The sequence below is a fragment of the Pseudomonas sp. ASL3 genome, assembly GCF_056680425.1.
The window spans coordinates 1-115343 of record NZ_CM155281.1 but is presented as its reverse complement, the minus strand read 5'-3'; the positions used below and the strand labels follow the sequence as shown (position 1 = coordinate 115343).

Annotated in this window: 98 protein-coding genes, 1 tRNA gene, 1 pseudogene and 1 riboswitch (1 of these 101 running past the window's edge); of the genes and pseudogenes, 46 read left to right on the top strand and 54 right to left on the bottom strand. The window is 58.6% G+C overall.

What is annotated here, in order from left to right:
- The 5 genes from AC1MEE_RS00500 to AC1MEE_RS00480 all read right to left on the bottom strand — a co-directional run.
- Nucleotides 1-610 carry the beginning of a type II toxin-antitoxin system HipA family toxin gene (locus AC1MEE_RS00500; RefSeq protein WP_480413186.1) on the bottom strand. Its footprint begins 665 nt before the window's first position, so 610 of the gene's 1275 nt are visible here — the first part of the coding sequence; the start codon lies at nt 608-610; its stop codon lies off the left edge, out of view.
- Complete coding sequence (locus tag AC1MEE_RS00495) at nt 582-938, bottom strand: helix-turn-helix domain-containing protein (RefSeq protein WP_480413185.1); 357 nt, start codon at nt 936-938, stop codon at nt 582-584. Before AC1MEE_RS00495 ends, AC1MEE_RS00500 begins: the two co-directional genes overlap by 29 nt.
- Before the next feature lie 131 nt (nt 939-1069).
- Nucleotides 1070-1351, bottom strand: coding sequence for a type B 50S ribosomal protein L31 (locus tag AC1MEE_RS00490; RefSeq protein ID WP_480413184.1), 282 nt, complete (start codon nt 1349-1351; stop codon nt 1070-1072).
- Nucleotides 1352-1570: 219 nt separating this feature from the next.
- Nucleotides 1571-2896 (bottom strand): APC family permease, encoded by a 1326-nt coding sequence (locus tag AC1MEE_RS00485; protein WP_480413183.1) that lies wholly within the window; start codon nt 2894-2896, stop codon nt 1571-1573.
- An 81-nt stretch (nt 2897-2977) separates the two neighbouring features.
- Nucleotides 2978-3796, bottom strand: coding sequence for a carbon-nitrogen hydrolase family protein (locus AC1MEE_RS00480; protein ID WP_480413182.1), 819 nt, complete (start codon nt 3794-3796; stop codon nt 2978-2980).
- A 136-nt stretch (nt 3797-3932) separates the two neighbouring features.
- Here AC1MEE_RS00480 and AC1MEE_RS00475 point away from each other — a divergent pair, with 136 nt between their 5' ends.
- A complete protein-coding gene (locus tag AC1MEE_RS00475; protein WP_480413181.1) occupies nt 3933-4760 on the top strand; it encodes a helix-turn-helix transcriptional regulator in 828 nt (275 codons plus the stop codon).
- Nucleotides 4761-4872: 112 nt separating this feature from the next.
- On the top strand, nt 4873-6483 hold the full coding sequence (locus AC1MEE_RS00470; protein WP_480413180.1) for an FMN-binding glutamate synthase family protein: 1611 nt from the start codon (nt 4873-4875) through the stop codon (nt 6481-6483).
- A gap of 79 nt (nt 6484-6562) precedes the next feature.
- Here the strand turns inward: AC1MEE_RS00470 and AC1MEE_RS00465 are convergent, their stop codons facing one another.
- A complete protein-coding gene (locus tag AC1MEE_RS00465; protein ID WP_480413179.1) occupies nt 6563-8152 on the bottom strand; it encodes a glycosyltransferase family 39 protein in 1590 nt (529 codons plus the stop codon).
- 396 nt (nt 8153-8548) lie between these two features.
- Nucleotides 8549-8764: a GtrA family protein gene (locus AC1MEE_RS00460; protein WP_480413178.1), complete on the bottom strand. Its 216-nt coding sequence runs from the start codon at nt 8762-8764 to the stop codon at nt 8549-8551.
- A gap of 127 nt (nt 8765-8891) precedes the next feature.
- On the opposite strand from AC1MEE_RS00460, the gene AC1MEE_RS00455 reads away from it, so the two are divergent.
- Complete coding sequence (locus tag AC1MEE_RS00455; RefSeq protein ID WP_480413177.1) at nt 8892-10019, top strand: OpgC domain-containing protein; 1128 nt, start codon at nt 8892-8894, stop codon at nt 10017-10019.
- Nucleotides 10020-10452: 433 nt separating this feature from the next.
- On the opposite strand, the gene AC1MEE_RS00450 is transcribed toward AC1MEE_RS00455, so the two are convergent.
- Nucleotides 10453-11874, bottom strand: a complete 1422-nt coding sequence (locus tag AC1MEE_RS00450) for an amino acid permease (protein ID WP_480413175.1) — start codon at nt 11872-11874, stop codon at nt 10453-10455.
- A gap of 529 nt (nt 11875-12403) precedes the next feature.
- On the opposite strand from AC1MEE_RS00450, the gene AC1MEE_RS00445 reads away from it, so the two are divergent.
- From AC1MEE_RS00445 to AC1MEE_RS00435, 3 genes are all read left to right on the top strand, one after another.
- Nucleotides 12404-15529, top strand: a complete 3126-nt coding sequence (locus AC1MEE_RS00445) for a transglycosylase domain-containing protein (protein ID WP_480413174.1) — start codon at nt 12404-12406, stop codon at nt 15527-15529.
- An 89-nt stretch (nt 15530-15618) separates the two neighbouring features.
- Complete coding sequence (locus AC1MEE_RS00440) at nt 15619-16188, top strand: PadR family transcriptional regulator (RefSeq protein WP_480416115.1); 570 nt, start codon at nt 15619-15621, stop codon at nt 16186-16188.
- Nucleotides 16188-16988, top strand: coding sequence for a siderophore-interacting protein (locus AC1MEE_RS00435; RefSeq protein WP_480413172.1), 801 nt, complete (start codon nt 16188-16190; stop codon nt 16986-16988). The genes AC1MEE_RS00440 and AC1MEE_RS00435 overlap by 1 nt, the downstream gene beginning before the upstream one ends.
- A gap of 50 nt (nt 16989-17038) precedes the next feature.
- On the opposite strand, the gene AC1MEE_RS00430 is transcribed toward AC1MEE_RS00435, so the two are convergent.
- Nucleotides 17039-17701 (bottom strand): Pr6Pr family membrane protein, encoded by a 663-nt coding sequence (locus AC1MEE_RS00430; protein ID WP_480413171.1) that lies wholly within the window; start codon nt 17699-17701, stop codon nt 17039-17041.
- Between the two features lie 44 nt (nt 17702-17745).
- Entirely contained in the window at nt 17746-17970 is a 225-nt protein-coding gene (locus tag AC1MEE_RS00425) for a VF530 family protein (protein WP_480413170.1), read from the bottom strand.
- A 354-nt stretch (nt 17971-18324) separates the two neighbouring features.
- On the opposite strand from AC1MEE_RS00425, the gene AC1MEE_RS00420 reads away from it, so the two are divergent.
- The 5 genes from AC1MEE_RS00420 to cmoB all read left to right on the top strand — a co-directional run bounded on the left by AC1MEE_RS00420 (nt 18325) and on the right by cmoB (nt 25889).
- On the top strand, nt 18325-20769 hold the full coding sequence (locus AC1MEE_RS00420; RefSeq protein ID WP_480413169.1) for a glucose/quinate/shikimate family membrane-bound PQQ-dependent dehydrogenase: 2445 nt from the start codon (nt 18325-18327) through the stop codon (nt 20767-20769).
- Between the two features lie 232 nt (nt 20770-21001).
- A complete protein-coding gene (gene lon / locus AC1MEE_RS00415; protein ID WP_480416114.1) occupies nt 21002-23392 on the top strand; it encodes an endopeptidase La in 2391 nt (796 codons plus the stop codon).
- Between the two features lie 222 nt (nt 23393-23614).
- Entirely contained in the window at nt 23615-24007 is a 393-nt protein-coding gene (locus AC1MEE_RS00410; protein ID WP_480413168.1) for a protease inhibitor I42 family protein, read from the top strand.
- 182 nt (nt 24008-24189) lie between these two features.
- Entirely contained in the window at nt 24190-24933 is a 744-nt protein-coding gene (cmoA, locus tag AC1MEE_RS00405; protein ID WP_480413167.1) for a carboxy-S-adenosyl-L-methionine synthase CmoA, read from the top strand.
- Nucleotides 24930-25889, top strand: a complete 960-nt coding sequence (gene cmoB / locus AC1MEE_RS00400) for a tRNA 5-methoxyuridine(34)/uridine 5-oxyacetic acid(34) synthase CmoB (RefSeq protein ID WP_480413166.1) — start codon at nt 24930-24932, stop codon at nt 25887-25889. The genes cmoA and cmoB overlap by 4 nt, the downstream gene beginning before the upstream one ends.
- A gap of 113 nt (nt 25890-26002) precedes the next feature.
- Here the strand turns inward: cmoB and pdxJ are convergent, their stop codons facing one another.
- The 11 genes from pdxJ to rpoE all read right to left on the bottom strand — a co-directional run bounded on the left by pdxJ (nt 26003) and on the right by rpoE (nt 36387).
- Nucleotides 26003-26743 carry a pyridoxine 5'-phosphate synthase gene (gene pdxJ / locus AC1MEE_RS00395; protein WP_480413165.1) on the bottom strand — a complete coding sequence of 247 codons (741 nt, stop codon included), beginning with the start codon at nt 26741-26743 and terminating at the stop codon, nt 26003-26005.
- A gap of 52 nt (nt 26744-26795) precedes the next feature.
- Nucleotides 26796-27479 carry a DNA repair protein RecO gene (gene recO / locus AC1MEE_RS00390; RefSeq protein ID WP_480413164.1) on the bottom strand — a complete coding sequence of 228 codons (684 nt, stop codon included), beginning with the start codon at nt 27477-27479 and terminating at the stop codon, nt 26796-26798.
- A 93-nt stretch (nt 27480-27572) separates the two neighbouring features.
- Entirely contained in the window at nt 27573-28475 is a 903-nt protein-coding gene (gene era / locus AC1MEE_RS00385) for a GTPase Era (RefSeq protein ID WP_480413163.1), read from the bottom strand.
- Entirely contained in the window at nt 28468-29157 is a 690-nt protein-coding gene (gene rnc / locus AC1MEE_RS00380) for a ribonuclease III (protein WP_480413162.1), read from the bottom strand. The genes era and rnc overlap by 8 nt, the downstream gene beginning before the upstream one ends.
- Nucleotides 29154-29531, bottom strand: a complete 378-nt coding sequence (locus AC1MEE_RS00375; RefSeq protein WP_480413161.1) for a DUF4845 domain-containing protein — start codon at nt 29529-29531, stop codon at nt 29154-29156. Before AC1MEE_RS00375 ends, rnc begins: the two co-directional genes overlap by 4 nt.
- A 114-nt stretch (nt 29532-29645) precedes the next feature.
- Entirely contained in the window at nt 29646-30500 is an 855-nt protein-coding gene (gene lepB, locus AC1MEE_RS00370; RefSeq protein ID WP_480413160.1) for a signal peptidase I, read from the bottom strand.
- Nucleotides 30501-30505: 5 nt separating this feature from the next.
- Nucleotides 30506-32305: a translation elongation factor 4 gene (gene lepA, locus AC1MEE_RS00365; protein ID WP_480413159.1), complete on the bottom strand. Its 1800-nt coding sequence runs from the start codon at nt 32303-32305 to the stop codon at nt 30506-30508.
- A gap of 180 nt (nt 32306-32485) precedes the next feature.
- Nucleotides 32486-33862: a DegQ family serine endoprotease gene (locus tag AC1MEE_RS00360; RefSeq protein ID WP_480416113.1), complete on the bottom strand. Its 1377-nt coding sequence runs from the start codon at nt 33860-33862 to the stop codon at nt 32486-32488.
- 342 nt (nt 33863-34204) lie between these two features.
- Complete coding sequence (locus tag AC1MEE_RS00355; RefSeq protein ID WP_480413158.1) at nt 34205-35173, bottom strand: MucB/RseB C-terminal domain-containing protein; 969 nt, start codon at nt 35171-35173, stop codon at nt 34205-34207.
- An 8-nt stretch (nt 35174-35181) separates the two neighbouring features.
- Nucleotides 35182-35772 carry a sigma-E factor negative regulatory protein gene (locus AC1MEE_RS00350; protein WP_480413157.1) on the bottom strand — a complete coding sequence of 197 codons (591 nt, stop codon included), beginning with the start codon at nt 35770-35772 and terminating at the stop codon, nt 35182-35184.
- Nucleotides 35773-35805: 33 nt separating this feature from the next.
- Nucleotides 35806-36387 carry an RNA polymerase sigma factor RpoE/AlgU gene (gene rpoE / locus AC1MEE_RS00345; RefSeq protein ID WP_219062107.1) on the bottom strand — a complete coding sequence of 194 codons (582 nt, stop codon included), beginning with the start codon at nt 36385-36387 and terminating at the stop codon, nt 35806-35808.
- A 505-nt stretch (nt 36388-36892) separates the two neighbouring features.
- Here rpoE and nadB point away from each other — a divergent pair.
- Nucleotides 36893-38509 carry an L-aspartate oxidase gene (gene nadB / locus AC1MEE_RS00340; RefSeq protein ID WP_480413155.1) on the top strand — a complete coding sequence of 539 codons (1617 nt, stop codon included), beginning with the start codon at nt 36893-36895 and terminating at the stop codon, nt 38507-38509.
- Here the strand turns inward: nadB and AC1MEE_RS00335 are convergent.
- Together AC1MEE_RS00335 and AC1MEE_RS00330 are read right to left on the bottom strand one after the other, a co-directional pair.
- Nucleotides 38478-38945, bottom strand: coding sequence for a protein YgfX (locus AC1MEE_RS00335; protein WP_480413154.1), 468 nt, complete (start codon nt 38943-38945; stop codon nt 38478-38480). The two genes, nadB and AC1MEE_RS00335, sit on opposite strands and share 32 nt — an antisense overlap.
- A complete protein-coding gene (locus AC1MEE_RS00330) occupies nt 38929-39183 on the bottom strand; it encodes an FAD assembly factor SdhE (protein ID WP_480413153.1) in 255 nt (84 codons plus the stop codon). The genes AC1MEE_RS00335 and AC1MEE_RS00330 overlap by 17 nt, the downstream gene beginning before the upstream one ends.
- A gap of 161 nt (nt 39184-39344) precedes the next feature.
- Here AC1MEE_RS00330 and ygfZ point away from each other — a divergent pair, with 161 nt between their 5' ends.
- Nucleotides 39345-40286 carry a CAF17-like 4Fe-4S cluster assembly/insertion protein YgfZ gene (ygfZ, locus tag AC1MEE_RS00325; protein WP_480413152.1) on the top strand — a complete coding sequence of 314 codons (942 nt, stop codon included), beginning with the start codon at nt 39345-39347 and terminating at the stop codon, nt 40284-40286.
- Between the two features lie 107 nt (nt 40287-40393).
- Nucleotides 40394-41215, top strand: a complete 822-nt coding sequence (locus AC1MEE_RS00320; RefSeq protein WP_480413151.1) for an HDOD domain-containing protein — start codon at nt 40394-40396, stop codon at nt 41213-41215.
- A 190-nt stretch (nt 41216-41405) separates the two neighbouring features.
- Here the strand turns inward: AC1MEE_RS00320 and ltrA are convergent, their stop codons facing one another.
- Together ltrA and ung are read right to left on the bottom strand one after the other, a co-directional pair.
- Nucleotides 41406-42689: a group II intron reverse transcriptase/maturase gene (gene ltrA, locus AC1MEE_RS00315; RefSeq protein ID WP_480412364.1), complete on the bottom strand. Its 1284-nt coding sequence runs from the start codon at nt 42687-42689 to the stop codon at nt 41406-41408.
- Nucleotides 42690-43391: 702 nt separating this feature from the next.
- A complete protein-coding gene (gene ung / locus AC1MEE_RS00310) occupies nt 43392-44084 on the bottom strand; it encodes a uracil-DNA glycosylase (RefSeq protein ID WP_480413150.1) in 693 nt (230 codons plus the stop codon).
- Nucleotides 44085-44273: 189 nt separating this feature from the next.
- Between ung and AC1MEE_RS00305 the strand changes: the two genes are divergently transcribed.
- From AC1MEE_RS00305 to AC1MEE_RS00235, 15 genes are all read left to right on the top strand, one after another.
- Nucleotides 44274-45386: an enoyl-CoA hydratase/isomerase family protein gene (locus tag AC1MEE_RS00305; RefSeq protein WP_480413149.1), complete on the top strand. Its 1113-nt coding sequence runs from the start codon at nt 44274-44276 to the stop codon at nt 45384-45386.
- Between the two features lie 742 nt (nt 45387-46128).
- Nucleotides 46129-46230: riboswitch (guanidine-I (ykkC/yxkD leader) on the top strand.
- Nucleotides 46231-46300: 70 nt separating this feature from the next.
- Nucleotides 46301-47368 carry a putative urea ABC transporter substrate-binding protein gene (locus AC1MEE_RS00300; protein ID WP_480416389.1) on the top strand — a complete coding sequence of 356 codons (1068 nt, stop codon included), beginning with the start codon at nt 46301-46303 and terminating at the stop codon, nt 47366-47368.
- A gap of 27 nt (nt 47369-47395) precedes the next feature.
- Nucleotides 47396-48211 carry an ABC transporter permease gene (locus AC1MEE_RS00295; protein ID WP_480413148.1) on the top strand — a complete coding sequence of 272 codons (816 nt, stop codon included), beginning with the start codon at nt 47396-47398 and terminating at the stop codon, nt 48209-48211.
- Nucleotides 48208-48972, top strand: coding sequence for an ABC transporter ATP-binding protein (locus tag AC1MEE_RS00290; protein WP_480413147.1), 765 nt, complete (start codon nt 48208-48210; stop codon nt 48970-48972). Before AC1MEE_RS00295 ends, AC1MEE_RS00290 begins: the two co-directional genes overlap by 4 nt.
- Before the next feature lie 11 nt (nt 48973-48983).
- Complete coding sequence (locus AC1MEE_RS00285; protein ID WP_480413146.1) at nt 48984-49724, top strand: urea amidolyase associated protein UAAP1; 741 nt, start codon at nt 48984-48986, stop codon at nt 49722-49724.
- Nucleotides 49725-49735: 11 nt separating this feature from the next.
- Entirely contained in the window at nt 49736-50371 is a 636-nt protein-coding gene (locus AC1MEE_RS00280; protein WP_480413145.1) for an urea amidolyase associated protein UAAP2, read from the top strand.
- Between the two features lie 271 nt (nt 50372-50642).
- Nucleotides 50643-54287 carry an urea carboxylase gene (gene uca / locus AC1MEE_RS00275; protein WP_480413144.1) on the top strand — a complete coding sequence of 1215 codons (3645 nt, stop codon included), beginning with the start codon at nt 50643-50645 and terminating at the stop codon, nt 54285-54287.
- A 28-nt stretch (nt 54288-54315) separates the two neighbouring features.
- A complete protein-coding gene (gene atzF / locus AC1MEE_RS00270) occupies nt 54316-56127 on the top strand; it encodes an allophanate hydrolase (protein ID WP_480413143.1) in 1812 nt (603 codons plus the stop codon).
- 109 nt (nt 56128-56236) lie between these two features.
- Nucleotides 56237-59551 (top strand): dermonecrotic toxin domain-containing protein, encoded by a 3315-nt coding sequence (locus AC1MEE_RS00265; protein WP_480413142.1) that lies wholly within the window; start codon nt 56237-56239, stop codon nt 59549-59551.
- Nucleotides 59552-59631: 80 nt separating this feature from the next.
- Nucleotides 59632-61119 carry a sensor domain-containing diguanylate cyclase gene (locus AC1MEE_RS00260; protein ID WP_480413141.1) on the top strand — a complete coding sequence of 496 codons (1488 nt, stop codon included), beginning with the start codon at nt 59632-59634 and terminating at the stop codon, nt 61117-61119.
- A 22-nt stretch (nt 61120-61141) separates the two neighbouring features.
- On the top strand, nt 61142-61366 hold the full coding sequence (locus AC1MEE_RS00255) for a cysteine-rich CWC family protein (protein ID WP_480416388.1): 225 nt from the start codon (nt 61142-61144) through the stop codon (nt 61364-61366).
- 44 nt (nt 61367-61410) lie between these two features.
- A complete protein-coding gene (locus AC1MEE_RS00250; RefSeq protein WP_480413140.1) occupies nt 61411-62103 on the top strand; it encodes a pseudouridine synthase in 693 nt (230 codons plus the stop codon).
- A 312-nt stretch (nt 62104-62415) separates the two neighbouring features.
- Nucleotides 62416-63300, top strand: coding sequence for an alpha/beta fold hydrolase (locus AC1MEE_RS00245; RefSeq protein ID WP_480413139.1), 885 nt, complete (start codon nt 62416-62418; stop codon nt 63298-63300).
- A gap of 227 nt (nt 63301-63527) precedes the next feature.
- Nucleotides 63528-63601: transfer RNA gene (locus AC1MEE_RS00240), tRNA-Gly, on the top strand.
- Nucleotides 63602-63823: 222 nt separating this feature from the next.
- Nucleotides 63824-64219 carry a GFA family protein gene (locus tag AC1MEE_RS00235; RefSeq protein ID WP_480413138.1) on the top strand — a complete coding sequence of 132 codons (396 nt, stop codon included), beginning with the start codon at nt 63824-63826 and terminating at the stop codon, nt 64217-64219.
- A 224-nt stretch (nt 64220-64443) separates the two neighbouring features.
- Here AC1MEE_RS00235 and AC1MEE_RS00230 read toward each other — a convergent pair whose 3' ends face one another.
- The gene (locus AC1MEE_RS00230; protein ID WP_480413137.1) at nt 64444-64773 is read right to left on the bottom strand and encodes a DUF2025 family protein; all 330 of its coding nucleotides are present in this window, start codon (nt 64771-64773) and stop codon (nt 64444-64446) included.
- Nucleotides 64774-64931: 158 nt separating this feature from the next.
- Here AC1MEE_RS00230 and AC1MEE_RS00225 point away from each other — a divergent pair, with 158 nt between their 5' ends.
- Nucleotides 64932-65978, top strand: a complete 1047-nt coding sequence (locus tag AC1MEE_RS00225) for a DUF4917 family protein (RefSeq protein ID WP_480413136.1) — start codon at nt 64932-64934, stop codon at nt 65976-65978.
- Nucleotides 65979-65981: 3 nt separating this feature from the next.
- On the opposite strand, the gene ampC is transcribed toward AC1MEE_RS00225, so the two are convergent.
- Nucleotides 65982-67163 carry a class C beta-lactamase gene (gene ampC, locus AC1MEE_RS00220; RefSeq protein ID WP_480413135.1) on the bottom strand — a complete coding sequence of 394 codons (1182 nt, stop codon included), beginning with the start codon at nt 67161-67163 and terminating at the stop codon, nt 65982-65984.
- 226 nt (nt 67164-67389) lie between these two features.
- Here ampC and AC1MEE_RS00215 point away from each other — a divergent pair, with 226 nt between their 5' ends.
- Nucleotides 67390-68286, top strand: coding sequence for a DMT family transporter (locus AC1MEE_RS00215; RefSeq protein WP_480413134.1), 897 nt, complete (start codon nt 67390-67392; stop codon nt 68284-68286).
- On the opposite strand, the gene AC1MEE_RS00210 is transcribed toward AC1MEE_RS00215, so the two are convergent.
- The 4 genes from AC1MEE_RS00210 to AC1MEE_RS00195 form a co-directional block, all read right to left on the bottom strand.
- A complete protein-coding gene (locus AC1MEE_RS00210) occupies nt 68287-69504 on the bottom strand; it encodes a class I SAM-dependent methyltransferase (RefSeq protein WP_480413133.1) in 1218 nt (405 codons plus the stop codon).
- Nucleotides 69505-69740: 236 nt separating this feature from the next.
- Complete coding sequence (locus AC1MEE_RS00205) at nt 69741-70358, bottom strand: TPM domain-containing protein (protein ID WP_480413132.1); 618 nt, start codon at nt 70356-70358, stop codon at nt 69741-69743.
- A 71-nt stretch (nt 70359-70429) separates the two neighbouring features.
- The gene (locus AC1MEE_RS00200; protein WP_480413131.1) at nt 70430-71164 is read right to left on the bottom strand and encodes a TPM domain-containing protein; all 735 of its coding nucleotides are present in this window, start codon (nt 71162-71164) and stop codon (nt 70430-70432) included.
- Complete coding sequence (locus tag AC1MEE_RS00195) at nt 71164-71772, bottom strand: LemA family protein (RefSeq protein ID WP_480413130.1); 609 nt, start codon at nt 71770-71772, stop codon at nt 71164-71166. The genes AC1MEE_RS00200 and AC1MEE_RS00195 overlap by 1 nt, the downstream gene beginning before the upstream one ends.
- A gap of 269 nt (nt 71773-72041) precedes the next feature.
- Here AC1MEE_RS00195 and bglX point away from each other — a divergent pair, with 269 nt between their 5' ends.
- From bglX to AC1MEE_RS00160, 7 genes are all read left to right on the top strand, one after another.
- Nucleotides 72042-74327, top strand: coding sequence for a beta-glucosidase BglX (gene bglX / locus AC1MEE_RS00190; RefSeq protein WP_480413129.1), 2286 nt, complete (start codon nt 72042-72044; stop codon nt 74325-74327).
- Nucleotides 74328-74477: 150 nt separating this feature from the next.
- The gene (locus AC1MEE_RS00185) at nt 74478-76253 is read left to right on the top strand and encodes an ATP-binding protein (RefSeq protein ID WP_480413128.1); all 1776 of its coding nucleotides are present in this window, start codon (nt 74478-74480) and stop codon (nt 76251-76253) included.
- Between the two features lie 6 nt (nt 76254-76259).
- Nucleotides 76260-77597: a sigma-54-dependent transcriptional regulator gene (locus AC1MEE_RS00180; protein WP_480413127.1), complete on the top strand. Its 1338-nt coding sequence runs from the start codon at nt 76260-76262 to the stop codon at nt 77595-77597.
- A gap of 176 nt (nt 77598-77773) precedes the next feature.
- Complete coding sequence (locus AC1MEE_RS00175; protein ID WP_480413126.1) at nt 77774-79096, top strand: MFS transporter; 1323 nt, start codon at nt 77774-77776, stop codon at nt 79094-79096.
- A gap of 229 nt (nt 79097-79325) precedes the next feature.
- Entirely contained in the window at nt 79326-79718 is a 393-nt protein-coding gene (locus AC1MEE_RS00170; protein WP_480413125.1) for a hypothetical protein, read from the top strand.
- A gap of 265 nt (nt 79719-79983) precedes the next feature.
- The gene (locus tag AC1MEE_RS00165; RefSeq protein ID WP_480413124.1) at nt 79984-80376 is read left to right on the top strand and encodes a hypothetical protein; all 393 of its coding nucleotides are present in this window, start codon (nt 79984-79986) and stop codon (nt 80374-80376) included.
- A gap of 136 nt (nt 80377-80512) precedes the next feature.
- A complete protein-coding gene (locus tag AC1MEE_RS00160) occupies nt 80513-81136 on the top strand; it encodes a flavin reductase family protein (RefSeq protein WP_480413123.1) in 624 nt (207 codons plus the stop codon).
- 6 nt (nt 81137-81142) lie between these two features.
- Here the strand turns inward: AC1MEE_RS00160 and AC1MEE_RS00155 are convergent, their stop codons facing one another.
- Nucleotides 81143-81373, bottom strand: a complete 231-nt coding sequence (locus AC1MEE_RS00155; RefSeq protein WP_480413122.1) for a hypothetical protein — start codon at nt 81371-81373, stop codon at nt 81143-81145.
- Between the two features lie 441 nt (nt 81374-81814).
- Nucleotides 81815-82168, bottom strand: a complete 354-nt coding sequence (locus tag AC1MEE_RS00150) for a putative quinol monooxygenase (RefSeq protein ID WP_480413121.1) — start codon at nt 82166-82168, stop codon at nt 81815-81817.
- A gap of 347 nt (nt 82169-82515) precedes the next feature.
- Between AC1MEE_RS00150 and AC1MEE_RS00145 the strand changes: the two genes are divergently transcribed.
- Nucleotides 82516-83445, top strand: a complete 930-nt coding sequence (locus tag AC1MEE_RS00145; RefSeq protein WP_480413120.1) for an AraC family transcriptional regulator — start codon at nt 82516-82518, stop codon at nt 83443-83445.
- 28 nt (nt 83446-83473) lie between these two features.
- On the opposite strand, the gene AC1MEE_RS00140 is transcribed toward AC1MEE_RS00145, so the two are convergent.
- The 6 genes from AC1MEE_RS00140 to AC1MEE_RS00115 form a co-directional block, all read right to left on the bottom strand.
- Nucleotides 83474-84529 (bottom strand): ABC transporter ATP-binding protein, encoded by a 1056-nt coding sequence (locus tag AC1MEE_RS00140; RefSeq protein ID WP_480413119.1) that lies wholly within the window; start codon nt 84527-84529, stop codon nt 83474-83476.
- A gap of 19 nt (nt 84530-84548) precedes the next feature.
- On the bottom strand, nt 84549-85406 hold the full coding sequence (locus AC1MEE_RS00135) for an ABC transporter permease (RefSeq protein WP_480413118.1): 858 nt from the start codon (nt 85404-85406) through the stop codon (nt 84549-84551).
- The gene (locus tag AC1MEE_RS00130; protein ID WP_480413117.1) at nt 85403-86314 is read right to left on the bottom strand and encodes an ABC transporter permease; all 912 of its coding nucleotides are present in this window, start codon (nt 86312-86314) and stop codon (nt 85403-85405) included. The genes AC1MEE_RS00135 and AC1MEE_RS00130 overlap by 4 nt, the downstream gene beginning before the upstream one ends.
- Nucleotides 86315-86464: 150 nt before the next feature.
- Nucleotides 86465-87568, bottom strand: a complete 1104-nt coding sequence (locus tag AC1MEE_RS00125; RefSeq protein ID WP_480413116.1) for an ABC transporter substrate-binding protein — start codon at nt 87566-87568, stop codon at nt 86465-86467.
- Between the two features lie 236 nt (nt 87569-87804).
- Entirely contained in the window at nt 87805-89247 is a 1443-nt protein-coding gene (locus tag AC1MEE_RS00120) for an aldehyde dehydrogenase family protein (protein WP_480413115.1), read from the bottom strand.
- Nucleotides 89241-90881, bottom strand: coding sequence for a 5-guanidino-2-oxopentanoate decarboxylase (locus AC1MEE_RS00115; RefSeq protein ID WP_480416387.1), 1641 nt, complete (start codon nt 90879-90881; stop codon nt 89241-89243). The genes AC1MEE_RS00120 and AC1MEE_RS00115 overlap by 7 nt, the downstream gene beginning before the upstream one ends.
- 160 nt (nt 90882-91041) lie before the next feature.
- Between AC1MEE_RS00115 and AC1MEE_RS00110 the strand changes: the two genes are divergently transcribed.
- A complete protein-coding gene (locus AC1MEE_RS00110) occupies nt 91042-91932 on the top strand; it encodes a LysR substrate-binding domain-containing protein (protein ID WP_480413114.1) in 891 nt (296 codons plus the stop codon).
- Between the two features lie 20 nt (nt 91933-91952).
- On the opposite strand, the gene AC1MEE_RS00105 is transcribed toward AC1MEE_RS00110, so the two are convergent.
- Nucleotides 91953-92567, bottom strand: a complete 615-nt coding sequence (locus AC1MEE_RS00105; protein WP_480413113.1) for an NAD(P)-dependent oxidoreductase — start codon at nt 92565-92567, stop codon at nt 91953-91955.
- Between the two features lie 65 nt (nt 92568-92632).
- Nucleotides 92633-93517 carry an MBL fold metallo-hydrolase gene (locus AC1MEE_RS00100; RefSeq protein ID WP_480413112.1) on the bottom strand — a complete coding sequence of 295 codons (885 nt, stop codon included), beginning with the start codon at nt 93515-93517 and terminating at the stop codon, nt 92633-92635.
- Between the two features lie 103 nt (nt 93518-93620).
- Here AC1MEE_RS00100 and AC1MEE_RS00095 point away from each other — a divergent pair, with 103 nt between their 5' ends.
- Entirely contained in the window at nt 93621-94526 is a 906-nt protein-coding gene (locus AC1MEE_RS00095; protein WP_480413111.1) for a LysR family transcriptional regulator, read from the top strand.
- A gap of 146 nt (nt 94527-94672) precedes the next feature.
- Here the strand turns inward: AC1MEE_RS00095 and AC1MEE_RS00090 are convergent, their stop codons facing one another.
- Entirely contained in the window at nt 94673-94987 is a 315-nt protein-coding gene (locus tag AC1MEE_RS00090) for a helix-turn-helix domain-containing protein (RefSeq protein WP_480413110.1), read from the bottom strand.
- A 230-nt stretch (nt 94988-95217) separates the two neighbouring features.
- Between AC1MEE_RS00090 and AC1MEE_RS00085 the strand changes: the two genes are divergently transcribed.
- Both AC1MEE_RS00085 and AC1MEE_RS00080 read left to right on the top strand, forming a co-directional pair.
- Complete coding sequence (locus AC1MEE_RS00085) at nt 95218-95397, top strand: hypothetical protein (protein ID WP_480413109.1); 180 nt, start codon at nt 95218-95220, stop codon at nt 95395-95397.
- A gap of 117 nt (nt 95398-95514) precedes the next feature.
- Nucleotides 95515-97026: an MDR family MFS transporter gene (locus AC1MEE_RS00080; RefSeq protein WP_480413108.1), complete on the top strand. Its 1512-nt coding sequence runs from the start codon at nt 95515-95517 to the stop codon at nt 97024-97026.
- Nucleotides 97027-97092: 66 nt separating this feature from the next.
- Here AC1MEE_RS00080 and AC1MEE_RS00075 read toward each other — a convergent pair whose 3' ends face one another.
- The 6 genes and pseudogenes from AC1MEE_RS00075 to AC1MEE_RS00050 all read right to left on the bottom strand — a co-directional run bounded on the left by AC1MEE_RS00075 (nt 97093) and on the right by AC1MEE_RS00050 (nt 102701).
- Nucleotides 97093-97941: a cache domain-containing protein gene (locus AC1MEE_RS00075; protein ID WP_480413107.1), complete on the bottom strand. Its 849-nt coding sequence runs from the start codon at nt 97939-97941 to the stop codon at nt 97093-97095.
- Nucleotides 97942-98230: 289 nt separating this feature from the next.
- Complete coding sequence (locus AC1MEE_RS00070; RefSeq protein WP_480413106.1) at nt 98231-98863, bottom strand: CoA transferase subunit B; 633 nt, start codon at nt 98861-98863, stop codon at nt 98231-98233.
- Between the two features lie 2 nt (nt 98864-98865).
- On the bottom strand, nt 98866-99564 hold the full coding sequence (locus AC1MEE_RS00065) for a CoA transferase subunit A (RefSeq protein ID WP_480413105.1): 699 nt from the start codon (nt 99562-99564) through the stop codon (nt 98866-98868).
- A gap of 166 nt (nt 99565-99730) precedes the next feature.
- A pseudogene (locus tag AC1MEE_RS00060) lies at nt 99731-100913 on the bottom strand (DUF3396 domain-containing protein).
- Between the two features lie 145 nt (nt 100914-101058).
- The gene (locus AC1MEE_RS00055; RefSeq protein ID WP_480413104.1) at nt 101059-101940 is read right to left on the bottom strand and encodes a DMT family transporter; all 882 of its coding nucleotides are present in this window, start codon (nt 101938-101940) and stop codon (nt 101059-101061) included.
- Nucleotides 101941-102068: 128 nt separating this feature from the next.
- A complete protein-coding gene (locus AC1MEE_RS00050) occupies nt 102069-102701 on the bottom strand; it encodes a TetR family transcriptional regulator (RefSeq protein ID WP_480413103.1) in 633 nt (210 codons plus the stop codon).
- Nucleotides 102702-102954: 253 nt separating this feature from the next.
- Here AC1MEE_RS00050 and AC1MEE_RS00045 point away from each other — a divergent pair, with 253 nt between their 5' ends.
- Genes AC1MEE_RS00045 through adeC form a run of 3 tightly spaced genes read left to right on the top strand, consistent with a single transcriptional unit; the run spans nt 102955 to nt 108719 of the window.
- Nucleotides 102955-104115, top strand: a complete 1161-nt coding sequence (locus AC1MEE_RS00045; protein WP_480413102.1) for an efflux RND transporter periplasmic adaptor subunit — start codon at nt 102955-102957, stop codon at nt 104113-104115.
- Nucleotides 104116-104118: 3 nt separating this feature from the next.
- The gene (locus AC1MEE_RS00040) at nt 104119-107262 is read left to right on the top strand and encodes an efflux RND transporter permease subunit (RefSeq protein ID WP_480413101.1); all 3144 of its coding nucleotides are present in this window, start codon (nt 104119-104121) and stop codon (nt 107260-107262) included.
- Nucleotides 107259-108719, top strand: coding sequence for an AdeC/AdeK/OprM family multidrug efflux complex outer membrane factor (gene adeC, locus AC1MEE_RS00035; RefSeq protein WP_480413100.1), 1461 nt, complete (start codon nt 107259-107261; stop codon nt 108717-108719). The genes AC1MEE_RS00040 and adeC overlap by 4 nt, the downstream gene beginning before the upstream one ends.
- Nucleotides 108720-108802: 83 nt before the next feature.
- Here adeC and pcaD read toward each other — a convergent pair whose 3' ends face one another.
- From pcaD to pcaR, 6 genes are all read right to left on the bottom strand, one after another.
- On the bottom strand, nt 108803-109591 hold the full coding sequence (pcaD, locus tag AC1MEE_RS00030) for a 3-oxoadipate enol-lactonase (RefSeq protein ID WP_480413099.1): 789 nt from the start codon (nt 109589-109591) through the stop codon (nt 108803-108805).
- Nucleotides 109592-109666: 75 nt separating this feature from the next.
- A complete protein-coding gene (locus tag AC1MEE_RS00025; RefSeq protein ID WP_480413098.1) occupies nt 109667-110980 on the bottom strand; it encodes an MFS family transporter in 1314 nt (437 codons plus the stop codon).
- A 140-nt stretch (nt 110981-111120) separates the two neighbouring features.
- A complete protein-coding gene (gene pcaF, locus AC1MEE_RS00020; protein WP_480413097.1) occupies nt 111121-112326 on the bottom strand; it encodes a 3-oxoadipyl-CoA thiolase in 1206 nt (401 codons plus the stop codon).
- Entirely contained in the window at nt 112323-113105 is a 783-nt protein-coding gene (locus tag AC1MEE_RS00015; RefSeq protein ID WP_480416386.1) for a CoA-transferase subunit beta, read from the bottom strand. Before AC1MEE_RS00015 ends, pcaF begins: the two co-directional genes overlap by 4 nt.
- A complete protein-coding gene (locus AC1MEE_RS00010; RefSeq protein ID WP_480413096.1) occupies nt 113102-113959 on the bottom strand; it encodes a CoA transferase subunit A in 858 nt (285 codons plus the stop codon). The genes AC1MEE_RS00015 and AC1MEE_RS00010 overlap by 4 nt, the downstream gene beginning before the upstream one ends.
- Nucleotides 113960-114150: 191 nt before the next feature.
- Nucleotides 114151-114993, bottom strand: coding sequence for a pca regulon transcriptional regulator PcaR (pcaR, locus tag AC1MEE_RS00005; protein WP_480413095.1), 843 nt, complete (start codon nt 114991-114993; stop codon nt 114151-114153).
- Nucleotides 114994-115343 lie beyond the last annotated feature (350 nt).

Here is a 115343-nt window from a genome sequence, read left to right as displayed (position 1 = left end):
ACTTTGCAATCCACAAGCTGCCACTCTCGTCAGTGAAGTTTGCCTTGGGGTGCGCGCCCCCCAGCGAAGCGCCAGGCGCGACCAATATTCGCAACCATTGCCGCAACTGATCCTGACTGGGGCTTTTGCGCTTGTCCGTCAGATTCAATGCAATGGCCTCCAGCTCCCGCAGACTGGCCACAGGCGGCGCGGGAAGCGGCTGGTTATCCAGAAAAACCTCGGTGCCCGGAGAGCGAAAACGCAAAGCGCCCATCCGCGTCGAATCCTGAACACCCAGTAAATAATCCCAGGCTGACAGCGACATCGGCCTTCTGTCCTCATCCCGAGCCTGCATGGCCTCGCGACGATCCATCAGCCGCTGTCCCCAACGATCCGGACTGGAGTCGAGGAATATGCCAAAGTTGCCTTTTCGAGCATCCGGAAAAAAGTCGCCCTGATCCAGGCTCAAATCAGGATCGACCACAAAGCTCGACTCGCTGTTCAGCCAAGTCGGATCGTAGCTGAAACGCACGACACCACGATCATGGGCCAACGCGCCAATTCGGGTCAGTTGCGGGATAAGGTCGGCATCCAGCCAAACCTCAAGCTGATGGTGATTGCTTGCTGTCATCAAGTTCTTCCTTGGGGATACGAGGCTTTCTGATTCGTTTGGCGGGCAGCTCCAGGTCCTGAAGCTTTCGGCCTAACACATCATCAGCGGCCACCTGGCCCAGGTCCGCAGCTAAACCCAGCACATCTAGAATTCGTGCATAGGTACCCATCGAGACAGCCGGGTCGCCCGCCTCTGCACGGTATAGCGTCGCGCGAGCAATATCAGCCCGCGCACAGACCGTGGCGATCGAATATTTGCGACGTAATCTTGCAAGCCGTAATCGTTCACCCAACTCTTCGAGCAATCGCTGCATCGAGGGGAATAAACGAGGTTGTTTGGCGGGCATGGTTTATCTCTCATTTCAACCAAATTTTTATAGTTAATACATAACGTGAGACTAGCAGAAAAAGACAAAAAAATAGTCTCACGTTATGAACAATAAAAAAGTAATGGTTCATAACGTGAGGCCAATTTGACTCATCCGGCAGTGGGTCCGTCTTTCTTGCCCCCGGCGCCAAACATCGAAAAACGCCTGTTGAAGCTCGCGATACCGCCTTCAGCGTCGGCTTTGCGGTGGTGCCCGCTGTACATCAAGTGAGAGGCACTGGAGATGTCGAGCGCCACGTACGGATACGTGTTGCCATCGGTGTACGTCAGGGTGCGATCCGTTTCAACGGTGGAGCCAATCAGGAAGTACTCATCGGCGGCCGTGTCATGAAACAGCACTATTCGGTAATTGGGATGGATTCCAGTTTTCATGGTGGGTTTACCTCCGCAAAATACGTTCAGTCAGTGTGAGTTACACAGCCATAAAACGCAGAGACCCACTGAGAATGGATTGCAATAAGCCTAGATCGTTGTGGTCTAGCCATTCGCAGACAAGCCCGCCCCCACACAAACTGTGGGAGCAGGCTTGCAACTACGCGTCCCGCTGCGAAGAAGCGATGCGGTCTACCCGGCAGACCGCACGCGCATGGATCAGGACGCTTCCTGGAAGTCCATTTCCGGTGGCTGGCGACGGAAGCCGCCGGTGAGCCAGGCCAGGTAGACCACGCCCACCGCCAACCAGCTCAGACCAAGGATGATCGCCAGTTTGTCGAGGCTGATCATCAGCCACAGGTCAGCCACCAGACCGATCAGCGGGAAGATCAGGAACAGCACCAGCTCTCGCAGGCCGCGTTTTTCCCCACCGATCCAGTAATGGAAGATCACCGACAGGTTAACCAGGCTGAAGGCCAGGAACGCGCCGAAGTTGATGAAAGAGGTCGAAGTGGTGACGTCCATTTTCAGCGCCAACAGGGCGACCACGCCGCACAGGACAATGCTATTGACGGGTGTACCGAAGCGCTCACTCAAACGAGCGAAGAACGAGGTCGACAGCACGCCGTCGCGACCCATGGCATACAGCAGACGCGAACCGCTGGCCTGTGCCGACAAGCCCGAAGCGAATTGGCCGACGATCAAGCCGATCAGGAAGATCGAGACGAACAGGTCACCACCGATGTTTTTTGCAATTTCATAGGCTGCCGAATCGGCGTTCTCGAACACGAACGACGGATGCGCCAGTTGCACGAAGTACGACACGCCGACGAAGATCAAACCGCCGATCAGGGTGATCAGCATGATCGCCCGTGGGATGGTGCGAACCGGGTCCTTGGTTTCCTCGGTCAGGGTGCTGACCGCATCAAAGCCGAGGAACGAATAGCAGGCAATCGCCGCACCGCTCATGATTAGCGGCATCTGCATATCGCCAGTGAAGAATGGTGCGAGGGTCCACAGCGGCTTGCTCGCATCGCCACCAATGTAGTGAATGCTCAGCGCCACGAACGCAACCAACACCAGGAACTGCACCAGCATCAGCAAGGCGTTGATGGTGTTGGCCAGCTTCAGACCGACAATATTGATCAGACTGGTGATAACGATGAACGCCAGCACCCAGACCGGTTGTGGGACCGCCGGGAAGGCCGAACCCAGGTAGGCCGCGCCGATCAGCCAGATCGCCATGGGCAGGAACAGATAATCGAGCAACACCGCCCAACCGGCGAGGAAGCCCAGCTTCGGGCTGATGGCTTTGCGCACGTAGCTGTAAGCGGAACCCGCAACCGGGAACGCAGCAGCCATGCGACCGTAGCTCAGGGCGGTGAAGAACATCGCAACCAGTGCCGCCAGATACGCCGCCGGCACCATACCATTGGTGGATTGCGCGAGGATGCCGAACGTACCGAGCACGATGATCGGTGTCATATAAGCGATGCCAAACAGCACCACTGACCCTAGCGAAAGGGTGCGTTGCAAACGAGCCATGAGCGACTACTCCGAATTATTGGTTTTATGGCAGAGAAAAGTTCGGCAGAACAAAAACAGTTGTTGTTATGAGGTTCGGGCTTATCGAGGAATCAACAGCTCACGCCGGCCATCGGCGTGTTCGACGACTTCGCCCGGAAAACGCAGGCGCTGGTCATTCAAATAACGGTAATCACGACGCGCGGCAGCCAGTTGGCTCAGGTCCAGCTCGACGCTGAACTGGCACTCTTCGCGCCCCGCTTCGTACAGCAGGGTGCCGAATGGATCGACCAAGGCACTGCCGCCGGCGAACAACAGGTCACCATCGCCTTCGCCAACGCGGTTGACCATCAGCGCGAATGCCTGGTTTTCCTGGGCGCGGGCCATGATCGCGGTGCGGTGCGTCGGCCCGTACGGGTCCATGTTGCCGTTGGTGACGATAATCAGATCAGCCCCCAACTGCGCCACGGCGCGGGCTGTTTCCGGGAATTCGATGTCGTAACAGATCAACAGGCCGATGCGTACGCCGTTCCACTCACAGGTGGCGAAACGGTCGCCGGGGCTGAACACGCCACGATCCGACGCCCACAGGTGCGTCTTGCGGTAGCGCAGGGCGATGCCTTCAGGGGTGATCAATAGTGTGGTGTTGTAATACTGGCCGTTATCGTTTTCGGCAACGCCAATCACCACGGCGATATCACGCTCATGGGCAGCCCGCTGCACCGCTTGCACGGTCGGGCCGTCCAGCGGCTCGGCGATCCGGGCCACGGTATCGGCCGAGGGAAAGCCCATCAGATGGGTTTCCGGAAATACGATCAACCGGGTGTCGCTGGCGCAGGCGGCAATCGCTGCCAAAGCACGCTGCAGGTTGTAGGCTGTGCCGTTATCCTGGCCTGCCAGTTGGGCGAGTTCGACCTTCATGGGTTCTCCTTATTCACTATCGTGGCCGACCCGGCACAATAAATGCTGGCCTGGTCATCGGCTCTGCGGGCAGTATGCGCATCAGCAAGGTGTGCGGGGAATTACGCAGCTGTGGTAACCCAATAGGGGTAGAGGTATGACAATCGCACTGCAGGACATCGCCTGGCATCGCTCGGTCGCGCAATTGATCGAAGCGCTGGACAAGCCGAATTTCTGGGCGCAATTGGTGCGCCTGCTCAATCAATACGTGAGTTTCGATAGCTGGGTCGCGTTGCAATTCAGCTCCCGGCAACGTCCGTTGGTGTTCGCCGAATGCCCCGCCGAAGACGGCACACCCGACCAGTTGTTCCAGGATTACCTCAAAGGCCTCTACCTGCTCGACCCTTTCTACATCGCCAGCCGCGAACATTCGCAGACCGGGCTGTTCCGCTTGGCGGAGGTAGCACCGGAACACTTCGAACTGACCGAGTATTATCAGCGCTACTTCCGCCTGAACGTGGTGGCTGATGAAATCCAGTTCAACTGCCAGCTCGATGCGGACCGCACCTTGTGCCTGTCGCTGGGTTCGACCCAACGCTTCAGCACCGAACAGATCGCGCTGCTGTCACTGATTCAGCCTTGGGTGGTGGCCTTGCTCCGGCAACGCCTGCCGTTCGAACTGCTCGAACCGGGTGCGCAATCCGAACTGCAATCCGAGGTGCAAGCGCAGCCCTTGCAACCCACCAATGACTGGCGCACCCAGCTGGAAGCGTCGGTGCAGCAGAGCAGAGGTGCACAATTGACCGCCCGCGAGCTGGATGTCGGACGGCTGATGCTCAGCGGCTGCTCCAGCAAAGAGATCGCCCGCAAGCTGGAAATCTCCGCCGAAACCGTGCGGGTGCACAAGAAACACATGTACAGCAAGATGGGCATCAAGTCGCAGTCAGAGCTGTTTTCGATTTTTCTTCAGGCACAAAGTGCCTGAACCGAGGGAAGGTTTCAGTCCACACCTATACGGGGTGAAACCACTGATTGACAGGCGCGGAACAGCGCCAGCGCTTACATCATCAACCATCATCAAACCCCCAGGATTCCGTATGAGCCTGTCCCTACTCAGTCGTTACGCCTTTTTTGTCCTTTGCGTGTTGTTCACCCTTGCCAGCATCCCGTTCTGGCAGCACGAATGGCTTTGGCCGTTCACCCTGGTGACCGGCGTGCTCAGCCTGATCGGCATCGGCGACTTGCTGCAGACCCCACACGCGGTGCGCCGCAATTACCCGATTCTGGGCAACATTCGTTACCTGGTCGAACGCATTCGCCCGGAGATTCGCCAGTATTTGCTGGAGTCCGACAGCGACGCCCTGCCCTTTTCCCGTGCCCAGCGTTCGCTGGTGTATTCCCGGGCCAAAAATGAATCGGCGGACAAGCCTTTCGGCACGCTGATCGACGTTTACCAGACAGGCTTCGAATTTATCGGCCACTCCATGCGCCCGGCACCGTTGAGCGATCCCAGCGCTTTTCGCGTGATCGTCGGCGGCCCGCAATGCAAACAACCCTACTCGGCCTCGGTATTCAATATCTCGGCGATGAGTTTCGGCTCGCTCAGTGCCAACGCGATTCGCGCGCTGAACCAGGGCGCCAAACTCGGCAACTTCGCCCACGACACCGGCGAAGGCAGCATCAGCCCCTATCACCGGGAAAACGGTGGCGATCTGACGTGGGAGCTGGGCAGCGGTTACTTCGGCTGCCGGACCTCGGACGGCCGTTTCGACCCTGAACGATTCGCCAAACAGGCGCAGGACCCGCAAGTGCGGATGATCGAAATCAAGATGAGCCAAGGCGCCAAACCGGGCCACGGTGGCATCCTGCCCAAGGGCAAGGTGACCAAGGAAATCGCTGAAACCCGCGGCATCATGATGGGCGAAGATTGCGTCTCGCCCTCGCGGCACAGCGCGTTCTCGACCCCTTGCGAACTGATGCACTTCATTGCTCAACTACGCGAACTGTCGGGCGGCAAACCGGTGGGCTTCAAGTTTTGCCTGGGCCATCCGTGGGAGTTCATGGGCATCGCCAAAGCCATGCTCGAGACCGGCATTCTGCCGGACTTCATCGTGATCGACGGCAAGGAAGGCGGCACCGGCGCCGCGCCCGTGGAGTTCACCGACCACATCGGTGTGCCAATGCGTGAAGGCCTGCTGTTCGTGCACAACACCCTGGTCGGTCTGAACCTGCGGGACAAGATCAAGCTTGGTGCCAGCGGCAAGATCGTCAGCGCCTTCGACATCGCCAGCGTGCTGGCGATCGGTGCCGACTGGGCCAACTCGGCGCGCGGCTTCATGTTCGCCATTGGCTGCATTCAGTCGCAAAGCTGCCACACCAACAAATGCCCGACCGGCGTCGCCACCCAGGATCCGTTGCGTCAACGGGCACTGGTCGTGCCAGACAAAGCGCAACGGGTGTTCAACTTTCACCGCAGCACGCTCAAGGCGCTGGCCGAAATGTTGGCTGCCGCCGGGCTCGATCACCCTTCACAACTGGAAGCCAAACACCTGGTACGCCGCATGTCCGCCACTGAGATCAAATTGTTCTCGCAGTCCCACGTGTTCCTCAAACCCGGCGAATTGCTGACCGGCGCAGTGGAGGGCGAGTTTTATTCGAACATGTGGAAGATGGCACGGGCGGATAGTTTTGAGCCGAATGCGGCCTGAGGCAGGCTAATGCGTTGAGTCCCGCCGAAGAGATATCGTCGGGACTCAGCGGCGTTAGTGCTGCACGCGGCGAGTCCTCTTAGCGTTTCATACGCACGCTAGCTGTAGCCTGCGGATCTTGCCTGCGAATGGAATAAAGCCGAACTTGCGTGTCGCCAGCCTTCAACGTACGCACGGGTTGCCAGTTATCGGGCACCTGCACCAAGTCTTCTGCGTCGCTATCAGACAGAAGCCATACCCGCCGTGTCTCGGGGGGCAACACCTCGAGACTGTCGAGAAAATTTTTATCCGGGTTCTGATAGAACAAAGTTCCTGCGCCGTCACTGTCGGGGCGACCAGAGCTTCCATCGGGCAACGGCGGCGTATAGAGCAGCGGTTGAGTTCCGGACGTGTTGTAATAGATAACACTCATGTACCAATAATCACCGTCCACCACGATACGATCACCCGAAACAAAGTATTTATTAATTTCGTCAACCACCCTATCGGTATGATCATTTTGCTGACGGAGGGGGTCATTCAACTTATTTCTCTGCATATACACATTATAAAGACCGCCCCCCTCCAGACCGACCAACACTGTCAGGCAGACGATGGCGAACCATGGAAAATGCTGGGCTAACCGATCAAGCGTAATCGCCAGGATTAGCGGCAAGCCAATCGCCGCAAACGACAGGTAGCGAGGTACGAAAAATGGCTGTTTAAAGGAAATTAAAAACACTACCAACATGGGAACGAAAGCGTAAATAACCACTAACGTATTAAACCTGTACAGCCCTCTGTCACGCAGAACAATCCACCCCGAGACCCCCAATATTCCCAGAGGGAGAGCCACATAAATCGGCCATGAGAAATCTCGCCCATCCTCCAGCGTCAGAAATTGCCAAATAGCGGAAGGCAACGTGAAACCTGTGGGGGGCAATACATAGCCTATGTCTACCGTGTCAGACAACTGGCCGATTAAATCAGGTATCCAGGGCACATAAAGGAATACAACGGCACCATTGGCAAGCCACCAGGACGTTCGTGTGACGAGGTGACATTCCTTTGAGGGTTGAAGCCGTAGTAAAGACAGATACAGCCAGTGAGCCATCACACACAGGCCCGCAAAATAATGCGTATAAAATCCCGCCGTCATGAGTAACGTATACATGACCAAGTAACGATAACGCTGTGGATTTTTAACCCAGTATATGAGTGCAATAGTCGCCCCCATTAACCAGACATCCTGAAGCGAGTACATCCGCACTTCTTGGCTGTAACGCACGGAGATAGGCAGCAGGGCCAGTAGCAGCCCCGCCAAAATAGCCGCTCGGCGCGACGCAATCAAACTCACTAGCCAGACGCTCAGAACAACGGTCACCACACCCGCCAACACACTCATGGCACGTAACGCAAAAACCCCAGTGCCAAATACAGTCATCCACCCGTGCAACAGTAGAAAGTATAAAGGTGGATGAACATCTTGTGCGGTGTGAAAGCAGATGAGGGCCGGTGAATAGGCACTCAGCAGCACACTTAAGGCTTCGTCGGTCCACATGACCGGCTTGGTTACATCATGAAAATCCACCAGCGTTGCCAGTACCACAATGGGCAATAGCCAACACTCACGAGCAAACAAGGCAAGGTGTCGAATACTCGTCCCAGTATGATGCTGAAAAAGCGCCATAATGTTCTCCTTCGCCGACAGTCGTAACGGCTAATCAAGGCAGACCAAACGCTAACCAGATGACCCACGCGTTGACTGTCAAAAAGAAAGTAAAGAACATTTTCTGCTGTCGTGTATGGAGCGCGGTCAGAAACTCCATCGTTGTAACCAGCGGGTTACACCCGGTCGTAACGCTGCCACTTCAACACGTGCTCCATCGGCCTGGCCACCCAGGATCCATTGCGCAATTACATTGACGCTGTATTCTTGACACACTTCAGGAGCCAGCGATGATACCCCCGAGGAAAACATCGAGAAGTGTGTTCTTCATTATTAACAGGAACAATCAGTGAAATTTTCGAGACATATGCCCCCGAAAAATCACCTGTTTGGAGTAGAGATAACCGCAGACCAAACTTATGCCTGAAAACAAGACCCGGAGGTCTGAGCTTTAAAGGTGTATCGGGCATTGGCATAGAACGAAAATGACACCGCCACACTGAAGGCGGCCAGGTTGCTGTATGCCTGACTGATACCCACATGCAGCGCAACAAAAACACCCTCGTGAACCAGAGCGCATGACCCAGGGTCGGAGATTTTACCGTCGCGGGGAGCGAAAGCGCCCTGAGACATTCAGCAATACCCATTTTTTGCATTTACCGGCCAATAACGCCACCCTGCGCGCCCCCGACATGCGGCGCGGAACCTCTGCCCCCGCACGACCATCCTTACTTACATACCCGCTCAAGAGCCTGCCGTCATGCCTATCGAACGCGACCATCGAATCGACTTCTTTCGAGGTTTGGCGCTGATCTTCATTTTTTGGGATCACGTCCCCGACAACCCTTTCTCACAACTCACCGTGCGCAACTTCGGCTTCAGCGATGCCGCGGAAATCTTCGTGTTCCTCGCCGGTTACGCGGCGGTGCTGGCCTATGGGCGCATTGCTCAGCGCGACGGTTTTGCCGTCGCTTGCGTGCGTATCCTGCGGCGGGCATGGGTGTTGTATGTGGTGCATATTTTCCTGCTGACGTTGCTGATGGGCATCGTCTTCGTCGCCAACACTCATGTCGAAACCCGCGATATGGTTCAGGAAATGGGTCTGGGCTACTTCGTCAGAAATCCACAACAAGCGTTGGCCGATGAGTTGTTACTGCGCTTCAAACCCAACCTGACCGACCCATTGCCACTCTACATTCTGCTGTTGCTGGCTTTGCCGCTGATCCTGCCGTGGCTGCTACGCCAAGCCGAATACGTGGTGGGTCTGTCGATTGCGCTGTACCTGATGGTGCCGCTGTTTGGCTGGAATCTTCCGGCGTATGAAGGCGGTGTCTGGTACTTCAATCCGGTGGCCTGGCAACTGCTGTTCGTCCTTGGCGGTGCCTGCGCCGTTCGTGGGCAGCGACTGAGTGTTCGGCCGCCACGCCCCCTGAGGCAGCAACCGTTGTTCATGATCTCTGCGGCGTATGTGGTCATTACCGGGCTGATCGCGGTGTCGTGGAAATGGCCGGGACTTCATGATGCGCTGATGCCAAAAGCCATCACCGACGTGCTGTATCCCATCAGCAAAACCGACCTTTCGCCCGTGCGTCTGCTGCACTTCCTGGCGCTGGCCTACTGCACCGCGAAACTGCTGCCCTCCAGCCAGGCATGGCTCGACAACTGGCCCGCTCAGCAAACCTGCCGCATGGGCCGCTACTCGCTGGAAGTCTTCTGCCTGAGCGTACTGCTGGCCCCGCTGGCCGACATGGCCAACGCCTTGGCTGGCGACACCTGGCCGATGCAAGTCTGCACGGCGCTGGTGGGGTTGGGCTTGATGATGTTGCTGGCGGGTTGGCTGGATTGGAGCAAGCGGTTGGGGACACCTGCGCGGGTGGCGGTAGTTTGATCCAATGCTGACCGTACCGGCCTCTTCGCAGCGGGACGCGTAGTTACAAGCCTGCTCCCACAGGGGATACGTGCGATGCAAGAACCGTGGGAGGCCTCGCCGCGTCTTCGACGCCGCGCTGTCGCGCAGCAAACTCGGTCGCGATTCTGCCCGGAGGGCGTAGGAGCTGACTTGTCTGCGAAAAGGGCCGAAGGACCTTCCGACGATGGTGGATTCACCATTTTTGCCAGCGCTTCGCACTGGATCGCAGACAAGTCAGCTCCTACAGGGGGTCAGCGTTAGGCTGAAAATTGCATAAAAATTATGCTTTATTTTCAATGATTTATGCGTTGTTTGATGGGAGCAGGCAACGCTGCGAAGGCGATCTGGATCATAAGGCAGATAGCGAAAGCCCCGGATCACTGACCGGGGCTTTTGCGTTTCAGGTTGTGCGTTACGACGCCGTACGTACCACGCCAACCGTTTCGGTTTTCGGCGACAGTTTGAACACGTAGAACAGCACCGTCAGCAACACCAGAAACGCAGGACCAACGTAGAGTGCGATGCGGGTTTCTTCGAAGTAAGCCATCAGGCCGACTACCAGAATCAGGAACGCCAGCGCCAGGTAGGAGCTGAGCGGCCATAGCCACATGCGGAATTTCAGTTGATCACGCTCTGTCGTGCTCAGGCCGCGGCGGAATTTCAGCTGCGCCAGCAAGATCATGGCCCAGGTCCAGATCGCACCGAAGGTGGCGATTGCCGTCACCCAGACGAAGACTTTTTCCGGCACCAGGTAGTTGAGCAATACGCCCAGCAGCAGGACAAAAATCGACAGCAGCAATGCACGACGCGGTACGCCGTTGTCGGAGGTTTGCGCGAAACCACGCGGCGCCTGGCCGTTCTGCGCCAGGCTGTAAAGCATACGCCCGGTGCTGAAGATGCCGCCGTTGCAGGACGACAGTGCAGCGGTGATGACCACGAAGTTGATAATGCCTGCGGCGGTTTTGATGCCCAAGCGTTCGAAGGTCATCACGAATGGGCTGCCCTGGGTGCCGATTTCGTTCCACGGGTAGATCGACAGGATCACGAACAGCGCGCCGACGTAGAACAACAGAATCCGCCAGAACACCGAACCTATGGCGCTGGGGATGGTTTTCTGTGGGTTCTTCGCTTCACCGGCGGTCAGGCCAATCATTTCGACGCCGAGGTAGGCGAACATCACCATTTGCAGGGACATAAAAATGCCCTGCACGCCATGGGGCATGAAGCCACCGTGGCTCCACAGGTTGGAAATGCCCAACGCGACACCGTCGTTGCCGAAACCAAAGGCGATCACGCCGATGCCGCCCACGACCATGGCGATGATGGTGACGATTTTGATCAGGGCGAACCAGAACTCGAACTCACCGAAGGCTTTGACCGCAATCAGGTTGATGGTGCCCATGCTCACCAGAGCCGCCAACGCCCAGATCCAGCGCGGCACGTCGGGGAACCAGACGCCCATATAGACGGCCACGGCGGTGATTTCCGCAACACAGGTCACCAGCCACAGGAACCAGTAGTTCCAGCCGGTGAGGAAGCCTGCCAAGGGGCCGAGGTAGTCTTGTGCGTAACGGCTGAACGACCCTGCGACCGGATTGTGCACGGCCATTTCACCGAGGGCGCGCATGATCACCAGGATCGCCAGGCCACCGATAATGTAGGACAACATGATCGCTGGTCCCGCCATTTGGATAGCTTTGGCAGAACCGAGAAACAGGCCGACACCAATACAGGCACCCAGAGCCATCAGGCGGATGTGCCGCTCGCCCAACTCTCGTTTCAGAGGACCGCCTTGAGCGGTCTCAGCGTGCAAAGTGCGCTTGCCGACTGGCATATATTTACAACCTCGTATTGTTATTGGATGTAGTCAGTCAACGATTCAAAGCACCGGCGGGTGAGCCGACGCGCCGCATTATCAAGCTCATCCTTGTGAGCGAGCCCGTCATGCAGGAATAGTCCTACTGAAATCGGCGGCGAGCATTGCACAACAACGGTGCGCCACAGGCCTCGACAAAGAGCGTCAACCGGAAAGGGTCAGACGCACCCTCTCGCGATAGTCGCGCAGTATAAAAACCCACAGCCAGTGGTATTAACTATATAAACACCTTTATTTGGCGATAATTCACGGCAAAAACACCTTTCATAGAGGTATATATTCTGCCAATTCGCTTCCCCCTCATATGACCGCCTCTGAGTTCACTCCACCTCACGCTCCAACTTCGTGCGCTCGTGATTCCCGGGTATCGCCCACTGTTTTTTTTGAAGAATTTACCTACGGACGTCTTACAAATTTTTCCCCGATGGCGGCCAGCGTCTAAGCTTGTGACAGGTGCGATTAACATGATTAACCGGGCCAATCGAATATGGGCGCTTTGTGGAATTCTGATACTAAAAAGACCGTGATCCCTACTGACGGTGCTGATGACGCGCCATTGCCGAAACGTCCACGTCGTAAACGGTACGGGTGGCGTCTGTTCTGGTTGCTGGTACTGATGGGGCTGATAGCCCTAGGCTATGCCATAGCTACCGAAACCCGCAGTTCCAAACTACAAGCCCGTGAGTTCAGTCGCTTGGCCACCATGCTCAGCTACTCGATGCAGCCGGGACCGAGCAACTCGATTCTGTATCCCGGTGAGGGCCCTTTCGATAAGCGCTTGGGTTATTCGGCGCTGGATGAGTTTCTGCCGCGCCTGCTCAAGCACGATTACTTGGTGACCCAACAAACCCGGTTCTCCCCTGACCTGCTCATCTACAGCCAACACGGCTTCTTCGTGCCATATCAGGAGAAAATTCAGGCGGGGTTATCGATTACCGATTGCCGGGGGGCGCCGCTCTATCAGTTCCTCTATCCGCAGCATCTCTATTCCAGCTTTGCCGCGATTCCGCCGTTGGTGGTGAACAGCTTGCTGTTCATCGAGAACCGCGACCTGCTCGACACGGAGCAACCCTTGGCCAACCCCGCCGTCGACTGGCCGCGCTTTGCCAAGGCGGCGTTCTCGCAAGCGGCCAAACTGTTCGCCCTGCCCGGCCAATCCGCTGGTGGCAGTACGCTGGCCACGCAATTGGAAAAGTATCGCCATTCACCCGATGGTTTGACGCAGTCAGGCGGGGAGAAGCTGCGGCAGATGATTTCCGCCAGTGTTCGCGCTTATCTACCTGGCCAACAGACATTCGAAGTCCGGCAACGGGTGGTGCGTGATTACCTCAACAGTGTGCCGCTGTCCGCAGTGCCCGGGCATGGCGAAGTGCATGGCCTGGCTGAAGGTTTGCGCGTCTGGTACGGCGCGGATTTCGACAAGGTCAATCAGCAACTCAGCTCCACTGCCAACGATCCGAAGAGCCTCGCCCAGCGAGGTCTGGCGCTGCGTCAGGTGCTGTCTCTGGTAATTGCCCAGCGTCGGCCTTCGCATTATCTGGCCCGAGGACGCGAAGAGTTGGCGCAACTGACCGACAGCCATATTCGCCTGCTGGCGCAGAACGGCATCATTGATGAATCGCTAGCGAATGCAGCGCTGAAAAGCGTGGTGAGCTACCGCGATTGGGCGCAACAACCGACGATTCAGCCCATCGAAACCACCAAAGGCATCACCGTCGCCCGCACTCGCCTGTCACTGCTGCTCAATCGCCCGCTGTATGATCTGGACCGCCTGGACCTGTCGGCGACCAGTACCCTGCAATACGGTTTGCAGACCAGCGTCAGCCAATACCTGCGGGAGCTGGCAGACCCGGCTGTCGCTGCAAAACTCGGTTTGATCGGCGAGCACTTGCTGACCCCGACCAGCACCCGGCAGGTCAGTTACAGCTTCACGTTGTTCGAACGCGACCCGGATGGCGCACGGGTACGGGTGCAGACCGACAGCACCGACCAGCCTTTCGATATCAACGAAGGCAGCAAGCTGGAGCTGGGCTCTACGGCCAAAATGCGGGTGCTGACCAGCTACCTGGAAATCATGACCGAACTGCATCAGCGCTATGCAGGGAAAGCCCCTTCCGAGTTGAAAAAAGTCCCGGTCGAAGAGCAGGATCATCTGACCCGCTGGGCCCTCGATTACCTGATGCAGAACAAGGACCAGGACCTGTCGAAAATGCTCTCGGCATCGCTGGACAGACAGTACTCCGCCAGCCCCGGGGAGTATTTCTTTACCGGCGGCGGCATGCACCACTTCGACAACTTTCGTAAAGAAGACAACGGCCGCAGCCCGTCCTTGCGCGATGCGATACGCGAATCGATCAACCTGCCGTTCATTCGCCTGATGCGCGACATCGTGCGTTACAGCATCTATCAGTCACCCAACAGCAGTGCCCAATTGCTCACGAACGATGACGATCCCAAACGCCAGGAATATCTGAGCGATTTTGCCGATCGCGAGGGCACGGTATATCTCCTTCGTTTCTGGAAACGCTACAAGGGCAAGTCCACCCAGGACCGGTTGGACACCTTCCTCGACGGCATGCACCCCACGGCGATTCGCTTGGCCGCGGTGCATCGCTACCTGCTGCCCAACGCCGATCAGAACGCGTTCAACACCTTCGTTCGCTCACATCTGACCGAAGACAAAGTGGCGATCGACAAGCTGACCGACAAACGTCTCGACGAACTGTATAAGAACTACGGGCCCGGCGCGTACGACCTCCCGGATCAAGGCTACATCGCCAAGGTTCACCCACTGGATCTGTGGTTGATGGGTTACTTGCTGGAGCACCCGCAAGCGCAGTTCAAGGATGCGGTTGCCGCCAGTCAACAACAGCGTCAAGAGGTCTATAGCTGGCTGTTCAAAAGTCGCCACCGGAGCGCCCGCGACAGCCGGATTCGCACCATGCTGGAAATCGAAGCCTTCACCGACATCCATCGTCGCTGGCAACGGTTGGGTTATCCGTTCGACCATCTGGTGCCGTCACTGGCGACGGCCATCGGCAGCTCTGGCGACCGCCCGGCGGCGTTGGCCGAGCTGATCGGGATCATCCAGAACGATGGCATCCGCCTACCGGTATTGCGCGTCGACAGCCTGCATTTTGCCGCCGGTACGCCTTACGAAACACGGCTGACGAACAATCCCGATCTGGGCAAACGTGTACTGCCCTCGGAAGTCGCGACGGCCATGCGTGAAGCACTGTCGCAGGTGGTGGATGCCGGGACGGCCAGGCGCGTGCAGGGCAGTTTCAAACTCGCAGACGGCACTGTGCTACCCATGGGCGGTAAAACCGGTACCGGTGACAACCGGATCGAGAGCTTCGGCACCAGAGGTCGAATACTGGCTTCGCATTCGATCAACCGCACCGCGACCTTTGTGTTCTACATCGGTGCCAACCATTACGGCACGCTGACGGCATTCGTGCCCGGCCGCGCGTCTGAAGCCTTCAAATTCACTTCGGCGCTACCGGTGCAAGTGCTCAAGGGCATGGCCCCGCTCCTCAACCCTTACCTGACGCCGGGTAACCATACCGAGTGCCAGGTCCCGACTGCGCCCATGCAGGCAAGCACCCAATAAGAACCGTTCGCCTTTAGCTCTTGCGTGCAAAGTTAGATATATCTTAAGGTATATCTAACTTACGCAGGAGAGAGAGAAAAATGAGAGATATGGGTGACCCCCCTCACCATACCCACCGAGAACACGGTGACGGTCGCGATGGTTTTGAAAAACGCCCCGGTCGTGAACGCGGCGGTCGCGGTCCACGCGTCTTCGCCCCCGGCGACCTGAAATTACTGCTGCTCGCCTTGATCGCCGAACAACCCTGCCACGGCTATGACTTGATCCGCCAGATCGAAGGCATGTTCGATGGCGCCTACAGCCCCAGCCCCGGCGTGATCTATCCGACGTTAACCTTTCTTGAGGAAAGCGAATTGATCCTCGGCGACGCTCTGGGCGGAAAAAAACGCTACACCGTCACCCAGGCCGGCCAGCAATCACTGGTTGAGCAAGCCGTCGCGCTGGAGGGTGTACGCATGCGCATCGACGTCAGCAAACGCTCTTTACGTGGCCACGATCGGCCGCCGGAAATCCATGAAGCCGTGCATAACCTGCGTCATGCGCTGCAACTGCATCACGGTCGCTGGAGCGCGGAAGAAATCCTGCGCGTGCGCGATCTGCTGAACAACACCGCTAAAGCCATCGTCGATGGCCCACTCAGCGCCTCGGAGAAGTATTGATGAATTCGCAGCACACTATTTACCCGCAAGGCGATCACCAGCAAGGCATTCACCGTATCAGCCATGAAATCAAACGCCGCAAACTGGACGTGCTGCGCGTCGTCGACCTGACGCCACGGATGCGCCGCATCACCCTGGGTGGGCCGCAACTGGAGGGCTTCATCAGTCTGGGCACGGATGACCACGTGAAATTGATCTTCGCCCAAACGCCCGAAGAGCAGGCCGTACTCGACACCTTCGTTCCTGGCTCCCCAAGCGACGGCCCGCGCCCGACGATGCGCGACTACACGCCACGACGCTATGACCCAGAGACCGGCGAGCTGGACATCGATTTCGTCCTCCACGGCGATGGCCCTGCCGCCACTTGGGCGGCGCAGGCTGAGCCGGGACAGTGCCTGCACATCGCAGGTCCTCGCGGCTCGATGATCGTCCCGGATATGTTCGACAGCTACCTGCTGATCGGCGACGAAACCGCCCTGCCCGCCATTGCCCGTCGCGTGGAAAATCTGGCTGCCAATCGTGCCGCTTTGGTGGTGGTCGAGATCGCCGATTCGTCCGAGCAACAGACCTTGCACAGCCCGGCGCAGGTGGACGTGATCTGGGTGGTGAGGGGTGAGCAGGATATGGTGGAGGTCACCCGCAGGCTGGAAATGCCGGAAGGCAAATTGTACGCCTGGGTGGCAACTGAAACGGCGTTGTCGCGCAAGCTTCGTCGTGTGCTGTTGAACGAGTTCGGCCTGGATGAAGCCTCGGTCAAAACCGTTGGCTATTGGCGGCTGGACGAGTCCGACGAAAGCTGAGTTGGCCATTTGAGATGAATGCCATGGGGTCCTCAGCGGACCGCATGGGTTCAGCTCCTGGCTTTGCGACCTTTGAGCCAGTCAAGTCCCAGCAGCACCAGTGAAATCAGCACGAACCCCGCCAGTACACCGCCGGCGTTGATAAAGGCCTGTGGATAACCGAGCGTGCCGACGTCGACGAAGGGGTACATGTAGTCGCCGATCAAATCGCCGCGCAACAGCAGGTAGGCGAAATACACCAGCGGATAGATCATCCACAACAGCAGATGACTCGGGCGCAATAGCCCTTTCGGCACGTAGAGCCACCAATACAGCAGAAACAGCAGCGGCATGATGTCGTGCAGCAATTCGTCGGCGATCCATTGCCAGCCTTCGGGTCGCCACAAATGGCGCAGCAACAGGTTATAAGCAATGCTCACCAGCGCGATGCTGGCCGCAATGCCACTGCACACCCACGGGGTGCGGAAGAATCGATGACCACTGGAGCCTCTGGTGCTGATCGCGCACGTCAGGGCAGTCGCCACCAAGGTGTTGCTCAGCACGGTAAAAAAACTGAAAAACCTCACCAGCCCGCCCAGCAGACTCGCTTGATCTGCCCACCGCGCGATAAAAATCAGGTAGAGCTGAATGGCCAAAGCCGACCATCCCAAGAGTGCCGCGATGAGGGTAAAGCTGCGCTGCCCCTGCGCCTGTTGCGTGTGCTGGCTGTACATCATTGTTGTCCTTGAGTCCTGAGTCCCGCGCAACACGCGATCACTCAACCTTTGCTGCGTTGCAACTTCATGTACAAGGCTTCGACCTTCTCCCGCGCCCACGGTGTTTTACGCAGAAAAGTCAGGCTCGACTTGATGCTCGGATCACTCTTGAAGCAGCGAATATCGATGCGTTCAGCCAATCCCGACCACTCGTAATGCGCCACCAGCGCGGTGAGGATCTGCTCCAGCGTTACGCCATGCAGAGGGTTGTTGTTGGATGTCGTCATGCAAGGCCTTCGAACTGATGTGAGGGGGACTTGCCCCGTAAGGTGCGCACCTTAGCCGAGCCTTCCGGCAGCGGGAAGAGCCAAGCATGCCGAGACCTTGAATTGGCCACCTTTGCTCCACGCTGAATAGCGCATTGCAGGGAGTCTAGCGGCTCGCAACGATCGATTCACTGTTACTGAACTCTGCGCACAGGCAGGTGCCTATGAACAAAGCCCGTCGAATCTTGATCACGGTGCCGAGCGCCTGTCGATCGAAAATCGGTGGCTCATACGCATGTTCTCCGTCTGAACTAGGCTCACGAGCAGGCTTAACGAACACAGCGGCAACCCTTAATCATCATGGAGAAACACACTATGAGCGCTGATGGTGCTTTGAGCAGAACCCGCCTGTTACCCACATTACTCGGCCTGCTGTTGCTGCTGATGGGCCTGGCCATGTTGGCTGGCGGGATAAAACTGAGTCTGCTGGGGGGGTCGCTGTATTACCTGCTGGCGGGTATCGGCTTTGCCGTGACCGGTGCACTGCTCATCGCCGGACATCGTGCTGCACTGGGCCTGTACGCGCTGATTCTGTTCGCCAGTACGGTCTGGGCGCTGTGGGAAGTCGGTCTGGATTGGTGGCAACTGGTGCCACGTCTGGCGCTGTGGTTCGCTTTAGGCATTGTGCTTTTACTGCCGTGGTTCCGCGGCCCGTTGTTGCGCGGCCAGTCTGCGGGAATGGGTACAGGCGCACTCAGCATCGCCGTGATCCTCGCCGGTCTTGCCGCGCTGACGAGCCAGTTCATCAACCTTGGTGAAATCAAGGGCCAACTGGGTCGCGACACTGCCGGTACCACCAACACCGCCCCGGCCATGCCCGACGGTGACTGGCAGTCCTACGGTCGCACCGCTTTCGGTGATCGCTATTCGCCGCTGGCGCAGATCACCCCTGAAAATGCCGGCAAGCTGGTGCCGGCCTGGACCTACCGCACCGGCGACATCCCCGGGCCGAACGATCCGGGTGAAACCACCGCCGAAAACACTCCGCTCAAGGTCAACGGCATGCTCTACGTGTGCACGCCACACAGCCAGGTGATCGCACTGGACCCGGACACCGGCAAGGAAATCTGGCGTTTCGATCCGAAGATCAGCACCATGAAAGCGGCCAACTTCAAGGGTTGGGCACACATGACCTGCCGTGGCGTGGCATATCACGATGACGCCGCTTATGCCGCAGCTGCAGCTCCTGCGCCCACTGCTTCGGCGATGCCTGCACAAAGCCCGGCAACGCCTGCCGTCGCCGCGACTACCGCCAACTCGTGCCCGCGTCGTTTGTTCCTGCCGACGGCCGATACCCGCTTGATGGCGGTGAACGCCGACACCGGCAAACTGTGCGAAGACTTCGGCGACAAAGGCTCCGTCGACCTGAACGCCAACATCGGCACCTTCGCGCCTGGCGGTTACTACTCCACCTCACCACCTGCCGTGACCAAAAACCTGGTGGTGATCGGCGGCCACGTCACCGATAACGTGTCCACCGATGAGCCTTCCGGCGTGATTCGTGCGTTTGACGTGCACACCGGTCGTCTAGTGTGGAACTGGGACAGCGGCAATCCGGATGACACTACCCCTATCGCTCCGGGCAAGACCTATACCCGCAACTCGCCAAACATGTGGTCGATGTTCAGCGTCGACGAAAAACTCGGCATGCTTTACCTGCCGATGGGCAACCAGACGCCTGACCAGTGGGGGGGTGGCCGCACTCCGGAATCAGAAAAATACAGCGCGGGCCTGACTGCGCTGGACATCGACACCGGGCACGTGCGCTGGACCTTCCAGTTCACCCATCACGACCTGTGGGACATGGACGTGGGCGGTCAACCGACACTCATGGACATGAAAACCGCTGATGGCGTGAAACCGGCAGTCCTTGCGTCGACCAAGCAGGGCAGCGTCTATGTGCTGGACCGCACTAACGGTCAGCCGATTGTGCCCATCAACGAAATCCCGGTTCCGCAGGGCGCTGTCGCAAGCGATCGCTCAGCACCAACCCAGCCCAAGTCCGACCTGAACTTCATGCCGCCTCCCCTCAAGGAGCGCGACATGTGGGGCGTGACGCCGTTCGATCAGATGCTCTGCCGGATCGACTTCAAATCCCTGCGTTATGACGGCCCCTTCACCCCGCCATCGCTGCAAGGTTCGATCATCTATCCAGGCAACTTCGGCGTGTTCGATTGGGGTGGTATCTCTGTTGACCCCGTGCGTCAGATCGCTTTCGTGAACCCGAATTACATGGCGTTCACCTCCAGGCTCGTTCCGGCGGCCGAGGTCGAAGGTGGTCCAGGTCGTAAAAGCGAAACCAAAGGCGTGCAGCCGAACAAGGGCGCGCCGTATGGCGTGATTCTCGAAGCGATGCTCTCGCCCATGGGCCTGCCTTGCCAGGCGCCAGCGTGGGGTTATGTGGCGGCCGTGGACCTGACGACTCACACAACCATCTGGAAACACAAAAACGGTACCGTGCGTGACAGCTCTCCGATCCCGCTCCCATTGACAATGGGCGTGCCAAGCCTGGGCGGCACGTTCACCACTGCGGGTGGGGTAGCCTTCCTCAGCGGCACCCTGGACCAGTACCTGCGCGCCTACGATGTTCGTAACGGCAAGCAACTGTGGGAGGGTCGCCTGCCGGCAGGCGGCCAGACCACACCGATGACCTACACCGGCAAGGACGGCAAGCAATACGTGCTGGTCATGGCGGGCGGTCACGGTTCGCTGGGCACCAAACAAGGCGACTACATCCTGGCGTTCAAACTGCCGGACTGAAGTGTGCTGATGCAATGAAAAAGGCGGCTACCGAGCGGTAGCCGCCTTTTTTTGGCTTCGCTAACGACGATGCAGGAGCCGACAAAAGGCAGGTAGCACATCGCACGGCAACCCGAGCTCGACCGAATCTATTTGCTCACACCATTGAAACGAGTCCTGCCGCGCCCCATCTAAACACCATATTCACTTGTGCAGGTGCCCCATGAGCGACCAGCAAACCGACTCACCGAATGTGTCAGATGACGTTAATGCCGAGCACGAAGTAAGCCTGAGTTCGACCAGCACCAGCCTGACCCTGCCGGACCAGAACCTTCCGGATAAGGTCTATATCATCCCGATCCACAATCGCCCCTTTTTCCCGGCTCAAGTGTTGCCGGTGATCGTAAACGAAGAGCCCTGGGCCGAGACCCTGGAGTTGGTCAGCAAGTCCGATCACCATTCCCTGGCCCTGTTCTTCATGGACACGCCACCCGATGACCCCCGCCATTTCGACACCGCCGCCCTACCGGAATACGGCACGCTGGTGAAGGTGCATCACGCCAGTCGCGAAAACGGCAAACTGCAATTCGTGGCCCAGGGCCTGAGCCGCGTGCGCATTCGCACCTGGCTCAAACACCATCGTCCGCCGTATCTGGTGGAAGTCGAATACCCGCATCAGCTCCACGACCCGACCGATGAGGTCAAGGCCTACGGCATGGCCCTGATCAATGCGATCAAGGAACTGCTGCCGCTCAATCCGCTGTACAGCGAAGAGCTGAAAAACTACCTGAACCGTTTTAGCCCCAACGACCCGTCGCCGCTGACCGATTTCGCCGCGGCGCTGACGTCGGCCACCGGTGTTGAACTGCAAGAAGTGCTCGATTGCGTGCCCATGCTCAAGCGCATGGAAAAAGTCCTGCCAATGCTGCGCAAGGAAGTCGAAGTCGCACGCCTGCAGAAAGAAATCTCCGCCGAAGTGAACCGCAAGATCGGTGAGCATCAGCGCGAATTCTTCCTCAAGGAACAGCTCAAAGTGATCCAGCAAGAGCTGGGGTTGAGCAAGGACGATCGCAGCGCCGATATCGAGCAGTTCGAGCTGCGCCTGGAGGGCAAGACCCTGCCACCTCAGGCACGCAAGCGGATCGACGAGGAAATCAACAAACTCTCTATACTGGAAACCGGCTCACCGGAATACGCGGTGACCCGCAACTATCTGGATTGGGCCAGCTCGGTGCCGTGGGGCGTCTACGGTAAGGACAAGCTCGATCTCAAACATGCGCGCAAAGTGCTCGATCAGCATCATGCCGGGCTCGATGACATCAAGAGCCGGATCCTCGAATTCCTCGCGGTCGGCGCCTACAAGGGCCAGATCAGCGGTTCCATCGTGTTGCTGGTCGGCCCGCCAGGCGTGGGCAAAACCAGCGTTGGTCGCTCGATCGCCGAATCCCTGGGCCGGCCGTTCTACCGTTTCAGCGTCGGCGGTATGCGCGATGAAGCCGAAATCAAGGGCCACCGTCGCACTTACATCGGCGCGCAACCGGGCAAACTGGTTCAGGCGCTCAAAGATGTCGAAGTGATGAACCCGGTGATCATGCTCGACGAGATCGACAAGATGGGCCAGAGCTACCAGGGCGATCCGGCCTCGGCGCTGCTGGAAACCCTCGATCCGGAACAGAACGTGGAATTCCTCGATCACTACCTGGACCTGCGTCTGGACCTGTCGAAAGTGCTGTTCGTCTGCACCGCCAACACCCTGGACTCCATCCCCGGTCCGCTGCTGGATCGTATGGAGGTGATTCGCCTGTCCGGCTACATCACTGAAGAAAAACTCGCCATCGCCAAACGCCATTTGTGGCCCAAACAGTTGGAAAAAGCCGGAGTATCCAAAGCCAGCCTGTCCATCAGCGACAACGCATTACGTGCGGTCATCGACGGGTACGCCCGTGAGGCCGGGGTCCGGCAGCTGGAGAAACAACTGGGCAAACTGGTGCGCAAGTCAGTGGTCAAGCTGCTGGATGACCCCGCATCGGTGATCAAGATCACGCCGAAGGACCTGGAAGCTTCGCTGGGCATGGCGGTATTTCGTAACGAGCAAGTGCTGTCCGGTACCGGCGTCATCACGGGCCTGGCCTGGACCAGCATGGGCGGCGCGACGTTGCCGATCGAAGCGACCCGGATCCACACCCTCAATCGCGGCTTCAAACTCACCGGGCAACTGGGCGCCGTGATGAAGGAGTCCGCGGAAATCGCCTACAGCTACGTCAGTGCGAACCTTGCGCAATTCGGCGGCGACCCGCGCTTCTTCGACGAAGCCTTCGTGCACTTGCATGTGCCCGAAGGCGCCACCCCCAAAGATGGCCCGAGTGCCGGGGTAACCATGGCCAGCGCTCTGCTGTCCCTCGCCCGCAACCAGCCACCGAAAAAAGGCGTGGCCATGACCGGTGAACTGACGCTGACCGGGCATGTACTGCCGATTGGCGGCGTGCGGGAAAAAGTCATCGCGGCGCGGCGGCAGAAGATCCGTGAGTTGATCCTGCCCGAACCCAACCGTGGCAACTTCGAAGAACTGCCGGACTACCTCAAGGAAGGCATCACCGTGCACTTCGCCAAGCGGTTTGCGGACGTGGCGAAGGTGTTGTTCTAACAGACCGCGTCAAGCCCCTTGTAGGAGCTGCCGAAGGCTGCGATCGATCGGGAACCGGTCGCAACGTTTGATATTTATGAATGCCGTTCCGGCCTTATCGCAGCCTTCGGCAGCTCCTACAGGGATTTTGCGTATTGCTTGGAAACATAGAATCTCCCACATAACCTCATCTCCCCCATCTTCAGTTATGCTCGCCATACGTTGTGTACGACTGGAGCTTTCATGACTGCTGCCCGCCTGCTCGTCCCGCTGAGCCTTGCCCTGCTTGCTGCCTGTGCGCAACAGCCACGGCAGATCGTCACCATTGAAAAACAGAGCGAATGCCCGCTGAAGCTGAAAGCCGGGCAAACCGTGCTGCTGACACTGCCAAGCACGCCCGAAACCGGTTATCGCTGGACGGTGCAGAACCCTGCGCCCGACGTATTACGCAGCCTTGGGCCAGAGGTCTACAGCAATCCGGAAGACGCAGGGCTGGTGGGCAGCGCCGGACAATCGGTGTGGCGTTATCAGGCCGCCAACGCCGGGACCGGGCGGCTGTTGATGATCTATCAGCAACCCTGGGCGCCGGAAGTGGCGCCGATGCAGACCTTCGATTGCTCGATCACGGTCAACTGATGGACCGAGGGGACTGATTTATTTTCAGCGCTTCATCGAAAATTAATCTGTCCCGCTTTAGGCCTTCACGCTTTAGGCTCCCACAGAGTTTGTGTGCACGGCCCCGTCTGACAGGACACATCGCATCCCGCGCTCAACCCGGCTAAAATGCCGACCTTTTCACCCTCTCCGCTGGAACCGTCGTGAGCAAAGAACCTGATCGCATTTTCGCCCAGCCCTTGGCCCAGGTGCCTGATTTCGCTTTCAACGAGGACGTGGTGCGGGTTTTTCCGGACATGATCAAGCGTTCGGTGCCGGGTTACCCGACCATCGTCGAGAACCTTGGCGTGCTCGCGGCGCAATTTGCCCAGCCCCATAGCGTGCTGTATGACCTGGGCAGTTCCCTTGGCGCGGTGACTCAGGCCTTGCGCCGCCATGTCCGCAGCGAAGGTTGTAAAGTGATTGCTGTGGATAACTCGGCGGCGATGGTTGAACGCTGCCGCGAATATCTCAACGCACAGGACTCGATGTTTCAGGAGTTGCTGCCGGTTGAAGTGATCGACGGCGACATCCTCGCGCTGCAGTTCCAGCCCGCGTCGGTGGTGGCGCTGAATTTCACCCTGCAATTCATCGCCCCAGAGCAACGTCTGGCCCTGCTCAGTCGTATTCGCCAGGCACTGGTGCCGGGCGGTGCGTTGATCCTCTCGGAAAAGCTGCGCTTCGATGATGAGCAAGAACATGCCCTGCTCACCGATCTGCACATCGCGTTCAAACGCGCCAATGGCTATAGCGATCTGGAAATTGCCCAGAAGCGCAGCGCCATCGAAAACGTGATGAAGCCCGACAGCCTGGAGGAACACCGCGAGCGTCTGCTCACCGCCGGTTTTTCCAAGGTGGTGCCGTGGTTCCAATGCCTTAACTTTGCCTCGTTGATTGCCCTGCCATGATTGATCTCGCTCCTCTGGTCCGCCGCTTGGCGGGCACCCCCCTGGCTGAATGGGCCAACGGCCTGCAAGCACAACTCGACGCCAAGATGGAAAAGGGTCACGGCGACCTGGAGCGCTGGCAAAGCGCGCTGGACGCGCTGCCACAGATGCTGCCAACCCGCATCGATCTGACCGAAAGTTTTACCCTGGATAACGATTGCGACGCCGACACCCGCGCGCAGATGCACAAGGCATTGATGGGCCTCTCGCCCTGGCGTAAAGGACCGTTCGATGTGTTTGGTGTGCATATCGACACCGAATGGCGCTCGGACTGGAAATGGTCGCGGGTTTCGCCGCACCTCGATTTAAAAGGCAAGCGCGTGCTGGATGTCGGTTGCGGCAACGGCTATTACCAGTGGCGCATGCTGGGCGCCGGGGCCGACAGCGTGATCGGCGTCGATCCGAACTGGCTGTTCTTCTGCCAGTTTCAGGCGATCCAGCGTTATCTGCCCGACTTGCCCGCCTGGCACCTTCCGTTCGCACTGGAAGACTTGCCGGCCAATCTCGAAGGCTTCGACACCGTGTTCTCCATGGGCGTGCTCTATCACCGTCGCTCGCCCATCGACCACTTACTGGCGCTGAAAGACTGCCTGGTCAAAGGTGGCGAACTGGTGCTGGAAACCTTGGTGGTGGAAGGCGATGTGCAGCAAGTACTGGTACCGGAAGACCGTTACGCACAAATGCGTAACGTCTGGTTCCTGCCATCGGTGCCCGCCCTTGAGCTGTGGCTGCGGCGCGCGGGGTTTGTCGATGTGCGCTGTGTGGACGTCAGCACCACCACGGTTGAAGAACAGCGCAGTACCGACTGGATGCGCTTTCAGTCGTTGAGTGATTATCTGGATCCGGCTGATCACAGCCGCACAGTGGAAGGCCTGCCAGCGCCAATGCGGGCGGTGATTGTGGGGCGTAAGCCTTAGATCTTTAGCGTCTGATATTCAGCCATCGCGGGCAAGCCCGCTCCTACATGGAACGCAATCAGTTGTAGGAGCGGGCTTGCCCGCGATCGGTCGCGCAGCGGCCGTAATGGTGACTACTTAGCAGCCGCCAGAATCAACGCTTTCATCTCCGCCACTGCCGCTTTGAAGCCGACGAACAAGGCATGCGCCACCAGCGCATGGCCGATGTTCAACTCGTTGATGCCCTTGATCGCCGCGACCGCTTCAACGTTGTGGTAGTGCAGGCCATGACCGGCGTTGACGATCAAGCCTTGGGTCAGACCAAACGCCACGCCGTCAGCGATCCGCTTCAATTCTTCGGCGACTTCGCTCGGTGTTTGCGCATCGGCATAACGACCGGTGTGCAGTTCGATGGCCGGTGCACCAATACGTTTGGACGCCGCAATCTGCCGCTCGTCGGCATCGATAAACAACGACACTTCACAACCGATCTTGGCCAGACGATCGACCGCCGCCTTGATCCGCGCTTCCTGCCCCGCGACATCCAGACCGCCTTCGGTGGTGAGTTCCTGGCGGGTTTCCGGGACCAGGCAGATGTGCGCCGGGCGAATGCGCTCGGCGAACGCGAGCATCTCTTCAGTGACGCCCATTTCGAAGTTCATTCGCGTTTGCAGCACATCCTTGAGCAACAACACGTCGCGTTCCTGGATATGCCGGCGATCTTCGCGCAGGTGCACGGTGATGCCATCGGCACCCGCTTCTTCCGCATCCAGCGCCGCTTTTACCGGGTCCGGGTAACGGGTGCCGCGGGCCTGACGCAGGGTGGCGACATGGTCGATGTTCACGCCAAGAAGAATGCGAGTGCTGTGGGTCACGGATGTCTCCTAAAAATTTGATCAAAACAGACCGCAGCAGCATAAAGCTTGCTCACGGCTTGCGAAACAGTTCACGGCTGACTAACGGGCGACCGCCCAGGTGCACAGCCAATGCCTGACGCATCAGACGCTTGGCCGCCGCCAAGGCACCCGGCGCGCTCCAGTCGGCTTCAGCCATGGCCAACAGCTCGACGCCCTGAAACAGCCCCGGCTGCAACAACCACACTCGCTCCAGCCCGGCATCGACCTTCAAACGGTACATGCCGTCGGCTTCCACCGGATCGCCATTGATATCGGCACCCAGCTCGAAGCCGTAGCCCAGATCATCCAGCAGCCGCCATTCGAACGAGCGTAACAGGGGTTCCAGCGGTCGGCCGTCAGCCAACGCCAGCAACGTGGCGGCATAGTGATTGAAAACAGCGGGGTGGGGATCTTCAGCAGGTAACAGGCGAATCAACAACTCGTTCAGGTACAACCCGCTGAACAACGCGTCGCCGCTGAGCCAAGTGGAAAGACCTGCACTTTCCATACGCCCGACGTTTTTCAACTCGCCACGCCCACGGAACTCGACTTCAAGCGGAACAAAGGGACGGGCCAGGGTGCCCGCCTTGCCGCGAGCACTGCGCAACACAGCTCGCAGCCGACCTTGAGGCGTCAGGAAATCGACCAATGCGCTGTTTTCACGGTACGCCCGGCTGTGCAGTACATAAGCAAGTTGGCCGGTTGGCGCGCTCATCGTTCAGGCAGGCTCGCAGATCGCAGCGATGGGAAAGGTATAACGTGGCCCGATGATCAGTCGGCGAAGCGACCGATCATCGGGCTGTCTGGTTTACAGGTCGCCGTAACCCAACGAACGCAGGGCGCGCTCGTCATCGGACCAGCCGCCTTTGACCTTGACCCAAAGATTGAGCATAACCTTGGAGTCGAACAGCAGCTCCATGTCCCGGCGCGCATCCGTGCCGATACGTTTGATCCGCTCACCCTTGTCGCCAATGATGATTTTCTTCTGGCCATCACGCTCGACCAGAATCAGCGCATGGATGTGCAGGGTCTTGCCCTGCTGCTTGAACTCTTCGATTTCCACGGTGATTTGATACGGCAGTTCGGCACCGAGCTGACGCATGATCTTTTCGCGAACCAGCTCGGCGGCCAGGAAACGGCTGCTGCGGTCGGTGATCTGATCTTCAGGGAAAAAGTGCTCATTTTCCGGCAAATGGTCGGCGATCAAGCGCTCCAGCGCTTCAAGGTTGTGACCCTGCTGCGCGGAAATCGGCACGATCTGCGCGTTCGGCAGTTGCCCTTGCAACCACTCCAGATGCGGCATCAGCGTGGCTTTGTCTTCGAGGCGGTCAGTCTTGTTGATCGCCAGGATCACCGGGCCCTGCACGTATTGCACGCGCTCAAGCACCATCTGGTCTTCATCGGTCCAACGGGTGCGATCGACGACGAAAATCACCACATCGACGTCTTTCAACGCCGCCGAGGCGGTTTTGTTCATGTAGCGGTTGAGCGCTTTCTCGCCGTTCTTGTGCATACCGGGGGTATCGACGTACACCGCCTGTACCGTGCCTTCGGTCTTGATGCCGAGCATGTTATGACGGGTGGTCTGCGGCTTGCGCGACGTAATCGCCAGCTTTTGCCCGAGAATATGGTTGAGCAGCGTGGATTTGCCCACGTTGGGGCGGCCGACAATGGCGACATAGCCACAGCGTGTTGCAGTTGAATCAGTCATGGCCGTTCTCCACGCCAAGGGCAATGAGTGCTGCGGCCGCTGCTACCTGTTCGGCAATGCGACGACTGACACCCTGGCCCCGGCTTTTTTCATTCAATAAGTTGATCTCGCACTCGACGAAAAACGTCCGGCAGTGCGGCTCGCCCTGGATATCCACCACTTCGTAACGCGGCAGTTCGCAGGCACGCGACTGGAGAAACTCCTGCAGCCGGGTTTTGGGATCCTTGTTGGTATCGACCAGCGTCAGGCTGTCGAACTCGGTGGTCAGCCAGGCCAGCACGCGCTCGCGCGCCATGTCCATGCCGGCATCCAGATAGATCGCACCGATCAACGCTTCGAGGGCATCGGCCAGAATCGATTCGCGGCGGAAACCACCACTTTTCAATTCGCCGGAGCCCAGACGCAGGTACTCGCCCAGATCAAAACCACGGGCCAGCAGAGCCAGCGTCTCGCCTTTCACCAAGCGTGCCCGAAGGCGCGACAACTGACCTTCGCGCGCCAGAGGAAAGCGGTCGAACAGCGCTTCACCGGCGACGAAATTGAGAATGGCATCACCGAGGAATTCCAGACGCTCATTGTTGCGCCCGGCAAAGCTGCGGTGTGTCAGGGCCAGGACCATCAGCTCCTGGTCCTTGAAGGTATAGCCGAGCTGACGCTCCAGGCGACTCAAGGAAACGCTCACGGTTTACCCACGCTGAATTCGTGGTCGAACTTCACCACCAGATCGATATTCTGGATCAGTGGCTCACGTTTTTCATATTTCAAATGGGCGAGGAACTGGTTGTTCTCCACCGTCACACTTAACGCCTTGTTCAAATCCAAATCCCGAATGCTGTTGACCTGCATGCCTTTACTGACATGGCTGTAAAAATCGCTGACCGTCGTAATTTCCAGCGCTTTGTCGGTTTCGACCGAGCTAATGATTTTCTTCATCGACATATAGTCGAGGTAGTGCGGAATCAGTTTGAAGGCCGTGCTCGCCGCAAAAGCGACCAGAGCCAATGCCAGCAACCACCCCAGAAACGACAAGCCTTTTTGCGAACCGGCGAATGTCATGTTCGACCTCAAGCGTAGCTGCTCTATTGTGCCAGCAAGGTTTGTGTTCCGTTGCCAGCGTTTCAAGCCAGCCCAAATGACATACGGCGCTGTTGAGTACAGCGCCGCATTTGGCTACTTGATCAGGCCAACCCGCGAGAAGTTCGGGAAGTGACTCAGTTTCGGCTCAGGCCAGCTCATCCAGACAGCGAAGGCTTTGCCGACGATGTTCTTGTCGGGGACCATGCCCAACTCGTCCTTTGGAATATTGGGATCATCCCAAAAACGGCTGTCATTCGAGTTGTCCCGGTTGTCACCCATCATGAAGTAGTGTCCGGCTGGCACAGTCCATTCATTATCCGGCAGCGCACGGTAGCGGCTCATTTCCTGACGGATCTGGTGCTCGACGGCGCCGAGCTTTTCTTGGTACAGCTCTGCGCTGCCCAAGGTTCCAGGCTCGGAGCCGATCAGTTGCTTGGCCACCAGATCTCCGTTGACAAACAGACGCTTGTCGCTGGTGTAACGGATCTGATCACCCGGCAAGCCGACCACACGCTTGATGTAATTGACGCTCGGGTCGCTTGGGTAGCGGAACACCATGACATCGCCACGCTGAGGATCACCGACACGGATCACTTTCTGATCCAGGACCGGCAAACGAATGCCGTAGGAGAACTTGTTCACCAGGATGAAATCACCCACATCCAGCGTTGGTTTCATCGACCCCGAAGGAATCTGAAAAGGCTCGACCAGAAAAGAGCGCAATACCAGGACGATGAACAGCACCGGAAAGAACGATTTGCCGTATTCGACCAGCAGAGGCTCCTTGTTCAAGCGCTCTACGACCGCGACGTCCGGCTGGCTGACGCTGCCCTGATAAGTCGCTATCGCCGTCCGCCGGCGTGGCGCCAGAATGACCAGATCGAGCAATGCAAGTAAACCGCATACGGCTACAGCGATGACCAACAACAGCGGGAAATTTAGTGACATAGGACCTAACTATCCAACCTGAGCACTGCAAGGAAGGCTTCCTGTGGAATTTCCACGTTACCGACTTGCTTCATGCGTTTTTTACCGGCCTTTTGCTTCTCGAGCAGTTTACGCTTACGGCTGACGTCACCACCGTAACACTTGGCCAGTACGTTCTTTCTGAGGGCCTTGACGGTTGTGCGCGCCACAATCTGCCCGCCAATGGCGGCCTGGATTGCCACGTCGAACATCTGCCGCGGGATCAGTTCTTTCATCTTCTCGGTCAACGCGCGACCTTTATAGTTCGCGTTGTCACGATGCACGATCAACGCCAGAGCGTCGACTTTTTCAGCGTTGATCAACACATCGAGCTTGACCAGGTTCGCTGACTGGTAACGGTTGAAATGGTAATCCAGAGACGCATAACCGCGGCTCACCGACTTGAGACGGTCGAAGAAGTCCAGGACCACTTCGTTCATCGGCAGGTCGTAGCTCACTTGCACCTGAGTCCCCAGGAACAACATGTCGTGCTGCACACCACGTTTTTCGATGCACAGTGTAATGACGTTACCCAGGTGCTCTTGCGGCACAAGAATATTGGCCCGCACAATCGGCTCGCGCATATCTTCGATCGCGGACTGATCAGGAAGCTTGGACGGGTTGTCGACGTAAATCGTTTCACCGGTCTTCAACAGTAGTTCAAAAATTACCGTTGGCGCGGTGGTGATCAGGTCAAGATCGTACTCGCGCTCCAGACGCTCCTGGATGATCTCCATGTGGAGCATGCCCAGGAACCCGCAGCGGAAGCCGAAGCCCAGTGCATCGGAGCTTTCCGGCGCGTATTGCAGGGACGAGTCGTTGAGCGTCAGCTTTTGCAGCGCTTCGCGGAAATCTTCGAAATCATCCGAGCTGACCGGGAACAGGCCGGCATACACCTGCGGCTGCACGCGCTTGAAGCCGGGCAACACGTCGACATCGGGCGTGGTGCTCAGGGTCAGGGTGTCACCGACGGGGGCGCCGTGAATGTCTTTGATACCGGCGATGATGAAGCCTACTTCACCGGCTTTCAGATCAACGGTCTGGGTGTGCTTGGGCGTGAAAACACCCACGCTGTCCACCAGGTGCATCTTGCCAGTGGATTTAACGAGGATCTTGTCGCCCTTCCTGACGCAGCCGTGACGGACACGCACCAGCGAGACGACGCCCAGGTAGTTGTCGAACCAGGAGTCGATGATCAGCGCTTGCAGCGGGTCTTCGATATTGCCGGTCGGCGCGGGAATGGTATGAACCAGACGTTCCAGCACTTCATCGACGCCCAGGCCAGTCTTGGCCGAACACGCGACCGCGTCGGTGGCATCGATGCCGATGATCTTCTCGATCTCTTCCTTGACTCGGTCCGGGTCGGCCTGCGGCAAGTCGATCTTGTTCAGTACCGGCATGACCTCAAGGCCTTGCTCGATGGCGGTGTAGCAATTGGCGACGGACTGAGCCTCTACGCCTTGACCGGCATCGACCACCAGCAGCGCGCCTTCGCAGGCGGCCAGGGAACGGCTGACTTCGTAAGTGAAGTCGACGTGGCCTGGGGTGTCGATGAAGTTCAACTGGTAGGTTTTGCCGTCCAGCGCCTTGTAATGCAGGGTAACGCTGTGGGCCTTGATGGTGATGCCGCGTTCGCGTTCCAGATCCATGGAGTCGAGGACTTGAGCTTCCATCTCGCGCTCGGACAAGCCGCCGCACATCTGAATGAAGCGGTCGGCCAGCGTCGACTTGCCATGGTCAATGTGGGCGATGATGGAGAAATTACGGATATGACTCAAATCACTCACGGATCAACACTCAAAAAGGTTGCAGGCAGATTGCCCGCCGAAAAATAGCCGGGAATTGTACCTGATGGAAGGCTGGGGCGTCACGTTCGCACGCCTCCCCAACGGTCAGTAACCACATTATCTAGACGACGGGCACAAAAAAGGGCGGTGATCACCGCCCTTTTTTATCATGCCAACCTTTTACTCAGTCAGCTTGAAGGTGATGAAGCTCGCTCGCCCCTGACGCAGAACGCGCATGGACACCGAACGATTCTTCGGCAGCTCTTTTGCAACCTCAGTAAAGTTTTTGGCCGATGTGATCGCCTGATTGTTCAGGTGAGTGATCACATCACCCGGTTGCAGACCGATCAAGGCCGCAGGACCCTCCTGCACTTCCTTGATGACCACGCCACCCTTGAGGTCATAGGTTTTCTTCTGCTCAGCGGTCAATTCGACCACCGAAACACCGAGGCGATTGCTGTTGCGCTCGACACCCTCTTCCGGAATGCCCATTTCCTGACCTTCTTCGGGCAGCGCGCCGATAGTCACAGTCAGGGCTTGGCGTTTGCCGCCACGAATCACATCCAGCTCGGCCTTGCTCCCATCCTTCATATTACCGACCAGATGCGGCAGGTCCGCGGACAAGACTATCGGCTGGCCGTTGGCGCTGAGGATAACGTCACCCACTTGCACACCACCTTTAGCCGCCGGACCATTGTCCAACACCTGAGCAACCAGCGCACCGGCCGGTTTGTCCAGACCGAAGGACTCAGCCAGGTCTTTGTTGACCTCCTGGATCACCACACCCAGCCAGCCGCGACTGACTTTGCCGCCAGTCTTCAACTGGTTGGCCACATCCATCGCGACATCGATCGGAATGGCGAAGGACAGCCCCATGAAACCACCGGAGCGAGTGAAGATCTGCGAGTTGATCCCCACCACTTCGCCGGCCATGTTGAACAGCGGACCACCGGAGTTGCCCGGGTTGATCGCCACGTCGGTCTGGATGAACGGTACATAGGTGTCGTTCGGCAGGCTGCGACCCTTGGCGCTGACGATACCTTTGGTCACCGAGTGATCGAAGCCGAACGGCGAACCGATGGCCAGGACCCACTCACCGACTTTCAGCTTGTCGGAGTTGCCTATCTTGACGATCGGCAGGTCCTTGCCTTCGATCTTCAGGACGGCGACGTCAGTGCGCGAATCAGTGCCAATCAGCTTGGCCTTCAACTCACTGCGGTCGGAAAGACGCACGATGATTTCATCCGCGCCTTCGATCACATGGTTGTTGGTCAACACATAACCGTCGGCCGAGATAATGAAGCCCGAACCCAAGGACTGAACCTCGCGCTGGCGATCATTTTTGGGGGTACGTTGCCCCTTCGGTATGCTGCGCTCGAAGAACTCGCGAAGCTGGGGTGGCAGCCCCTCCAGATCCGGCATCTGACCACTCGCAACGGAGCGCTCAGGCATTTTCTGGCGGGTACTGATGTTCACTACAGCGGGCGATGCTTGCTCGACCAGACCTGTAAAGTCAGGCAAAGCCTCCGCTTGGGCGGCGGCCATCTGGCCCAGCATCAGTACAGCGGCAACGAATGATAAATAAGACTTCAAGCGTGGTATCGACATACGGCTCCCGTTCACAACGAGCATGGTTAAGCTGTACGGACCGACCGGCCCGAGGAGCTAGCGCGCAACGCAAACAACTGCGGCGGCATTTCTATCAGCCATTTTTTTGGCCCAGAAACGACTAAGGCCAGAGCTGCGAAGCTATGACCTATAGAAAAAATCGAGTTTTTTTGCAACCTGGAAAGCTCACAAAACATTTCAGCATCTCAATCGCGAAACAAGCACAGGCTTGCCTTGCCGATAAAACAGCTCATCTGAGGCACTCACCCCGCCCGTCACTTGCCAAGTGACTCACTTGGCGGCCTGTTTGACCGGCTCATCAGCGCTGCGCATCGAGAGTGCAATCCGTTCGGCGGTGCCAATCGGTATTTCTCCCACCACGGTAACCATGGCATCTCCGGCAGACGTCGTCACGCGTCGCGATACTGCCACGGTCGGGCCGAGCTGGGTGCGAATGTCTGCTACGGTAGCTCCGCTCAACGGCTCAATGAAGACCGAAAAGCGTGCCAGACCGTCGTCGTACATCAAACTCGTCACTGCGACTTTGGTGTCAGGATCCTTGCGCACTGCACTGCTGCTCAACTCGAAGCCATCAGGCAACCAGTCGGAGTGCCATGCAGAAGGAACATTGGATACGTCATCCTTGCTTTTGGCGATCTGCACCGGTTTGCAATCGGCACTGACCTCAAGCATCTGATCGGTTGGGACGTCCCGAGTATCAAGCTCGGTAAACTGGAAACGTTCGAGCAACTGCCCCTTATCGTTCAACAGCAACGACTTCAACGGCAATGCTGTTTCGCTGTCCACATGCAACTCGATGCCATAGCGATGCTGATCACGCGGCGTCATCGCAACAATGATCGCATTCCGACCGGCCACTCGAGACTTTCCTACAACGTTCATCTCATACAAGGCTGAAAGTTTTTTCGGATCCAGATTTCGTGCCGGAGAATTGGGCTGATTGCCTACGCCTGCTACAAGAGTGCCACTGACGCATTGGGTAAGTCCGTCAACGCGCAGCACTTCCTGTGCAGAACCATCGAGTTGGAGCAAATGTTCACGAACTTTGCCATCGACGACGCGATGCCAGATTCGATGGGTGGAGAAACTACCGTTACGCTCGTAAACGAAAGTACCCTGGAAACTTTGCTGTTGCTCTGCTTGCGCAAGACGCCTGAGCAGGTCTTGCGCATCCTCGGCATGTGCTGGAAGAACCAGCCACCCACCGAGTAGAAGCGGCAATAGAGGGATGGCGCGCATGATCCTCCTTAGCGATTTTCCAGGCTAGCAGCACGAGCATATGGCAAAGCGCTTTCGCTGCCTTTCAAAGCTGCTTGCTGAGCATGTTGACGCAAATAGCCTGGCAGACGCTGATCGTGCCAGCCAGCCTGGCCTTGCAATACACCACTGGCCATAGGACCCGGGGCTTGCTCGCTTTCACTATAGCCGGCCAATACTGCCGGGCCTTTTACCTGCGGTACCGACAGACTCGTCGGCTGAGGTGCTTGCTGAGCCAGTTCGACACCAGCGATGTCGTCATGGTTGTACAAACGCACACCGGCCAATACAGCAAGGGTTACCGAAGCGGCGACAGCCAGACGACCCAGGCTACGCCAAGGACCCCGCGTTGTCTTGAGCGGGCTGACTTCATCGGCGATCGCGGCAGAAACAGCAGCCGAAATATCCATACGAGGCAACAACAAGTCTTTGTGCATCGCTGCACGGGCAACTTGATAACGCGACCATGTGGCACGCGTATCCGCATCGTCAAAGGCGTTCAGCACCCGACGTAATTCCAATTCATCCGCTTCGTTATCCATCACCGCGGACAGCGATTCCTGCAGGGCTTCACGACTCATGGCGGGGTTCCTCTCTTGGCTATCGCCGCTGTCTCAGGAGTCCTGCAGCAAGGGCTGCAGGGCTTTATCGATGGCTTCCCGAGCGCGGAAAATCCGAGATCGCACGGTACCCACCGGACACTGCATGACGCTGGCAATGTCCTCGTAACTAAGACCGTCGAATTCACGTAAAGTTAGGGCCGTACGTAAATCTTCCGGGAGTAACTGGATAGTTCGATGGACAGTGCCCTCGATCTCATCCCTCAACAATGCACGTTCTGGCGACTCGATATCCTTGAGGCCATGATCGCCATCGTAGAACTCCGCGTCTTCAGACCTTACATCGCTATCCGGTGGCCGCCGACCTCGCGACACCAAATAGTTTTTCGCCGTGTTAATGGCGATGCGGTACAGCCAGGTATAAAAAGCGCTGTCGCCGCGAAAATTACCAAGTGCACGATAGGCCTTGATAAAGGCCTCTTGTGCGACGTCCTGGGCTTCATGGGTGTCGTGCACGAATCGCACGATCAACCCGAGAATTTTGTGCTGGTATTTCAGCACGAGCAGATCAAAAGCTCGCTTATCGCCGCGCTGTACGCGCTCGACCAGCTGCTGATCCTCTTCCTGGGTTAGCATGAACACTCCTCGGTGGACCTGAAGGAGCGTTGCATCTGCCGTTGAACAGGCTTGCAAACATAGACTCGGGCTTTTCGCAAAAGTTCTCCCCCTTCAAGCAAGTTTCCTGCGGACAATCATTGGGCCCGCACGAAAAACGCAGCTCGGACATGGCCGGCTGCGTGAATAATCTAGTCGTCGAATCCGCTTGCGATGGCAGCTGCTTGAGCCCCGCACATAACCGACGCGTCCCTTTATAGGCAACCTTCTATTGAGCCCGGGCCTGTATGAAAAGTTCCCGGATTTCGCTTTCAGGTGCAAGAAGCTTACCGCGGCTCAGGCGGAAAATATGATTCAGCCCTGAAACAATCACCATACCAACCTTCCGCAGGGAAAACGGTATGCATGTGTGTTCAGACTGGAGCACAATCCGAGCCCGCAGTGGCTTCACAATGCCATAAAAGCGCGGCTATTGTGCCGATCCACCCCCCTATATACTAGTGGCCGCTACGTGCGGAGTTCTGACATGAGCCAACATTTTCAACACGACGTCCTTGTGATTGGTAGCGGTGCCGCCGGGCTGAGCCTTGCGCTGACCCTGCCGAGCCATTTGCGTATTGCCGTTTTGAGCAAGGGCGACCTGGCCAACGGTTCGACATTCTGGGCCCAGGGTGGTGTCGCGGCCGTTCTGGACAACGCCGACACCGTGCAATCTCATGTCGAAGACACCCTCAATGCCGGTGGTGGCCTGTGCGATGAAGACGCCGTGCGCTTTACCGTCGAGCACAGCCGCGAAGCCATTCAGTGGCTGATCGACCAAGGCGTGCCGTTTACTCGCGATGATCACTCGACCACGGAAGATGGCGGTTTCGAATTCCATCTGACCCGTGAGGGCGGTCACAGCCATCGGCGCATCATTCACGCCGCCGATGCCACAGGCGCTGCAATCTTCAAGACGTTGCTCGCGCAAGCCAGGCTGCGGCCCAACATTGAGCTGCTGGAACAGCGCGTTGCAGTAGATTTGATCACCGAACGTCGCTTGGGTCTGGAAGGCCAACGCTGCCTGGGCGCCTACGTGCTTAATCGCGCCAGTGGTGAAGTCGACACCTACGGCGCCCGCTTCACCATCCTGGCATCGGGCGGAGCGGCGAAGGTTTATCTGTACACCAGCAACCCCGATGGCGCCTGCGGTGATGGCATCGCCATGGCCTGGCGCTCCGGTTGCCGGGTGGCGAATCTGGAGTTCAACCAGTTCCACCCCACCTGCCTTTATCACCCGCAAGCCAAAAGCTTTCTGGTAACAGAAGCCCTGCGTGGTGAGGGTGCCTGGCTCAAACTGCCCAACGGCGAGCGTTTCATGCAGCGCTTCGATCCACGGGCCGAGCTGGCGCCACGGGATATTGTCGCCCGCGCCATCGACCATGAAATGAAGCGTCTGGGCATCGACTGCGTGTACCTGGACATCAGCCACAAGCCTGCAGACTTCATCAAGACCCATTTCCCGACGGTCTATGAGCGCTGCCTGGAATTCTCCATCGACATCACCAAAGAGCCGATCCCGGTGGTGCCGGCCGCGCACTACACCTGCGGCGGCGTGATGGTCGACGAACGGGGTCGCACCGACGTGCCGGGCCTTTACGCCATCGGCGAAACCAGCTTCACCGGCCTGCACGGCGCCAACCGCATGGCCAGCAATTCATTGCTGGAATGCTTTGTCTACGCCCGCTCTGCTGCGGCCGACATCCTCGAACAATTGCCTGACGTGCCATTGCATGAGGACCTGCCGAGCTGGGATGCCAGCCAGGTAACCGATTCCGACGAAGACGTGATCATTGCCCACAACTGGGATGAATTGCGGCGATTCATGTGGGACTACGTGGGTATCGTGCGCACCAACAAGCGCTTGCAACGAGCGCAACATCGGGTGCGACTGCTGCTGGACGAGATCGACGAGTTCTACAGCAACTATAAAGTCAGCCGTGACCTGATCGAACTGCGCAACCTGGCTCAAGTGGCGGAGCTGATGATCCGCTCGGCCATGGAACGCAAGGAAAGCCGCGGGCTGCACTACACGCTGGATTATCCGGACATGCTGCCCGAGGCACTTGACACTATTCTGGTGCCGCCCACCTACGTCGGCTGAACTTCAAACGTACGCGCAAACGTCGGTGAACCTCCGGCGCCAGCGCGTCGCGCGGGATGCACAGGCCGCGCACCCGTCGCCCGACCACTCGTCGCTCGCCCACCAAACGAAAGCGCAGCACCACCGCCAATGGCAGCGCCAGACTGTCTCGACGCAGCTGCACCGCTTGCCAGCCAGAGCGGGCGCTCCACAGCTGCCATCCGTCGGCATCACGCCGCAGGCCGGTAAATGCTGAAGGGCTGCTCAGCAAGATGAAGCGCGGCAACGCCCAAACCCCATGAGCCAGGCACAGCACAACGCCGAGCGCGCTCGCCCATCCGGGAACATCAAGGAAATATAACGAAACCAGCGCCAGCGCCTGAGCGATCAGATAAGCCGTCAGCAGCAGCCGAGAGGCCCGCCAACGGCATTCAAAGCAATCACTTCGGCTGGACACGATCCAGAATCATGCGAACCATACGCTGCAGGTCCGGGTCTTCCGATTCGGCGCGCTGCATGAACCAGCCGAACATGTCCTGATCTTCACATGTCAGCAACTTGCGATAAAGATCGCGATCTTCGGCATCCAGGGTGGCATACACCTCCCTTACAAAGGGTACCAGCAACACGTCCAGCTCCAGCATGCCGCGGCGGCTGTGCCAGTAAAGCCGGTTGAGTTCAACGTCATCGACCATGGATCGCTCCTCAAATAGGCGGCAAGTATACAGGCGCAGTTCCACCAGGCGCACTGCACGTTGGTCGCAGCAGTTTTCAAAGGACGAGCAATCAAGCCTGTACCCATTCTGCAAACACAGCACTATCATGGTGCCCCAGACTTTTGACCCTGCGATGACCAATGGCCGACTCCGCTTTTTTCTGCACACTGTCCCACGAGGGCATTCTCGCCGTCCGCGGCCCTGACGCCAGCAAGTTCCTTCAGGGCCAATTGACCTGCAACCTCAACTACCTGAACGACACCACCGCGACCCTCGGTGCCCGCTGCACGCAAAAAGGCCGCATGCAATCGAGCTTCCGCATCCTGCTCGAAGGCGATGGCTGCCTGCTGGCGATGGCGTCCGAGCTGATCGAGCCGCAATTGCTGGATTTGAAGAAGTACGCGGTGTTCTCCAAGTCAAAACTGACTGACGAAAGTGCCAGCTGGGTCCGCTTTGGCCTCAGCGATGGCGACGGCGCGCTGGTGACGCTGGGACTGGATCTGCCGCAGGAATCGGACGCCGTGGCTCGGGCCAATGGCCTGATCGCCATTCGCGTCTCCCCTGCCCGGGCCGAGTTATGGGTGCCGGCCGATCAAGCCGAAAGCGTGCAGGCTCGTCTCGCGGCGCAACTGCCTCAGGGCTCGCTGAACGACTGGCTGCTGGGGCAGATTCGCGCAGGTATCGGTCAAGTGCTGGGCAACACCCGCGAAGTCTTCATCCCGCAGATGCTCAATCTGCAGGCGGTGGGTGGTGTGAGCTTCAAGAAAGGTTGCTACACCGGCCAGGAAATCGTCGCGCGCATGCAGTATCTGGGCAAACTCAAGCGTCGGCTGTACCGCTTGACCGTGGCCAGCGCTGAAATTCCTGAACCCGGCACTGAGCTGTTTTCGCCGGTCCACGCCAGCGCCGTGGGCGAAGTCGTGATTGCCGCACAGACGACAGACGGCATCGAACTGCTGGCCGTGTTGCAGGCCGATGCGGTGGAAGACGGCAATATCCGTCTCGGCACCCCTGAGGGTCTGGCACTGCAATTGACCGACCTGCCTTATACACTGGACGCCAAACTCGAAACCCAGCGTTAAGCGCGGCAAGCAACACCTCCCCCTGACCCCGAACCCAAGCCTGTCACCCCTTGAGCGCTCGTCGAGCGCTGAGGGGCACGAACCACGTAACGCCCACGAGATGCGACATGAGCAAGATGGCTGACAAGGTGCAAAAGGACTTGATCACGGCGATCGATAACGATGCGCTGTTTCTGCCTACCCTGCCGGAAGTGGCACTGAAAATCCGTCTCGCCGCAGAAAATCTCGACATCAGCGTCAGTGACCTGAGCAAGGTGATCGGCGGCGATACGGCGCTTTCCGCACGCCTGATCAAAGTGGTGAATAGCCCGCTGATGCGCGCCAGTGTCGAAGTCAGCGACCTGCATACCGCCATCACCCGACTGGGGATCAACTACAGCTGCAATCTGGCAATCGGTCTGGTCGTGGAGCAGATGTTTCAGGCCAAGTCCGACGTGGTCGAGCGCAAGATGCGCGAAATCTGGAAGAAAAGTCTGCAGGTGGCAGGCATCAGTTACACATTGTGCCGCAATCACTTGCAGCTCAAACCGGATCAGGCGACCCTGGCGGGGATGGTGCACTTGATTGGCGTGCTACCCATCCTGACGTATGCCGAAGATCACTACGAACTCTTGTCAGATTCGGTCAGCCTCAATCATGTGATCGAGCGTATTCACCCTATTATCGGCGACAAACTGCTCAGTGCCTGGGAGTTTCCAGAGCCGCTGGCCAAGTTGCCGGGGCAGTTCCAGGATTTCAACCGCCAGGCGCAGCGCGCCGATTACGTCGATCTGGTGCAAATCGCAACGGTGCACAGTTATCAGGGCTCCAGCCATCCTTACGCCGAAATCGAGCTGAGCAGCCTGCCCGCCTTCGCCCGCCTGGGGCTGAGCCTTGGTAACGGTAGTCTGGTGACCGAGATGAATGAAGCCATGACCATGCTTGTCTAGACACAGTTTTGAGTCGGCAAAAAACTCACCCGCACCTTCAAGCCCCTCAAACAACCTGTAAACCATTGGGTTTAAAAGATTATTTTTTGGAATGCAGGATCTGACTGATCGGGTCGAGGTAACGGGACTAGCCCGTTACCCCTCCCACACCACCGGACGTGCGGTTTTCCGCATCCGGCGGTTGGACTGCTCAGTATTGCACTGAGGCGAGATCCTGCGCGGTGATCAGGCCATATTGCTTCAAGCGTTTGTTGTTCAAGGCTTGGTGCATGGCCGGATGTGCCGCCGCTTTCCAAGCTCCGTCGTGAAAACTCACTCGCGCAAGCCCTCGTTTCGAGATGCCCATCTTCAGCAGTTGGGCCATACGACCCTTGCGGTTATGCCACCGCTGCCAAAAGCACTTGCGCATGTGGCGCCGCGTCCATTGTGAGAGCTGCGTGAAGTTTCGCTCCGTGGCCAGCCGGAAATAACCAAACCAGCCAAGAAGATAACCTCTCCATTGCTCAACCAGTTCCCGGGAGGTGAGTCCCTGTCTGGCTGACCAACATTCACGAACGCGTTTGCGGTATCGCTTGACCGTCCTGCCCGACAGGTGATTGTTGCCTTCCTCGTCGATCAGATAACCCAGAAAATCGCGTTCCCAAGGACGACCCGTGCCGCTCTTGCTGGCATTGACCTTCAGCTTCAGGTGTTTCTCGATCCACGCCACGATGCTTTCCAGTATTCGCTCTGCGCTGCGCTCGCTTTCGACAAAGATCATCAGGTCGTCTGCATAGCGACAGAAGCTCAGCCCTCGAGTTTCCAGCTCCTTGTCCAGCGGGTCCAGATACAGATTGGCCAGCAGCGGACTCAGCGGACCACCTTGCGGTACGCCCGCCGTGCGTTTGTGCCGCTGGCCGTTCAGGACCATGTCCGCGCGCAGGTTCGACGCCAGATACTTGTTCAGCCGCTTGTCCCGGATGTCGCGGGTGATGCGCGTCATGAGTCGGTCGTGATTGACCTCGTCAAAGAACGCTTCAATGTCCACATCGACAACCCAGGTCTTGCCGCTGAGCACGAAGTCTTTCGCCGCCCTGATCGCGTCAAGGTTGCTGCGCCCGGGCCTGAACCCGTAGCTGTGCTCACTGAAACCACCGTCCCAAAGCTTCGTCAGTTGCTGGCTTACCGCTTGCTGGATCACTCGATCCTGCGTGTTGGGAATCCCCAGCAGCCGTTCTCCGCCTTGGGGTTTGCCGATCGTTTTACCCCTGATCGGACCGGGCTGGTAGCTCCCGGCCAGAAGCTTTTCCTTGATGCCCGGCCAATGCTTGACCAAGTGCGCTTCGAGGTCTTCAGTGCTAATACCGTCAACCCCGGGCGCACCTTTGTTGGCCCGGACTTTCTTGAACGCACGGCGCATGTTGTCAGCCTCGACAACCTGCTCCACGCTGATTTCGCTCAACACGTCTCCAGTTTCCTGTTCCGTCTGACACATCACTCGCTCTTTCCTTTCATTAGTTCTCCGGGATCCACCCGGGCATTCATGTCCGGCCAACCCGTCGGTGTCACTGCACTTTTCCGGGTTCGGTTTCAAAGAGCTCTGGCTCAATGTAAGAAGTCCATTACGGGTGTTGTTTATCCTTCGGCCCTTTGCTCCAAGCGCATTACCGCTCATCTTCGCTACTACGGCCTCTGCTGACTTCTCGCTCACTGACGTGTGCGAGATCTCCCCGGGTAAGGTGCCAAAACCATCGGCCCGTGCCGTCAGGCTCTACTGAATGCGTCTTTCGGTGACAGTCGGATTTCGTGGTTCCCAGCACACTAATCGCCCGCATCCAGCCTCGCTGCCTGTTCGTGTTCCTACGGTCGTGCCTTTGCTACGCGCTTCTTTCAGCTTGGCCTCACGGCGTCCACCTTGCGTTTCACTACAGTTGTCGTCACTTACTCTGGCCATCGCTTTCAGATGGCTGGTTTTGGCCCATGCCGGGCACACTGGGAGCGAATTCATTCGCGAATACGGTCTATCAGGCGCCGACGATGTTGGATGTGCCGACGCCTTCGCGAATGAGACTACGCGCCCCGATTGCTCCCACGAGGATTCAGGGTGAACCCAACACCGAGTTTGCTGCGCGACAGCGCAGCGTCGAAGACGGGGCGGAATCTCCTACAAAGCCCCGCCGCAGCTCTCAAGATTTGATCAGACCGGCGGCAGCTTCCACTCAATCGGCGTCAAACCATTCTGCTGCAAATACTTGTTGGCGCGCCCGAAGTGCCCGTTACCCAGAAAGCCCTTGTACGCGGACAACGGCGAAGGGTGGACCGAGGTCAATACCAGGTGTTTGGTCGCATCGATCAGCTTTTGCTTGCTCTGCGCATGTGCACCCCACAGCAAAAACACCAAATGCGGCTGATGCTCACTGACCACCTCAATCACCTTATCGGTAAACAACTGCCAACCCTTTTTCGCATGTGAGGCGGCGTTTGCGCGCTCGACGGTCATGGTGGTGTTGAGTAGCAACACGCCCTGATCGGCCCAGGATTGCAGGTAGCCGTGATTAGCGATGTCGATGTTCAGGTCGCGTTTAAGCTCTTTATAGATATTGACCAGCGATGGCGGTGTCGGCACTCCCGGTTGCACCGAGAAGCACAAACCATGGGCCTGACCTGGGCCGTGGTACGGGTCCTGGCCGATGATCACCACCTTGACCTGATCCAGCGGCGTCGAATTCAGCGCATTGAAAATCATCGGCCCCGGCGGATAGATCTCCTTGCCGGCGGCGTGCTCCTGACGCAAAAACTCGCGCAGTTCATTCATGTAGGGCTGCTCGAACTCCTCACGCAGTGCGTGCTTCCAGCCCGGTTCGAGTTTGATACGGTCGTCGCTTGTCATGGCACACCTGAAAAAAACAATGGGCGGACACTAGGAAAGCTGGCCGCCGATGTCAATTGGCCTATGTCATTGCCCTGCGGCAAAACCTATCTTTCCTACACTCAATACAAACCGCCATTTGCAACTTACCCCTGCACGGGGGTATCACAGACTCTATGGATAATTGCCCTGTCCCTCCGAGAGGTCACGATGAATCTGCAATTTGAAGAACTCCCCGCCCAGGACGGCGCGCGCATCGGTGTTGCCAGCCTGGATGCAGAAAAGTCCCTGAACGCGCTGTCCCTACCGATGATCCTGGCGCTGACGGAGCGTCTTGAAACCTGGGCCAACGACCCGCAAATCGTCTGTGTACTGCTGCGCGGCAATGGCGAAAAAGCCTTTTGTGCCGGCGGCGATGTGCGCAGTCTGGTTGACGCCTGTCGCGCCCATCCCGGCGAGGTCCCGCCGCTGGCCGCGCACTTCTTCGCAGCAGAATACCGCCTCGATTACCGACTGCACACGTACCCCAAGCCGTTGATCTGCTGGGGCCATGGTTATGTACTCGGCGGTGGGTTGGGCTTGCTGCAAGGCGCAGGCATTCGCGTCGTAACCCCTAGCAGCCGCCTGGCGATGCCAGAAATCAGCATCGGTTTGTATCCCGACGTCGGCGCCAGTTGGTTTCTCTCCCGATTGCCCGGCAAGCTAGGCCTGTTCCTCGGTTTGACCGGCGCACACATCAACGCGCGTGACGCACTGGATCTCGACCTGGCCGACCGTTTTCTGCTGGATGAACAGCAAGAAGAATTGATCGGGGGGCTGGTGCAACTGAACTGGCAGGAACAAACCTGGGTGCAACTCAACAGCCTGCTCAAGGCGCTGCAGCAGAAAGCCGTCGAACAATTGCCCCAAGCGCAATGGCTGCCGCGTCGGGCGCAAATCGATGAGTTGCTGGATGTCGCCGATCTGCCCTCCGCCTGGCGCGCCATCAGCCAGTGGCACCTACACAACGATATCCTGCTCAGCCGTGCGGCGAAGAATCTGACCGAAGGCTGCCCGTTGACCGCGCATCTGGTATGGGAGCAAGTCATCCGCGCCCGGCATATGTCACTGGCCGAAGTATTCCAGATGGAATACACCATGAGCCTCAACTGTTGCCGTCATCCCGAGCTCAGCGAAGGTGTCCGCGCCCGGCTGATCGATAAGGATCAAAAGCCTCATTGGCATTGGCAGGATGTCGCCAACATCCCGGACGCGGTGATCGAAGCACACTTCACCAAAGTCTGGGAGGGTCGGCACCCGCTCGCCGATTTGCTGGATTATTGAACGAAAGAAAACGGCGCTCTCAGGAGCGCCGTTTGAGTTGACTGTTAACTGTGTCACCGGCTACCACCATGACCTCCTTCCTGGCCGCCTTGACCGTTACCATGACTCCGACCGCCGGACCCGTTACCAGGACGGTTCTCAGTCCACGTACGACCAGGATGGTTACCGGAATCACCGTGGTGTTCGTGGTTATCACCATGACCGGAAAAACCCTGTCTTGGTGGGTAATAAGGAGCAGGGCGCGGCACGTAGTAGCGCGGTCGCTCGATGACATAACCAGGGTAGCCAGGGCGGTAGTAGTGATCGTAGTAGCCGCCGCCGTAGTAATAGCCATCGTATCTGGGCGCAGTGTACACATCGGATTGGTAGTAACCGGGGCCTCCATAACAACCAGCGAGCGTCAAACCCAGCACAACTATAAGCAAAGGTCGTCGATACATAGCGGCCTCCTGGACCGCGATAGAGCTCAAACCAGCGACGCTGGTCGGCGTCGGTCAACATCTGACGGACACAACATCAGACCGCAAAAAGACCTTCGAGTGCCCTGTTTTTGAAACTATATAGCCAACCCTCTAACGCCCCGCACCGGTGCGCAGTCGCACCATGATAAAGCAGCGGTTCCCCTTTCTATTCCCCCTCACGACCCGGCAACCCCTCAGCCACAAGGCTCTGCGCGACTTGGCACGGCTCTCGCTTAACAACTCATGTGCAGGAGTCAAATCGGTTCGCGGCACCACAATTTGCAATAGCTGACTAGGGTTCCGGCTCGCTTCAAGCGAGTGGCTGGTCCGAGAGTTGGCGACCTCCAGTAGAGGTTACACGGCGGGATAAAAGCCCGGGAGACAGGACACCAGTGGTGTCACGTGACTCCTGACCGCCTTTTTTTCCTACTGGAGATTTCTACCATGCAGCGCATACAAAAGCCCCGCCTGTTTTCCTTGCTCGCCGCCGGACTCGTCGCGGCCTTGAGCTTCTCCGCCCACGCCGCCCCGAAACAACACTTCAATGTCTGCTGGACCATCTATGCCGGTTGGATGCCCTGGGAATACGCAGGCACTCAAGGCATCGTCGACAAGTGGGCGAAGAAGTACGGCATCTCCATCGATGTCACGCAGATCAACGACTACGTCGAATCGATCAACCAATACACCGCTGGCCAGTTCGATGGCTGCACCATGACCAATATGGACGCCCTGACCATTCCGGCTGCGGGCGGCCTGGACAGCACCGCGTTGATCGTTAGCGACTTCTCCAACGGCAACGACGGCATCGTCCTCAAGGGCGAAGGCAAGACCCTGGCCGACCTCAAAGGCATGAACGTCAATCTGGTTCAATTGTCGGTATCGCACTACCTGCTGGCCCGTGGTCTGGAGCATGCCAAACTGGCGGAGAAAGACCTGAAAGTGGTCAACACCTCTGACGCCGACATCGCCGCCGCCTTCAACACCGACGAGGTAAAAGCCGTCACCACCTGGAACCCGATGCTCTCGGAGATCAAGGCCAAGCCGGGCGTGACTGAAGTGTTCGACTCCAGCCAGATCCCTGGCGAGATCATGGACATGATGGTCGTCAACACCCAGACCCTCAAAGACAACCCGGCGCTGGGCAAAGCACTGACCGGCGCCTGGTTCGAGGTGGTCGCGTTGATGAACAGCAAGTCAGCCGCCAGCACCGCAGCCCTGGAACACATGGCCAAAGCCTCGGGTACCAACTTGCCTGGCTTCCAGTCGCAACTGGACACCACCAAGCTGTTCGCCACCCCCAAGGAAGCGCTTGAGTTTGCCAACAGCCCGAAACTGCCAGCGACCATGGACAAGGTCGCCAGCTTCTCCTTCAGCCACGGCTTGCTCGGCGACGGCGCGAAAAACGCTGGCGCAGTCGGCATCGCGTTCGCCAAGGACGTGAGCACCGGCGACAAGGGCAACATCAAATTGCGCTTCGACCCGAGCTACGTGCAGATGGCTGCCGAAGGCAAGTTGTAATCGCGTCCCAGTCCTAAGGTCATTGCCATGCGCTTGATAAACCGCCGTCCGGATCGCGCCAGCCGTCTGATCCTGGTGATCCTGCCGTTCGCCCTGTTGCTGTTCGCCTACTTCACGGGCTCGGCGACCCGGCTGACGGAAAACCCCAACGACAAACTGCTGCCCAGCGCGGTGCAGATGACCGATGCGGTCAAGCGCATGGCTTTTACCGAAGACCCGCGCAGCGGCGGTTATCTGCTGTGGCAGGACACCGGTTCCAGCCTGCAGCGATTGGCGATCGGGCTGGGCATCAGCGCCTTGCTCGGTCTGTGTCTGGGTATTGCGTCGGGCATTCTGCCGTTGTTCGGCGCGCCGTTGTCGCCACTGCTGACCGTGCTATCGATGGTGCCGCCGCTGGCGATCCTGCCGATTCTGTTCATCGTATTTGGCTTGGGTGAGTTGTCGAAAGTCATGCTGATTGTGATCGGCATCACACCGGTGCTGGCGCGGGATCTGGAGCAACGCGCCCGGGAGATTCCCGTCGAGTTGCTGATCAAGGCGCAGACCCTCGGTGCCTCGACCTGGACCTTGATCCTGCGGGTCATTCTGCCGCAACTGCTGCCGCGCCTGCTGATCGCTTTGCGTCTGGTGTTGGGTTCGGCCTGGTTGTTCCTGATCGCGGCCGAAGCCATCGCCTCCACCGACGGCCTGGGTTATCGGATTTTTCTGGTGCGGCGTTATCTGGCGATGGACGTGATTCTGCCCTACGTGGTGTGGATCACGCTCTTGGCCTGGCTGATGGATTGGGGCCTCAAGGCACTGACCCGACGTGCGTTTCCCTGGTACGAAGGAGCGCGCGCATGAGCTTTATTTCGGTGAATAGCGTCTGGCAACAGTACGACGATCAAGTGGTACTGGAAGGCCTGAACCTGAGCGTCAATGAAGGCGAGTTCTGCACCCTGGTCGGCGCGTCGGGCTGTGGCAAATCCACCTTCCTGCGCCTGCTGCTCGGCCAGGAAGTGCCCAGTCGCGGGCAGATCCATCTGGACGGCAAACCACTGGTCGGCGAGCCGGACTCCAGCCGTGGCGTGGTGTTTCAGCGCTACTCGGTGTTTCCCCATCTTTCAGTGCTGGACAACGTCGCGCTGGGGCTTGAATTGCCGCGCTCGGCGTTGCTCGGACGGCTGTTCGGCAAGGCCAAGCGCGACGCCCGGGAACAGGCCGCCGCGTTGCTGCACAAAGTGGGCCTCGGTCACTCGCTGGACAAGTATCCGACGCAGCTCTCGGGCGGCATGCAACAACGTCTGGCTATCGCTCAAGCGCTGATCATGCAACCCCGCGTGTTGCTGCTGGACGAGCCGTTCGGCGCCCTCGATCCAGGCATCCGCAAGGACATGCATGTGCTGCTGCTGGAGCTGTGGCGCGAGACCCAATTGACCGTGTTCATGGTCACCCACGACCTGTCCGAAGGTTTCAACCTCGGCACGCGCCTGCTGGTGTTCGACAAGGTTCGCCATGACCCCCACGCACCCGGTGCGTATGGCGCCCGCATCACCTACGACATTCCCCTGAACAGCGACCGCCGCGCTGCACGCGCCGCGATTGATTCGCTGCAAACGGCATAAGGACTTTCGATATGACTGACTCGACCAACCTGTTCAATGTCTTCGCTGAAGCTCCTTTTTCAGAAGAAGTGCTCCCCGGCGGCGGCCACCGTTCGTTCGTGCTCAAGCGCGGCGAACTGCTACGCCTGACCGACATCCGCGGCGGTGCCAACGTCAGCCTGACCCTGCTCAACGCCAACGAAAAAACCGAGCGCCTGAACCTGCCTGACAGCCTCAAATGCCAACACACCGCCAAGCTCACCAGCGGCCATTGTCTGTACTCGGACATGGGCCGCGTACTGGCGGCGATTACTGCCGACACCTGCGGCTGGAGCGACAGCATCGGTGGCGTGTTGTGCGCTGAAGAAGTCGCAGAGAAATACGGCCAGGGCCGCTATCAGGAACTGCGCAACGGCTTCTTCCGCAACGGTACTGACAACCTGCTGGTGGAACTGGGCAAATGGGGGTTGGGCCTGTCTGACCTGCTGATGACCCTGAACCTGTTCAGCAAAGTCAGCGTTGATGACGACGGACAATTTCACTTCGTCGCGGACAACTCCAAAGCCGGTGACTACATCGAACTCTACGCACCGATGGACACCCTGGTGGTGCTGACCGCCCTGCAACACCCGATGGACCCCAATCCCGAATATGCGCCCCAGCCACTCAAGTTGACCTGGATGAAATCCGATGCCAGCGTCGCCGAGCACTGCCGCACCTCGCGCCCGGAAAACGAGCGCGGCTTCATCAACACCGACCGCCTGTTCGCCTGAGGAGCGCCGCCATGACCCTATCCATACCCTCCAAACACCCTGAAGCAGCGATCTACAGCGCGACCATCCCGGCCGGCGAACCCTTCCTGAAGGAAGTCAAAGCCGGGCAAACCTTGCGCATCCTCGATCTGGAAGGCAACCAGGCCGTCGATACCCTGTTTTACAGCCTCGCCAACCCCCGCGAACGCTATGACGTGCAGCGTACGTTGCGGCGGCAGAACAGCGTGTACCTGACCACCGGCAGCGTGCTGTATTCCAACCTCGGCAAACCAATGCTGACCATCGTCGAAGACACCTGCGGCCGCCACGACACCCTCGGCGGCGCCTGCGCACAAGAGAGCAACAGCGTGCGCTACGCCCTGGAAAAACGGCACATGCACAGCTGCCGCGACAACTACCTGCGCGCCTGTGTGCATGACGGGCGTCTGGGTAAAGGCGACATCGGGCCAAATATCAATTTCTTCATGAACGTACCGGTCACTGCTGACGGTGGACTGACCTTCGAAGACGGCATCTCGGCCCCCGGGAAATACGTCGAACTGCGCGCGGAAATGGACGTGATCGTGCTGATCTCCAACTGCCCGCAGCTGAACAACCCGTGCAACGCCTACAACCCGACGCCTGCGCAGGTGCTGATATGGAACTGACCCTCTCGCAACTGCGCCGCTGGTTATTCAGCCTGTGCCAAAGCCGCTCGGGGCAGTGTTTGACCCAGGCCTCTGTAGGAGCTGCCGAAGGCTGCGATCTGCCGCTTTAGCGGCAGCGCTCTATCCGGGATGAAGCCCCTCCGGGCCTTATCGCAGCCTGCGGCAGCTCCTACAAAAGCTCGGGGACGGCCTCGATGCACACCGTTCAATAGCGGGACGGCCCGCTTCCCAGTACGAAACCGAGCAGCCATCGGTTTCCGGGGTTTATGCCATGTTCGACACACTGCTGATTGCCAACCGTGGCGCCATCGCCTGCCGCATCCTGCGTACCCTGCGCGCCTTGCAGGTCAAGGGCGTGGCGGTCTACTCCGAAGCCGATGCCGCCAGCCTGCATATTCTTCAAGCCGATGAAGCCCACAGCCTCGGCGAAGGCGGTGCGGCCGGGACTTACCTGGCGGTGGATAAAATCCTCGCCATCGCCAAGGCCAGCGGCGCCAAGGCGATCCATCCCGGTTACGGTTTCCTCTCTGAAAACGCTGCCTTCGCCCAAGCCTGCGAAAACGCCGGCATCGCCTTCGTCGGCCCGACGCCGGAACAACTGCGCGTGTTCGGTCTCAAGCACACCGCTCGCGCACTGGCGAAACAGCACGGCGTGCCGTTGCTCGAAGGCACCGAACTGCTCGACAGCCTCGACGATGCACTCGGTGCCGCTGAACTGATCGGCTACCCGGTAATGCTGAAAAGCACTGCGGGCGGTGGCGGGATCGGCATGCGCGTCTGTCGCAGCGCCGTCGAACTGAGGGAATCGTTCGACGCGGTGAAGCGCCTGGGTCAGAACAACTTCAGCGACGCTGGGGTATTCATCGAGAAGTACATCCAGCGCGCCCGGCACCTGGAAGTGCAGGTATTCGGCGACGGTCAGGGTGACGTCATCGCCCTCGGCGTGCGCGATTGCTCGGTACAACGGCGCAACCAGAAAGTCCTCGAAGAAACCCCGGCACCGAACCTGCCGGCAGGCATGGCCGATGAGCTGTGTGCCGCAGCGATCAAGCTGGCGAAAGCGGTCAACTACCGCAGCGCCGGTACCGTAGAGTTCGTGTTCGACAGCGCAGACCAGCGTTTTTATTTCCTCGAAGTGAACACCCGGTTGCAGGTCGAGCATGGGGTCACCGAACAAGTGTGGGGCGTCGATCTGGTCAGTTGGATGGTGCAACTGGCGGCCGGTGATTTACCGCCACTCAACCAATTGCGCGACGGCTTGCAGGCCAGCGGCCATGCGATTCAGGCACGCTTGTATGCCGAAGACCCGGGCCGGGATTTCCAGCCCTGTCCCGGCTTGCTGACTGCGGTGAACTTCCCTATAGCCGATGGCAAAACCCTGCGCATCGACACCTGGGTCGAGGCCGGTTGCGAGATTCCACCGTTCTTCGATCCGATGATCGCCAAGCTGATCAGTTGGGCACCGACCCGCGAGCAAGCCAGCGCCGGGCTCGCTCAAGCGCTGAGCGACTGCCACTTGTATGGCGTGGAAACCAACCGCGATTACCTGCGGCAGATTATCGTCGACGCGCCCTTCGCCAGCGGCCAGCCATGGACTCGCTGCCTGGAAGGTCTGGTGTACCGCGCCAACACCTTCGAAGTGTTGAGCGGCGGCACCCAGACCAGCGTGCAGGACTATCCGGGACGTCTCGGCTATTGGGCGGTCGGCGTGCCACCGTCCGGGCCGATGGACAGCCGCGCCTTGCGCCTGGGCAACCGCCTGCTGGGTAATGCCGAAGGCAGTGCCGCGCTGGAAATCACCATGAGCGGCCCGCTGCTGCGCTTCAATACCGATGCGGTGGTGACCATCACCGGCGCGATTATTCCGGTGATGTTGGACGGTCAGCCTCAAGCGTTGAATACCGCTCTATTCGTTGCCTCCGGTTCGACTCTGGCCTTGGGCACCATTGCCGGTGCAGGTGCACGCAGTTACCTGTGCATACGCGGTGGGCTGGAGCTGCCGGATTATCTGGGCAGCAAAAGCACCTTCACCCTCGGCCAGTTCGGCGGTCATGGCGGCCGCGCGCTGCGTGCTGGCGACGTGCTGCACATTCCGCCCCTGAGTAATCGCAGCGTCGGTCAGCGCGTGCCGGACGAACAGCTTCACGACCTGCCTGCCGTACGGCAGATCCGGGTGATCTACGGCCCACACGGTGCGCCTGAGTATTTCACCGAGCGCTACATCGAGACCTTCTTCGCCACCCATTGGGAAGTCCATTTCAACTCCAGCCGCACCGGCGTACGCCTGATCGGTCCGAAACCGGAATGGGTCCGCGCCGACGGCGGTGAAGCCGGGTTGCACCCCTCCAACATCCACGACAACCCCTACGCCATCGGCGCGGTGGATTTCACCGGTGACATGCCGGTGATCCTCGGCCCCGACGGTCCGAGCCTTGGCGGCTTCGTCTGCCCGGTGACCATCATCGAGGCCGACCTTTGGCAGTTGGGGCAACTCAAGGCTGGGGACAAGGTGCAGTTTCATCCGGTCGATCTGGTCACCGCGCGCACCCTGGCAACCGCCGATCTCTGTGGGAGCGAATTCATTCGCGAAGCAGGCGACGCGGTGTCTGATCTGGCGCCTTCGCGAATGAATTCGCTCCCACAGGGAATATCTCTGGCGTCCCTGACCTCACCGATTGTGCTGGACATCGGTCAGGACGACACCCGTCTGGTCGCCCGCCTCTCAGGCGATACCCACGTGCTGCTGGAAATCGGCGCACCGGAGCTGGATCTGGTGCTGCGCTTTCGCGGTCATGCGCTGATGCAGGCACTTGAAGCCAAAGCACTGCACGGCGTGATCGACCTGACACCGGGCATTCGTTCCCTGCAAGTGCACTACCAGCCTGAGCAACTGCCGCTGGCGGATCTGCTGGGCATCGTCGCCGGTGAATGGGGTGCAGTGTGTGCCAGCAAAGACCTGCAAGTGCCGTCACGCATCGTGCATCTGCCACTGTCCTGGGATGACCCGGCGTGCCAGTTGGCGATCGAGAAATATATGACCACCGTGCGCAAGGACGCGCCGTGGTGCCCGAGCAATCTGGAGTTCATCCGCCGCATCAACGATCTGCCCAGCCTCGATGAGGTGCAGCGCACGGTATTCGACGCCAGCTATCTGGTGATGGGCCTGGGTGACGTCTATCTAGGCGCCCCCGTCGCCACCCCGCTCGACCCACGGCATCGGCTGGTGACCACCAAGTACAACCCGGCGCGGACCTGGACCGCGGAGAACTCCGTCGGGATCGGCGGCGCCTACATGTGCGTGTACGGCATGGAAGGCCCCGGCGGTTATCAGTTCGTCGGTCGCACCTTGCAGATGTGGAACCGCTACCGCGAAGTCGCTGCGTTCGACGGCAAGCCGTGGCTGTTGCGCTTCTTCGATCAGATCCGGTTTTACCCGGTCAGCGCAGAAGAACTGCTGCGCATCCGCCGCGATTTCCCGCTGGGCCGTTACCCGCTGAACATCGAACACAGCACCTTGAACCTGGCTGACTATCAGGACTTTCTGGCCCGTGAAGCCGAGGGTATTGCTGCGTTTCGCAACCAGCAGCAAGGGGCCTTCAACGCCGAACGCGAACGCTGGATTGCCAGTGGCCAAGCGAACTTTGAAAGCGATGAAGCCGCGGTGCCAGCCATCGACGACGAGCCCCTTGAAACAGGCCAGCACGGCGTCGACAGCCATATCGCCGGCAACCTGTGGCAGGTGCAGGTCGAGGTCGGCCATCGCGTCGCAATCGGTGATGTGCTGGTGATTCTGGAGTCGATGAAAATGGAAATTCCGCTATTGGCGCCGTTTGCCGGCACCGTGCGCGAAGTCCGCGTGCAACCCGGATCGGCGGTACGCGCCGGGCAACGGGTCGTGGTCCTGGAAGCTGACTGAACCTATTACTTTTTGACGGAATTTCGCCATGACTCATGACTTACATCTCAGCGACTTGCGCCTCGACAGCGTCCGTGATGCCTATCAAACCGGCAGCCAGACACCTCGACAACTGATCCACGCCCTGCGCGAGAAAGCTGCTGCATTGAACCCGGACTATCACCTGTTCATTCATTTGCTGAGCGCTGCCGAACTGGAACCCTACCTGGCATCACTGGAGGGCCGTAGCCTCAAGGACCTGCCACTGTATGGTGTGCCGTTTGCGATCAAAGACAACATCGATCTGGCTGGCATCCCCACTACCGCCGCCTGCCCGGCATTCGCCTATACGCCGGAACGCTCGGCGACCCTCGTCGAACAACTGATCGGATTGGGCGCGATCCCGTTGGGCAAGACCAACCTCGACCAGTTCGCCACCGGTTTGAACGGCAGCCGCTCACCCTACGGTGCCTGCCCGAACAGCGTGCTGATGGAGTATCCATCGGGCGGCTCCAGCGCCGGTTCATCATTGGCCGTGGCTCTGGGTGTCGCCAGCTTCGCCCTCGGCACCGATACCGCGGGCTCTGGCCGAGTGCCTGCCGCGCTGAACAATCTGGTCGGCTTGAAAGCCAGCAAGGGCTTGATCTCCACCGCAGGCGTGGTTCCGGCCTGCCGCACCCTGGACTGCGTCACCACCTTCACCGCCACCGCGCGGGAGGCCAGTCAGTTGCTGGGGCTGACCGCTCGCCTCGACCCGCGTGACGAATACAGCCGCAGCAACCCGCTGTGGAACGACGCTTCGGCCTTTGGTGCGCCACGCCCGTTTCGCTTTGGTGTGCCGCGCGCAGAGGACCTGGAATTCTTCGGCTGCAAACAAGGCCCGTCGCTGTTCAATGACGCTATCGACCGCCTGACCGCCATGGGCGGCGAAGCGGTGACGCTGGACCTGTCGCCCTTCCTCGAAGCCGCACGTCTGCTGTACGACGGCCCGTGGGTCGCCGAACGCTACAGCGTCGCCGGGGAGTTGATGGCGCAGAATCCGCAAGCCGTGTTGCCGGTGATTCGTGCCGTGCTGTCGAAAGCCCCGGCGGTGACCGGCGTGCAGACCTTCCGCGCGCAATACCGCCTGCAAGCGCTCAAGGCCCTGTGCGACAAAGCCCTCGAAGACCTCGACTGTGTGCTGACCCCCTCCATCGGCCGCCCGGTGACCCTGGCCGAGCTGGACGCCGAACCGGTGCTGCGCAACTCGGAACTGGGTTACTACACCAACTTCATGAACCTGCTGGACTACGCCGCCGTCGCCGTGCCCAGCGGCTTTATGGACAACGGTCTGCCGTGGGGCGTAACCCTGTTCGGTCGGGTTTTCACCGATCAATATTTGCTGAGCCTCGCTGACGCCCTGCAACGGCAGACCGACTTGCCCCTGATCGGTGGCCATAAGTTGCGTCTGTCCGTACCCGGCAATGTCGCGCGCAACGACAAGGCACGACTGGTGGTCTGCGGCGCACACCTGGAGGGTCTGGCGCTGAACTGGCAACTCAAGCAACGCGGTGGTCACTTACTGGAAACCACGCAAAGCTCGGCGGACTATCAGCTTTATGCGCTGGCGGGCGGCCCGCCCTTTCGGCCCGGTCTGCTCCGCGTCGAGCAAGGCGGCGTGGCGATTGCCGTGGAAGTCTGGGAGCTGCCGAGCAGTGAACTGGGCTCGTTCCTCACCGGCATTCCGGCACCCTTGGGTCTGGGCAAGGTGCAATTGGCGGATGGGCGCTGGGAAAGCGGCTTCATCTGCGAACCCTATGGCCTGGAAGGTGCGACGAACATCAGTCACCTGGGCGGATGGCGCGCTTATTTGAGTGCGTAAATAGAGGAACGCCTGCGCGCGTCAGTGTGCAGGCGTTACATAGATGTACGACCTGAGCGAGCGCCAGACGACATAGTGATGCGCCATCCCATCGTGTTCAGCCATCGACATGACCCAAGAACAGAATCTGCACAGCCTCGAACACCCCGCCGTTGTGCTCCAGACGGGCAACAACAGTGAACAGAACGACGCCCTGCCGTCTCCTGACACTTTTTCTCTATCACCGTTTTACTACGCAACGCCCGCCGATCAACTGGAGGGCCTATCGGAGCAACAGCTACCCGCCCCCGATGCCACCACCGCGCTCAACCACAAACAAATCGCCACCCTTAGAAAGGGTCGTGCCGCCAGACTGCTCGCCACTTCCCACCTGAGCTTGAAAGCCTGGCAGATGGACATGGACTGCCCACCAGCGCCGCGTGCCTATGTCAAAGAACAGCTGACCCGGCGTTTGTTGGAGCAGACCGGCAAGCACCTTTCGCCGGACCAGATGTACATTGAGTTCACGACAGAGGCGCGTCCTGCCGTCCTTGTCGATGGTCAGGACGTTTACGAGTGGCGCCTGTCCCTCACCGACGTGGCCGTTGCGTCGTTCGATGCCGCCGGTTTTTATGCGCTGATGCAGAGTGCCGAACCTGAGCGAGCGCTTGATGACGGGACACCTTCGTTTACGACCACTCAGGCCCTCACACTGATCAACACAACGGATTGGCCCCAACACTACGAGGCGTTATTAACCGCCTTCTGGGCCAAGCATGAAACGACGTATCGCGCCCTCGCCAAGCTTTCATTTCTCGACACGCTGGCCCGACAGCGCGCACGTAAAGCCATCAGCCTCGACGGTTATAACCTGGCGCTTGAAGCCCTGGGCCTGAACCGTTTTCCTACCGAGGTCGAAGCGCTGGAAACAACCGCCATAGGCGAACGGACAGTTGTCCGCGTCGTGTCGCTCAACGGCCAAGTCGTGCCGGGTATTTTCCAGCTGACCTCAAAAAACACCTCACACAGCTTCATTCACATCCTCGGCCAGAAACCTGTTGTCGTTGAATACATCGGCGACAACCCTGAGCTGACGAAGCACAAACTACTTGAAGCCCTGAATGCTTCGTCTTGGCTCGCGCTTTTCCTGAACATGGCCCTCGAACCCGGTGCAGCACCGCTGGCCCTCGACACAAAAATCATCGATGGGGACATCTTTTCCACGCTCACCGCCGCGCAAAAGGCGTTTTCATTCGAGCAACTCAGTACGGATCGTTTATTCATGTTGGTCGAGCGCAGCCTGACCCTGGTGAGTGCCCTCGAACGCTGGCCGATGCAGCCGGACATCCTCAAGCGGATACCCCATCCATCGATGGCCGCCAACCGACTGATGCGCGCTTACCTGCGCCAGCACCATCAACTGCATCAGAATCCAGATCATGTGTTCATTCGTTATGTCCACGGCACATCGAGGACGCCGTTGGGCAGCATTCATACGCCCACGACTTATGTGCATAGCCCCGACGAAATCGCGATCAGCCTGAGCGACGCGCTGCTGAGCAACTACCGGGTCGATCGGCCAGTGGGTTATCTCGATCACGGCGGTCGCACAGAGGTGTACACCGACCTCACCGGCAAAGGCACGTGGTCCGAAGACGCCAGGCTGGCCATAGAGCCTGAGGCCATCGAAAACCACATCAAGGGCGTCAATTTTCTTGAGTGGATGTCGCAGCGGCTCGAGCGCTTTTGGCAGCAACAAGGCTCGGCGATCGAACAGTCGTTCAAGACCACCTTCATGGCTCAGGCGGTGATCAGCCTTAAACAGCGGCAGCTATCACGCGCAGGGTTCGATCTTCTGGTCGGGATGCTGGAAGCGACCTCATCGAACACCACCTCAAACGAGATTCGCTGCAACGCATTGGGCTTCTACGTGCAAACCTCGTTGATCGACGGCACGCAGTGCCAGATCTGTGCCGGCTTGCTGACCTTCAGCCAGAGCAAAAAAAACCTCACGGTCCTCTATCAAGCCGGCCAGGACGTGGCGTTTGTCGAGTTCCACAGCGACGATGAACTCAACCAGCATCTGCAAACCGCCACCAGGGATGAGCAGTGGCGACGCGCGCTGCTGAACTATCTGCCTACCAGCATCCACAAAAAGTTCACCTATATCCTGGAAATCTGGGCTGGCAAGCGGACACCTGATTCGTCGCCTTCCCTGCTCCGACCGTGGACCAATGTGATCTATGCCAACGACCTGCACAAAGCCCAGGCCCGGAGTTTGTGTGAAAAACCGGTGATGTCGTCGCCCTTCGCTTTCATGCGCGAGGCACTGCAACGCAACTTTCAGGACGATGCGAATGACCAGATCGTGACGTCGAGAGAGGTCTCGCTGCGCTATTGGGCAGAGCAACTCAACCACCTGCAGTTGTTGTTGGCGCCTCTGTCGATACTGTTGACCCCGGCCATACTTGCCTCGCTGGCAGCGCATGTCGGCTCCGTGTACCTGAGCGCGGAGATCGCGAAGCTGCCGGGAAATCGAGCCAATGAGAAAACCCTGGCCCTGCTCAATGGCTTGTCGTTGGGGCTGTTTCATCTGGCGCCTGCGACCCCTCGACTGTTGCGTTCGTTCAGCAGATTCGTGGTTTCAGGAAAAACGGCAAACGCCGCAGCGGCCGTCAACCGAAGTTTCGGCTCATGGCTCCACCAGTCGATCAACAGACGCCGAACCCGGCTGGAAACATTCTTCAGAACCAATAGCCTGCTCAAGACCTGGAACATTCCGGGGCATCCAGCCTTCGGGACGTTACCGGTCAAGGCCTGGAAACTGGGTCGCAAATTCCTGCTCTGGACCTCCGACAAGGCGCAGGCCAGAACTCTGGTGGTCAGCACCCACGGCTACTACCTGCCATGGACCAAGACCACGCCGATCCCCAATGGCACCGAACTCAGGACTTACGCGCCGCATGGTTACGAGCTCATCGATCCAAGACTGCACCGGGTCGTCAGTCAGAGGGTCAGACCCTTCTCCATTGTAACCAACGTCGACAACGCCTCGGCCCTTCCTCCCGGCCAACTGCCCGCGTACACCCTTACCGACAAGGTGCTGGCCGGAACGGCTCTTCCGGGCAGGATCAAAAATTACTCGCTGGCCAAATTCCAGAGTGCCCACGGTGAGACCTATCAAGAGATCAGTCATGTGGTGCGCAATTCGAATCAGTCGCCTTTAAACGGGCTACCCGCCACGCCGATGGATGTACTCACCGTCAGAAATCGCTTTGGCATGACCCACCCCAACCTGGAAGACCTGTTCAAAACGCTGTCCGGGCAGGGCATTCATTACGACAGGATTTTGCTGGTGCACTGCCGTTGTTCTGCGATCAGTTCGCTGTTGGGCCTCGCCCCGGATTACACGGCGCCGTCCGTGGGTTCGTTGATCATTCCCTGAGGTTGAAACGGGAATAGCGCAAAACAGTGGCGGCAGGCTAGCATGCCGCCACTCTTGGATTGCTCACCACCGGATTCGTTATGCCCCTTCGCTCCGCACTCAATTCACAACGGTCACTGATCCTGACGTTGATAGTCCTGCTGGGGAGCGGCTTTCTGGCGACATCTCTGCTCAGCTACTACGCCTCACGGGCCTCGATTCGCGACGGCATCGTCAATACCGAGTTGCCATTGACCTCGGATACGGTGTATTCGGAGATCCAAAAGGATCTGGTTCGACCGATCCTGATTTCTTCAATGATGGCCCGCGACACGTTCCTGCGTGACTGGGTGGTGGCAGGCGAGCACGATCCCGAACAAATGACCCGTTACCTCAACGAGGTCATGAGTCACTACAGCGCTTACACGGCCTTTTTTGTTTCCAACACCAGCCTCAAGTATTACCAGGCCAAAGGTGTCTTGAAAAAAATAGACGCCCATGAGCCCCGTGACGTCTGGTATTACCGGGTGCGCGACATGGCTGCGCCCTACGAAATCAACGTCGATCCGGACATGGCCAACAAGGACAACCTGACCTTCTTCATCAACTACAAGGTGTTTGACTACAAAGACAACTTCATCGGTGCGACGGGTGTGGGCCTGACCGTGGATGCGGTGACCAAGTTGATCGACCGCTATCAGCAGCGATATCAACGCAGCGTGTACTTCGCCGATACCTCCGGCCGGATCGTTCTCACCGGTGCCGACGGTGGCCCGCAAGGTGCGGCCATCGGTCAGTCTCTCAGCGACCTGCCGGTCCTGAGAGACTTGCAACGCAAGCTGCCCAAGCCGCAAACCGGCAGTTACGAATATCAGGCTCAGGGTCAGGGCCACTTCCTCAACGTGCGCTTCATTCCGGAGCTGAACTGGTACCTGTACGTCGACAAGCAGGAAGACGGCGCCCTGAGTGATATCCGGCAGTCACTGTACCTGAACCTGTTCATCTGCCTGGTGGTGACACTGGTGGTAGTGCTTCTGCTGCATCGAGTCATCCGCCGCTATCAGCAAAAGATCGAAGCCCAGGCCACCCTCGACAGCCTCACCGGCCTGCCCAACCGCCGCGGCTTCGACCTGTTGGCGCTCAAGGCGATGCAGGAGGCACAGCGCGAGCCCAAGCCGCTGGCGGCGTTGCTGCTCGACCTCGATCACTTCAAGCGCCTCAATGACAACCATGGCCATCTGGCGGGCGACGAAGTGCTCGCTGGCTTCGCCAAGGACCTGCAAAGCTGCCTGCGTCAGTCGGATATCATTTGTCGCTGGGGCGGCGAAGAATTCATCATCCTGCTCAAAGACACTGACAGCGCCCATGCTCAGCACGTCGCGGAAAAAATTCGTCTGCTGGCCGAGCAACACCGCTACAGCTTTGCCGACACGCCGTTGCAGATCACCGTCAGCCTGGGCCTGACCGAAATGCAACCCAACGACACCCTGCACAGCCTGATCGCCCGCGCCGACCGCGCGTTGTATCGCGCCAAACAGAGCGGACGCAACCGGGTGTGCATGGAGATGGCACTCTCTCATTTTGAATAGGCGCGCCATGAACAGCTGCGATATGGAAAAAAGCTCAATCAACCCTGACCGCTGTCCGGTCTGCGGCTTCGGCAATAGCTGCACCCTGGCCGACCCGCGTACGGCGGCGCAGCCCTGCTGGTGCTTTTCGGTCAGCCTCGACCCGGCTGTGCTCGAGGCCCTGCCGCTGGACGTGCGCAACGAAGCCTGCCTGTGCCCGCGTTGTGCACAAGTCGAAACCGACGCCCGCTCGAAGCACTGCGCCTAGATCGCATACCATGTGCGCCCCTTTCCCAGTCGTCCGTCACCGCCATGCGTCTTGATCGTTTCCTCAGCAACCTGCCGCGTTTCAGCCGCAAGGACGTGCGCTTTGCACTCGTGGGCAGGCGGATCAAAGTCGACGGTCAAACAATCAGCAACCCACTTCACGAAGTGCGTGAGTTCAACCGGGTGGAATGCGACGACGACCTGCTGCAAGCCGGCAAGCCGGCGCGCTATTTCATGCTGCACAAACCGCCGGGCTGCGTCAGCGCGACCGTCGACCCGCAGCATCCGACGGTGCTCGACCTGCTCGACGAACCGGATAAAGAGGATCTGCACATCGCCGGGCGGCTCGACTTCAACACCTCGGGTCTGATGCTGATCACCAACGATGGCGTATGGTCGCGGCGACTGACTCAGCCACAGACCAAATTGGCGAAAATCTACTACGTCGAAACCGAGCAAGCGATCACCGATGACTATGTACAGAAATTCGCTGAAGGCTTTTATTTTGCCTTCGAAGACCTCACCACTCAGCCGGCCGAACTGATCGTGCTCGCCCCCCATTGCGCACGCCTGAGCATCGTCGAGGGGCGCTACCATCAGGTCAAACGGATGTTCGGCCACTTCAACAACAAAGTGCTGCGTCTGCACCGCGAAAGCATGGGGCCACTGTGCCTGGACGCGGCTCTGGCGCCCGGGCAATACCGCGCGTTGAGCGCAAAAGAAATCCTCGCGATTTGATCCCCCTCCGACCGCTCAGCAGAAGTTGTCGAACAATTTACCAATGGCACTTGCGGGTTCCGCTTGAGCCTGCTTGAATCCAATCGTCAGTCCGCATGTGACTGATTGGTCAGTTCGTCATTCTAAGAAACTTTTTGCCGTCCCGAGGACCTCAGGTTCCGAGCCGACAAACCGCCCGCCAATAACAATACCTGTCGACCAGATCCCATCGGATCGACATGGGCTCCCCCTTCCAGGCGTATGCCTACCTGTCATGAAACTCGTGCAAGCTCGATTGCGCGCATACCTGTTCTACGCCAGGAGTCATATGACATGAGGCCAGAAATCGCTGTGCTTGATATACAAGGCCAGTTCCGGGTTTACACGGAGTTCTATCGCGCAGACGCCGCAGAAAAGACCATCATCCTGGTCAACGGCTCGTTGGCCACTACTGCGTCCTTTGCCCAAACCGTCCGTAACCTGCACCCTCAATTCAATGTGGTGCTGTACGACCAACCCTACGCGGGCAAATCCAAAGCCCACAACCTGAACAAGCAGCCGCTGACCAAAGAGCTCGAAGGTCAGATCCTGCTCGAGCTGATCGACCACTTCGCGGCCGAGCACGTGATGTCCTTTTCCTGGGGCGGTGCGGCAACCTTGTTCGCCCTCGCGCAAAAGCCTCGGCGGATCGAAAAAGCCGTCATCAGTTCGTTCTCACCGGTGGTCAACGAACACATGCGCGACTACCTCGAAAGAGGCGTCAGGCACCTCGGCGCTTTCGATCGACACGAAGTCGGCCACCTGGTGAACGACACCATCGGCAAGCACCTGCCGTCGCTGTTCAAGCGCTTCAACTATCGGCACGTCAGCAGCCTGGACATTCATGAATACGTGCAAATGCACTTCCATATCAGCCAAGTGTTGACCACCGATCACCTGTGCTACATCAACGCGGCGAAAAGCATCGACGTGCCCTTGTTATTCCTCAACGGCGAGTGGGACGAATACACCGCCGCGGACGACGCCAGGCTCTTCGGCGAGCACGTGCGCAACTGCCATTTCAGCACCATCCAGAGCACCGGGCACTTCCTGGACATGGAACACAAAGCCGCCTGCAGCGACTCTCAAAAGGCCTTGTTGAGCTTCCTCCAACCGGAACCCGCCCCAAAGCGTTCACGTTACACACAGGTACAGAGTCATCATGCTTTTGCACTCTGAACTGAAAGCACTCACCCCTGTGGGCGCTGCCCGAATCGCAACCTTCGGCAGCGCCTGCAGGGAATGTGTGATCTATCTGACGTTGCAAACTCTGTGGGAGCAAATTTATTCGCGAAAGCAATCTGTCAGACGCAGCAGATTTATCTGAAAAAACGCCAGAAACCCGCCTGAAAAAAATTAGCGCTTCAGTTCAGCGCCCACATCTGGTACAAAGTCAGCCGCTCAGAGCGGGTGTCGTATAATGGCATTACTCCAGCTTCCCAAGCTGATAACGAGGGTTCGATTCCCTTCACCCGCTCCACTTTCTTTCAGGCTTTCGGCCTGACGCTATATCCCCCGGATTTTCATTTCTGACTTTTCAGAACCTCCCTGAACACAATCAGCTTCCGCAACGCCTCAAAAAAAATCCCAGGCTCACCCGTCAGCGACTTACCAAGATCGAACGTCCCATGGAAAATGAATCCGTCCGACGAACGTTGGTCCGCTGCCTCGCAGCGATTTATTGAACATTCAGGGAGAGAACATGAAAGGTAGCTGCGCCTGCGGGGCTGTTGAATACGAAATTGACAGCATCGACCTGCCTATCGGCCATTGTCATTGCCGCACCTGCAGGAAATCCCACGCTGCAGCATTCGCCACAACGGCCGGGGTCAGGCGCGAACATTTTCGTTGGCTGCAGGGCCCGGAAAAGCTTTCATCCTACGAGTCATCCCCCGGCAAACTGCGCCACTTCTGCTCGGTATGCGGCTCTCATCTGGTTGCCGAACGCCCGCAATCCCCTGTCGTCATCGTTCGTGTCGCAACCCTGGATGAAGACCCAGACGCAGTGCCTGAAAACCATATCTGGGTATCGCATGACGTGCCGTGGCTTGAGTACGACGGTATGCCGGCTTATTCAGAATGGCAGCCGGGGCGCTGATTCAGAGACACAATCGTGTACAGACCATTGTTTTCCGATTTAAGAAACCGTGGTCTATCCCCAGTTTTTCTGGCGGACCGGATCAATTGTGGGAGCAATCGGAACGCGTAGTCTCATTCGCGAATACGGTCTATCAGGCGCCCACGATGCTGGATGTGCCGACGCCTTCGCGAATAAATTCGCTCCCACTGGGGTACGCATTCCTCTGCCTGGCTGATCCTGAATCACCCCTCCCCCTTCAACCTCCGCACCGCCGTTATCTCCGGCAAGTCCACCCGTCTCACATAAACCCGCAACGGCTCGGTGATATTCAGCCGATCATCGATATTCTGCGCCAGCAGCAACTGCACCCACTCACGGCTGAGGGTCATGAGTTGCCCCTCACCGGCGCGCCAGACGAATTCGCTGGTGGGGGTGATGCTGGCGTCGGTGACGTCCATGCCGAAGGCGTCTTCGCTGAAGCGGACGATGTATTTGTCGGCTTTGTGGTGGTAGCCGACGAAGCCTTTTAGCAGGTCGACTGCGTCGCAGATGACGCTGGAGGTGATGCTCATGGGTGGCCTCTGGTTGGCGAATGCTTACAGCATCGTCCGATTGCCAGCACCTCATATTGATCTGGCGCAATAGCGGCCATCAGCGTCGGGATCGAGCGGCAGGCGTGATAAAGTCCCCGCGCTGTACTTTCCCGACCTGACGACGACGAACAGAGATTATGGAATTCACGGATTTTGACGCTGAGCTTGCCGATTGGAATGAGCTGCGGGCGGCCACCCCCTTTTCCGGTTTGCTGGTCGGGAACGGCGCGAGCATGGCGGTCTGGAAGAACTTCTCCTACGACTCACTCTTCGAAAAAGCCGAAACCACCCGCAACAAGCCGTTGAGCCAAACCGAGCTCGCGGTGTTCAAGGCCATGAACACCAGCAACTTCGAGCCGATCCTCAGTGCATTGAAAACCGCCATGCGCGTCAACGCCGCGCTGACCATCAGCTCTTCGTCGCCGCGCAATCGCTACTTCGCCATCAAAGAAGCCCTGATCCACGCGATACGTTCGGTGCACATCCCGTGGCGTCTGGTGGAAGAAAAAGCCCTCGCCCGCATCAATCAAGAACTCAGCCAGTACCGCACCGTCTATTCGACCAACTACGATTTGCTCTGCTACTGGGCCGTGATGCAGTCGCCGCAGAAATTCAATGACCTGTTCGGCGAAGACGCCACCTTCGACCCAAGCCACACGGTCGCCAAGGCCACGCGCATGCTCTACTTGCATGGCGGCCTGCACCTGGTGAAGAACCTCGACGGCAGTGTGCGCAAGCTGTTGTCATCAGAAAGCACCCTGCTAGGCAGTTTCGCCATCAATGCCCTGGATGACGTGCCGATATTCATCAGCGAGGACAGCTGCGCGAACAAGCTGAAGATGATCCGCCACACGGATTACCTGTCCTTCTGCCACTCGCAGCTGGCCAGCCATAAAGACGCGCTGTGCATCTTCGGCCACGCCCTTGGCAAGCAAGACAGCCACATTGTCGATGCCATCAGACAGGCCGGGGTCAAGACCATTGCTCTGTCCATTTATCCGCGCAGCCAGGCGTTTATCCAGCACCAGAAGCGACACTACACCAGCCTGTTCGCTGGGTTGGCCGTCACGCTGAAGTTCTTCGATGCCAAGACCCACCCCTTGGGCGATCCGGCGTTATCGGTGTCGGTGGAAGGCTTGAACACACCCCTGCCGACACCAAAGCCATCAGGCTTGGGGCGCTGAGCGTCAGTCCTGAGCGTTCGAGCAGCAAGCCAGTTTGCTCAGGATTTGATGTGCCAGGCGAACCCGGGACTCGTTGGGATAATTCTTGTTGGCGAGCACCACAATGCCGAGCGCCTTCGCCGGCACGAAGGCCACATAGGCACCGAACCCGTTGGTCGAGCCGGTCTTGTTGATCCAGACGGCGTCCTGTGGAGGTAAAGGCGGATTAAGTGCTGTAACGGCATGGGTTTCGTAAGCCATCTTGTTGGAGTTGCCTTCTATCAGTGTCTTGAGCTCTACCGGGTATCTGTATTGCTCCCAGATCAAATCCTGGGTCATCGAGCCCAGCTTGAAATAGCCCGTGTGGGTATCGAGGATCGCACGGTTAAGTATGGGGTCTGACTCCGTGCGCCTCATATTCGCCTCGACGAAGCGAATCAGATCCTTGGCGCTGGTTTTCACCCCGTAGGCTTCGGCCGCCAGCACTCCGGGATTCAATCTGACCGGGGCATTCTCTTTGTCATAACCCTGAGCGTAGAGCGGCATCTTGCTTGCCGGTACGTTGATGTAGCTGTTCGACATACCGAGCGAGGGAAACAGTCGTTGCTCCATCGCCTCGTCGAAAGGCAGTTCCAGACTCTTGGCAGCAATCATGCCCAGCAGCCCGACACTGGGGTTGGCGTAGGTTCTGTGGGTACCAGGGGCATACTGTGGTTGCCAGCCCTTGAAATAGTCCATCAACTGCGCGGTGTTCTGTATGGCGTCAGGAACCTGCAGGGGAAACCCCCCCGCCGTATGCGTCCCCAAGTTGATCAGCGTCATCTTATCGATATTGCTGCCCTGGAGTTCAGGCAGGTACTTGCCCGGATTGTCGGTAAGTGAAAGCCGGCCACTGGCCTGAGCGTAAGTCGCCAACGTTGCCGTGAACGTTTTGCTGATCGACCCGATTTCAAAGAGCGTATCGCTCGTCACCTTCTGCTGTGTTTGCCGGGACGCCACGCCGTAGTTGTAGAACCGTTGCTTGCCATGGGCGGTCACCGCAATGGACAAGCCTGAAATAGAGTATTGCTGCATGACGGCTTGGGCGGCGTCCTGCACGGTGGCATCAATATCCGACTGTTCAGCAGTCGCCATCGCGAAAGTGCCGTAGGAGACCGTGCAGGCAAGCAAGAGATATTCCGCGCAGCGTTTTCCGATTAGATGCATTCAGATTTTCCTTGATCAAAAAAATTATCATCTCAGTGCGACCACTCAGGCCTTTTTTATCTACGGTGCCTCATTCGGTCTGCCGTGAACATCCTATAGATGTCGGGGGTATGAGCAGTTCGCCAACTGTATGGACAAATTTCTCGACAGCTGTGAGGGCGTCAATAGTCGGTTTGTGGCTATATGAATGCCTCTGCCCCCCACAATCACAGGCTCTGCTTTCATCATGTCCTCTCGCGAAAACACCGGTATGGCCCTAGGCCTGATCGGAGTGATTATTTTCAGTCTGACGCTGCCTATGACCCGCATCGTGGTCCAGGAAGTCCACCCGCTACTCAATGGTTTAGGCCGCGCGCTGCTGGCAGCGATTCCGGCGGCGGTGTTGCTGCTCTGGCGACGGGAAAAATGGCCGACGTGGGCGCAGATCAAAGGACTGAGCCTGGTAATTCTCGGGGTGATCATCGGCTTCCCGGTGCTGTCGGCCTGGGCGATGAAAACCCTGCCAGCGTCCCACGGCGCATTGGTCAATGGCCTACAGCCTCTGTGCGTGGCGATCTACGCGGCGTGGCTGTCCCATGAACGGCCGTCGAAAGCCTTCTGGGGCTGCGCGGCGTTGGGCAGTGCGCTGGTGCTCAGTTATGCCTTGATCAGCGGCGCCGGGACGATTCAGGCGGGAGACTTGTGGATGCTGGCGGCGATCGCCATCGGTGCTTTGGGTTACGCCGAAGGTGGCCGTCTGGCCAAAGAGATGGGGGGCTGGCAGGTAATCTGTTGGGCGCTGGTGCTGTCCAGCCCACTGCTGCTTGGGCCGGTGATTTATCTGATGGTGCAGCATCAAGGGCCGATATCGACAGGCGCCTGGTGGGCGTTTGGTTATGTGTCGATATTCTCGCAATTCATAGGCTTCTTCGCCTGGTATGCCGGTCTGGCCATGGGCGGCATCTCCCGCGTCAGTCAGGTTCAGCTGTTGCAGATATTCTTCACCATCGCCTTTTCAGCGCTGTTTTTTGGTGAGCATATCGAGCCGATTACCTGGTTGTTCGCCGCCGGTGTGATCGCCACTGTGATGCTTGGGCGCAAGACCACCGTCATTGCGTCCAAGCCGATCAGCACCAGAATCTAATCAGCTGATATAGCCATCTGCCTGGAGCAAGGTTTCCAGGCAGTGCTCCTGAATGCCGTAAAACTCTTTCAATTCCTGAATCTTCGCCAGCAACTCGGGCTGTTTGAGCGGCTCTGCGCGTTTGACCGCAAGAATCATTTTGTTCTTGTTGGTGTGCTCCAGCGAGATGAACTCGAACACCTTGGTCTCATAACCACAGGCTTCGAGGAACAACGCGCGCAGGCTGTCGGTGACCATTTCTGCCTGCTGGCCCATGTGCAAGCCGTATTGCAGCATCGGCCGCAGCAGCGTCGGGCTCTGGATCTGCAAGCGAATCTGCTTATGGCAGCACGGCGAACACATGATGATCGACGCCCCGGAACGAATACCCATGTGGATCGCGTAATCGGTGGCGATGTCGCAGGCGTGCAAGGCGATCATTACATCAATGGCACTGGGCGCCACGGTGCGCACATCGCCATGCTGGAAAATCAGGCCCGGATGCTCCAGACGTGCAGCGGCAGCGTTGCACAGGGTGACCATGTCTTCGCGTAACTCGACGCCGGTCACATGGCCTTCGACCTGCAAGCTGTTGCGCAGGTAATCGTGGATGGCGAACGTCAGGTAGCCCTTGCCCGAACCAAAATCCGCGACCTTGATCGGCTGATCCAGCGCCAGCGGCGACGAACTCAAGGCGTGGGAAAACACCTCGATGAACTTGTTGATCTGCTTCCATTTGCGCGACATGGACGGGATCAGTTCGTGCTGTTTATTGGTCACGCCCAGGTCAGTCAAGAACGGCCGGCTCAGTTCCAGAAAGCGCTTTTTCTCGCGATCATGCTCGACGGACGGCGCTTCGCGCTCCTGCTGGGCCTTGCCCTTGAACAGCGTACTTTTGCCTTTCTTGCTGAACTCCAGCTGCACTTCGTCGGTGAGCGACAACAAATGCGCGTTCTTGAACGCATCGGGTAGCAGACCGGCGATCACCTCAACCCCTTCGGCCAGCGGGAAATTCTTGGTGATGTCGCGGGTTTTGTAGCGATACACGAACGACAGGCACGGCTGCTCCTTGATCGTCGCCAGCTTGATGATCACCCGCTGCAACTCAACCTCGGCACCGACGTACTTGGCCAGCACCAGCTTGATAAAGGAGTTCTGGGACAGACTGGTGTCCAGCAGGCTCAAAAACTGCGCACGGTGATCCGGCACAGACTGGGTGGGAGTTGCAGTGGCTGACATCGGAAAGCGCCTCGGGCGGGCTGGAAATAACGAGGCGAGTATTTTAGGCGGGTTGAGGGTGCAGGGTTAATTTAATTACGGGTTGGCGATTGGCGGTGCCAGGCCGGGCCTCTTCGCGAATAAATTCGCTCCCACAGGGTTTTGTGTCTGGCCAAAAATCAACTGTGGGAGCGAATTTATTCGCGAAGGCGTCAGATGAAACACCAAAGACTATCAGGCAACTGCAATACCCTCTCTCACCCCAACACCACCAACCGATTCGGCAACTCATTCCTTGTCTGCGTCACCGGCACATGGTCGGCCAGCAACTCACCGCAGGCTTCGATGCAGCCCAAAAAGCCCTCCAGGGTCTGCCCATCGCTGACCTGTTGGGTGAAGACGTCGATCAGCGCTTTCCAGACGCCGTCGTCCAAACGGCTGCTGATGCCTCGGTCAACGAGGATTTCTACGTAACGCTCGGCTTCGGAGACGAAGATCAGGATGCCGGTGCCGCCTATCGTACGGTGCAGGTTTTGTTCGAGGAATTGTCGGCGGGCCAGGTTACCGGCGCGCCAATGCCGTACCGACCGGGGGATCAGCTGGGTCGTTACCGACGGAATGCGCATGATCAGCGCGGCAACAATGAAGGTGGCGATCTGGGTCAGGAGCAATTGGTTGGCGCTCAGCCAGCCTGGGTAATAGTTGATCAGTCCGGGCAGCAACAGTGCCACCAGCCCGGCCCAGATCAACGGCACGTACGCATAGTCATCCGCCCGTGCAGCCAACACCGTGACCAGTTCGGCATCGGTTCGTAATTCGACCCGACGGACGGCCTCAGTGACCTGACGTTGCTCGTCGTTATTCAGTAAAGCCATAGCGTGCAATCACTCGCTGATCCATTGATGACGAACTGCCTGAGGTATCCACTTCAACTACCTACTGCCTACTACCAACTGCCAGACGCACCGCCGCCGCCGAAGCTGCCACCGCCGCCACTGGAACCGCCACTACTGCCAGAACTGGAGCCGAAACCTCCAGAACCGCCGGAGCTGATGAAGCCTCCACCCCCGAAACGACCGCCCCCACCCCAACGCATATTGAGAAAGATGAAGATCAGAAACAGCCCGAGGTACAGAATATTCTGTATGAGATCGCCGGAATCCGTATCACCTTCAGTCACGGGAGCAGGCTCGGCCAGCGGATCGCCACCCAGCACTTGAATCATGGCCTCTGTGCCTTGGCTGATGCCACCGGAGAAGTTACCGGCCTTGAACGCCGGGGCGATGATCTGGTTGATGATCACCGAAGATTGGGCATCGGTGAGGCGTTCTTCGAGACCGTAACCGACCTCGATCCGCACTTTGTGATCATCGCGGGCAACGATCAGTAGTGCGCCGTTGTCTTTGTCCTTTTGCCCGACGCCCCAGAAACGGCCCAGTTGATAGCCGTAGTCTTCGATGGTGGTGCCTTGCAGGTTGGGCAGCGTGACCACCACCACTTGTTCTCCGGTCGTCTGCTCATGGGCCTCGAGCATTTGCGACAGCTGCGTTCTGGTTTGCGCGTCGATCAGTTGAGCGGTATCGACCACCCGTCCGGTCATGGGCGGAAACACCAGTGCGGCCAGGACCACCGTGGCGCAAGCCAACAGTAAGCCCAGCAGGGCAAGCCGCAGGGCGCCCATCAGAATTTCACTTCCGGGGCTTTATCGGAGTCAGCTGCAGTGGCTTCGAAGTTCGGCCGGATCGGTAGATCGCTGTACATCACTGTGTGCCAGAGGCGACCGGGGAAGGTGCGAATTTCGGTGTTGTAACGCTCGACCGAGGCGATGAAGTCTTTACGCGCCACGCTGATACGGTTTTCCGTGCCTTCAAGTTGCGACTGCAGGGCGAGGAAGTTCTGGTTGGATTTCAGGTCCGGGTAACGCTCGGACACCACCATCAAACGGCTTAACGCTCCGGTGAGCTGGCCCTGGGCTTGCTGGAACTGCTTGAGTTTCTCCGGATCGTTCAAGGTGCTGGCGTCAACCTGAATCGACGTGGCCTTGGCTCGCGCTTCAATGACGGCGGTCAGGGTTGTCTGCTCCTGTTTGGCGAAGCCCTTGACGGTCTCCACCAGATTGGGGACCAGGTCGGCACGGCGCTGATACTGGTTCTGCACCTGTGCCCAGGCGGCTTTTACCTGTTCGTCATAGGTGGGAATGTTGTTGATGCCGCAACCGGCCAGCAACGTACTCAGCAGCATCAGCGCCGTCATGGACCAACTGAAGCGGTAGCCCCGTTGCGTTTGCATGTTCTTTTCTCCCTTTTCGAAATACTTTTTCTTACAGCCCGGCAGACTGACTTTAGCCAAATCGGACGATCCCCGGCATAATCCGCGGCCAACACTGGATTGCTAACGCGCAATAAGCTAAAACTCGCTGCGCTAAAGATACTCTGCGCGACAAAGAATTCAGCGGCGGCTCGCCCTGATCGACAATAAGCGCAACAGGCTCAATACCCCAAATTTTGGCTGACCAGTACTTAACGTGAGTTGCTGAAGAACGCCTTGAGAAATCATTCATGAATAAGCTGTGTTTGCTGGGCCTTGTAGTCGGCCTGGCCAGTCACTCGGTTTTGGCCGAGACAAACGACACCTTGCTGGACAATAAGAACGCATTCATCTCCGACCTGATGAAGCAAATGACCCTTGATGAAAAGATCGGGCAGTTGCGACTCATCAGCATCGGCCCGGAAATGCCACAGCCGAAAATCCTCAAGGAAATTGCCGCCGGCAGAATTAGCGGGACGTTCAACTCGGTGACCCGCGCGGACAACCGTCCGTTGCAGGAGGCCGCCGTCGCGAACAGTCGCCTGAAAATTCCGATGTTCTTCGCCTACGACGTGGTCCACGGCCATCGTACGACTTTTCCAATCAGCCTTGGCCTGGCAGCGAGCTGGGATATGGACGCCATCGCCTTGAGCGGCCGCACGTCAGCAATCGAAGCCAGTGCCGACGGCATCGACATGACCTTCGCGCCGATGGTCGATATCTCCCGCGACCCACGCTGGGGCCGCAGTTCGGAGGGATTTGGCGAGGACACCTATCTGGTGTCGCGCATCGCCAAGGTAATGGTCAACGCTTATCGGGGTGAGCACCCCGGCGGCGCCGACAGCCTGATGGCCAGCGTCAAACACTTCGCGCTGTACGGCGCTGTCGAAGGCGGCCGTGACTACAACACCGTCGACATGAGTCCGACGCGCATGCTTCAGGATTACTTGCCACCTTACCGCGCCGCCATCGATGCCGGTGCTGGCGGGGTGATGATCGCGCTCAACTCGATCAACGGTGTACCGGCAACCTCCAACACGTGGCTGTTGAAAGACCTGCTGCGCAAGGACTGGGGCTTCAAGGGCGTGACGATCAGCGACCACGGCGCCATCAAGGAATTGATCCGCCATGGCGTGGCCCGTGATGAGCGTGAAGCCGCCAAACTGGCGATCAAGGCCGGGGTTGACCTGAGCATGAACGATTCGGCCTACGGCGAGCAGTTGCCAGGTCTGCTCAAGGACGGCGAGATTTCCCAGAAAGATATCGACAACGCTGTGCGCGAAGTGCTCGGCGCCAAGTACGACATGGGGTTGTTCGCTGACCCGTATCGCCGCATCGGCAACGCCGCTCACGACCCGGCCGACAACAATGCCGACAGCCGCCTGCACCGCAACGAAGCCCGTGACGTGGCGCGCAAAACCCTGGTATTGCTGAAAAACGATAACCAGACCTTACCGCTGAAGAAGCAAGGCACCATCGCGGTGATCGGCTCCCTGGCCCAAAGCCATATGGATATGATGGGCAGTTGGTCCGCCGGGGGCGTGCCGAAACAAACGGTTACTGTTTTTGACGGTCTGGCCAATGCCGTCGGCGACAAGGCCAAGTTGATCTACGCCCGAGGCGCCAACGTCTCCGACGATCCGAAAATCATCGATTACCTGAACTTCATCAACGTCGAAGTTGAAATCGATCCACGTCCGGCCGACGAAATGATTGCCGAAGCGGTCAAGGTCGCGCAGCAGGCAGATGTGGTGGTGGCCGTGGTCGGCGAATCGCGCGGCATGTCCCACGAGTCAGCGAGCCGCACCACTCTCAATATTCCCGGCAGACAGCGGGATCTGATCACGGCTCTCAAAGCCACCGGCAAACCGTTGGTGCTGGTGCTGATGAACGGCCGGCCACTGACCCTGGTCAAGGAACAACAACAGGCTGACGCAATGCTGGAAACCTGGTTCCCCGGCACTGAAGGCGGTAATGCGGTGGCCGACGTCCTGTTCGGCGACTACAACCCGTCCGGCAAGCTGGCGATGTCCTTCCCTCGTTCGATAGGACAGCTGCCGGTCTATTACAGCCACTTGGGCACGGGTCGCCCGTTCACACCTGGCAAACCCGGCAACTACACGTCGCATTACTTTGAAGAAGCAAACGGTCCGCTCTTTCCGTTTGGCTACGGCCTGAGCTACACCCAGTTCAGCCTGTCCGAGGTCACGCTGTCCGATAAAAACATGACCCGTGGTGGAAAATTAACCGCCAGCGTCACCGTGAAAAACACCGGCAAGGTTGCCGGGGAAACCGTGGTGCAGCTTTATCTGCACGACGTTACTGCCTCCATCAGCCGCCCGGTCAAGGAGTTGAAGAACTTCCAGAAAGTCATGCTCCAAGCGGGGGAAGAGAAAGTCATCAGCTTCACCCTCAGTGAAGACGACCTGATGTTCTTCAACCCTGCGCTGAAATACGCCGCTGAGTCGGGTGAGTTCGATGTGATGATCGGTCTCGACTCCGTGGACGTGAAACAGCAGAGCTTCAATTTGTTGTAAGTGGGTGCGGTCCTGATTCGGGACCGCGTCGCATTCTTCGCAGGCAGGCCTGCTCCCACAGTAGATTGCATTCCCCTGTGGGAGTACCTCACCACTCTCAGTCCGGCAGCATGCTAAGGTGCCTGCCGGTTCATTTTTGCTTTCGCCATCATGCCTTTCACCTCCCGCCCCTTTCGTCTGTCTATTTATGTGCTGCTGATCCTGGCCGGCGCGGTGTTGGCGGCTGTGCTGGCGATACGTCAGACCGAACGTCATGCCTTGGCCGACGACGCCGTGCGAGCCAGCGGGCAGTTGGCCTTGTATGGCAACACGCTGCACACGCTGATCGAACGCTATCGCGCCTTGCCCGCCGTGCTGGCGCTGGACCCTGAGCTGCGCTCGGCGCTGACCGGGCCCGTCAGCCCGAGCACCCAGGACGCGCTGAATCGCAAGCTGGAGAAGATCAACAGCGCGGCGCAGTCGTCGACTCTGGAACTGCTGGACCGCAACGGTTTGGCAATCGGCGCCAGTAACTGGCGTTTGCCCAGCAGCTACGTCGGTCATAACTACGGGTTTCGACCGTACTTCTTACAGACCAAGGCGCAGGGTGTCGGGCGCTTTTATGCGGTTGGCGTGACCAGTGGCATTCCCGGTTATTTTTTGTCCAACGCGGTGACCAACGACGCGGGCGAGTTTCTCGGCGCGATGGTGGTGAAGCTGGAGTTTCCCAATCTGGAGCGCGAATGGGGCCAGGGCAGTGATCTGCTGCTGGTCAGCGACGCCAAGGGCATCGTGTTCATCGCCAACCAGCCGGGCTGGCGTTTCCGCGAGTTACAGCCGATTTCCGCCAGTGATCGCGCCGAACTGGCCGCCACCCGCCAGTACGACAAAAACCCGCTGTCCCCCCTGCATAGCCAGGTGATTCGCGAGTTCGGCGACACCAGCCATCTGACCCGCGTCGAAGGCCCCGACGGTCCGGCGGACTTCCTGTGGGAGTCGCTGCCATTGACCGCCGAAGGCTGGACCTTGCATCTGTTGCGTAACCCGCTGGTACCCGCCGAAGACACGCGCAATGCCGCCCTGGCTGCGGCTGGCACCTGGCTGACACTGGTGTTTCTGGGGCTATTCCTTTATCAGCGCTGGCGCTTGGCGCGCTTGCGTCAACGCAGCCGTGAAGAACTGGAGCAACTGGTCGAAGAACGCACTCGCGACCTGCGCACGGCTCAGGACGGGTTAGTGCAGTCGGCCAAACTGGCGGCGTTGGGGCAGATGTCCGCTGCGCTGGCCCACGAAATCAATCAGCCGCTGACCGCGCAACGCATGCAACTGGCCAGCCTGCGCCTGTTGCTCGATCACGGCCGCGTCGATGATGCCTATCAGGCACTGACCCCGCTCGATCAGCAACTCACGCGCATGGCCGCGCTGACCGGGCACTTGAAAACCTTCGCCCGCAAAAGCCCCAGCGGCTTGCGTGAGCGGCTGGATCTCGCGGCTGTGGTCGATCAGGCGTTGCTGTTGCTCGAACCTCGGCTGCGTGATGAGCGCGTCAGCTTAGTCTTGCACCTGACCCGGCCCGCGTACGTGCGCGGTGATGCGATCCGTCTGGAGCAGGTGCTGATCAATCTGCTGCGCAATGCGCTGGATGCCATGCGCGACAAACCGCTCAAGCGTCTGGAAGTGCGTATCGATGCCGAGCCGCATCCACGCGCCCCCCTTTCACGGCAGTGGCGGCTGACCGTCGGCGACAGCGGTGGCGGCATTGCGCAAGAACATCTGGCCAACGTCTTCGACCCGTTCTTCACCACCAAACCGGTCGGTGATGGCCTCGGACTGGGGCTGGCGGTGTCTTACGCCATCGTTCACGAATCGGGCGGAAAGCTGTGCGTCGACAATCATGGCGATGGCGCGCGGTTCACGCTTATTCTGCCCACTGACCCGGAGGCCTGATCCTACATGCTGAACTCTGTAATTGTGGTCGATGACGAAGCCAGCATTCGTGAAGCGGTGCAGCAATGGCTGTCGCTTTCGGGTTTTAGCGTGCAACTGCACAACCGCGCCGAGGATTGCCTGGCCACCCTGCCCGAGCATTTCCCCGGTGTGATCCTCAGCGATGTGCGTATGCCGGGGATGAGCGGCCTGGCGTTTCTGGCCCGATTGCAAACCCTCGACCCGGACTTGCCGGTGATTCTGCTGACGGGCCATGGCGATGTGCCGATGGCGGTGGACGCCATGCGCGACGGCGCCTACGACTTTCTGGAGAAACCCTTCAGCCCGGAAACACTGATGAGCAGCCTGCGTCGGGCGCTGGAGAAACGGCAACTGGTCCTGGAAAATCGTCGTCTGCACGAGCAAGCCGACGCCAAGGCCCGGCTGGACGCGATCCTCCTCGGCGTCGCGCCCAGTCTGCAAACCTTGCGCCGACAAGTGCTGGAGCTGTCGCAACTGCCGGTCAACGTGGTGATTCGCGGCGAAACGGGCAGCGGCAAAGAACTGGTCGCACGCTGCCTGCATGACTTCGGTCCTCGAGCCGGCAAACCCTTTGTCGCGCTCAATTGCGCGGCGATCCCGGAGCAACTGTTCGAAGCCGAGCTGTTCGGCCATGAAAGCGGCGCGTTCACCGGCGCGCAGGGCAAACGCGTGGGAAAGCTGGAATACGCCGACGGCGGTACGTTGTTTCTCGATGAGATCGAAAGCATGCCGTTGGCCCAGCAAGTCAAACTGCTGCGCGTTCTGCAGGAGCAACGCCTCGAACGGCTGGGCTCGAACCAGAGCATCAACGTCGATATCCGGATTATCGCCGCGACCAAACCGGATCTGCTGGAGGAAGCGCGGGCCGGGCGCTTTCGCGAAGACCTGGCGTATCGCCTGAACGTCGCTGAACTGCGTTTGCCGCCGTTGCGCGAGCGCCGGGAAGACATTCCGCTGCTGTTCGGCCATTTCGCCCGCACGGCGGCCGAACGCCTGGGCCGCAAAGCGCCGGTATTGAGCGGCGCGCAATTGAGCCATCTGCTTAGCCATGACTGGCCGGGCAATGTCCGGGAGTTGGCCAACGCGGCGGAACGTCAGGTGCTGGGGCTGAGCCAGGCAGAGCCTGCGGCCCTTGAATCAGGACAGTCCCTGGCCGCGCAGCAAGAGGCGTTCGAAGCCCATTGTCTGCGTGCGGCCCTGACCCGGCACAAGGGTGACATCAAGGCCGTCCTCCAGGAACTGCAACTACCGCGCAGAACCCTCAACGAGAAGATGCAGCGCCACGGTCTGCAACGGGAAATGTTCCTGCAGGGCATGGAATAACCCGCCCCATCGGCAATTTTCCGCTTATCGAAATCAGGGCAATGAGCGGATTTTCGCCTAAAAAACCCCTGCAACCCCTCTAGATCAGCCATCAGCGGCCTGGCACAGGTCCTGCTATAGGACTGCCAGGCTGCGTTTGTGCGCGCCACTAAAAACAATGACTTAAAGGATCCGTGATGGACATCCCCAATTCCCTGTCTAAAGGGTCGGCTGACGCGCCGGCAAAAGAAAAGACCACCAGCAACCGCCTGAAGTCGATATTCAGTGGTTCGGTCGGCAACATGGTCGAGTGGTACGACTGGTACGTCTACGCCGCCTTCTCACTGTACTTCGCCAAATCGTTCTTCCCCCAGGGCGACACCACCGCACAACTGCTCAACACCGCTGCGATCTTCGCCGTGGGCTTTTTGATGCGCCCGATCGGCGGCTGGCTGATGGGCATATACGCCGACCGCAAGGGGCGCAAAGCCGCGCTGATGGCGTCCGTGCTGTTGATGTGCTTCGGTTCGTTGATCATCGCCCTGACGCCCAGTTACGAAATCATCGGCGTCGGCGCACCGGTTCTGCTGGTATTCGCCCGCCTGTTGCAGGGTTTGTCGGTGGGTGGCGAATATGGCACCTCGGCGACTTACCTGAGCGAGATGGCGTCCAAGGAACGTCGCGGCTTCTTCTCCAGCTTCCAATACGTCACGCTGATTTCCGGCCAGCTCATCGCGCTGGGGGTGCTGATTGTGTTGCAGCAAACCCTGTCCACTGAACAACTGTACGCATGGGGCTGGCGTATTCCATTCGTCATCGGCGCGCTGTGTGCCGTGGTCGCGCTATACCTGCGTCGCGGGATGGAAGAAACCGCGTCGTTCACCCAGAAGAAAGAAAAGCCAAAAGAAAGCCTGATGCGCACCTTGATGCGTCATCCAAAGGAGTTGATGACCGTGGTCGGCCTGACCATGGGCGGCACCCTGGCCTTCTATACCTACACCACCTATATGCAGAAGTATCTGGTGAACACCGTCGGCATGAGCATTACCGACTCCACCACCATTTCAGCGGCGACGCTGTTTCTGTTCATGTGCCTGCAACCGCTGGTAGGTGCGCTGTCGGATAAAGTCGGGCGGCGTCCGATCCTGATTGCGTTTGGTGTGCTGGGTACGCTGTGCACGGTGCCGATCCTGACCACCTTGCACACCGTCCAGACCTGGTGGGGTGCGTTCTTTCTGATCATGGCAGCGCTGATCATTGTCAGCGGTTACACCTCGATCAACGCCGTGGTAAAGGCCGAGCTGTTCCCCACCGAAATTCGCGCGCTGGGCGTGGGTCTGCCTTACGCGCTGACCGTTTCGATCTTCGGCGGCACCGCTGAATACATCGCGTTGTGGTTCAAAAGCATCGGCATGGAGACGGGCTACTACTGGTACGTCACAGCCTGTATCGCCGTTTCGCTGCTGGTCTACGTGTTCATGAAGGACACCCGCAAGCATTCGCGGATCGAGACCGACTGATGTCGACTACCGATTACTGATCGGAATCAAGCAGAAAAAAAGGGGCGACCACTTCAAGTGGCCGCCCCTTTTTCGCTTGGAGCCTTCGTAAGTGCCTGAATGGGCGACTCTTTTGCACTATCAATTTCAGCGATGATCGCTAGCAATCCGATTGACTTCTTAATCAAATCGAGCGGCGTAGGATTCGCTCCATACCCACTTACAACCCAAACATCTCGGAGCACACAGCATGAAAACTTCAAAACTGATCTTCGGCCTGGCGTTTTCGGTATTGGCCAGTACCACGTTCGCTCTCCCTGCTTTCGCTGAAAATGGTTCCGCTCACACTAACGCTACTCACGTTGCTTCTGACGGTTCTGATCACACTGGTGCTAACCGTGTTGCTGCTGATGGCTCTGACCACATAGGTGCATATCATGTTGCTGCTGATGGCTCTGATCACGTCGGTGCAAACCGCGTTGCTGCTGATGGTGCTGACCACGTTCGCGCTAACCGGGTTGCTGCTGACGGCGCTGATCACGTGGGCGCTAAAGGCATAGCTGCTGATGGTGCTGACCGCGTTGGTGCAAATCGCGTAGCCGCCGATGGTGCTGATCACGTTGGTGCCAGTCGCCTGAGCTAACACCTCCCACTGCCCCTTCCAGCCCGGCTTTTGCCGGGCTTAATTTTGCGCCACGGAAAAGTTCAACCTTTAACACGCCCCCCGCCGCAAAGGGATTTATCAGCACCAAGTAACAACGCTAACAAACTGATTCGTATAGATAATTATGCACTATCAATTTTGACGATAATCGATAGCACCCCTATTGAATTCTTAATCAAACTGAGGCGCGTAAAATTCAGTCCATAGCCACTTACAACCTATCAACTATTTCGGAGCAACCATTATGAAAACTTCAAAACTGATTGTCGGCCTGGCTTTCTCGGTACTGGCCAGCGGCACTTTCGCCCTTCCAGCGTTTGCAGAAAATGGTTCGGCTCACACTAGCGCTACCCATGTCGCTGCTGATGGTGCCGATCGCGTCGGTGCTAACCGTGTTACCTCTGATGGTGCCGACCGCGTCGGTGCAAACCGTGTCACCTCTGATGGTGCCGACCGCGTTGGTGCGAACCGTGTTACCTCTGATGGTGCCGACCGCGTCGGTGCAAACCGTGTCGCCTCTGATGGTGCCGACCGCGTTGGTGCGAACCGTGTTACTTCTGACGGTGCCGACCGCGTCGGTGCAAACCGCGTTACCTCTGATGGTGCCGACCGCGTCGGGGCGAACCGCACTAGCTAACACCTCACACTGCCCCTTCCAGCCCGGCTTTGGCCGGGCTTAATTTTGCGCGGCATGAAAGTCTGGAAACCACAGTCGATGCCTTGCACTATGACAACCTACATCTCAAGCAGCTGTTGTTATCAGGAAGCCCGCCATGTCAGACGACATTCATTTCTATGAACCTTCTCAAGGGCATGGCCTGCCCCATGACCCGTTCAATGCCATCGTCGGTCCGCGTCCTATCGGCTGGATTTCGTCCCAGGATGCCCAGGGCAAGTTGAATCTGGCGCCTTACAGTTTCTTTAACGGCTTCAACTACGTTCCGCCGATTATTGGCTTTAGCAGTATTGGTCGCAAGGACAGCCTGAATAACATCGAACAGACGGGTGAGTTCGTCTGGAATCTGGCGACCCGCTCATTGGCTGAGGCAATGAATCAGAGCTGCGCAACCGTCCCGCCGGATGTCGATGAGTTCGAACTGGCAAATCTGACCCCAGCGGCGTCGCGCATCGTCAAAGTGCCGCGCGTGCTGGAGACGCCGGTGTCGTTCGAATGCAAGGTCACGCAGATCGTGCAGTTGCAGCGCGCGAACAAGGAGTTGGTGCCGACTTGGCTGGTACTTGGCGAAGTAGTGGCGGTGCATATTGCCAAGTCGATGTTGAAAGACGGCATCTATGACACCGCGGCCGCCGAGCATATTTTGCGGGGGGGCGGCCCGGCCGATTACTTTCAGCTGGGCCCGGAATCACTGTTCAAGATGTACCGCCCCAGAAGTTAAGCCGGGTTAAAACACCAACTCACCCTCCGCATCGACATCGACCAGACTCGCCAGTACTTCAGTCGCGGCCTGGTCGGCGTCATGCGCAGTCTTGAACTTCTGCCCATCCAGCACACGATGAAAACGTGGTGCGCCACCCGCGCCATGGGCCTTGACGGCAATCGCTGCACTGTAGCCGCCCTCACCCGGCATGACTGCGGAAACTGCCTCGACGTCTTTGAATTCTTTACGTGCCATGCCGCTTGTCCTGTCTGTTGATGGAAAACGTGGCAATTCTAAACCGATTGAATTTTTGTTGTCTGACGGGCCGCTTTCGCGAATGAATTCGCTCCCACAGGGGATCTGTGTCGGGCACAAAAACTGTGGGAGCAGGCTTGCCTGCGAAGAGGCCAGTCGGGAAAAGAAGAGCGTCATGACTGCGGAATATTGTGCCTGATTCAGCGTTTTCGCAGGCAAGCCTGCCCACAAAGGGACTGATTTTATTTTTCGCGCTCTTTGAAAAATCAATCTGTCCCTGGCCTCAGCTCTCTACCTTAGCTCCCGACCTCAACATCGGGGGACGGATTAATTTTCGATGAAGCGCTGAAAACAAATCAGTCCCCTACACCCGATATCGACCGAGCCCTATGCTTGCGAGTTGCCCCGCAACATAGAGACATAGCCCCCACAGATTCGGACTCAGCCCGCCAGCGTGTGCAACGGTTGCTGATGGTCAATCTCGGCCTGAGCGGCGCTCACCTGTTTGAAGGTATGAAAATCCAGGCTGCTGACCACCAACTCCTGCACCACGTCGGCGAAAACGCCTAACTCCGGTGTCGAGAAGTAGGCATTCATCTCCTGCTCGCTGGACCACAGGCCCGACACCAGCCACAAATCCGGGTCGCACATCGATTGCTGCAAGGCAAAATGCACGCAACCCGGTGCCTTCAATGCAGGTTCGATCAGGCTGCTCAAGCGCACGCCCAAGTGTGCGCTGCAACCGGTTCTGGCGCGGGCAAAGGCAAGATGACTCACGTGGCCTGGATTGGGCATGGTCTGCACTCCTGAGGTGAACAGCTTTGTACGGGATGCCGTGCGGCTCGCTACAGGACCAGAGATTAGGGCCCTGGGCAATTTCCCGTTAGCCGATTTCTGCCGGGTTCTTGCCTATTGCTGCGCCAGGGTGTTTGCTCCCAGCGTTGCACGTGACGCCAAACGGGTGGGTTGCGATGGACCATCGAGCAAGTTCAGGACGGCGCAAGGGCAGTTTTTTACCTGCTCAGGCACGCGCAGACAGAATCAGGCAAACATTGAGCAGGATCCAGGTAGCGTTTTTTCTTGCACAAAAATAGGCTGTGCCCATCCAGCCTGTACCGGTGAACCATCAGAGGATTCAAGGCATGTCGCAAAATGAGAGCCCCCGCGCTCAGATGGACGACGAAATGGAAAAGCAGCGCGCCGAGCTGGCCGATATCATTCGACGCTTTGCACCTGAAGATGGCGTGTTCCCCACCACCGTTCCTCAGTTGCACATGGTGTGCCACGACCGCCCGCTGCAGTCGATACCAACGCTGGTACAACCGGCACTGTGCGTCCTCGCCCAAGGCAGCAAGGATGTACGCCTGGGTGACGAAAACTTTACCTATGACCCGCTGAATTATCTGGTGGTGTCAGTCGCTATGCCGATCAGTGGCTGCATCTACCACGCCACACCAGAGAACCCGAACCTGGCGCTGCGCCTGGATATCGACCCGGCACACATCAACGCCCTGATCGCCGAAGCCGGCCCCATGAGCGTGCCGACCCGCCCAAGCGGGCGCGGGCTGTATGTCGAGCGCGTTGATTCGCAACTGCTCGATGCGGTGCTGCGCCTGGCGCGCTTGCTGTCCACTCCGAAAGACATCGCCATGCTCGCACCGCTGATTCAGCGTGAAATCCTTTATCGCTTGCTGCGTAGCCCAGAGGGTCATCGGTTGTATGAAATTGCCATTTCAAACAGTCAGACCCATCGCGTTACCCAGGCAGTCAAATGGCTCAACAGCCACTACGAGCAACCTTTACGTATCGAAGATCTGGCGCGCGAAGTGAATCTCAGTGTGTCGACGCTGCACCATTGCTTCAAATCGGTGACGGCCATGAGCCCCCTGCAGTATCAAAAACAGCTGCGATTGCAGGAGGCACGACGGTTGATGCTGGCCGACGGACTGGACGCGTCAGCGGCGGGATATCGGGTCGGCTATGAAAGCCCTTCGCAGTTCAGTCGCGAATACAGCCGGCTGTTCGGCGCACCGCCCTCGCGCGACCTGGCTCGGTTGCGCAAGAGCGTTTGATACGGCCCCTGTGTTCAGAGGCAAGCGCTTAGGCCGTCAGTACCCGACAGGCTTCGGAGGGAATGGTAATCGACACCGGATGGCCGATGCCCAGACCGAAGCACTGGTTCGGCGTACTCAACGCGGTGAGCGAAACCCCGGCGCAATTGATGGTGGTTTCGATGGTCGCGCCGATATCGCGAACGAAGGTCACAGTGCCCAGCAGCCGATTGCCGGCAGTCGGCAACGGCGGCGACAGTTGTAGATCCTCTGGACGCACCAGCATCTTGATCTTCGCACCCGCCTGGATGCTGTTGCAGATCGGCACGTCCAGCGCTTCACCGCCAGGCAATCCGACTTGCCCATTACCCAGCGCGGTGGCCGGAAAAATATTGCCCGAGCCGATAAAGTCGGCGACGAACTCGTTGGCCGGGTTGCGATAGATTTCAATCGGCGTGCCGACCTGCTGCACACGATTCTGACCCAGCACCACAACGATATCGGCCATAGTCATGGCTTCGCGCTGATCGTGGGTGACCAGAATAGTGGTGATGTTCAGCCGTTGTTGCAGTTGGCGGATTTCCACCTGCATCGATTCGCGCAACTTGGCATCGAGTGCCGACAAGGGCTCATCCAGCAACAGTAGTTTCGGGTGCGAAGCAATCGCCCGGGCAATCGCCACGCGCTGGCGCTGACCGCCCGAAAGCTTGGCCACTGGTCGGTTGACCATTTGCTGCAACTGGATCAACTCCAGCAATTCTTTAACCCGCGCGTGTTGATCGGCTTTGCTCACCCCGCGCAACTTCAACGGATACGCAATGTTTTCCCCCACTGTCATGTGTGGGAACAGCGCCAGCGACTGGAACACCATACCGAAATTGCGCTCATGCGCCGGGGTATGGCTGACGTCTTCGCCATCGAGGCGAATTTCGCCGTTGCTCAAGGTTTCCAGGCCAGCAATCATGCGCAACAAGGTGGTTTTGCCGCAGCCCGAAGGGCCGAGAAAGCACACCAATTTGCCTTCCGGCAGGTGCAAATTGACGTCCGTTACCGCGCAGGCCGAGCCGTAGTATTTCTCGACGTTTTCCAGCATTAATCCGGTCATGTGTCTAAACCTCAAAAAATCAGAACGAAACGCCACCTTCACCAACCAGCTTCTCCAACGCCCAAATCAGGACGAAGTCGATCAGCACGATCAGCACGGCAAACGAGAAAACAGTTGGGTCCAGCGATGACACGGTGCGGCTGTACATCCAGATCGGCACGGTCATCACGTCGATGTTGTAAAGGAAGTAGGTCACGGTGAACTCGTTGAACGAGACGATAAACGCCAGCAACATCCCGGCGAGAATCCCCGACTTCATCAAGGGTACGACCACATCAAAAATTGCCCGTGTCGGTGAGGCACCGAGCATTTGCGCCGCTTCCTCGACCTCGGTGCCGATGGACATCATCGCCGCCGTGCAGTTTTTCACCACGAATGGTAGGGCCAGAATCACGTGAGCGATGACCAGGCGCGAGGTATTCATCTGAAACGGCAGGCTGTCGAACACCAGCAGCAACGCCAGGCCGAGTACCACCATGGGGAATACCAGCGGCAGCGACATCAATTGCAACGCTACAGCCTTGCCGCGAAATTCGCAGCGCGTCAGTGCATAGGACGCAGGCACCGCGACCAGAGTCGCCAGCACCATGGTCAGACACGCGACCCACAAGCTGGTGGTCATGGCTTTGCCGAGGCTCAGCACATCACTGGCATCCGGCGAAGCGAAGGTGTGCCAGGCGGCCTTGTACCACTGCAGGCTGTAGCTGCTGGGCGGGAAGTCCAGGTTCGAGGCACCACTGAACGACATGACGATCATGGTCAGAATCGGCAGCACCGCCAGCAACAGAATGAAACCGGAGAGAACGCCAGCGAAACGGCCAGTGTCTCCGGGCAGGATCGGTTGAAAGCTGAAACGGCTTTTCGAGGAACTGCTCATTGCGAAGCCTCCAGTAGACGGCGACGACGGCCGGTGAAGTATTCGGAAAGGGTCATGATCGCTAGGGTTGTCACGATCAACACCACGCCGGCAGCCGAGGCCGCGGGCCAGTTCATCAGCGGCGCAATCTGGTCATGGACCATCACTGCCAGCATCGGCACCCGCCGACCGCCGAGCAGCAACGGCACGACAAAGCTGCTGGCGTTGTAGGCGAACACCAAGGTGGCGCCGGTAATGATGCCGGGCAGGCTCATCGGCAATACCACTTGGCGAAACACTTGAAAACGGCTGGCGCCCAAGGTGGCGGCGGCTTCTTCGTAGCTGCGCGAAACACCCCGCATAGCGCTGGCAATCGGCAACACCGCCAACGGGAAGGCCGTCTGCACCAGGCCCATCAAAACGCCATTCTGGTTGTAGAGCATCATCACCGGACGAGTGATGATACCCAGCCCCATCAGCGCCTGATTGAGCATGCCGCCCGGGCCGAGAATCACCAGCCAGCCATAGCTTTGCAGCAGCAGGTTGACCAGCAGCGGCAACAGTACGGCGGCCAGGAATACACGTCGCAACAGTGGCGACTGCAAGCGCGACATGGTGTAACCCACCGGTATCGCCAGCACCACCGCGACCAGCGCGCTGATCAAGGCCAGGCGCAAGGTCAGCAGTAATGATTTCAGGTAATAGGGTTCAGCCAGTTGCGCGTAGCTTGCAAGGCTGAAGCCGGTCCATTCGGCGCCCTTGGTGCCGACGCTCATGCGCAATACCAGCAAGCTGGCGGCGATAAGTACGGCAAGAAACAACATCGATGGCGAGAGGAAAAGCCAAGCGCGTGCTGTAGGGGAAATCGTTGTTTTAGCCCGACGTGGCAGGGTCACGACGACCGAGCCGGTCAAAGGTTGGTGTTCCATGGTGTTGATCTCGTTGGAGAGATGGATTCAGCATGGCGAGTGCTGCGCACTCGATCGCGGGCAAGCCCGCTCCTACAGAGAACTGTGTAAATCCTGTAGGAGCTGGCTTGCCTGCGATAAGGTCCGAAGGACCTTCCGATTCAGCGCAAATCAGGAAGAGAAGATTTCCGTGTAACGACGGATCCACTGATCGTGAACGGTGGCCAGGAACGCGTTGTCGTGCATGATCGCTTTGTCGGCAATCTGCTCCGGCGTCAGGATATACGGGCTCTTGCGCGCTTCTGCCGAGATGATCGCCCTGGCGTTGACCGGGCCGTTGAAGATGTCTTCAGCCATCTTGCCCTGTACCAGTGGGTCCAGAGAGTGGTTGATGAAGGCATAGGCCAGATCGGTATCGCCTGGACGGTTTTTCGGCATGACCGACTGCATCAAGTCAGTGTAGAAACCTTCTTTCATCCCGAATGTAGCGCCCAGACCGTAGGCCGGATCGCGAATCTGTTTCGGGAAGAACGCCGGGGCGTAGAGGCCACCCATGTCCAGCGAGCCCGTGCGGAACAACTCGGCGATCTGGTTCGGATTCTCGCCCAGGGTCACTACACGATCCTTGAGCTCTGCCAGTTTCTTGAAGCCGGGCTCAATGTTGTGCTCGTCACCACCCGCCAGTTTGGCGGCGATGATGATCAGGTCCATGGCCTCGGTCCAGTTCGGCGGCGGCAGGAAGATGTTCGGTGCCATGTCCTTGTCCCACAGCGCGGCGTAGCTGTTCGGCGCCTCTTTTACAGTGCGGGTGCTGTAGATCAGGCTGTTGCACCAGAGCAGGTAACCGATGCCGTGACCGTTGGCGCCGGTGCGGTATTTCTCCGGGACGTCGACGATGTTGGGAATGCGGTTGAGGTCAGGTTTTTCCAGCAGACCGGCTGCGGCCAGACCTTCTGCACCGACACCGGCGAGGGTGATGATGTCGTACTGCGGACGATCGCCACCGGCCTTGAGCTTGGCGACCATTTCCGAGGTGCTGCCGGTACGGTCAGCAATGACCTTGGCGCCGGTTTTGGCCTCGAAGGTTGCTGCGATATTGCGCAACGCCGCCAGACCGGTGTCATCGGACCAGGTGAGCAAGCGCAGGGTTTTGCCCTGGAACTTGGTGTCGCTGGCACTTGCCCGGATAAAGGGCATGGACATCGCTGCGGCGGCGACCGATGCGACGCCAACCGTCTTGATGAATTGCCTTCTGTTCAGATCGTGGTCGCCCATGGCGGACTCCTTTTGTTCTTCTAAGAGTGAGGGTTGATCGCATCTTCGCCTCAGGCTGAGTGCGCTCGTGGATCCAGCTGCAGCGCCCGTAAACCGGGGGTTTGGCTGAGTCGACAGCGTCATCCTGAGGCGGGGCCGAAGTCGCAACAATCGAAAGTTTGTCATCGAAGCCATGTGTCAAACGCATGCCTCGAAAGGAGGCATGCGTGAGCCATTCCTGGGCTATAAGGCGGCTATCAAACGGCGCGGATGACGTGCTTTATTTCCTGGAAAGCCTGCAGACCCCATGGCCCCAACTCGCGACCGATACTGCTCTGCTTGTAACCGCCCCAGGCGGCCTGCGGGAATATCACTTGCGGTGCGTTGATCCACACCAGTCCGGCCTGCAGGGCATTGGCGACACGATCGGCAGCGCCAGCATCGCGACTGACCACGCTGGCCACCAGACCGAATTCGCTGTCGTTGGCCAACGCGATGGCCTCGGCTTCAGTGGCGAAACGGCGCACGCACAGCACCGGGCCAAAGATCTCCTCACGCCACAACGCACTGTCCAGGGGCACGTCGGTGAAAACCGTCGGCCGTAAAAAATATCCGTTCGGTAGATTGGCAGGCCGTTCACCACCACATACCAGCCGCGCACCCGCGCTCACACCGCACACAATATGGCCGAGCACCCGTTGGTATTGCGCCTTATTGACCAGTGCGCCCATCTCGACGTCGGGCTCGAAGGGATCGGCCACGCGGATGGCGTCGGCACGCGCCTTGAGCCGTTCGAGAAAAGCATCAGCCAGCTCTTCGGCAACCAACACACGGCTGGTGGCCGAACACATCTGCCCGGCATTGAAGAAGCCACCACCACTGGCCAGTTCCACTGCCAGGTCCAGATCGGCATCGGCGAGCACCAGCAACGAGGACTTACCGCCAAGTTCCAGGCTGACGCCCTTGACGGTTTCGGCAGCGCGTTGCATGACCTGAACACCCACCGCGTTGCTGCCGGTGAACGAGATTTTCGCCACGTCAGGGTGCGCCGCCAACGGCGCACCGACCGCCAGCCCGGTGCCGCAGACCAGGTTGAACACCCCGGCTGGCAGGCCGCAGTGGGCGATGATGTCCGCCAGCTCCAGCTCCGGCAGTGGCGTGACTTCCGACGGTTTCAATACCACACAACAGCCGGCAGCCAAGGCCGGGGCCAGCTTCCAGGCGGTGGTGACCATCGGAAAATTCCACGGCACGATCAGCCCGACGACGCCACAGGGTTCACGACGTAAACGCGCCGCGAAGTCTTCGCTGGGCAATGACACCGCACTGTTCTGCTGCCCATCCAGCGCTTCGGCCAGACTGGCGTAATAGTCGAACGTGGCGATAACGTCATCGACATCGATCGCCGCCTCAAACAAGGGTTTACCGTTGTTGCGCGATTGCAGTTCGATCAAGCGCTCGCGACGCTCCTGCACACCGCTGACGATCTTGCGCAGCAACGCGCCACGGGCCGCGCCCGACGTCTGCGACCAGGCCGGGAATGCCAGACGCGCCGCTTGCACAGCGTGCTCGACCGCCGTGGCATCGCCGCCGGCAACCGTGGCCAGCGGCGCTTCGGTGGCCGGGTTGATTACTGTCAGCTCTTCACCGCCGGACAGCCATTGGCCGTCGATGTATAGGCCTGCTTGAATACTCAGCATGACTTCATCCCATTCATCCAGATCGTCTGGTCGATTTCGATCAGGGTCGGGCCCTGACGGTCGCCGGCCTTGCGCAGCGCCGCTTTCAGTTCCTCGACGCCAGCCACCGGCTCCGCCGCACAGCCCAGGGCTTTGGCGACACCGATAAAGTCAGGGGTATAAATGTCGACGCCCACCGGTTCGATCGAGCGATTGACCATGTATTTCTTGATCTCCTCGTAGCCCTGGTTATTCCACAGCAGGACGATGATCGGCGTGCGTGCTTCCACGGCGCTGGCCAGTTCCGAGAGGGTGAATTGCAAACCGCCGTCGCCGATCAGGCACACCACCGCACCACGGGCGCTGGGCTCAGAAGCACGGCCCAACCAGGCACCCACTGCGGCGGGCAAGGCGTAGCCAAGGGTGCCGTAGCCGGTCGACGAGTTGAACCAGCGACGTGGTTGCTCCAGGTTGAGGGTCAGGTTGCCGGTATACACCGGCTGGGTAGAATCGCCGACGAACACGGCATCGGGCAGCACATCGAGAACGGCCTGCAAGAAACAGGTCTGCCCGCGCGTGGCTTCGTCCCACGTAGTTTCCAGGGTTTCGCGCAACGCGGCGGCACGTTTGTGGCCCCAGTCGGCGCGGCGTGCGGCCAGTTCTTGCCCGGCCAGCGCAGCCAGCAAGGCTTGCGCCGCAGTGTCGGCGTCGGAGACCAATGCAACCCGCGGTGCATAGTTGCGCACGGTTTGATCGGGATCGATGTCGATGCGCAGCAACGCACCAGGGATTTCAAAACCACCGGCGAAGGTGATGTCGTAGTCGGTTTCAGCCAGTTCGGTGCCGATGGCCAACACCACGTCGGCTTCGGCGACCAGCGCGCGAGTCGCCACCAGCGATTGGGTCGAACCGATCAACAGCGGATGACGTGAGGGCAGCATGCCTTTGGCGTTGATGGTTAGCGCTACCGGAGCGTCCAACTGTTCGGCAAGCTTTGTCAGCGCAGGTGCAGCATCGATGGCGCCGCCACCGGCCAGGATCAATGGACGTTTGGCAGCGGCCAGCAGGCTGGCCATTTGCGCGATGGCGGCAGGCGCGGCACCGGCACGGCTGACACTGACCGGTTCGCTGGTGAGCAAGGCGTCGGCGTTTTCCACCAATACGTCGAGAGGGATCTCGATGTGCACCGGGCGCGGGCGACCGGCCTGGAACAGCGAGAATGCGCGAGCCAGCACTGCTGGCAGTTCCGCCGCCGACATCAGGGTGTGGGAAAACGCGGCAACGCCTGCGACTAGATTGCTCTGCGATGGCAGCTCATGCAATTTACCGCGCCCGCCGCCCAGCTGGCTGCGCGACTGCACGCTGGAAATCACCAGCATCGGAATCGAGTCGGCATAGGCCTGGCCCATGGCCGTGGTGATATTGGTCATGCCTGGACCAGTGATGATGAAACACACACCCGGCTTGCCACTGGTGCGTGCATAACCGTCGGCCATGAAACCGGCGCCTTGCTCATGGCGTGGCGTGACATGGTTGATCGATGAGCGTGCGAGCCCGCGATACAGCTCGACGGTATGCACACCCGGGATGCCGAAGACCTGCTCGACGCCGTAGCCCTCGAGCAATTTGACCAATACTTCGCCGCACGTTGCCATGTTCATCCGCCTTTCTTATATTCGGGAACTGCACGATATCCCGGCGCTCAGGGCTGCGGAACAAGGTACAGATGAGGTGTAATTGGAACCGTCCTGCCGTAGCTGTGACAAGGCAAAAAATGTCATGCTAGGCATGTCCTCCATTCATGCCTGAGCGCCCATGAAACGTCTGCCGCCCCTGCCTGCCCTGCATACTTTCCTGATTACGGCCCAGTGCTGCAATTTCACGCGAGCCGCAGAACTGCTGCACATTACCCAAGGCGCCGTGAGCCGACAGATTTCAGGGCTGGAAAGCCATCTGGGGTATTCGTTGTTCCAGCGCCAGGCGCGCGGCCTGAGCCTGACGACGCAGGGGCGCGAGCTGTTTCCACGGATTCAGAAAGTGTTTTCACTGATCGACGAAGCGGTCGAGCAAGTCGGCGCGAAACGCGAAACCCTGCAACTCAAGGCCCCGACCTGCGTGATGCGGTGGCTGCTGCCGCGTTTGTTGCAGTGGCAAAAAGAGCGCCCGGATGTACCGGTCGAATTGACTACCACCGTGCAGCATGCGGTGGACTTCCGCCGCGAAGAGTTCGATGCCGCCGTGGTATATGGCGCACCGCCCGCCAACTCTGTATCGGCGCACCATTTGTTCGATGAACAGCTGACGCCGGTCTGCTCCCAGCAACTGTTGGCCGGCCCGAACCCGCTCAAGTCTCTGGCCGATCTGGAACAGCACATGTTGCTGCACCCGACCCGCGACCAGCGCGACTGGGAAACCTGGCTCAAGGCTGCAGGAGCCACCGTGTGCAATATCGGCAAGGGCCAGCATTTCGACACGCTGGACCTGGCCATGTCCGTCGCCTCCCAGGGGACAGGCGTCGCCATTGGCGATTGGGCCTTGATCGGTGAGGACCTGTGCGCCGGACGGCTGGTGGCGCCCTTCGATCTCAAAGTGCGCACCGGTGCCGCTTATTACCTGGTGTACCCCGAGCGCTCCGACCCATCGCCGCAGTTACGCGAACTCATCGATTGGTTGCTCACCCAGGCAGCCGAACGCGCCAATCAATGAATGCTCGTGATAACAGAAGCTCAATAACCGACCGTAAAACGCTGGCGTGAGTGTGTGTGTTGCTCGACTTCATCGAGCATGGCAATGGCGTAGTCGGCAAAACTGATTGAGCTTTTGCCGTCGGCATTGACCAGCAAATCGTCGTTACCCTGGCGAAATGAGCCGGTGCGCTCACCTTCAACGAACAATGCCGAGGGCGAGAGGAAGGTCCAGTCCAGGGACTTCTCCTGACGCAATACGTCCAAAAACGCTGCCCCGGCAGTCGCTTCGGTTTTGTATTCCTCCGGAAAATCGGGCGTATCGATCACCCGCAGACCAGGCGCAACGAACAGACTGCCGGCCCCGCCCACCACCAACAATCGGGGAACACCAGCCTGTTTCACAGGGCCGATAGTTGCACTGGCGGAGATGCTGGAGAAATGCACCGCACTGATCACCACGTCATGCCCGGCCACCGCTTCCGCGTACGCCTTGGCATCACTGACATCCAGATTCTTGCTGACCACGCCCTTACGCCCCGCCAGCGATGATGTATCGCGGGCAATGGCCGTCACGCTGTGACCACGGCGCAGGGCTTCCTCCAACAGTTGGCTTCCAGCACGGCCGGTGGCACCGACAATTGCGATCTTGCTCATGATGGTTCTCCGAAGGTAATACATAGGTTAGGGATTGAAGCGTTATGGAATAACAGGTGACGCGCTTACCACTGCATTTCGCCCTTGGCGACTTTGGCGCTGAGTTCCAACGAGGACTCCTCACCCAGGTTCGGGTAGCGTTTTTTCATGGCCGCGATCAGCTCGGCTGCGTTGCCCGCTTTGGCAGTTTCCTCATCGAAAGCCTTGATGTAGCCCGCCGTGAACTGCACGGCGGCCAAGGAGCGAGCGCTGTCACCCAGATAGTGGCCGGGCACGATGCTGAGCGGCTTGAGGTCGGCGATGCGCTGCAGGGTATTGAGCCATTCAAGATGGGACTGCGGCGCTTGCGTATCAGCCATCCACACATGGATGTTTTCAGCGACCACCACGCCGCCCACCACCGCCTTGATCGAGGGAATCCAGACGAAGCTGCGATCCGGCTGCTGGCCATCCAGGCCGACGACTTCCAGTTTCTGCCCTTCCAGCGTCAAGCTGTGGCCGGTCAACACCTGCGGGAGGATGAGCTTGCCTGGCACGTCTGCCCCCATTTTCGGCCCCCAGAACGCCAACTTGCCGGCCATGGTTTTCTCGATATGCGCCACCGTCGGCGCCGAAGCCAGCACCTTGACCTTGGGGAAGGCAGCGGTGATGGTTTCCAGACCAAAGTAATAATCCGGGTCGCCATGGCTGATGTAGATCGTGGTCAGTTTCTTGCCGCTGGCGCGAATTTTCTCGACGACCTGTAGGGCCTGAGCCTTGCCGAATTGCGCATCGACCAGAATCGCCTCGTGCTTGCCACTGACCAGTACCGAGGAGACCGGGAAGATCGCCTGGGTTCCAGGATTGTAGACGTCCAGTGTCAGGGTGGGCTCGCTGGCAGCAGCGTGGGCGACCAGACCCAAGGTGACACTGGCCAGTAGCAAACGGCGCAGGGCGGAAAAACCAATCATTTAAAGCTCCGGGGGTGAATAAGAATGAACAGAGCTTAGTTGCGTAACTCAGTACAAAAAATGCGATGCTTGGACATAGTTTGTTTCTGAAATCGGGCAAATCATGGATCGTCTAATCGCAATGCGGGTGTTCGTCACGGTGGTGGATCTGGGCAGCCAGTCGGCAGCGGCGGACCATTTGGACATGTCGCGGCCGGTGATTTCGCGTTATCTGGCCGAGCTGGAAGATTGGGTCGGCGCACGGCTGATGCACCGCACCACCCGCAAGCTCAGCCTGACCGCGGCCGGTAACGAAACCCTGCCGCGCTGCCGGCAATTGCTGGAACTGTCAGCCGATATGCAGGCGGCCGTCAGCATTCCGTCCGATGCATTACGCGGCGCGTTACGCATCGGCGTCAGCACCTCCTTCGGTCACGCACAAATGGCCGATGCGCTCAGTGACTTCGTCAAACTGCACCCCGGCGTGAGTATTGATATGCAGTCGCTGGACCGCACGGTGAATCTGGTGGATGAACGCATCGATCTGGCGATTCGCGCCACCAATGACCTGGACCCGAACCTGATCGCCCGACGTCTGACCGTCTGTCGCTCGGCGGTCTGCGCTTCACCGGGCTATCTGCGCGAACATCCGGCGCCGCAGCGGGTGGAAGACCTCAGCGATCATAACTGCCTGACGCACTCCTATTTCGGCACGAAACTGTGGCATTTCGAGCAGTATGGCGAGCAGGTCGCCGTGCCCATCCACGGCAATATCAGCTCCAACGAATCCACCGCCCTTATGCGCGCAGCCATGGCAGGCACTGGGGTGGTGATGCTGCCGACCTACATGGCCAGCCCGTTCCTGCGCAATGGTGAGCTGATCCGACTATTGCCCGATGCCCGACCACGGGACCTGACCCTGTATGCGGTGTACGCCTCGCGCAAGCACATGCCCGCCACCTTGCGCAGCCTGCTGGATTTCCTCGCCAAGCGGTTCGAGGCCGAGCCCGAATGGGACAAGGGCATCTGAGCAGAATGCGCCAGCCCTATCAGGCCAGATGCAAAAAGCCCGGCGCTGGGCCGCAATGCTGTTCACTTAAGGAAAAACGCCGCTTCTCCCTTAATGGGAAAGCGGCGTTTTTCCTAGGTAAGTCTGGAAGTCGAAAACTACCGGCCTCAAACAGACTTCAGGCGCCCGACCATATCTGGAAACTGACTGACCAGCTTGATCAGCAAAGCTGCCTGAGCGTTTGGCTTTGACTTCTTCTGCTCCCAGTTCTTTAGCGTGTCAGCGCTGGTACGAATGCACTGCGCAAAAACAGGCTGAGACATCTGCAGCTTATGCCGAAGGCTTACAATTTCTTCTGCGGACACGGACGGTGCAGGCAAGCTTTCGACTTCGTACTGGCGGAGGGTTATCTTGCCTTCACGCTGAGCAGACATGTCGCTTATGCCCTGCATCATCTCGTTAAAAAGATCGCGCTTTTTCATTTTGCACCTCGTTTTTTTCAGCTCTGCATCTGAGGTCGTGGTTTCAAAGAAGACTGTTTTTATCGAAAAAAAATATACGCATATTGCTTATACCTTAGCAAGCAACCGCTTAAACCACCCTGATACTCAAGACGGGAATTTACCTTGAGCCCGTACACATCAAGCATCTTGTCCTACAATCACCTCAGTCCTTTTAAAACGCGCTTTTAACTCGGATCGAGGCAGGCAGCATGACCACCATAATAAGAAAGTCCCTGATCGTACTCTCAGTCGCTGTCGTCATTGCGCTCTACGCCGCAGGAGCCTATCGCATCGAGATGGCCCGGCAAGCCCCGCGCTTGGTGGCGATGTGCAACGCGGACCACTGCGCGCCGCAAGACGCCACCTTTGCCGGTCTGAGTTTAAAGTAGCCGTTATCCTCTCAAGCATGCATACGAGCCTATCGAATAGCTTGCTATCGGATTAAACTGACCAGCTTCTTCCTGCCGATATTTGCGGCGGGTTTTCACTGCTAGTTGGGCGCTCCCTTGACCAGTCTCAGCCAACCTAAACCGGCGATCCGCAGCGTGTTGTTCGCGCTGATGATGGCGGTTTTTCTCAGTGCGCTGGATCAGACCATTGTCGCGGTCTCGATGCCGGCGATCTCCGCACAGTTCCATGATTTCGACCTGCTCGCCTGGGTGATCTCCGCCTACATGGTGGCGCTGACGGTTGCCGTGCCGATCTACGGCAAATTGGGTGATTTGTACGGTCGTCGCCGCCTGATGCTGTTCGGCCTGGGTCTGTTTACGCTGGCATCACTGTTCTGCGGCATGGCCCAGAGCATGGAGCAATTGGTGTTGGCGCGGATCATCCAGGGCATCGGCGCGGGCGGCATGGTGTCGGTCAGCCAGGCGATCATCGGCGACATCGTCCCCCCTCGCGAACGCGGGCGCTATCAGGGTTATTTCAGCGGCATGTATGCCGTGGCGAGCGTCGCAGGTCCCGTGTTGGGTGGCTTAATGACCGAATACCTGTCCTGGCGCTGGGTGTTTCTGATCAACCTGCCGCTGGGCCTGAGCGCCTGGTGGTTCGCGCGACGGACACTGATCGGCCTGCCGGTTCCGCAACGTACACCGATCATCGATTACCTGGGTACGGTGCTGATGATCGTCGGCTTGAGCGCGCTGCTGTTGGGTGTCACCGACATCGGTCAAGGACATGGCTGGCGCGACAGTGAAGTGCTTGGCCTGCTTGGCGTGGCCCTGTTGGCGCTGGCCTCGTTCGTCTGGTACGAGCGCCGCGCGCGTGAACCGCTGCTGCCGATGCACCTGTTCGCCAACCGCAGTGCGGTGCTGTGCTGGTGCACGATTTTCTTCACCAGTTTCCAGGCGATCTCGCTGATCGTGCTAATGCCGCTACGGTTCCAGACAGTCACCGGGGGCGGCGCTGACGCGGCGGCCGTGCATCTGCTGCCGTTGGCCATCGGTATGCCCATGGGTGCCTATTTCGGCGGGCGCCGGACATCACTGACCGGGCGCTACAAACCGTTGGTTCTCGCCGGAGCGCTGATGGTGCCCTTCACGGTGCTGGGCATGGCCTACACCCCGCCGCAATCGATACTGCTCACCAGTATCTTCATGATGCTGACCGGTTTCGCCTGCGGCCTGCAATTTCCCACCTCGCTGGTTGGTACGCAAAACTCGGTCGCCCAGGAAGACATGGGCGTTGCCACCAGCACCACCAACCTGTTCCGTTCCTTGGGTGGTGCGGTGGGCATCGCACTGATGTCGGCGTTGCTGCTGGCGATGCTGCAAAGCTCCGGCATTGCGCAACTGAGCAGCGGATCAATGGGCGAAGGCAGTTCGGGCAACGTGTTGATGGACAGTCTGAATGTCGTCAGTGGCCCGGCTCAACAACTCCTGCGTAGCGAGCTGTTGCTGACATTCCGACATTTGCTGATGATCAGCGCGGGGATTTCACTGTTCGGTCTGGCCGCCGCCCTGGCGATGCCGAACAACCTGCTGCGCGGACGGGCACACAACGATAAGAGCGTCTGAAACGGCTTCGTCAGATCGAAGGCTCGCTGCGATCTGACGAAGCTGTTGGTCTGATACCGCTATCGATCAACGGCTGTAGTAACCCACCGCGACCAGATAGTGGCCGACCTTGCGTACATAGGTGTGTTTGTTCTCGACCTTACTGGTCACCGGGTTGCGCCAACGGTATTGGTATTCGCCCTCGTTGTGCTTTTTGATCAACGCCAGAATCGGCTCACCCACGGGCTTGCCGTCCGGGTCTTTGACCTTGCTGAAGTCAGTCTTGACCATCCGCAGATTGGTGCCGTGAGCCACATAACGCTGGTCGTTCAGATCGACCACGAACACATAAAGATCATCCTGAAGGAAGCCACCTTTCAAGCTGTTGATGCCGTTGAGGGTGCCCTTTTCATCCTTGACCAGTTCAGTAGAGGCTTTGTCCAGCAAGGCTTTGGCTTGCTCGGGCGACGCGCGGGGCAGGTAATAGCCGACCGCCAGGATGCGGTCAACAACGCGCTGGTAGTACACATGTTTGAGCTCGACCTTGCCGTCGCTCCAGTTCTGCCAGCGGTATTCGGCCTGCTGGATACCCTTGGCTTCTGGGGTTTTCAGAACGTCCTTGAACGCTTTCTGCAAATCCGGCCCCAGCGTTCCGGAGACGTTACGTCCGATCAGCACCGCGGAAGGCCCGCCACTGGCCAGCATCACACCCTTGGTGTTGACCACGAAGACATAGAGCTCACCATTGACGAACTCCCCCTGACGGCTGAACTCGGCAAACGCCTTATCGCCCCGCTCGTGATACCTGGCCAGCGCCTTGATCAGCAATGCCTTGGCCGCCGGCCCATCGTCGGCAGGTTCACCCGCCGCCCAAACCTGACCGAAGCACAGGCAAAACAGCCATCCCAATACCGCACTCTTTAGCAGCCCCCTCATTACCCACCCCCCACTCTTATTGATGTTGTCAGAGCTTAGACGGCTGCGCCCAAGTTGTAGGAAGCCCCGCGCTGTCGCGTAGCAAACTGGGTGTTGGTTCAACTTGAATCTGTGGGAGATTCTATGTTCCCAGGCAATACGCCGAACCCATAGGAGCTGCCGAAGGCTGCGATAAGGCCGGAACGGCCTTCAAAAATATCTGCATCTACGACCGGTTCCGTCGGACGCGACCCCGGGGTGATCGCAGCCTTCGGCAGCTCCTACAAGGATTTGTGCCCGGCATGAACCTTCAGTCAGTAATGACCTTGCAACCCGTGGCCTCTTGCAGCGCTTCCAGGCTCACGCCCGAAGCCAGCTCCACCAGTTTCAGACCCGCGTCAGTGACATCAAGCACCGCCAGGTCGGTGATGATCCGGTCTACCACGCCCACGCCGGTCAATGGCAGATCGCAGTGCTCCAGCAGTTTGTGGGTGCCACCCTTGGCCGTGTGTTCCATCAATACAACCACGCGTTTGACGCCTGCCACCAGGTCCATGGCGCCCCCCATGCCCTTGACCATCTTGCCGGGGATCATCCAGTTGGCCAGATCGCCCTTTTCCGAGACCTGCATGGCACCGAGAATAGACAGGTTGATGTGGCCGCCGCGGATCATGGCGAACGAGTCGGCGCTGTTGAAAAAACTGCTGCCGGGTAATGTGGTGATGGTCTGCTTGCCTGCGTTGATCAGGTCTGCGTCAACTTCATTGTCACGCGGGAACGGGCCGATGCCGAGCAGGCCGTTTTCACTTTGCAGCCAGACGTCCATGCCTTCGGGAATGTAGTTGGCGACCAGCGTCGGCAAACCGATACCGAGGTTGACGTAAAAACCGTCCTGCAATTCTTGGGCGGCGCGCTGCGCCATTTCTTCACGAGTCCAGGCCATGATCAGGCGCTCCGCACAGTGCGTTGTTCGATACGTTTTTCAGGTGTGGCGTTGAGGACCAGGCGCTGCACGTAAATCCCAGGCAGGTGAATCTGATCCGGTTCCAGTTCGCCGATTTCAACGATCTCCTCGACTTCGACCACGCAGACCTTCGCGGCCATGGCCGCCAGCGGGTTGAAGTTGCGCGCGGTCTTGTTGAACAGCAGGTTGCCGGACTTGTCCGCTTTCCAGGCTTTGACCAAGGCCACATCGGCGCGCAGGGAACGCTCCATCACGAACCACTCGCCATCGAACTCGCGGGTTTCCTTACCTTCGGCAACCAGGGTGCCGTAACCGGTCTTGGTGAAGAACGCCGGAATACCTGCGCCTCCGGCACGCAGTTTTTCCGCCAGCGTGCCTTGTGGCGTGAACTCCAGCTCCAGTTCACCCGCCAGATACTGACGCTCGAACTCTTTGTTCTCGCCCACATAAGAGGAGATCATTTTGCGGATCTGTCGGGTCGTAAGCAGTTGACCCAGGCCAAAACCGTCTACGCCGGCGTTATTGCTGATGACGGTCAATTCACGCTTGCCGCTATCACGCAGCGCAGCAATCAAGGATTCCGGGATGCCACACAGACCAAATCCTCCGACAGCCAGGGTCATGCCGTCTTCGACGAGCCCCTGCAAGGCTAATTCGGCGGTCGAGTAGATTTTATTCAATTGTCATTCCTCGAAGATCGCCACGCCCAGGTGTATCGCGGGGCGTTGGCATGGGTGTTCGGGTCAGGGAGTCGAGCGACGACAATGCGCCTTTCTCCCGGTACGTCTGCCCGCCTCGTCCGGCGGTGCGTAGTCGAGTGTAGGCGCGGACCGGGCAGGAGGAAAATCAGTCGGGCCCATCCACCCAGAACCATTGGATCGGTCGTTCTTTCAGGTGCTTGAACGCCGGCATGATTGTCCTCTCCGTAAAAACGTCGCGACCGGGACGTGGGGTTGCCAGGGTCTGTTGACGTTTGGTCGCGGTCGTCACCAAACGTCAACAGACCCTAGACCAGGTAACCGGTGTAAGCACAGTGACTATCGACTTTAATCGGTGGCGTCGGTTTTTCATCGAACCGCGCATACCACAACGCTGAAGACTCTCCGCAGAACCCTCCGCCTTGCACAGGGTAAGGATGCAGACAGCCGGTGTTCTGTACACGAATAGGTTTGAGCGCCCTGTTCACCTCGATGTAAGCCGCTGGCGACTCTTCACCAGGGCCGCCCAGCTCTGGCAGCGTGCCAGCACGGATGATCAACCCATCGTCATACGTCTGAAAAACAACGTCACTGCGATTGCTGAGTTCTCGCCGCAATGCATCGCTGCCGCCCAACTGATCGACGAAACGACTCCCTACTACCGTGTACCAGTTCACCCCTTTGATGTGATCGAGTAACCGCAAGCTTTCTATGTGGGGCAAGGGATCGACCATCAACCCGATGTATTCCTGAGCCAGTCGATACTCCAAGGGAAAATACTGCTGGCCGTCGTACGGAAGCGTGCATGCCAGACCGCCATAGCCATGCTCGGCCTGCACTTCGTCGCACAGGCATGTAAGCCAGCTTTCATAGAGTTGGGCGCCACGAGGCTCGAGCAGAATCGTCCACGGCAACACCATCTTCAGACAGGAGCGATCAATGTCGGCCAGCGCCTGAGTGGTGTTCATCACGAACATTCGATATTCCGCCACCTCCTGCTGAGTGCCACTGGCCAGCGACCAGATGAACTGCTCGTCGGGCGAACTCTGGAGAATGCTGCGCCGACAATGTCCAAAGCTGGAGTAGTTTATTGGGCGCAGGTGTTTATAGAACTGCCATTTGAGCTCGGCCTTGAACTGGCTGCGGAACCAACGAAAACACTCGTCCACCCGCTTTTTGGTTTCCAGCGTGTGACCATTCTTGAAATACAGCGTGGTAATCAGCCCAAGGCGAACGATTGGCTCACCGTCAGCGGAATCGATCGCCATATTTGCGGCTTGACGCCTGAGCCCATTCAAAGCGCTCACGCTATCCAAGGTTATTTCTGACATGCCCTGTCCTCTCAATCTGAAGTTTTCTGACTGCAAAGACTGATGGGTCTTTCGGAGAGGGGCAATACACGGAAATTACTTTGGGAAATCAGCTACGTATATCAAGAAGCGTCCTACTCATTTCCTACAAAAATAGCGATTTTTCTCAACGTTTTCGCTGTCCCCAGGCCACAGCGAGGCCACTCAAACAGATCACTGAAATGCCCACTACCCCGTAAATATCCGGCGTGTGATCGAAAATCAGGTAGCCATACATGCCGGCAAACAGGATCTGCCCATAGCTAAAGGGTGCCAGCATCGCAGGGGGTGCGTGGCGAAACGCTTGAGTCAGCAATAAATGGCCAAGCATGCCGCAGGTGCCCAGGCCAAGCATGAGCAAGCCATGGGCAAAGGTCGGTGTGCTCCAGAAGAACGGCACCAGCGCGGTCATGATCAGGCTGTTGAAAATGCCGGTGAGGAAGTTGCTGGTGGTGGGGCTGTCGATGCCGCTGAGTTTGCGCGTCAGTAACTGGTAGAAACCGAAACACAGGGCGGAGGCCAACGGCAACAGAATCGCCGGGGTAAACAGCGAACCGCCGGGGCGCACCACGATCATCACGCCGACAAAACCGGTCAGCACCGCCGCCCATTGACCACGACTGACGTGCTCCTTGAGCAGTGGCACGGACAACGCGGTCACCAACAAAGGCGCGAGAAAATTCACTGCGGTCGCTTCAGCCAACGGGATATAGCGCAAACCGGTAGTGAAAAAAAGGCTGGTGCCAATCAGGCACAGCGCACGGGCCAATTGCAGCCCCGGGCGCTTGGTGCGAATCACGGCGATGCCGCTACGCGGGATGAAAATCACCAGCATCAGCAAGGTGTGCACGACGTAACGTGCCCACACCACCATGACGATGGGATAAAAAGCCGACAGGTATTTGGATAACGTGTCATGACTGGAAAACAGCAGCACCGCCAGACAAATCAGCGCAATCCCTTTGACTGGCTGATCGGCCCCTTTGACCAGGGAGTTCTGCACACTCATTCATACGCTCGCAAAGAACAGGAGGTAAATACTTAGTAAACTAACTATTCAAGCAGCGTATACGGAGATATAAATGCAGGCCAAGCGCCATCCGCTTATATTCACCGGGGCGCTACATCAGCTACCGCTCAATGGCGTAAAGCGGGACTCAAGCGCAGCATATCCAAGCCTGTATCGACCAATTGATCGGCATCTTTGCAGAGCGCAAAGCTATCCGGAATCAGCAACCACTGGCCAAGAATGCCATCAATGTAGCCATGCAGACAGATCGACGCGCGGACTGTGTTCAAGGTAGCTGGCAATTGGCCTTTACGCACGGCATTACTGAGGGCAAGACCGATCCGGTCATTGCAATCGAGCGCGGCGATTTGACGCTGTCGCCGCATGTCACACATCTCATCGGTGAACTCGCACTTGTGATGCAAGATTTCATTGATGCGACGGGTTTTAGGGTCCAATGCAACTTGATGAAACAAATTAATCAGCAGCTTTCGCATACAGCCCAGCGGGTCGACTTCGTCTTCACTTTCGCTGGCCCTGGCCATTTCTTCGAGCGGCTCCTTCAAGCTGTCGAGCATCGCCTGAACCAGATCCGCCTTGTTACTGAAGTGCCAGTAGATAGCCCCACGCGTCACGCCCGCAAGGGCCGCGATATCCGCCAGGGTGGTGCGGGCCACGCCACGTTCATAAAAGGCCTTCTCGGCAGCTTCCAGAATCTGGCTTCGGGTTTCCTGAGCTTCCTCTTTGGTGCGACGGACCATGGCAGTAAAACCTCAATCAAAATGTTCCTTGCTGATGACTTGAATCAGCCAGAGACCGTACCGGGCAGCTTTTGTATTGCCTTGTCCCGGGCCTACAATTCTTGCCTTGCCGTGCTGGAGTGTCGCAGGCCAGGGTATTTACAAACAACCGCGAACGTAAGTATATTCATTAGCATCCTACTTATCTAGCCGAAAAACCCTTTTACCCTTTTCACTTTCTTGAGCAACTCAAGCTCCTGACCCGAGGATCTTCATGCAATTCAAGCCAGCTGTTACCGTTCTGGTTACTGCCGTCGCCCTGGCATCGCTGCTCAGCGGATGTAACCAAAAACAAGAGGCGGCGCCTGCCCCACCACCCCCTCAGGTCGGTGTAGTTACCCTTCAATCACAAGCCTATACGCTGACGACCGAGTTGCCGGGGCGCACCACCGCGTTCCGCATCGCTGAAGTCCGTCCTCAGGTCAACGGCATCATTCTCAAGCGATTGTTCACTGAAGGCGGTGACGTCAAAGCCGGCGATCAGCTTTACCAGATCGACCCGGCGGTCTACGAGGCGACGGCGAACAGTGCCAAGGCGACCTTGCAATCGGCCAAGTCACTGGCCGATCGCTATAAGCAGCTGGTCAATGAGCAAGCGGTAAGCCGTCAGGAATACGACACCGCCGTGGCGTCCAGCCTGACAGCACAGGCCGCCTTGCAGACCGCTCAGATCAACGTGCGCTACACCAAAGTGATCGCGCCGATCTCCGGTCGTATCGGCCGCTCTGCCGTCACCGAAGGCGCACTGGTCAATAGCGCCCAGACCACCGCCATGGCGGTGATTCAGCAACTGGACCCGATCTTTGTCGACGTAGTTCAGTCCTCGGCCGACATGCTCAAGCTGCGGCGTGAACTGGAAAGCGGTCAACTGCAGAAAGCAGGCGCAAACGCGGCCAAGGTCAAGCTGACCCTGGAGGACAACAGCGCCTATCCGCTCGAGGGCAAACTGGAGTTCTCGGAAGTCTCGGTCGACCAGACCACGGGGTCTGTGACCCTGCGCGCCAAATTCCCGAACCCGGATCACGCACTGCTGCCGGGCATGTTCGTACACGCTCAACTGCAATCGGGCGTCAACACAGCGGCCATTCTCGTTCCGCAACAAGGCGTGACCCGTGACCTGAAAGGCACGCCGACCTCGTTGATCGTGAATAAGGACAACAAGGTCGAACTGCGTCAGCTTACCGCCACGCGCACCGTGGGCAACGACTGGCTGGTCGAGACCGGTCTGAACCCGGGTGACCGTGTCATTACCGAAGGTCTGCAGTACATCAAACCAGGCGCTGAAGTGAAAGTCGCCGAAGCGACCAACATCAAGGCAGTAAACCCGGCACCTGCACCGGCAACTGAAAAAGCCGCGAGCAGTAAAGGGGAGTAATTCATGTCGAAATTTTTTATCGACCGGCCGATCTTTGCCTGGGTAATTGCCCTGATCATCATGCTGGTCGGGGCTCTATCGATCCTCAAACTGCCAATCAACCAATACCCGGCCATTGCACCACCGGCTATCGCGATTTCAGTCGTCTACCCGGGCGCCTCTGCACAGACCGTGCAGGACACCGTGGTTCAGGTCATCGAACAGCAGCTCAACGGTATCGACAACCTGCGTTATGTCAGTTCGGAAAGTGACTCCGATGGCAGCATGACCATTACCGCGACATTCAATCAGGGTACCAACCCGGACATCGCGCAGGTTCAGGTCCAGAACAAACTGAACCTGGCCACGCCTCTGTTGCCGCAAGAAGTGCAGCAGCAAGGTATTCGTGTCACCAAGGCGGTGAAAAACTTCCTGATGGTGATCGGCCTGGTGTCCGAAGATGGCAGCCTGTCCAGGGACGACCTGGCCAACTACATTGTTTCGAACATGCAGGACCCGATCTCCCGTACCTCCGGTGTCGGTGACTTCCAGGTGTTCGGTGCCCAGTACGCCATGCGTATCTGGCTTGATCCAGCCAAACTGAACAATTTCCAGCTGACCCCGGTGGACGTGAAAACGGCCATCGCAGCACAGAACGTGCAGGTTTCATCGGGTCAAATCGGCGGCCTGCCGTCGCTCCCCGGCCAACAGCTGAATGCCACGATCATCGGCAAAACCCGTCTGCAGACTGCCCAGCAGTTCGAAGAAATCCTGCTCAAGGTCAAACCTGACGGTTCTCAGGTCCGACTCAAAGATGTCGCCAGTGTCGGCCTTGGGGGTGAGAACTACAGCGTCAGCGCTCAGTACAACGGCAAACCCTCTTCTGGCCTCGCGATCAAACTCGCCACCGGTGCCAATGCACTGGACACCGCCAAAGCGATCCGCGCCACTGTCTCCCAACTGGAGCCGTTCTTTCCGCCGGGCATGAAAGTGGTTTACCCGTACGACACCACGCCAGTGGTCACCGAATCGATTTCCGGGGTTGTTCACACCTTGGGCGAGGCGATTATCCTGGTGTTCCTGGTGATGTACCTGTTCCTGCAGAACTTCCGCGCCACAATCATTACCACCATGACGGTGCCGGTGGTATTGCTCGGTACGTTCGGGATCCTCGCCGCCGCCGGTTTCACCATCAACACCCTGACCATGTTCGGCATGGTGCTGGCCATCGGCTTGCTGGTGGACGATGCGATTGTGGTGGTGGAAAACGTCGAGCGGGTGATGGCCGAAGACAAGCTCTCGCCCAGGGACGCGACACGCAAATCCATGGGCCAGATTCAAGGCGCGCTGGTGGGTATTGCGCTGGTACTGTCGGCGGTTCTGCTGCCAATGGCGTTCTTCGGCGGCTCCACCGGCGTGATCTACCGACAGTTCTCGATCACCATCGTTTCGGCCATGGTGCTCTCGATACTGGTTGCCCTGATCTTCACTCCGGCGCTGTGCGCGACCCTGCTCAAACCGATCGACGACGAAACACATGGTCATCCTAAACGTGGTTTCTTCGGCTGGTTCAACCGCACCTTCGACCGCAGCGTACTGAGTTACGAGCGCGGCGTCGGCAACATGATCAAGCACAAAATCCCGGCATTTCTGGTTTACGCACTGATCTTCGCCGGCATGATCTGGATGTTCACCCGCATCCCAAGCGCGTTCCTGCCAGAGGAAGACCAGGGCGTGATCTTCGCCCAAGTGCAGACGCCAGCGGGCTCCTCCGCGGAGCGCACACAAGACGTTCTCGACAAGATGCGCTCTTATCTGCTCGACACGGAAGGGGCAACGGTCAAGTCGGTGTTCACGGTGAGCGGCTTCAACTTCGCCGGCCGCGGTCAAAGTTCGGGCCTGGCGTTCATTCTGCTCAAGCCATGGGGTGAGCGCCCTGGCGCAGATAACAGCGTATTTGCACTGGCCAAGCGTGCCCAGGCACACTTCTTCAGCTTCCGCGATTCGATGACGTTCGCTGTTGTTCCACCCGCGGTACTGGAACTGGGTAACGCCACAGGCTTTGACTTTTACCTGCAGGATCAGGGCGGCGTCGGTCATACCAAACTGATGGAAGCACGTAATCAGTTCCTCGGTCTGGCCGCCCAAAGCAAAATTCTGGCGGGTGTACGGCCTAACGGTCTGAACGATGAACCCCAGTACCAGCTGATCATCGATGACGAACGCGCCAATGCCTTGGGCGTGACAATGGCGGACATCAACACCACCCTGTCGATTGCGCTGGGTGGCAACTACGTCAATGACTTCATCGACCGAGGTCGGGTCAAGAAGGTGTATGTCCAGGGTGAACCTGGCAGCCGGATGAAGCCTGAAGACTTGAAGAAATGGTATGTGCGCAACACCTCCGGCGAGATGGTGCCATTTGCCTCTTTCGCCAGCGGCACGTGGGTTTATGGCTCGCCGAAACTGTCGCGTTACAACGGTGTGACGGCTGAAGAAGTGTTAGGTGTACCAGCACCGGGCTACAGCACCGGCCAGGCTATGGACGAAGTCGAAGCGATTGCCAAGAAACTCCCGGCAGGTATCGGGTACTCATGGACCGGTCTGTCCTATGAGGAGCGTCTGTCCGGCTCGCAGGCGCCAGCGTTGTATGCCCTGTCGCTGCTGGTGGTGTTCCTCTGTCTGGCGGCCCTGTATGAAAGCTGGTCGATTCCGATCGCGGTCATGCTGGTGGTGCCACTGGGGGTCATCGGTGCGTTGATGGCGACCAGTCTGCGAGGCTTGTCCAACGACGTGTTCTTCCAGGTGGGCTTGTTGGTGACTGTCGGTCTGGCGGCGAAAAACGCCATTCTGATCGTCGAGTTCGCCAAGGAACTGCACGAACAGGGGCGCAGCTATACCGAGGCGGCGATCGAAGCCTGCCGCATGCGGTTGCGACCGATTGTGATGACGTCCATGGCGTTCATCCTCGGTGTGGTCCCTCTGACGATTTCCACAGGCGCAGGTTCTGGCAGTCAGCACTCGATCGGCACCGGGGTAATCGGCGGTATGATTACCGCCACCGTCCTGGCGATCTTCTGGGTACCGCTGTTCTTCGTTTCGGTATCCTCGCTGTTCAAGAGCAAGGTCAAATATAAAGAACTCTCAACCGATGAGGCTGGCCAATGAGCAAGTCCCTGATCGCTCTGGCAGTCACCGCGTTCATTCTCGGCGGCTGCTCGTTGATCCCTGATTACAAACAGCCAGCAGCGCCAGTACCGGCGCAATGGCCGCAAGGTCCGGCTTATACGCCGACCGAATCGGCCAACGCCGCGGCAGCCGAACAAGGCTGGCGCCAGTTCTTCCAGGATCCGGCCCTGCAACAGCTGATCCAGAGCGCGCTGGTCAACAACCGTGACCTGCGCGTTGCGGCCCTGAACATCGACGCTTTCCGCGCGCAATACCGCATCCAGCGCGCCGACCTGTACCCGGCCGTTTCGGCCGATGCCGGCAGCACTCGTCAGCGGGTTCCGGCCGACCTGTCGCAAACCGGCAAAGCAGGAATCTCCAGTCAGTATTCAGCCACCCTGGGCATCAGTGCCTATGAGCTGGATCTGTTCGGTCGCGTTCGCAGCCTCAGCGAACAAGCGCTGGAGACTTACTTCTCCAGCGAGGAAGCCCGACGCAGCACGCAGATCAGTCTGGTGGCCAGCGTCGCCAATGCCTACCTGACCTGGCAGGCCGACAAAGAACTGCTCAAGCTGACCCAGGACACGCTCCAGGCCTTCGAAGAGAGCTACAAGCTCACCGCTCGCAGCGCCGAAGTCGGCGTGGCCTCGGCGCTGGACTTGAGCCAGTCGCGGACCTCGGTCGAAGGCGCCCGGGTCAAACTGGCGCAGTATCAACGTCTGGTCGCTCAAGACCTGAACGGCCTGACACTGCTGCTGGGCACCGGCCTGCCGGCCAACCTGCCCGCGAGCCAGCCGCTCAGCGCCGATCTACTCAGCAAAATGCCGGAAGGTTTGCCGTCAGACTTGCTGCAACGGCGCCCGGACATCCTTGAAGCGGAACATAATCTCAAGGCGGCCAACGCCAACATCGGCGCAGCGCGAGCGGCGTTTTTCCCGAGCATCACCCTGACAGCCAGTGCCGGCACCGGCAGCGCAGAACTCTCTGGACTGTTCAAAGGCGGGTCAGGCACCTGGTTGTTCTCGCCGAAAATCAATCTGCCGATCTTCAACGCCGGTAGCCTGCGTGCCAGCCTGGATTACTCGAAAATCCAGAAAGACATTGGCGTCGCGAATTACGAGAAGAGCATTCAGACCGCGTTCCAGGAGGTCTCCGACGGCCTGGCCTCGCGTCAGACCTTCAACGACCAGCTTCAGGCCCAACGTGATCTGGTCGCTGCCAACCAGGACTACTACCGTCTGGCCGAGCGTCGCTATCGGATCGGGATCGACAGCAACCTGACGTTCCTCGATGCCCAGCGTTCGTTGTTCAGCGCACAGCAGTCATTGATCAGCGATCGCCTTTCGCAACTGGTCAGCGAGATCAATCTGTACAAGGCCTTGGGCGGCGGTTGGTACGAACAGACCGGACAGACCAAACCTGTGACCGGCGATGTACCTGAAACCAGGCTTTTCTAGTTTCAGCGCCATATAAAAAACCCACCGCATGGTGGGTTTTTTATTGGGTTTGAATCAGGCAGACCACATCGCTTCGATCAATCTCAGCTCAACAAAAACGCCAACACCCGGCTGGTGAACACTTCACCCGCTTCGACGTTGGACAGATGCGCCGCGTGGACATCTTCGAACTGGGACTCTTTGACGTGTTCGTAGATAAACCGTCCGCCCGCAGGAGGCGTCACTGCATCCAGAGTGCCGGAGATCACCAGGGTCGGCACGCTGATCGAACCCAGTTGGTCACGGAAGTCTGCGTCGCGCACCGCAGCGCAGTTGGCGGCGTAACCTTCAGGCGAGGTCGCTGCGAGCATATCGGTAATGCGCTTGGCCTGATCCGGGTTGGCAGCCGCGTATTCCGGGGTGAACCAGCGCGCGATGGACGCATCACGCAACGCGACCATAGCCGCCGGCCCATCACGCAATACGGTTTCGATTCGCGGATCCCAGATTTCGGGACTGCCGATTTTCGCCGCGGTGTTGCACACCACCAGCTTGTGCAGCCGTTCGTTGGCATGGATGCCCAGCCATTGACCGATCAGACCGCCCATGGACAAACCGCAGAAATGCGCTTGCTCGATGTACAGTGCATCGAGCAACGCCAGCACGTCCTGCCCCAACTGCTCGATGCTGTAAGGCCCAGGCGTCACCAGCGAGCGACCGTGCCCGCGAGTGTCGTAGCGCAGCACCCGAAAGTATTTGCTGAAGGTCGGCATCTGGGTGTCCCACATATGCAGATCGGTGCCCAGGGAGTTGGACAAGACCAGCACCGGCGCGTTGGCCGGCCCCTCGATTTGATAGTTCAGTTCACCATCGGCAAGTTGTACGAATCCCATAGCAGCCTCCTTCGGGCACTTTACGTGAACGCTTGGTCTGGATGACGCGCGCCCGGACGGGCGCGCGCAGATAAATCAAAGATCGTGATGCAGGTAGGCCGGCTGTTTCGGCAGACGCAGGCTGAACAGGAAAGCGATCGCCATCATGACGGTCACGTACCAGTAGAAGTTGCTCTCCATGCCCATGTTCTTCAGATTCAGCGCGACGTATTCAGCCGAGCCACCGAAGATTGCGTTAGCCACGGCATACGCCAGGCCTACACCCAGCGCGCGAACTTGCGGCGGGAACATCTCGGCTTTCACCAGACCGCTGATCGAGGTGTAGAAGCTGACAATCGCCAGGGCCAAGGTGATCAGGACGAAGGCCATGAACGGATTGGTCGTGGTTTTCAGCGTCATCAGAATCGGCACGGTACAAATCGTACCCAAGGCGCCGAACCAGAGCATTGAGTTACGACGGCCGATCTTGTCCGCCAACATGCCGAACAACGGCTGCATGCACATATAAAGGAACAGCGCGCCGGTCATGATGTAACTGGCCGTCTTGGCATCCATCCCGCCGGTGTTCACCAGGTATTTCTGCATGTACGTGGTAAAGGTGTAGAAAATCAGCGAGCCACCGGCGGTGTAACCCAACACGGTGATGAAGGCTGCTTTGTGATCGCGGAACAACGCCGCCATGCTGCCGGCATCTTTGTCTTTACGGGTTTCAGCCGTGGTGGTTTCTTTGAGCGAGCGACGCAGGAACAGGGAAATCAACGCAGCGATGGCGCCGACCACGAACGGGATCCGCCAGCCATAGGCACGCAGCTCTTCTGTGCTGAGGAACTGCTGCAAGATCACCACAGTCAACACGGCCAGCAGTTGGCCGCCGATCAGGGTCACGTACTGGAACGAGGCGAAGAAACCACGCTGACCTTTGAGCGCAACCTCACTCATGTAGGTTGCCGTGGTGCCGTATTCGCCACCCACGGACAAGCCCTGAAACAGTCGCGCGACCAACAGCAAGGCCGGTGCCCAGGCACCAATCGAGTTGTAGCCCGGTAGACAGGCGATGACCAATGAGCCGGCACACATCATCAGCACCGAAATCATCAAGGAATTCTTGCGGCCATGCTTGTCGGCCACCCGGCCAAACAACCAGCCGCCAATCGGACGCATCAGAAAGCCCGCAGCGAATACACCGGCAGTATTGAGCAACTGCACGGTCGGATCGTCAGACGGGAAAAAGGCAGGCGCAAAATAAATCGCACAGAAGGCGTAGACGTAAAAGTCGAACCACTCGACCAGGTTGCCTGATGAGGCACCGACGATGGCGAAAATCCGCTTATTGCGTTCTTCCCCCGTGTAAAACGTGGTCTCGGGTACAGTGGCGCTTGTTGTTGTCATTGGAAGCTCACTCTGAGGGGTAACTACCCCCATTCTAGACATATTCTGTTACTGACCTGCGCCACTAAACGCAATCATCCAGAAGAGGGGTCGCCTGTCGTGGAGGCTGGCCCTGTCCTGGATGATTACAAAGGTTGTGGTCAGACGCGTTCGATGGCTAACGCCAGGCCTTGCCCTACTCCTACGCACATTGTCGCCAGGCCTTTACGGCCACCGGTTTTCTCAAGCTGATGCAACGCCGTCAGCACCAGGCGTGCGCCACTCATGCCCAACGGATGGCCCAAAGCAATCGCCCCACCGTTGGGATTGACCTGCGGTGCGTCGTCGGCGATGCCCAGTTCGCGCAACACGGCCAGACCCTGGCTGGCAAAGGCTTCATTGAGCTCGATCACATCGAAATCGGTCACTGCCAGGCCAAGACGCTCGACCAGTTTGCGAACCGCAGGCACCGGGCCAATTCCCATCACACGCGGGGCGACTGCTGCACTGGCCATGCCCAACACTCGGGCACGCGCCGTCAGGCCATGCTTCTTCACGGCCTCGGCCGAGGCCAGAATCAAAGCTGCCGCGCCATCGTTGACGCCGGAGGCATTGCCGGCGGTGACGGTTTTGTCCGCGCCGTTGACCGGTTTGAGTTTGCTCAAGGTTTCCAGGCTGGTATCGGCACGAGGGTGTTCATCCTGCGCGACGATGGTTTCGCCTTTTTTATGCGCGACGCGCACCGGCACGATTTCTTCAGCGAAAAAGCCCGCAGCCTGAGCAGCGGCAGTGCGCTGCTGGCTGCGCAGGGCGAAGGCGTCCTGATCGGCACGAGAAATCCGGTAATCGTCAGCCACGTTATCGCCGGTCTGCGGCATGGCGTCGACGCCATACTGAGCCTTCATCAACGGGTTGATGAAACGCCAGCCGATGGTGGTGTCTTCCAGCTTCATGTTGCGCGAGAACGCTGCATCCGCCTTGCCCATGACGAAGGGTGCGCGGGACATCGATTCGACGCCGCCAGCAATCGCCAGCTCTATCTCACCGCTGGCGATGGCGCGGAAGGCGGTGCCGACCGCGTCCATGCCCGAGGCGCAAAGACGGTTGAGGGTCACGCCAGGAATGCTTTCCGGCAGGCCGGCCAGCAAGGCCGCCATCCGCGCCACGTTGCGGTTGTCTTCACCGGCCTGGTTGGCACAGCCGAAAAACACTTCGTCGACCTCGTTCCACTTCACCGACGGATTGCGCTCCATCAGGGCCTTGATCGGCAGCGCAGCCAGGTCATCGGCACGCACGGTCGACAGACCACCGCCAAAACGGCCGATAGGGGTGCGAATCGCATCACAGATATAGACGTCACGCATCATGCTTCTCCCGGTGCCTGACCATGAGCGGCAGCGGTACGTGCTTCCAGATCACGCAAAGCGGTCAATTCGGTTTCGGTAGGCTCGGCTGAATGCACGACATTCTCGGCAAAGCGCACTTCCCAACCAGTTGCAGCGATCACTTGCTCGCGGGTCACGCCGGGATGCAGTGTCGTGACCACGAATTCATTGGAACCTGCCTCAGGTTCCATAATGCACAGGTCGGTGATGATTCCCACGGGACCAGCGCCGGGCAGGCCCAATCTCTTGCGCGAATCCCCGCCTTCGCCATGACCGACGGAGGTGATGAAGTCGAGCTTGTTGACGAACGCCCGAGCCGACTGTTTGAGGATGATCAGCACCTGCTTGGCGGAACCGGCAATCTCCGGCGCGCCGCCCGCACCCGGCAAACGGACTTTGGGGTTGTGATAGTCACCCACCACGGTGGTGTTGATGTTGCCAAAGCGATCGACCTGAGCGGCGCCCAGGAAACCGACATCGACCCGACCGCCTTGCAGCCAGTAGCGGAAAATCTCGCTGGTGGAGACCACGGTATCGGCAGTTTCCGCCAGTTCACCATCACCGATCGACAGCGGCAGCACGTTTGGCTTGGCGCCAATCGGGCCGGATTCATAGATCAGCACCACGTCCGGCGAGGACGTCAGCCGGGCCAGGTTAGCCGCCTTGGATGGCAGGCCGATGCCGACGAAGCAGACCGAACCGTTCTTCAAACGACGGGCCGCAGCGACCGTCATCATTTCATTGGTGGTGTAAGTCATTATTTAGCCTCCGAAGCGCTGGCCAACCGGGCTTTGAATTCATTGAAATCAGCGGTGCCATGGATGTATTCGGCAATCCAGGCAGTGAAACCGTCACGGTCACGGGCGATGGCGTCCCAGGCTTGATAGAAACGGTTATCCCGCTCGTAGTAGCCATGGGCATAGGATGGGTGCGCACCGCCAGGTACCAGGCAGACCGCACTCAGGGCCCAGGTCGGCAATACGCAGGCGTTCATGGGCGCCTTGAGGTCATCGACGATTTCCTCAACGGTGACGATGCAACGCTTGGCCGCCAGTGCCGCTTCTTTTTGCACACCGAGAATGCCCCAGAGCAGCACGTTGCCTTTACGGTCGGCCTTCTGCGCGTGAATCACGGTGACGTCCGGGCGCACAGCCGGGACCGCAGCCAGCACTTCACCGGTGAATGGACAGGTGACCGTCTTGATCAGCGGGTTGACCTTGGGCAGATCGGAACCGGCGTAAGCGCGCAGCACCGCGAAAGGCAGCCCGGACGCACCCGCAACGTAGGAATTGGCAAGGTCGGCATGACTGTGTTCTTCGATTTCCATCGCATGCGGCCATTGTTTCTCGACCGCATCACGCAAGCGGTGCAAGGAGCCGACACCGGGGTTACCGCCCCAGGAGAAAATCAGCTTTTTCGCGCAACCGGCGCCGATCAATTGGTCATAGATCAGATCGGGCGTCATGCGCACCAGCGTCAGGTCTTTTTTACCCTGACGAATGATTTCGTGACCCGCGGCGGTGGGAATCAGATGGGTGAAGCCTTCCAGTGCAACGGTGTCGCCATCGTTGACGAATTGCTTCACGGCATCGTGCAGAGAAAGAATTTCAGCCATGAGAGGTGCTCCCGATCTCAACATCACAATCGATAAATAGCGCCATTCACGGCGCTGGACTGCGAATCAGGTTATGCCTGAGCGAGAGGGCAAACAATCCGATAATCGACTAACTGTTCGTTAATCGCACAAATTGTCACAGAGCCTGACAGAGTCAGCAGGGGCGAAAATCGTGAGGCCGGTGTAAACGATCAGGTAAACAGCTGCGTACTCAGGTCGCGGCTGGCGTCGAGCATGATCGGCAGAAAACGCTGCTCCAACTCATTGCGAGCCACTCGCGCGGCGCTGGTGCTGACGTTGAGCGCGGCCAACACCTGACCGGACGCGTCATAGACAGGCACGGCAATCGAACGCAGACCTTGTTCGAGTTCCTGATCCACGATGCACCAACCCTGCTGGCGAACCTGTTGCAGGCACTCCAGCAACTCCTCAGGGGTGGATAAGGTGCGACTGGTTTTGGGCTGCAGGTCGACATGGTCGAGATATTCATGCAGCGAAACGTCATCCAGTGCCGCCAACAAAATGCGCCCCATGGACGTGCAATAGGCCGGCAGCCGACCGCCCACGGACAAATCCACCGAGATCAATCGCTGGGTGGTGGCTGAGCGGGCGATATAAAGAATGTCGTCGCCTTCGAGCGTGGCCATGTTGCAGGCCTCATGCAGATGATCGCTCATGCGGTCCAGATAAGGCTGAGCCGAAATCGCCAGCGGCGTCGATGACAGATAGGCATGCCCCAGCGTCAGCACTTTAGGCAACAGCGAGTAGGTCCGACCATCGCTGGTGGCGTAGCCGAGTTTGATCAATGTATGCAGGCAACGGCGCACAGCGGCGCGGGGAATTTCCGTGCGATGGCTGATCTGCGCAATGGTCAGTTGGCGCTTGCGCTCCTGAAAAGCATGGATCACCGCCAATCCTCGGGCCAGGGATGTCATGAAATCCGGGTCACCCGTGAGGGCCTGAATCCGCTTGGCCGGCGACGCCACGATCGGCGGAGCCAGCGAGGCAAATGAGTTACGCAGTTGATCGTTCATCCCTAACACCGCCTATCGACGCCCTTTCAGGCCGGATATGAAGCCTTTCGCGCCTCATCTCTGAGGAATTCGCGGGCCTGCCTCGGGCGATTATCGAACCAATGACCGATAATCGCAATTGACCCATCGCCTGGATCCTTATACCTTTCACCCGCCACTAAAAGTGGCTTCTTGGAAATACTGGTCAGGTACCCACGAGAAGTCCCTAGGCACGGCCTTGCCCACGAAGCAAGGCCGTTTTCTTTCCGCGCCGTTCGCGAGCGCAACGCTACCCGATACGCAGCCTCTTCCGGCACCACGGAAGAATCGCTGCGTTATTGTTTCTGATGAACCGTGCCTTCAGCTGTGCC

Bases quoted from the DNA above. Each gene is read 5' to 3' on its own strand.
- AC1MEE_RS00495 (WP_480413185.1), bottom strand. From the start codon at position 938: ATGCCCGCCAAACAACCTCGTTTATTCCCCTCGATGCAGCGATTGCTC.
- AC1MEE_RS00490 (WP_480413184.1), bottom strand. From the start codon at position 1,351: ATGAAAACTGGAATCCATCCCAATTACCGAATAGTGCTGTTTCATGAC.
- AC1MEE_RS00485 (WP_480413183.1), bottom strand. From the start codon at position 2,896: ATGGCTCGTTTGCAACGCACCCTTTCGCTAGGGTCAGTGGTGCTGTTT.
- AC1MEE_RS00480 (WP_480413182.1), bottom strand. From the start codon at position 3,796: ATGAAGGTCGAACTCGCCCAACTGGCAGGCCAGGATAACGGCACAGCC.
- AC1MEE_RS00475 (WP_480413181.1), top strand. From the start codon at position 3,933: ATGACAATCGCACTGCAGGACATCGCCTGGCATCGCTCGGTCGCGCAA.
- AC1MEE_RS00470 (WP_480413180.1), top strand. From the start codon at position 4,873: ATGAGCCTGTCCCTACTCAGTCGTTACGCCTTTTTTGTCCTTTGCGTG.
- AC1MEE_RS00465 (WP_480413179.1), bottom strand. From the start codon at position 8,152: ATGGCGCTTTTTCAGCATCATACTGGGACGAGTATTCGACACCTTGCC.
- AC1MEE_RS00460 (WP_480413178.1), bottom strand. From the start codon at position 8,764: ATGTCTCAGGGCGCTTTCGCTCCCCGCGACGGTAAAATCTCCGACCCT.
- AC1MEE_RS00455 (WP_480413177.1), top strand. From the start codon at position 8,892: ATGCCTATCGAACGCGACCATCGAATCGACTTCTTTCGAGGTTTGGCG.
- AC1MEE_RS00450 (WP_480413175.1), bottom strand. From the start codon at position 11,874: ATGCCAGTCGGCAAGCGCACTTTGCACGCTGAGACCGCTCAAGGCGGT.
- AC1MEE_RS00445 (WP_480413174.1), top strand. From the start codon at position 12,404: ATGGGCGCTTTGTGGAATTCTGATACTAAAAAGACCGTGATCCCTACT.
- AC1MEE_RS00440 (WP_480416115.1), top strand. From the start codon at position 15,619: ATGGGTGACCCCCCTCACCATACCCACCGAGAACACGGTGACGGTCGC.
- AC1MEE_RS00435 (WP_480413172.1), top strand. From the start codon at position 16,188: ATGAATTCGCAGCACACTATTTACCCGCAAGGCGATCACCAGCAAGGC.
- AC1MEE_RS00430 (WP_480413171.1), bottom strand. From the start codon at position 17,701: ATGTACAGCCAGCACACGCAACAGGCGCAGGGGCAGCGCAGCTTTACC.
- AC1MEE_RS00425 (WP_480413170.1), bottom strand. From the start codon at position 17,970: ATGACGACATCCAACAACAACCCTCTGCATGGCGTAACGCTGGAGCAG.
- AC1MEE_RS00420 (WP_480413169.1), top strand. From the start codon at position 18,325: ATGAGCGCTGATGGTGCTTTGAGCAGAACCCGCCTGTTACCCACATTA.
- AC1MEE_RS00410 (WP_480413168.1), top strand. From the start codon at position 23,615: ATGACTGCTGCCCGCCTGCTCGTCCCGCTGAGCCTTGCCCTGCTTGCT.
- cmoB (WP_480413166.1), top strand. From the start codon at position 24,930: ATGATTGATCTCGCTCCTCTGGTCCGCCGCTTGGCGGGCACCCCCCTG.
- recO (WP_480413164.1), bottom strand. From the start codon at position 27,479: ATGAGCGCGCCAACCGGCCAACTTGCTTATGTACTGCACAGCCGGGCG.
- era (WP_480413163.1), bottom strand. From the start codon at position 28,475: ATGACTGATTCAACTGCAACACGCTGTGGCTATGTCGCCATTGTCGGC.
- AC1MEE_RS00375 (WP_480413161.1), bottom strand. From the start codon at position 29,531: ATGACATTCGCCGGTTCGCAAAAAGGCTTGTCGTTTCTGGGGTGGTTG.
- lepB (WP_480413160.1), bottom strand. From the start codon at position 30,500: ATGTCACTAAATTTCCCGCTGTTGTTGGTCATCGCTGTAGCCGTATGC.
- AC1MEE_RS00360 (WP_480416113.1), bottom strand. From the start codon at position 33,862: ATGCTGGGCCAGATGGCCGCCGCCCAAGCGGAGGCTTTGCCTGACTTT.
- AC1MEE_RS00355 (WP_480413158.1), bottom strand. From the start codon at position 35,173: ATGCGCGCCATCCCTCTATTGCCGCTTCTACTCGGTGGGTGGCTGGTT.
- AC1MEE_RS00350 (WP_480413157.1), bottom strand. From the start codon at position 35,772: ATGAGTCGTGAAGCCCTGCAGGAATCGCTGTCCGCGGTGATGGATAAC.
- rpoE (WP_219062107.1), bottom strand. From the start codon at position 36,387: ATGCTAACCCAGGAAGAGGATCAGCAGCTGGTCGAGCGCGTACAGCGC.
- nadB (WP_480413155.1), top strand. From the start codon at position 36,893: ATGAGCCAACATTTTCAACACGACGTCCTTGTGATTGGTAGCGGTGCC.
- AC1MEE_RS00330 (WP_480413153.1), bottom strand. From the start codon at position 39,183: ATGGTCGATGACGTTGAACTCAACCGGCTTTACTGGCACAGCCGCCGC.
- ygfZ (WP_480413152.1), top strand. From the start codon at position 39,345: ATGGCCGACTCCGCTTTTTTCTGCACACTGTCCCACGAGGGCATTCTC.
- AC1MEE_RS00320 (WP_480413151.1), top strand. From the start codon at position 40,394: ATGAGCAAGATGGCTGACAAGGTGCAAAAGGACTTGATCACGGCGATC.
- ltrA (WP_480412364.1), bottom strand. From the start codon at position 42,689: ATGTGTCAGACGGAACAGGAAACTGGAGACGTGTTGAGCGAAATCAGC.
- ung (WP_480413150.1), bottom strand. From the start codon at position 44,084: ATGACAAGCGACGACCGTATCAAACTCGAACCGGGCTGGAAGCACGCA.
- AC1MEE_RS00305 (WP_480413149.1), top strand. From the start codon at position 44,274: ATGAATCTGCAATTTGAAGAACTCCCCGCCCAGGACGGCGCGCGCATC.
- AC1MEE_RS00295 (WP_480413148.1), top strand. From the start codon at position 47,396: ATGCGCTTGATAAACCGCCGTCCGGATCGCGCCAGCCGTCTGATCCTG.
- AC1MEE_RS00290 (WP_480413147.1), top strand. From the start codon at position 48,208: ATGAGCTTTATTTCGGTGAATAGCGTCTGGCAACAGTACGACGATCAA.
- AC1MEE_RS00285 (WP_480413146.1), top strand. From the start codon at position 48,984: ATGACTGACTCGACCAACCTGTTCAATGTCTTCGCTGAAGCTCCTTTT.
- AC1MEE_RS00280 (WP_480413145.1), top strand. From the start codon at position 49,736: ATGACCCTATCCATACCCTCCAAACACCCTGAAGCAGCGATCTACAGC.
- uca (WP_480413144.1), top strand. From the start codon at position 50,643: ATGTTCGACACACTGCTGATTGCCAACCGTGGCGCCATCGCCTGCCGC.
- atzF (WP_480413143.1), top strand. From the start codon at position 54,316: ATGACTCATGACTTACATCTCAGCGACTTGCGCCTCGACAGCGTCCGT.
- AC1MEE_RS00265 (WP_480413142.1), top strand. From the start codon at position 56,237: ATGACCCAAGAACAGAATCTGCACAGCCTCGAACACCCCGCCGTTGTG.
- AC1MEE_RS00260 (WP_480413141.1), top strand. From the start codon at position 59,632: ATGCCCCTTCGCTCCGCACTCAATTCACAACGGTCACTGATCCTGACG.
- AC1MEE_RS00255 (WP_480416388.1), top strand. From the start codon at position 61,142: ATGGAAAAAAGCTCAATCAACCCTGACCGCTGTCCGGTCTGCGGCTTC.
- AC1MEE_RS00250 (WP_480413140.1), top strand. From the start codon at position 61,411: ATGCGTCTTGATCGTTTCCTCAGCAACCTGCCGCGTTTCAGCCGCAAG.
- AC1MEE_RS00245 (WP_480413139.1), top strand. From the start codon at position 62,416: ATGAGGCCAGAAATCGCTGTGCTTGATATACAAGGCCAGTTCCGGGTT.
- AC1MEE_RS00235 (WP_480413138.1), top strand. From the start codon at position 63,824: ATGAAAGGTAGCTGCGCCTGCGGGGCTGTTGAATACGAAATTGACAGC.
- AC1MEE_RS00230 (WP_480413137.1), bottom strand. From the start codon at position 64,773: ATGAGCATCACCTCCAGCGTCATCTGCGACGCAGTCGACCTGCTAAAA.
- AC1MEE_RS00225 (WP_480413136.1), top strand. From the start codon at position 64,932: ATGGAATTCACGGATTTTGACGCTGAGCTTGCCGATTGGAATGAGCTG.
- ampC (WP_480413135.1), bottom strand. From the start codon at position 67,163: ATGCATCTAATCGGAAAACGCTGCGCGGAATATCTCTTGCTTGCCTGC.
- AC1MEE_RS00215 (WP_480413134.1), top strand. From the start codon at position 67,390: ATGTCCTCTCGCGAAAACACCGGTATGGCCCTAGGCCTGATCGGAGTG.
- AC1MEE_RS00210 (WP_480413133.1), bottom strand. From the start codon at position 69,504: ATGTCAGCCACTGCAACTCCCACCCAGTCTGTGCCGGATCACCGTGCG.
- AC1MEE_RS00205 (WP_480413132.1), bottom strand. From the start codon at position 70,358: ATGGCTTTACTGAATAACGACGAGCAACGTCAGGTCACTGAGGCCGTC.
- AC1MEE_RS00200 (WP_480413131.1), bottom strand. From the start codon at position 71,164: ATGGGCGCCCTGCGGCTTGCCCTGCTGGGCTTACTGTTGGCTTGCGCC.
- AC1MEE_RS00195 (WP_480413130.1), bottom strand. From the start codon at position 71,772: ATGCAAACGCAACGGGGCTACCGCTTCAGTTGGTCCATGACGGCGCTG.
- bglX (WP_480413129.1), top strand. From the start codon at position 72,042: ATGAATAAGCTGTGTTTGCTGGGCCTTGTAGTCGGCCTGGCCAGTCAC.
- AC1MEE_RS00185 (WP_480413128.1), top strand. From the start codon at position 74,478: ATGCCTTTCACCTCCCGCCCCTTTCGTCTGTCTATTTATGTGCTGCTG.
- AC1MEE_RS00180 (WP_480413127.1), top strand. From the start codon at position 76,260: ATGCTGAACTCTGTAATTGTGGTCGATGACGAAGCCAGCATTCGTGAA.
- AC1MEE_RS00175 (WP_480413126.1), top strand. From the start codon at position 77,774: ATGGACATCCCCAATTCCCTGTCTAAAGGGTCGGCTGACGCGCCGGCA.
- AC1MEE_RS00170 (WP_480413125.1), top strand. From the start codon at position 79,326: ATGAAAACTTCAAAACTGATCTTCGGCCTGGCGTTTTCGGTATTGGCC.
- AC1MEE_RS00165 (WP_480413124.1), top strand. From the start codon at position 79,984: ATGAAAACTTCAAAACTGATTGTCGGCCTGGCTTTCTCGGTACTGGCC.
- AC1MEE_RS00160 (WP_480413123.1), top strand. From the start codon at position 80,513: ATGTCAGACGACATTCATTTCTATGAACCTTCTCAAGGGCATGGCCTG.
- AC1MEE_RS00155 (WP_480413122.1), bottom strand. From the start codon at position 81,373: ATGGCACGTAAAGAATTCAAAGACGTCGAGGCAGTTTCCGCAGTCATG.
- AC1MEE_RS00150 (WP_480413121.1), bottom strand. From the start codon at position 82,168: ATGCCCAATCCAGGCCACGTGAGTCATCTTGCCTTTGCCCGCGCCAGA.
- AC1MEE_RS00145 (WP_480413120.1), top strand. From the start codon at position 82,516: ATGTCGCAAAATGAGAGCCCCCGCGCTCAGATGGACGACGAAATGGAA.
- AC1MEE_RS00140 (WP_480413119.1), bottom strand. From the start codon at position 84,529: ATGACCGGATTAATGCTGGAAAACGTCGAGAAATACTACGGCTCGGCC.
- AC1MEE_RS00135 (WP_480413118.1), bottom strand. From the start codon at position 85,406: ATGAGCAGTTCCTCGAAAAGCCGTTTCAGCTTTCAACCGATCCTGCCC.
- AC1MEE_RS00130 (WP_480413117.1), bottom strand. From the start codon at position 86,314: ATGGAACACCAACCTTTGACCGGCTCGGTCGTCGTGACCCTGCCACGT.
- AC1MEE_RS00125 (WP_480413116.1), bottom strand. From the start codon at position 87,568: ATGGGCGACCACGATCTGAACAGAAGGCAATTCATCAAGACGGTTGGC.
- AC1MEE_RS00120 (WP_480413115.1), bottom strand. From the start codon at position 89,247: ATGCTGAGTATTCAAGCAGGCCTATACATCGACGGCCAATGGCTGTCC.
- AC1MEE_RS00115 (WP_480416387.1), bottom strand. From the start codon at position 90,881: ATGGCAACGTGCGGCGAAGTATTGGTCAAATTGCTCGAGGGCTACGGC.
- AC1MEE_RS00110 (WP_480413114.1), top strand. From the start codon at position 91,042: ATGAAACGTCTGCCGCCCCTGCCTGCCCTGCATACTTTCCTGATTACG.
- AC1MEE_RS00105 (WP_480413113.1), bottom strand. From the start codon at position 92,567: ATGAGCAAGATCGCAATTGTCGGTGCCACCGGCCGTGCTGGAAGCCAA.
- AC1MEE_RS00100 (WP_480413112.1), bottom strand. From the start codon at position 93,517: ATGATTGGTTTTTCCGCCCTGCGCCGTTTGCTACTGGCCAGTGTCACC.
- AC1MEE_RS00095 (WP_480413111.1), top strand. From the start codon at position 93,621: ATGGATCGTCTAATCGCAATGCGGGTGTTCGTCACGGTGGTGGATCTG.
- AC1MEE_RS00090 (WP_480413110.1), bottom strand. From the start codon at position 94,987: ATGAAAAAGCGCGATCTTTTTAACGAGATGATGCAGGGCATAAGCGAC.
- AC1MEE_RS00085 (WP_480413109.1), top strand. From the start codon at position 95,218: ATGACCACCATAATAAGAAAGTCCCTGATCGTACTCTCAGTCGCTGTC.
- AC1MEE_RS00075 (WP_480413107.1), bottom strand. From the start codon at position 97,941: ATGAGGGGGCTGCTAAAGAGTGCGGTATTGGGATGGCTGTTTTGCCTG.
- AC1MEE_RS00070 (WP_480413106.1), bottom strand. From the start codon at position 98,863: ATGGCCTGGACTCGTGAAGAAATGGCGCAGCGCGCCGCCCAAGAATTG.
- AC1MEE_RS00055 (WP_480413104.1), bottom strand. From the start codon at position 101,940: ATGAGTGTGCAGAACTCCCTGGTCAAAGGGGCCGATCAGCCAGTCAAA.
- AC1MEE_RS00050 (WP_480413103.1), bottom strand. From the start codon at position 102,701: ATGGTCCGTCGCACCAAAGAGGAAGCTCAGGAAACCCGAAGCCAGATT.
- AC1MEE_RS00045 (WP_480413102.1), top strand. From the start codon at position 102,955: ATGCAATTCAAGCCAGCTGTTACCGTTCTGGTTACTGCCGTCGCCCTG.
- AC1MEE_RS00040 (WP_480413101.1), top strand. From the start codon at position 104,119: ATGTCGAAATTTTTTATCGACCGGCCGATCTTTGCCTGGGTAATTGCC.
- adeC (WP_480413100.1), top strand. From the start codon at position 107,259: ATGAGCAAGTCCCTGATCGCTCTGGCAGTCACCGCGTTCATTCTCGGC.
- pcaD (WP_480413099.1), bottom strand. From the start codon at position 109,591: ATGGGATTCGTACAACTTGCCGATGGTGAACTGAACTATCAAATCGAG.
- AC1MEE_RS00025 (WP_480413098.1), bottom strand. From the start codon at position 110,980: ATGACAACAACAAGCGCCACTGTACCCGAGACCACGTTTTACACGGGG.
- pcaF (WP_480413097.1), bottom strand. From the start codon at position 112,326: ATGATGCGTGACGTCTATATCTGTGATGCGATTCGCACCCCTATCGGC.
- AC1MEE_RS00010 (WP_480413096.1), bottom strand. From the start codon at position 113,959: ATGGCTGAAATTCTTTCTCTGCACGATGCCGTGAAGCAATTCGTCAAC.
- pcaR (WP_480413095.1), bottom strand. From the start codon at position 114,993: ATGAACGATCAACTGCGTAACTCATTTGCCTCGCTGGCTCCGCCGATC.